Here is a 92,006-nt window from a genome sequence, read left to right as displayed (position 1 = left end):
AGGCAATGTTCACAAAATAAAGGTAACGCTAAGTAGCTAAAATTTGCATATAAAGAGGTAAAATTGACTGAATTCATATTGACTTTTTGACAAAAAAAACGGTCTACCAACATAGGTATAGACATACCTTGAGGGTTGCATAGATAGGTGCTTTCAGAGGTTTAAAATGTCTATAGATTTATTGTTATTCAGGGCATTATACTCATAATGATGTCTCTGGTTATCAAGCTTATCCTTAACAATGTTAATATGTGAAAAGGTTTATCGAGATTTTACAGTTGCGCATAGGTTAAATTATCAACTTATACCATCTACCTCTCTATATGGAAAATAACATATGGCTGTGCCACCCATTTACATCTCGTATTGCCATTCAATTACATACAGTTTAGTCACTAAATAAATATCAATAATTCCATAAAACGGTCATTCGTTAATTTATTCAATGGCTGTTCAGGGCATGAAGTGGTCTAAAATTGAGAGTTAGAATCAAGCCTTGGAGCTGCCGTTAATAAAGTAAAAGCTATCGTCAACACTACGCACAATTTTGAACATTTCAAATATCACATATTTATAGTTCCTTTAACTAAAAGATAACTATCATGTATGACATTATTACTTACCCCAAAAACCTAGCTGGAATAAAGGTAAATTAGTAGGTCAAAAGCTTTCCCTTAAGCTTGAAGAGGTTTGGTCTATTAGAACAAGGTTTAATTTGGCGCTAGATTGTAAATAAAGAGCATACGATGTCATTAAACTTAAAGTGTTGGATATTGCACATGGGAGAAATATTCAATCACGAGCAATGTTAATTCAACAAAAGACAGGAATTCCTGTTCAATTTTAAATAACCCAAAAAACGAGATTCGCTTTACAAAAATGGATCTCATTTCAATCTCTTCGTTCAAATGATTATTTATTCGGAGGTAGAGTAAAAGATGATTTTCATTTAACGACTAGGCGGTATGCCAGAATTGTTAAAAAGGGGATTGCTAGTATTGGTTTGGATGTGACACCTTATGTCACTCATTGAATGAGGCGAACTAAGGCAACCATAGATATTTAAATTACAAACAACTCAGGAAGTATGGACACGTCCTCATTCTAAGAATATATTAATTTTTTCAACTCGTAAGCGCACAAATCAGACGTTAACACAGTCATTTTATGATATGTCATCGAATGACTATTAAGGTTCACTTATGCCAGTTTAAGTCAGGTTCTAACTTTATTTGAAGTGTTTTGGTACTTTTTATTAAATAAAAGGTATTAGCACATTTTTTTCTATCTTAATTCACAAAGCTCATTTTTTGCTCAACGGAATAAGTAGGCTTGCTCGAGATTTTTGTTTTGATCTTTATTTAGCTTCTACAAGTTCAAACAGAAAGTGGCGCTTAGTTAATCGTATTATATGCAAAATTTTTACTGCCACTGTACTAAAATCAAATAGCAGTAATTTTCAATGACAGGTGCTTTAGCACTAATTAAATGTTTTTGGGATACCATGCAATAACTCATCATTATGCTTGTAAATATTAGGCATATCCGTCTTATTCAAAAAATCAGAGCAAGTTAAGTAAGCCAATAGGTAGCGAGCATCTTCAACTCATAGGGGTAAGTACTTACCAAGTTGGCAGAGTCGCATTTTTAAAATTTATACAATACGGGGATGTCTTCAATATGGAGTTTCCCACAAAATAATAATTTAAGGCAATCTGCTCTACCATTGGCAGCAACAGCTTTTAAGAAGTTATGTACTCGTATAAGCCCGTATAAATAGACACCGTCTTTAGTGAATGGCGCACCACCGGTTAATAGGCCACCTCTGAAAACGCTTTGGCTATTTTTATAAGCCTGTGATTCGTTTCCTATACGACCTAGGAAATAGTTATAAACCCCTAAGAAGTCAGCTCCTTTTTAATTTTTTAGGCCTTTGTTAAAGGCCTCTCTAACTTTTTCATCATGAAAAAGAATATTATTAGGACTTTGTCCAAACAGTGGATACTTATCAACGAGCATTGAGGTCTTTATATTAACTTCTTTTTTAATTTTAGAACGGTAATGTTTAAATAGTTGCAAATCTAACTGAATAACATCAAAACGCTCTATAATAACATTTTAACTTGCAATTATTGGTTATGATTTTCAACGTAAAGAGTGTTTTAGTTCGCCATTTCTGCATATTCCGCACTTAAATCAGTTTTTGCTCTTTGCCTGGACATCAAGGAATATGAAACCAACTCATTGAGGTGGGTAAATTTATAATAATTTTTTTATCAGGTGATGATTATACCATTGTTTGTTTCAGGATTATCCAAGGTGCAAGAGCGTCAACGAATGCGACGGTAATCTTTTTATAAGCAAAGTAGAGCAAATAAAATGAAAAAAGAGTATGAATAAAAGTGTTTTTAGCTCCATATTTTAATTAAAACTATAAAATAAAAAAATATAACAAGTATAGACGAGTGAATATGGACAAATAAAAAATATCTATAGATGTTTTAAAAAAAAAGCTAATGTACAAGTAACTTTAGAATGAAAATTAATAACCAATTTTAAATGTTAATGCACTGAGCCATTTTGTTTTTAAAACAGAAAAGTCTCTATGCTATACTTTTAGTAGCTAACTATCCCTTTACATTCAATAGAAAGGTTTTATATGAAATTAACGGCTTTGCAATCTAAAATATTATTAGCACTTTTTTCCCTACTCTTACTTTCTGTCGCTATTTACTTTTATTCAGCCAAAGAGGTTGCTCTGCCCAAAATGACGGTACAAGAGAAAAAAGCTCGCTTTAAAAATTTAATTATTCCAGCTGTAAATGAAGTCTATGATGAACTTACGGTTCAATACCTTGATGTTTCAGAGTCACTTATTTCGGGGAGTAACAACGATATGATAGAAAGGCTTAAAATAGAATACAAAGCAGAGAGTGACAACGAACTATTAATGGCGCTTAAACCGCATCCAAAGAGTATTGCCATTGCACAAGCCGCAATGGAAAGTTCTTGGGCAACCTCTCGCTTCTTTAACGAAGCTAATAATATATTTGGTGTTTGGTCATTTGATAAAGATGAACCTAGAATAGCGGCACTCAAAAAACGGGGTGATAAAACAATTTGGTTAAAAAAGTATCCTTCGGTTAAAGCCTCTGTAAAAGATTACTATAGAACACTTGGACGCAGTGCTGCATTTGAAAAGTTCAGACAATTAAGGTTGAAAACAGATAACCCGTTCTCTTTAGTCAAAAGGTTAGATCGTTATTCTGAAAAGGGTGCAGAATATGGTGAAGAATTAACATCAATTATTAAATTTAATGATTTTAATAGCTATGATGAATAGTGGGTTTCCCTTTTATTATCATTACTAAGCCATATAATATTTTTAAAATTTATAAAATAAGTTAATAATATATTGCTTGTCAGGGCGATAAATGTCGTTTGTGGTTCAAGTGAACCCAGTTTTTAGGCAAGTTAAACTTACAAGCTAACGCTTACTTCTTGATAAACATCTTTTCTTTTTCGCCCTTCATGAACAAGTGTTCGACATTTCAAATACGGAGAACTCCCTGTCTTTTTAACAGGAGTTTTTTTAGAACATTGGCATATCAATTCATTTTTTTCTAAACCAAGGTCCACGACCTTAAGATTATCATTGAATTTTATATTCATTGGGTTATAAATATAACGTTGATAAGCAACACTCATTAAGCTGTGAACCCTTGATGTCTAATCATCTGCCTAAAAGCGCCAGGGGTTATACCGAAGCGGCGCTTAAAATGTCGATAAAAATGGCTCAAATTACTAAAACCAGAGGCGAAAGCAATTTCGGTTATATCAGTGTTTGAGCTCGCAAGCAGTTTAGCCCCGGCGTCGCAACGCACTTTGAGTAAATATTCAATGACACTGAATCCGGTATGTTGTCGAAATTGGCGAGCGAAATGACTTCTTGATATGTTAACGTGATTTGCCACCTTATCTAGGGTGATATCCATTGTGTAGTTGTTATTTATCCAGTTTTTGGCATTCGTCATTCGCACAGATGAGTGGGTGTCTTCATTCTTCTCATAGCCGGCGCTACTGATATGAATGAGTAATAATCGTAAGTATAAATTTTCTTTCAAACACGCATGTAAAGGTGAACTGGAGTTAGGATAAGTGGCGATTTCAGTCGCTATTTTTTGCATTTCTTCAGTGCAGTGAATTGTGTTTAAGTTAACGTTATTTGTTAAAAACCTCCCTTGGGAAAGTGTCTTTAAATACAGGCTGTTGGCATGAGTTGACAAAGTATTAAATGACAGAGGGTCGATACATGCAAAAAGTAATTTTGTTTCAATTTCTTGATCCATACAAATTGAATGTGAATACTCAGCAGGGATAAAAACAGAATCACCCGCGGATAAATGATGCATTTCACCATTGAGGCTAATATTTACCGCCCCTTTTAAACAGACAATAAACTCATGTAGGTTATGTTGGTGTTGGTCGATATCTCTACGTAGCATAACACTTGATGTCCAAAGCATTAAAATAGTCCGATAGTACAATTATGTGATTCAATCGTATGCGACACCATTTAATAAAGCTACTAAAATAACATAAATATAGCACTACTGTGCTCTAGATAGTTAGGAGAGCGAATTTTTCGCAAGCAATAAATAACTGTAGTACCCACTTTACTATTCATCTTAATGGAGAAAAATATGATTGTTGTACACCACCTTAATAATTCTCGGTCTCAACGCGTGCTTTGGGCATTGGAAGAGCTAGGCGTTCCATATGAAGTGAAACGATATGAACGTGATCTCAAAACAAACCTTGCCCCTACTAGTCTAAAAAATATACATCCTCTGGGTAAATCTCCAGTGATCACCGATGGTAAAATTACAGTTGCAGAGTCAGGGGCGATTATCGAATATCTTGCTCAAACCTATGGGCAGAAAGATTTTATTCCAGAGGCTCAAAGTGAGGCTCATCGTCAGTACCTTTATTGGCTGCATTTTTCTGAGGGAACGTTGATGCCACAGCTATTATTAAAATTGATTTTTGAAAAAATAGTCAAGCACGCTATGCCATTTCTTATTAAACCTATCGCCAAAGGTATCATGAAAAAAATAATGACTGGCTATGTTGGTCCAAATATTAAAGGTAATTTAGACTTCATCGAAAGTCATTTAAAAAATAATGAGTGGTTTGCTGGTCACCAACTATCAGGCGCCGATATTCAAATGAGTTTCCCCTTAGAGGCTTGGGTTTCAAGAAATACCAGTGAAAATAATTATCCTGAAATTATTGCTTATGTAAAACGATTTCAGGCACGCGATTCTTATCAAAGGGCCTTAAAGTCTGGAGGCACTTACGATTATGCTTAATCACAGTGCTTAAATCGTTTCGAGTAAACCGAAAGTGTTTATTGATATTAACAATTTTCTGATAGTCGACTGCTTGAAAATCAAATGTTACTGATGGTAAACGTGAGTTATGATTTAATATTTTGATTTTTATAATGATAAATTTATTCACTCATTCGATATAACAAATAATAAGGTGTAATACGTTTTGAAAATTTTAAAGAATAGTGTGTATGTACTATTAATTGCTGTGTTTTTACTCGTTATTTATCTTTATTCAAATGTAGCATATGACAAATCTGTGGCAGCGCTTACGCCACGGTGGGCAGGGGAGCCTTCACAGTTTTTAAATATTGCCGGTATGAACATACATTTAAGAGACGAAGGTCCCAAATCTGATGAAGAGCCTATTATTTTGATTCATGGTACGAGTGCTTCTTTACATACTTGGGACGGCTGGGTTGAAGCCTTAAAAGAGCAACGAAGAGTTATTCGATTCGATTTACCCGCATTTGGTTTAACGGGACCAGAACCTAAAAACGATTACACAATTGAACATTATGCTGAAGTTGTTATCGCCGTATTAGATAAATTAGATGTTAAAAAAGGTGTGTTGGCGGGTAATTCTTTAGGTGGGTATATTTCTTGGGCAGCTGCTGTATTGTACCCTGAGAGGGTATCCCAGTTGATTTTAGTCGATGCAAGTGGGTATCCTTTTAAATCTGAGTCTGTGCCACTTGCCTTTAAACTCTCAAAAAGCCCGTTAATGAGTGGCTTATTAAAAGATGTACTCCCTATGTCATTGGTTAAACAAAGTGTTGAAAATGTTTATGGGAACCCTGATTTGGTAACTGATGAATTAGTTGAACGATACTATGAACTATCACTTCGAGAAGGTAATCGTGGCGCTTTGACCGAACGTTTTGAGCAAACACTACCAGGGCCTTTAGCTGAAAAAATCAGAACAATAAATATACCCACACTTTTAATTTGGGGAAGAAAAGATAAATTAATCCCCCTTGAGGTTGGATTGAAATTTAAACAAGAAATCACAACAAGTGAATTGGTTATTTTTGACGAACTAGGTCATGTACCCCACGAAGAAGATCCTCAGGCGACAGTATTGGTCGTTAAACAATTTTTACAAGAAAATAAGATTAAATAACCTTTGTGAATATATCTTATCAAATTTAGCTCATTTCATTGATGATCACTTGAATGGGTCTTTTGAAATAAATGGCAATTAATACGAGTCTTTGTGATTCTCTGTTCAATTCTTGGCCTTGACTACGATATAACTTAGCAACTGCTTGTATGATTGGTTGATCGTTAGTCGTATCTATTGTTTGTTGTTTACTTTCAATTTCTATTAATGCCAATAACGCCGTAAGTTCGTGGGGGGGTAAAGTGGTCAAATTTTGATGAGAAAATAAATAAACTTCGATGGGTGTTAAGTTTTGATAATCACGTTGACACAAGCCATCACGTAATGTTTCATTACTGCCAAATAACATCATCGAGCGCAAATAAATAAAGGGAGGTATGCTTTCAACTAATTTATTACCCGCTAATAAGTAATGTAAAGCATTGCGTTGCTGATGGTCTGTTTGCTTGAAATTGTCTTTTAACTGCAAGGCGGGTGTAAAAAAGCTTAAGGTATCATTTGTTTTAATTTGTGCGATAAGCGCGCTGGGTATGCACTTGCTTTCTATTAATGTTGTGGCTATTTTTTGATAAAAATCAAAGGAAGCCAACATGCTTATTCCTTCTTGAAATAGATGCGCTAACTGAACAATATTCTCAGACTCTGCTGATGTTAAGTAATGGTTGAGCAAGGCATCATTGTCACCTTTTGATAATAAATGGATGAATGTTTGCATATGTTGCTTCATTGTAACTCTTGTTTGGCGCAAATAATTGCCTCAGTGTATACGCTAATTGTTTTGCTGTATGGTATTTCTTAAAGAATAAAATTATCTGTTTACATTAACCGTCATGACACTCATTGTGACTAGCACGCTTACTATTGGGGACTTATCTTAAACAACTTAAAATTAACATTTATCTACAATAAGTCTGATATTATCTTTTCACTCATGGGTAATCTAATAATAAGGCTTGATGTCATCGTTGATTGCGTCTAAGTTACTGCGCAAGCGACTCACTCAGCACTCGTTATTAATTATCTTCTTCGATAAGCACTCGAACGTCCATTATAAGTAGGCACTATGAGCAATACTTTTACTAAACTTGTCAGTCAATTAACGCATTCATTAGAGCAAGAAAACGATCAAGAGTTGCTGGTTTCAATAGAAAAGTATCACCCAGCTAAATTGGGACGTTTACTTGAATCACTCCCCAATAAATATCGAGATGGCTTTTGGAGCTTGATCCCCGTTAATAGTAAAGGTGAAGTCTTACTCTCTGTACATCGAGAATTGCGTCAACTTCTAATCAAAAAAACCAGTGAAGCTGATTTACTTAAATGTTTGTCTACGCTACAAATGGATGAGTTGGCAGATATTGATGCGGATTTACCACTACCCGTAGTCAGCGCTATGGTAGAAGCCATGGACAGCCAACGAAAAGAGCGCTACCAGACAGTGGCTTCTTTTTCTGATAACACCGCGGGTGGGATGATGGATGTTGACGCCACTGCCGTAAGAAAGGACGTTAGCCTTAAGGCTGTTTATCGGTATTTGTGCAAGTTAAGAAAAAAAGAGGGCATGTTGCCTGAACAACTTGATCAGCTCGTCGTCGTTGACAGAAATAACAAAGTACAAGGCACTTTATACCTCAGTGATTTGGTTTCGATGGACAACAGTTTGTCAGTTGGCGATGTCATGAAAAACGATGTGCCGTTAATCGATTCATTACAATCGGCAACTCAGGTTGCGCAAATTTTTGAAGACCACGACTTAATATCAGCCCCGGTTGTTGATCAAAATAATTATTTGTTAGGTCGGATAACTGTTGATGATGTTATTGATGTATTAAAAAATAGTTCTGAGCAACGTTTATTGGCCTCTGCTGGTCTTAATGAAGAGTTAGATATGTTTGCCCCTGTTGCTCATATCTCTTTCAATAGAGCGATTTGGTTAGGTACTAATTTAATTACCGCATTCGTTGCGGCTTGGGTGATTGGCTTTTTTGAAGCTTCCATAGAGCAGCTTGTTGCACTTGCTGTACTGATGCCGGTAGTGGCAAGTATGGGAGGCGTCACAGGCAGCCAAACGCTAACGGTTGTTACCCGAGGTATTGCTCGCGACTTAGTGAGCAGTGCGAATATTGTTTCGCTGACCTTTCATGAATTAAAAGTCTCTTTTATTAATGGTTTACTCTGGGCTGCAGTGGTCTTTATAATCACCATTTTATGGTATAACGACTGGAGATTAGGTGGCGTTTTTGCGCTGGCACTTTTTGTTGTTAGCCTAACCGGGACGCTTTCCGGTGCACTCATTCCAATTGCCTTGAAAAAGCTGGGTGTAGACCCTGCAATTGCTGGTGGTGTTATTTTGACAACGATTACCGACGCAGTAGGTTTTTTAATATTCTTGGGTACCGCGACGTATATTCTGATTTAATTGCACTGTTTTATAAAGCGCAGTAGGTAAATGTGCAGTGTATGGTTGCCCATTAAAATTTTGTCTAAAAACAAGATTGACAGACCAAACTGGATTTACCCGTTATTATGGCTATTATAAATAAAAGTTAACCCTGTATTTAATCACCCCGTTTAACGACTTAATAACAAAACTATAAATAACGCTAAATAAACCGACCGACAATGACAATGTCTTCAGACATAGGAGAAAAGTTGATTCTAGATTAAATTTTTATGAGAAATAACACTTGAACAACGTCCAGATACCAACACTCATCATTAAAATCTTATGTACCATTCTTTTTTTATACCTGAGTTACTGATGGCAGAAGAAGCTCCTATCGTTGTTATAAAGGAAAAGTCTATTCTGGGAAATAGAGAAAAGGCGCTTTTGAAAACTGCGGCTAATCCATTTTATATTTCACAACATAGATTAAATTACCTGCTACCAGTTTCATATATTAGGCATCTGGGCACACGCGCGGTTGAAGAGTTGAATAATGATAATGTCGATAAGGTAAAAGCGAAATATCAAAGTAGCATCAAGTTTCCAATTTACTTGCCAAAAACGACTGATGCTTCAGGTCTTTATGTTGGTTTTACCGCGGTATCCTATTGGCAATTGTATAATAGTGAAACATCGAAGCCTTTAGATAAACGAATTATGAACCCAAATTATTTTACAGTCGGCAACAGAAAAACCGTATATTGGGCTTTGAATTTAATCAAATCCAGCCAGGGATTAATCATCAATCTAATGGTCAAAGTGGTCTTTCATCGCGTAGTTGGAACCGAGTTTTTGCTTCGTTAGTTTTTAGCGATGAAAGTGCTTTTTATTATTTAAAAGCCTAGCACCGCTTAGTAGAAGATGGAAAAGAAACGCCACTTTCTGTGGTCGGTGATGACAATCCAGATATTACAAATTATCTGGGACATATGGAATTGGGGGTTGGTACTCAGTTAGGCAAATTTAACTTTTTTACTGCGGTACGTAATAACCTTAAACGTAATGATAATAAAGGCAGTGTCGAACTCAATATTTCTTATGCACTTCCCGAAGGTTACGATATTCTAATACAGTATTTTAATGGTTATGGCGATTAACTTATCGACTATGACCGCCATCAACAGTGCATCAGTTTAGGTATGCAAATGAGATTTTTATAAATAGCTGAAATGTATGTTTATTATGTTTATCATTGCGTAATGATAACCAGCCATTACTCATTGGCCCAAACTTAATTTTGTTAAACGTTTGGGCTGCAATACGTTTAAAATTATAATGTCTCGATTAAGCATAATGCTTTAATATTGCAACATTTACCTCAAATTACCTGGAATATACACATTATGCGCGTCGCCGTTTCTCAGTTTGCCACCTCTTCAAATGCACAAGAAAATCTAGCAACCTGTATTCGTATGATAAATAAGGTGGCAGTATGTCAGCCAGCGCTTATCGTGCTTCCTGAATATTGTAATACGCTTTTTTGCCACACGTTGCCTTGTTACAGTGATCATAATCAGGCATGGCATGAAGCTTTAATTATTGATGGACCCTTTATGCATGCTATTGCAGAACAAGCAAAAAAGCATAACTGTTATATTGTCCTTAACGTTACCTTACGGCGAAGTGGTGCTGGTGATTTGTTAAAAGCACCTCAAAATGCTGTGATTAAAAGGAACATTAGTATCACTTCCTGTTTGTTTTCACCACTTGGAGAGCTTGTTCACCAAGAAGATAAACAAACATTAGTTGGTCGTGAAAATGATTTTTTTATGTATCGAAGTCATCAATTGGGCGAGGCCAAAACGTCTTTTGGAAAACTTGGTTTGTTGGCAGGCAACGATACAATGACCTTTGAGACACCACGTAAATTTGCTTTACAGGGCGCACAATTATTGTGTCATTCAATGAGTTCATTCGCTATTGACCAAAGCGAATTATATGATCGTGCTCGCGCGTGCGAAAATAAAGTGTTTTTGGCTGCAGCAAATAAAGTGGGAGCACTCACATCAACTGGCGCTATTTTTGGCGAAGGCGAAAGCCAAATAGTTTCTCCTCAGGGCAAGGTATTAGCAAAGATAGACCATAAGGAAGAAGGTTTTGTTTTTGCTGATATAGAGTTGGCTAAGGCAGAGATATCCGCGAGCAATAAACGTCGGCCTGATGGAACAGAACTTTTCAAACAGCGACGTCCTGAACTTTATCAAGGATTAACACAACCTATGCATCAACAGGTCAATAATTCTGCTCATAAACTACCTGATACCGCCAATATTGCCATTTTTGCAACCTATAAATCAAATGAAGAGGCCATTGAAGATGTGTGTTTTTACATTGAAAACAATCTCAGTGATATTATTCAATTACCTGAATTATTTTTTATTGCAGATAAAAAAATCACCCATCATGCTGAGCAATTAATTGAGGTTGAATGCTTAAGCGAACAGTTACTTAAACAAATTAGCTCGGTACTAAGACCTTTTCAATATGTTTGTACCAGTTTAGTGGTTGAGGGCATGCATCAGGCCGTTTTAATAAGTGAGCATGGACTTTTTGCTAAACAGCAACAATTACACTTTTGTCAACGATATCATTGGACCTCTCTGGGCGATGTGTTGGCGATTGTCGAATTACCTTTAGAGCAAGGGAATATTAATGTGGCTATGCTTACGGCTGACGACGCCAACATACCCGAAATAGTGAAGGTAGCCGCTTTAAATAATGCGCATTTATTACTGGTGCCTTTTGAAATCCAAGAGCCGGGTGAGGTTGAATATTGTTTATTGTCTCGTGCTGCTGAACATAGGATCTGTATTGTTGCCGCGAGTCGTGAGCAGAGTTTTCCTGATGAGCTATCGGTTGATAGTTTATCAACCGATAGTGGTCAATATAATATCCAGAATAACAATAAAGGTAAAAACAAAACGAAGTCTAAGAAGTCTACTGGCTTAATTGTTAATTTAACTAAAGATTTTGAATTATTAACCTCGAGTGAATTTGGACGACTAAATGGCTATATTAACCAACCACTGGTTAAATACCAATATGGAAAAATAACCAAAGCAATCATCCATCCTATTACCGCTTGTACCAAGCATTAGCATAAATGATGGATAATTAAAGCTGGCTAATAACAAGGCTAAGCTCTCATTGCATGAGTTAACGCTGTAAAAGCACGGCTTGTCGCAAAAACTCTTTTTTATTTTATATTTGTTATACCTTTATAAATGATCAATTTAACGTTAAGTGAAAAAATGGCAGTAAATAAAGACCACCATATTCTCGAGCTAGGAGATCAAGCTTTCTCAAAGCAAAGCCATCAATTTTGGACATTACAAATTGCGGGTTGGCTAGGTTATGCCGTTGTTGTTTTTTTAGCGATTATTCGTCCTCAAATAGGTCAAGAGACCTTCAACCTTTCAGGACAATTACTTAACCTAGTTTTAGAAACGTTAAGTGGTTTTATTTTATCTTATTTACAATGGCTGCTTATTCAACGAATTGTTCACTTACCTTTAAATAAAACACTCTTTTTTAGTTTTTTATCAGCAGCAACTTTTGGTGTTATTTTTAATATAATAAAGTTAAGCACTTATAAGGTTATTATTTATCAGCAACAATGGAATGAAGCATGGGACATGTTGGAATTTGGCGGTTGGTTGCTATTTTCATTAACAACAATGTTTGTTTGGACATCAATATTTTTTATTATGCTCTATAACAATAAGTTGCAAAAAGAACATGAAATGCTGCTTCGAGCTCAAACCGCAGCAAAGGATGCGCAGTTAGAAATGTTACGTTATCAGCTAAACCCTCATTTTATGTTTAATACCATGAACGCGATATCAACACTTATCTATAAAAATGAAAATGATAAAGCGAATGAGATGTTAGACAAGCTTTGTGAATTTTTTCGTTATTCGTTAGATAAAAATGACAAAAGCAAAACCACCTTAAAAAAGGAATTGGAGTTACTCGATCTTTATCTCTGTATCGAAAAGGTTCGTTTTGGTGCTCGTTTAACTGTCGATATTGATATTTGTAATAACGCTATGAATTGCCTGGTACCTAGTATGTTACTGCAGCCATTGGTAGAAAATTCAATTAAATATGCCATCGAGCTTCGAAAACAAGGGGGCGTTATTCAAATTAAAGCGACTAAGGTAAACGACAGACTCGTACTTAAAGTGATTGATAATGGGCAGGCGATTAGCAAAAAAGTAAGTGATGGCTTTGGTATCGGTATCAGCAATACAAAAGCGCGTTTAGATGCTATGTTTAATGCAGACTTTAAAGTAGATATTAATGAGAGCGTTAATGATGGTACAACTGTTTTTATTTCTATTCCTTTTGTGACGTTAACATAAAATGGAGACACTTTTGCCGCTAACTAAACCATTAACCGCAATTATTGTTGATGATGAGCCGCTTGCATTAGAAGGTCTCAGGTTGCGGTTAGAGAAAATTCCAGAAATAAATGTCATCGCTGAGGCAAGTGATGGTGACCAAGCGATACAGCTTTGTCAAATACATTGCCCCGACGTGCTTTTTCTTGACCTACGCTTACCAGGGTTAAATGGCATTGAAGTTGTTCAGGCTTTGCAGTCTGATGTATTACCTATGATAGTTTTTGTAAGTGCTTATGGTGAATACGCCCTCGATGCCTTTGAATTAAATGCTATTGACTATGTGTTAAAACCTGCAAATTTAGGGCGGTTAAAGCAAACAGTTGAACGTATTTTGGAGCGTTATTCTCCTAAAAACTCAGATAAAGAAAAGTTTAAATTACTTAAAGCATTAGGTGAAACGTCAGGCCTTGCCATTAGCGAGCTTGAAAATTGGTTAGAAACTGATTCACCCTTTCCTAGCCCTTTTCACCAAGAGTTAGTGATCAAAAATAGTGACCATGAAAAAGTATTTTTGCCTGTTAAAGACATTCGCTGGATTGATGCTGCAGGCGATTATATGTGTGTGCACACCAATGAAGATACTCATGTTGTCCGTATAACGATGAAGAGACTCGTTGAATTATTAGACCCTATTATATTTACCCGCATACATAAATCTACTTTAGTGAACATTCATTGTATTAAGAGCGTTCGAGCAATGCGAAACAGCGAAAGTATTTTAGAATTAGGCAATGAGGTACGCCTTAAAGTGAGTCGAAACTATAGCTCTGCTATTCAACAAATAGTGGAATCAAAAAAAAGCTAACCTGTTACCTCTTTTTTGTCTCGCTTCACCTCAATAATATCTATGATTTTGCTATTGCCTCATTCAATAACCGTCATACCGCATTTGAATTGTAACTATTTGTCGTTTATACGAGTATGATTTTGGGGGGAGTATAAACAGTTAATAAGCCTAACTGTTTTACTGCCAAGCTATGATGAAACCTAATCCTGTAATCAATATAAATAAGATAATTAAAACAACAGGGTTAAGTGGCATAGTAAAGTAGTTGGCGATTTGGAAAATAAATTATGATGAAAGCAACAAGAACACTGACACAGTTGTTTACTTTGGTAACAACATTATCGTTACTAGGGTGCGGTGGCGGTGCAGAAACCAAAACAGACGCAAGTAAAGTAGACCCAGCTCAACCAGTCAGTGACTGGACAATGGTCTGGAGCGATGAGTTTGATGGAACTAATATAAACACTCAAAACTGGACGCATGAAGTTAACTGTGACGGTGGTGGTAATCAAGAAAAACAGTGTTACACCGAAGATTCGAACAACTCATTTGTAAGCGATGGCACACTTAAACTCGTTGCATTACCGGCAGCAGAAGGTGCTGTCCTGCCATATACTTCAGCACGTATTGTGAGCGAAAATAAAGTAAATTTCAAATACGGTCGTTTTGAAGTTAAAGCTAAAATGCCCTTTGGACAAGGTAGCTTCCCTGCATTTTGGATGATGCCTTCAGATGACGTATATGGTGGCTGGCCTTATTCAGGTGAAATAGATATTCTTGAAACCGTTAATTTAAAAACGGTTAATGAAGAAGGTGTTGTTGAAAACAATGTCCATGGGACATTACATTATGGACCTAATGTGGCAGATCACGCATATTCAGGTGCTGCTTACAGTTTACCAGGTGGCGTTAACCCTGCAGACGATTTTCATGTTTATGCTATAGAATGGCAAGAAGGTCAGATCCGTTGGTACGTAGATGATTATTTATATGCAACTCAAAAAGCATCTGAGCTAAAGACTAAACCTGACGGTGAAATCTTAGGTTTGAATCATCGAGGTTGGTTCACTGAGTATTTTGACGCAACCACCGGGGAATTGACGACCCATTGGGATAGTGCACCCTTTGATCAAGAGTTCTTCATGATATTAAATAATGCTGTTGGTGGCGATTGGGCAGAGAACTCCAATAACACAGGTATTGATCCAGAAGCTTTTGTTAATGGGCAAACGTTTGAAATTGACTATATTCGTGTATATCAATGTAATCAAGACACTGACACGGGGAAAGGTTGTGAAACAATTCGCTCTGGTTACAACCAAATTGCAAGTGACGAATTTCCTAACGGTGCGTTGGTTGAAGGTAAAGCACCTAATCCACCTGTAGCCGCTATTCCTGTTGCCCCTGGTTCTGTCTTTGACATATTTAGTGATGCAGATACCGATTTTTTAGCGGGCCATTATGCTGCTAGTGGTGAAATTGTCATTGAAGAGCTCGATGTTGGTGGTGATCACGGCATCGTGAAACAGTTCACCTTCAACTCGGATGAAGCTCTTGGTTTTTTCCAACTTGTCCCAGGTAGTGTGCAAGACTTTAGAGGTTATGCAGCTCTTGAGTTTGATATTTTTGTGGTAAACGATAGCGGCGCTGAAGGCTTTGTTATCAAAATGGATTGTGTACACCCATGTAGCTCGGGCGATTACGCTATCGATAAACCTGCACAAGGCGTATGGACATCTTACAGCATATTGTTATCAGACTTGGTCGCTAACACAGGTTCAACGTTAGAAATATCCAATATAAATACACCCTTAGCATTCTTCCCTACTTGGGGAACTCAGAATGGCTTTGTTGCTCAACTCGATAACGTTCGTATCGTTGCCGCAGGTAATAGTAACGGTAATACCAAAGTGATTGCTAACTTGTATGACGACACTGTTATCGGCGATATTGCTTTCAATAGCTATAATCCCGACGGTTTTGTTACAGCAACTGAGATAGCTGAAGCTGACCGTGGCAATGTGATTGAAATAGTTAAAACAGGCGGAACAGGTAACTGGTACTTAGATAGTTCAGCGGCTCCGTTTGACATTAGCGCTTATGCTGTGGGTAGTGAATTAGTTTTTGATATGTATGTCGTCAGTGCTGATGCAGGCGTTGACCTATATATCAAACTAGATAGCGGTTGGCCTAATGTGAGTGATGTTATTGTTGATTCTTCAACGTTAGGTGAATGGCAAGAAGTCAGAATTAATTTGCAAGCCTTACTTGCTGACGATAATGCGTTTTCAGCCGGTAGTTTTGCTGACCCTACGAACATAGTTAATCCATTTGTTATGGAACCTACGGGGGTTATGACCGTTAAGTTCGATAATATTCGTTATGAATCACCCGATGATAGTGAAGACGAAATAGCTTTGTATGACGACGCTGTTACTGGCGATCTCATCTTTAATAGCTATAACCCTGACGGCTTTGTTACGGCAACTGAGATGGTTGAAGCTGACCGTGGCAATGTGATTGAAATAGTTAAAACAGGTGGAACAGGTAACTGGTACCTTGATAGTTCAGCTGCTCCGTTTGATATCAGTGGTTATGGCGTTTTCAGTGAATTAGTTTTCGATATGTATGTCGTCAGTGCTGATGCAGGCGTTGATCTATATATCAAACTAGACAGTGGTTGGCCTAATGTGAGTGATGTTATTGTTGATTCTTCAACGTTAGGTGAATGGCAAGAAGTCAGAATTAATTTACAAACCTTACTGGCTGACGATAATGCATTTTCAGCAGGTAGTTTTGCTGACCCTACTAACATAGTTAACCCATTTGTTATGGAGCCTACAGGGGTTATGACCGTTAAGTTCGATAATATTCGTTATGTGAACAAATAGCGCCGTTAAGTCCTAAATGTGTTGGGCGCATCAGCGCCCGTTTTCCAGCTGTATATGTACTGAATATCTCTATACAGCGATAACATAAAGTGAATGGTAGGAAAGTTATGAAAACAACTAATTTCAAAAAAACAAAAATCGCGGCAACTATAACAATGTTAATCGGTACCGCTTTTTCTTTACCGATATTTGCTGAAGAAGCAAAAGTAAAAAGCAGTGACAAAGACGCTGCAATAGAAGTGATCGAAGTTACCGGTATTATGAGCAGTCTATCGCGTTCAATGTCGGTAAAAAGAAATGCCTCAGGTGTTGTTGATGTTATCTCGGCCGAAGATATGGGTAAATTTCCAGATACCAACTTAGCTGAGTCATTACAACGTATTACCGGCGTTTCTGTTAGCCGTTCAAATGGCGAAGGTAGTCAAATTACTGTGCGCGGTTTTGGGCCAGAGTTTAACTTAATTACTTTGAACGGACGTCAAATGCCGGGTACTGGTAACTCTCGCTCGTACAGTTTAGAGAATTTATCTTCTGACGGCGTTAGCGCACTTGAAGTTCATAAAACAGCACGCGCAGAAAACCCAAGTGGTGGCCTCGGCGCGACCGTAAATATCATTACGATGAAACCTTTTGCTAGCCCTGGTGAGAAATTTGTGATCTCAGGTAAAGGCATTTATGACTCGTCAAATGTAGAGGGTGATGATGTTACACCTGAGTTTTCGGGCTTGTACAGCAATACCTTTGCTGATGATACCTTAGGTTTTGCTTTATCCTTCTCTCATCAAGAGCGTGATTTTCAACAACAATCAGCAAACATTCAAGGTTGGCAGTTTCAGCCAAACGGGCAACTTCCAGAACTAGATGCCAATAAAGTGATTGATAACCGTGATGCTAATGCAGCGGCAGGTGCATTTTTTCCTCGTGACATGAACTACGCTATTGCTAATATTGAACGTGAAAGAACTAACGCTAATGTTACTTTCCAATATGCGCCCATTGATAGCGTTATACTGACACTTGATTACACCATGGGAGAATCGACTACAGGTCGTAACTCTATTGGTTGGGGGCAATGGCATGATTTTGGCGGTAACATTGATGCTTACGAATTAGATGAAAATGGCACGGTTATGTTCGCTGATTTGTCGGGCAACGATGGTTCATACACCGCAAATCGTGACACTACAGAAACGAATGAAAGCTCATTGGGTTTTAATGTAGAGTGGCAAGCGAATGATCAATTCATTTTTTCAGTTGATTACCATAACTCAGAAAATAAGGCAGATAATGGTAAAGATACCGGGATGAATGGTACAGGATCATTAGTCTTTGGTTCAGATCAGCTGGTTAATAAACATTATGACTTTAGAGACGGTGATATTCCTCAAGGTACAATTTTTTGGAAAAATGGCTCTACAACGCTTGCACCTGGTGAAATGGACTCTCATTTTAGCCAATTTGAACATACACCTGGTAAATCTGAAATAGAGCAATTGCAAATTGATGGCTCATGGGAAAACCCGGATGATTCAGCATTAAAGCTTGTTAAATTTGGACTTGCTCGTACCGAACAAACCATGGGCGGTTCACGTTCATGGAGTGGGTTAATCGGTGGTTTCTTGTTTAGCCCTAATTATTCTGCTGTTTTTCCTGATGGAATGTTTGTTTACAACACAACTGACGGCTTTTTAGATGAGTTTTCTAATGGCGACAACCCAATTGGCGCTGGTTACTATTACAGCTTCGATTTTGATGAAGCTGTTGCCCGTTCACAAGCTTATTTAAACACTGACGTGTTAGGCGATGACTATTTTAGTACAGATGCTTACCGAGAAGGAAGTGTTCAATCGAAAGCTTCGGTCGATGAAGATACCACCAGTATTTATGCATCCTCTTTATTTGAGTTTGAACTTGCTGATTTCCCCGTACAGGTGAGTGTTGGTTTTAGATATGAGCAAACAGATGTAACCAGTAATGTCTTGCAACCTATCCCCACTGAAGTTTGGTGGAAAGGTGGCAGCGAGTGGCTTACCCAGTATCAACCCGGTGAAAATACGATCTTATCGCTTGAAGGTGAACATGATGTGCTCTTACCTATGGTTGACATGAAAGTTGAACTTACTGATGAAATTATTGCTCGTGCATCTTGGGGTAAAACTATTGCTCGTGCACCTTTAGGAAATTTAGCGGGTGGCCGTTCGTTAGGGGCAAGTACCAGACCTAATTCTCGTATTGGTGGCGAAGGTAATACTAATTTAGACCCTTATGAGTCTACTAACCTTGATATTTCTCTAGAATATTACTATGCAGAAGGCAGTTATGCTGCAGTGGGTTACTTCAGAAAAGATGTAAAGAACTTCATTAGTAGCCAAACAGTTACCACAGCGGTTGATGATATACGTGATATATATCAAGGCCCACGTTGGAACCAAGCTGTTACAGATTTAGGTGGCACTCCAACTAGTGATGAAATCTTCGCTCAAATGCAGCTCAATGGTGCTACGTTGAATGCTCAAGGCTTTATTGAACCAACAAGTGATGATCCACTGATGCAATGGGATATTACTCGTCCATTCAACACGCCAGATGACAAGATGGTTGATGGTATCGAGCTAGCGGTTCAACATTTCTTTGGTGAAAGTGGTTTTGGTTTTGGTGCAAATGCTACTTTTGTTGACGGGGATGTTGAGTTTGATGTTGATGATATAACCCGAGTTGACAGTGTCGCAGACTTAGCGCCACAAACACCGTTAACCGGATTAAGTGACTCAGCTAACTTTCAGCTGTTCTATGAAAAAGATGGCTTGTCGGTAAAAGTCACTTACGCATGGCGAGACGAGTACCTTATTGGTGTAGGCCAAGGACAAGGTTCTTCAGATAATCCGCCACAGTTTGCTAAAGAGTTTGGTCAAGTCGATATGAGTGTTAATTACGACATTGATGAAAACTTCACTGTATTCTTTGAAGGACTCAACCTGAATAACGAAACAGAACAGGGTTATGGCCGCTATGAAGAGCAATTTCTTTTTGCTCGTCAATACGGTTCAAGGTACACCTTAGGCGTTCGTTATAGCTTTAAATAACCGTTCTTCAATATTGGCGTTCATATGCTTTAAGTTAATAAGTTATGAGCGCCAATACTTTCATCAGCATGCAATACAAACTTAACGATACGCTTTAAGCATAGCTGTCGTTCACACGTATCTGTTATAAACAAGTATAGGATTTTACCTCATGGCTGTAACACCCTCATCTTTAGGGCAAGCTAAAGCTTCTGACACCCATTTATCTAATGGGAAAGTTGGAGAAAGCTCTACTCGCTTTGCTTTACTTTCATTAACCTCATTATTTTTTATGTGGGGCTTTATAACCTGTTTAAATGACATTTTAATTCCTCATTTAAAAGCTATTTTTTCTTTAAGTTACGCACAATCAATGCTCGTCCAGTTTTGTTTTTTTGGCGCTTACTTCCTTGTATCTTTACCCGCAGGAAAGCTTGTTAAAAGTATGGGCTATCAAAAAGGTATTGTTATTGGCTTAGTTATTGCCGCATTAGGCTGTTTAATGTTTTATCCGGCTGCGTCTTTACATAGTTATCCTGTTTTTTTATCTGCTTTATTTGTACTCGCGAGTGGCATCACTATTTTACAGGTTTCTGCAAACCCTTACGTAACCTTATTAGGTTCAACAGAAACTGCTTCCTCACGATTAACCATGACACAAGCGTTTAATGCATTAGGCACGACTATCGCTCCTTATTTTGGCGCGTTATTAATTTTAAATGAAGTGACTGATTCAATGTCAGCAACAAGTGCTGAATCGGTGCAATTACCTTATATAGGGCTTATGGCGGCATTGCTCGTACTTGCCGCTATTTTTGCTTTACTGAAACTGCCGCATATTGAAAGTGCTGAAGTTGTCGAAGGTGAAAAAATTGAAGGCTCTGCATGGCAGCATCGTCATTTGGTCCTAGGTGCCATTGGTATTTTTGTTTATGTTGGCGCAGAAGTATCGATTGGTAGCTTTTTGGTTAGCTTCTTAGGTGAAGCTCATATTGCCGGTTTAGAAGAAACAGATGCGGCTAAGTACCTGACCTATTACTGGGGCGGAGCAATGGTTGGTCGTTTTATTGGCGCAGCCGTTATGCAAAAAGTCGATGCGGGTAAGACATTAGCCTTTAATGCAGTATGTTCTGCCATTTTGATACTCGTAACCGTGCTTAGTTCAGGCAGTATTGCTATGTGGGCGATACTATTAGTGGGGTTATTTAACTCAATTATGTTCCCAACTATTTTTAGCTTAGCGTTAAGTGGTCTTGAAAAACATACCAGCCAAGGAGCCGGTATCCTTTGTTTAGCCATCGTTGGTGGGGCAATTCTTCCTGTATTACAAGGCATATTAGCTGACATATCTAATGTTCAGGTTGCCTTCATATTGCCTTTATTTTGTTATATATACATCATTTATTATGGTGTAAAGGGTAGCAAAATAGCCAGTACAGTTAATGGATGAGACAAAGATGAAATATTATAAATTAAAAACAAAAAGCCTGATTTTTATGGCGTTACCTCTCTTTATTTTGGGGTGTGGTCAGTCATCAGTTACGCGTTCAACGGATGCAAGTGCTCAATCTATTGAAGAAAATAAAACAGATAATATTTGGCCTAAGCTTGAAAGTGAAGTTAAAAAAGACGATAACATCGAAGCTAGGGTGGCAAGTTTACTCGCAGAAATGACCTTGCAACAAAAAGTTGCACAGATGATACAACCTGAAATTCGCGATATTACTGTTGAAGATATGCGTACCTATGGTTTTGGCTCTTATCTAAATGGTGGTGGTGCGTTTCCAAATAATAATAAACATTCTACACCTGCTGATTGGATTTCTTTAGCTGAGAAAATGTATCAAGCATCAATTGATGATTCAGTAGACGGTTCAACTATTCCTACTATGTGGGGAACTGACGCTGTACATGGTCATAACAATGTTGTTGGAGCAACGCTATTTCCACACAATATTGGTTTAGGGGCGGCAAACAATCCTGATCTAATTGAAAAAATAGCTGAAATAACGGCGACCGAAGTTATGGTGACAGGAATTGATTGGGTTTTTGCACCAACCGTTGCTGTTGTGAGAGATGATCGTTGGGGGCGTACTTATGAAGGGTATTCTGAAGATCCTGAAATCGTGCGTACTTATTCTGCTTCTATTGTAAAAGGCTTACAAGGCCATGCTAATAAAGACTTTTTAGGTAATAAACGGGTTATTAGCACCGTTAAGCATTTTATTGGTGACGGTGGTACCCAATATGGTGACGACCAAGGTGATAATTTAGTTTCAGAGCAAGAACTATTTACTATTCACGCACAAGGTTATGTTGGCGGCTTAACGGCGGGTGCTCAATCTGTAATGGCTTCTTTTAACAGTTGGAACGGAGATAAAGTACACGGACATAAGTATCTTTTGACCGACGTGTTAAAAAATAGAATGGGTTTTGACGGTTTTATAGTCGGTGATTGGAATGGTCACGGACAAGTAAAAGGCTGTGTAAATGAAAGTTGTTCACAAGCGGTTAATGCCGGTTTGGATGTTTTTATGGTGCCAACCGATGCATGGAAACCACTTTATGAAAATATTATCGCGCAAGTCAACAAAGGCGTGATTGCTCAATCGCGCATAGACGATGCGGTTACTCGTGTTTTACGCGTAAAAGTACGTGCCGGACTTTTTGAAAAACCAAGCCCTGCCAATCGTGTCCTTTCAGGTAAAACGGCTTTAATCGGTGCAAAGGCACATCGCGATGTTGCGCAACAAGCTGTTCGTGAGTCTTTAGTCTTGTTGAAAAATAAAAATCACCTATTACCACTATCACCAAACCAACATGTTTTAGTCGCTGGCGATGCTGCTGATAATATTGGTAAGCAATCAGGTGGTTGGACAATTACTTGGCAAGGTACAGGTAATAAAAATGCTGATTTTCCGGATGCATCTTCTATTTATTCAGGCATTGAAAAAAGGGTCAATGACGCGGGTGGTCAAACGACACTAAGCGTTGATGGTAGCTATACTGAAAAACCTGACGTGGCGATTGTCGTTTTTGGCGAAGAGCCATATGCAGAAGGTCATGGCGACATCGATAACTTAGAGTATCAGCGCGGTAATAAAAAAGATTTAGCGTTACTAAAATCGCTTAAAGCAAAAGGGATACCTGTTGTTGCCGTTTTTGTTAGTGGTCGACCTATGTGGGTAAATGCAGAGATTAATGCCAGCGATGCTTTTGTGGCAGCATGGTTACCTGGTTCAGAAGGTAAGGCTGTTGCTGATGTTTTATTAACAGATAAAAGTGCTAAGGTAAAACATGACTTTAAAGGAAAATTGTCATTTTCTTGGCCTAAATCGCCTACCCAAATTGTTAATCGATTTGACGATGTCTACCAACCCTTATTTCCTTATGGCTATGGTTTGACTTATAACGATGATGATACTTTATTGGGTGACTTATCTGAAAAGTCTGATGCGGTGATGAATACCAATCATGATACCGATATATTTAAGGGAAAAGCAGTAGAACCATGGAAAATGTTATTAGTTTCAGATCAACAAGCAACTGAAATAGATGCCAATAGTAAGTCACTCCCTGGTATATCTTATCGAACCGTTGATAAGCTTGTTCAAGAAGATTCTTTTCGCCTTGAATCGACAGGTAACAAAAACGTTGGAGTAAAATTCATTAGTGGTAACGGGTTTAGAGAAGACTTATCTTCTGAGCTTGAAAGAAATGCAACATTAACTTTCACTGTGCTGAGAGACAGTAATATTGACCAGCCTGTTTATGTGTCGATGAACTGCGAAACTATTGGTGATACTCAATCAAGTTGTCAGGCGCGTATTGATATTCAAAAAGAACTTGCCAGTTTACCGTTAGGTGAATGGCAAGATATATCAATAAGTTTACATTGCTTCGCTGATAAAGGTGTTCAGCTCAGTAAAGTGGCTATGCCTTTTGAACTTCGCACCCAAGGTATGGTTAATTTGTCTATTAACCATATTCGTTTAACGGCAAGTAAAGTCGAAAATACCGTCTCTAACTGCCTTTAAAAAAGAGTCCTTTATAAGGACCCTTATAAAAACAAGCTAAAAGGGTAAAACTAACATTGTTAGTTTTACCCTTTTTTTTACTTCAGCTATAGGCTGACTACTTAACAATAGCTGAAGTTATTTAATTATCTAACGCTTACCCTTACTTCTTTCTCCGTGTAAACTTGGTCTTAATCTAAAAACATCAAAAGAAAATAAAATGAATCAAGAAGAAAACTATCCAATCGGCACGCCGGGTCAAAAATGGACTGAAACTGAAAACACTCAATGGTTTGAAGCACAAACCCTTAAACGTTCATACCAAAGTGAAGTGGTTGAAAAAATAATCGTATTAAAAACAGATCTTGATGTGCAACAGTATGGCGCACTTTCACTTGATGAAAACCGCTACCCTTTATTTGTTATTAAAACAAAAAACTGGGATGACAATAAAAAAACAGTTTTAGTAACGGGTGGTGTTCACGGCTATGAAACCAGTGGTGTGCAAGGCGCATTATGTTTTGTTGAAACCAAAGCTAATCAATATGCTGAACATTTCAATATTATAGTGGCACCTTGTATTAGCCCTTGGGGTTATGAAACCGTTAACCGTTGGAACACTAAAGCGATAGATCCAAACCGTTCTTTTTATCAAAATAGCCCCGCAGAGGAGTCTGCAGCAATAATGAAATATGTTGCTGAGCTCAAGACTGATATTTTTGTTCATATTGATTTACACGAAACCACGGATACCGATAATTCAACCTTCCGACCGGCACTTGCTGCGCGCGATGCGATAGAGCAAAAAGCCTGGGATATACCAGATGGCTTTTATTTAGTTGCGAATAGCGTTGATCCAGAAATAGGTTTTCAAAAGGCTATTATTGATGCCGTTGAGAAAGTCACCCATATAGCGCCAGCAGACGAAAGTGGTAAATTAATTGGCGTACCACTTGAGCAGGTAGGTGTTATTAATTACGCGGCACGCGATTTAGGTTTATGCATGGGCTTAACAGATGCTAAATACATGACCACAACAGAGGTTTATCCAGACAGCCCTTCATCAGATGCTGAGAATTGTAATCTTGCACAAGTTGCCGCTATTACCGGCGGTTTAGATTATGTTTTAAAAAATACTTAACTCATGATTTAGTGTTTTACTAACATTAATATTAGCGAACTAAGCATTATTACCATGTTTAGTTCGTACCATTAGCTTAGCCACTTATTTTTACTGTTAAGCAAGTCTGCCAAAACCTGTTGTTCTTAAAACCATGTATAACTACATTACCCAACAATATATATCATTGGTAAATGCTCAAAACGTTAATCTATCCATAACAATCACATCAAGGTGTATAAGCTCACGTCATCTTGTGCGCTTAGGTGTTTAATAATAGCTTTTTCTGCGGCCAGTAATTCTGGGAATTCAGGGAAGCCTGCAGCCATACCTTGTCCCATATTATGAAAAAAGGCGACATAGCGAGTATCTATACTAATAAATCGTGATGCTTTTTCTAACTCAGTTTGGCTAATTGTAGCTGTTGAGGTTGTTTTTGTGAAAACGGTGATACCTTTTACCGCCATTGTTGTTAACGTTTTGTCTCTTGAAAAAATGTTCAATACTTTTTGTGGGGACATTATTTTTTGCGTTTGGCTATCATAAATAAATAACGCAGGGATAGGCGGCTTACCTGCAACTTCACCATGAAGTTTATAAACGTTAAATATATCATTTGCGATAGTTACAGGTTGTTGCGCAATGGCTGAGTGGCTGAACAATAAGATAATAATCAAACTGATGAAACATTTCATGAGGTAATTCCTTTTATAAAATAATTTAAAAATAAATATATTCATCTCTATATGCGATAACTCAGAACTTAACATTGATAACGCGCTCATAAATACAATAAAACCACTAAGTTTAAATTTTTGCACAACAATAAAGCCGATTCACTGAATTTTTGTAAAGCTTGTTTACCGATTAATTATAAAATACAGCCGAGCTTGATTGATGATAAATATCGTATTTGCATCATTTAATAAATCACAAGTTAACTATATATTTACGTTAAGTCAACATGTTGTGCTTAAACGAAAGTTAGTGTACTTTAACGGTAAGGCAACAATATCAGTGCGATTACTTTTAATAATAAAAGGATTTTATAAAGAATGCTTACTATCCCCACCGATCAAAATAACAAAAAACGAGGGTTATTTGGGTTAGCGTTTTTCATTGGCATCTGCTGTCTTTTGGTTTTATGGCAGATTTATGCTGATAACAATAAAAGTGACAAAGCAGAGCGTTTACAAACTCAAGCACAAATTAGTGTGATTAAATACGGTCAAATTAAGGTCAATGTCGACACCTATGGTCGACTTAAAGCCAAAGTTCGTCGCGGTATTATCGCGATGAGTCAAGGCCATATTAGCGATATTCAATTAAGGCCTGGCGCTAAGTTAGAAAAAGGCGCAACTATCCTTACGTTGACAAATCCCAAGCTCATTAAAGCTTATCAAAATAGTCAGTTAGATTTATTAGAAGAACAAGCAAAAATTGAGAAACTCTCTGCTGAATTATCGCTTGCCTATTTTCAGCAAGAAGCTGATATTGAATTGGCTAAAGCCGATCTTTCTATCAATGATGTTGATTTAAAAGCGAATCTCAAGTTACGAGAAACCAATGTGGTTTCTGAGCTAAAGTTGCAAAAAGTAATAATGCAGCGTAACAAAGCGCAAACAAAACTCAATATTGAAACTAAGAAATTATCCACTTTAACAAAAACGCATCAATCGACCAGAAAGGCTGCCTCATATAGAATTAAGCGTGCACAATCAGCCGTAGATATGCTAAAAAATGATATTGATAACCTGTCAATTACCACTTCTATGGCTGGTATTCTTATTCAGTTAGATGACAAGCTCGAAATAGGGCAGCAAATAATGGCGGGTAGCCACTTAGGTACCGTGGTTGATACTAAAAGCTTATATGCAGAGCTCGTTGTTAGCGCGAGTGAAGCTGATAAAATTCGATTTAATCAAACGGTTGAACTGTTTATTAAAGGTGAAAAAATTGTCGGTTATATTTCCCGAATTGCACCTACGGTTATTAATGGTAGTGTCAAAATAGATGTAGAATTTAAGCAAGCTTTACCGAACAGCGCCATGCCTAATATTGATGTTACCGGTGAAGTTAATATAGTTAATATTGAAAAGACGCTTATAGCTAAACGCAGTGTGTTAATTGTCAAACCCGGCAGTGAGCAAACCTTATTTGTTCGCCCTAAAGGCGACAGCTTCTTCTATCGTCAGCAGGTGAATATTGGCGAAATTACTCAAGACGTTATGCAAATTTTATCTAATATCAACATCGGAGATGAAATTTTATTGACGATGCCAGCACAGTTAAGTCTACAAGATAAAATAAGCGTGGAGCATGTTTATGAGTAAGCCCATTATTGCTACGGATAAGTTGTGTAAAGTCTTTGGCCGTGGTAATAGCAAACAGCAAGTGTTAAAAAATGTTGATTTTAGTATTTTCCCTGGAGAAATGGTCGCAATAGTGGGGCCGTCAGGTAGTGGTAAATCTACATTACTGTCGATTTTAGGTTTACTTGACGAGCAAACGAGTGGCGACTATCAATTATGTGGTCAAGCCATTGATACGTTATCTACTTTTCAGAAATCTGTATTACGAAATAAGCATATCGGTTGGATTTTTCAAAATTTCAACTTAGTTGGGGATATGACCGTTGCTGAAAATATTGTTTTACCGTTAACTTTTGATAAAACGCTTAAAAAATCTCAATACAGTGAAAAAGTTTCAAACGTACTAAAAAAAGTAGGCTTACTCGAAAAAGCAGGTAGTTTCCCAAGTGAACTTTCGGGGGGGCAACAACAGCGTGTCGCTATTGCTCGCGCGCTTATTACGGAACCAGAAATACTGCTTTGTGATGAACCGACAGGTAATCTTGACAGTGAAAACGCTGAGTTAGTGATGCAACTTTTTCATGAATTTCATCAAGAAAACTGTACTATTTTATTGATAACCCACAGCGCTGAAATTTCAGAGCAGTGCCAAAAAATATATCGCATTAATGACGGGAAATTAGTGTTAACGCCAGCAACAGGATTAAAAAATGTTGTTTGATATTGTTTACGGTTGGCGCAAGTGGCAAGGGCAACGGTTAAAATGGTTTACTTTAGTGCTTGGCTTAGCTTTGTTTTGTGCGCTTTTTAGCTTAACACTTAACTTATTCAGAGAGATAAATAATGAAAGCCCTAGCTGGGTGGGAAATACCAAGCCTTTAGTCACGATTGCCGCCATAGGTATTTCAGGGCAAATAAAAAAGCAAACACGCTATAATATTGACTTACTTAACAAGCACCCAGCGGTAAACAATATCGCGAGTCTTTCTTTTCAAACAAAAAACATTACTGTTAACGATATAGCGTTTCAAAAAACATCTTTGGCTTTTTATTCAACTAACTTACCTGTACTACTGGAACTGCCAGCGCCTTTTTCAGCCGACTCGTTTGTAAAAAACAACGTCTACATTAGCGATGCTTTTTGGCAGTATCAGCTTAATGGACAAGATAATATTGTTGGTAAAACTTTGCTAATAAAAGGGCAGAAATTATTGGTCGCAGGAGTTATGCCCGCCAATATGAATAACGTGAATCAGTATAAAGTGGATGTTTGGCTGCCTGACAGTTTTTTATCGCTTTATGTGCCAGAGTTTATTCCCGATGCAAAACCTTTTTTAAACAGTAAACCTGACTATTTTGGTTTTGCAGAGTTGTCTAAATCAGTAAATACAACTGATTTACAAGAATATTTTCGTGAGCAAATTGACACTTACCCTAATCATGAAGCGATATTTGTTAAAGAGCATGATGCCCCGTGGTTAATTGCGGGTATAGAATTAGACCCTGAAGCAAAAAAAGTATTGATCGTTCAATGTTGGACATTAATTTTTTTGATCGCCAGTTTTGGTTTTATTATTTTTAGTACAATATTTTCAATATATAGCCAACAATTGATTGACCGAAAAGCAGAGTTTTCTTTAAAAATAGCACTAGGCGCTAAAGTGTCTGATTTAGTAAAACGTTGTCTTGCTGAAAATTTTATGATGGCATTAACCTCTGTGGTCTTTAGTATTTTTTTTATTTTTTTACTTAAATCTATTTTACAAGATGGGCTTTTATATCAACGTTATTTCTCTAGCGATTTTGAACTTAATTGGTTTAACTGGTTTGTATCACTGGTTATTTCTCAGTTGTTTTTTTTCAGCTGTACATTATTGCCGCTATTGAAACTAAACCGTAATAATAGCTTTAGTCGCTCGTCACTAGGCAGTAAAACAAAGTTACAAACCCTGTTTTCTCAAGGTAATTTAGTGTTACAACTGTGTATTGCTACTTTAGCTTTTGTTTTTACGACCAATGTTTTTATCAGCGAATGGCAAAAACAACAAATAGATTTTGTGAACCCAGCTGTTATTTCGTTTAACTCTAATAAAATAAAAGATGCACAAGTTTACCTGAGTGAGCAACAAAAAAAAGGTGATTGGAGCAATCAAAAGCAGGTTGAATTAGCTATCGCTTATAACCCCTTTACTAACTTAGATGACAGTAGCCTCAGTTATAATTTAACAGCGGATCCTACAAATGATGGTTTTAATGTCAGCGGTACTTACGTTTCTAGCAATTACTTTTCGGTATTAGACATACCTATTGTGGTAAACGGTATATTTACTAAAAACACTTTTGCTATTAATATCGCTTTTGCTGAGCAACTAAAATTTCAAGGAATGATTGCAGCAGAGCAACCTTTATCTGCACTTATCGGTATGCCTATTCAGGTAAACTCATTTCCAAGTGCTTCATATTACCCGATTGCGACGATCACCGAAAATGCGCCACATCATGGTGTTGGAAAGGGTAATCCTGTTGTTTATCTGCATTACGCGAATATCCATCCAATGATCATTTATAAAGTGTTACCGGTTTTTTTTAGTAAAGAAAAGTCAACACAAGAAGCATCAAACGTTATTAATAATTGGGTAAAGCATGAAACGGTTAATGTAAATCCATATCAACTACAATCAACATTAAAAGCGCAAATATTTGCTTTGAATTTAGGGGGGCGGCTGTTATTTGTTACCAGTGGCTTTATGGCACTTATTATTTTAGTGTTACTCGCCCTAACTTTGTATTATCAGGTTAAAGCAAATTTAATGAGAGAAAAAAATAAATATGGGGTGATGCTGGCATTAGGTATTAACCAACCTGCATTATTTTTACGTATTTTTAAAAAATTATTATTGAGTTTAACTATGGCGTTACCCATGGCCTGGATGGTTTTGCAAAGCCTAGAAAGTGTAACTCAAAGCTACTTGTCGATTTCGCTACTGCTGATGAGCAGTTTTTTAGCGTGTTCATTTTTAGTGTTCTTATTCGTTTTACTTTTTGGTGGTGGTGCAATAATCACTTTAATTCGTTTGCCAATAAGCACTTTACTGACACAACAATAGTAATAAAACACTATATTTTGATATGAGATTAGCGAAGAATACCAGGGGCTGGTAAATATATAGTCATTGTGCGTGTGGGAAACTCTTGGAAATCTTTAAACCTCAGTTTATAATCAATAAAAGTCGATAAATTGGCGAGCTAAACATTTTTATTCTGTGAAGTTCTCGATATTTGTCTCCACATTTAATTTTAGGAATTATTATCAATGCCAAAGGCCAGTGATATAAAGAAAAATGCTGCTGTAGAGCACAACGGAAAAGTATTTATTGTAAGAGATATTGAGCGTTCAGTTCCTCAAGGTCGTGCTGGTGGTAGTCTATATCGCATGCGTATGTACGACGTAGTCACTGGCGGTAAGATTGATGAGACGTTTAAAGACTCTGATATGCTTAATTTTGCTGACTTAAGCCGTCGTCCTGCTATGTTTTCATACATAGACGGTGACGAATATGTATTTATGGACAATGAAGATTACACGCCATATAACCTAAATAAAGAGAGTATTGCTGAAGAAGCTTTATTTATTTGTGAAGACACCATGGGCTTGTCAGTGATTATTGTTGATGGTGTTGCGGTTGGTGTTGATTTACCACCAAGTGTTGAATTAGTCATTACAGAAACTGACCCGTCTATAAAAGGTGGGTCAGCAACAGCGCGTACTAAGCCCGCAATTTTATCTACGGGCTTAACGGTTCAAGTACCTGAGCATATTTCTACAGGTGATAAAATTAAAGTAAATACAGAAGAACGTAAATTTATGGGTCGCGCAGAAAAGTAAATAGCTAACCTGTTTTACTCATTATTTAACGTATAAAGCCAGCATTACGCTGGCTTTATTTTTGTTAAAAATCTATTTAACACACGCTAACTTTTTACTTATGCAGTAATTGAAATCTTTGGTTTAAAATAAGTTTTTTAGTATATTGATGTTTTGGCTTCTTCAGAATAACCGAGGTTTCGCCCATCTCCATCACTTGCCCTTTACTTAAGACCATTATTTTATCGCTGAAATGTCTAACAATGCCTAAGTTATGAGAAATTAAGATATAAGCGAGTCCCATCTGTTCTTGTAAGTCGAGTAATAAGTTAATCATTTGTGAGCGTAGAGAGGGGTCTAGTGAAGCTAACGCTTCATCTAATATAATGACCTGCGGTTGCAGTATTATAGCCCTAGCTAACGATATACGTTGTTTTTGACCACCAGAGAACATGTGTGGATAAAAATTCATGTGTTCAGCCAGTAAGCCTACTTTCTGTAATGTTTCTCGAATTAAACAGTGACGGTCTTCTTCCTTTAATTTTGTATTGAGCAATAAAGGTTCGTTGAGTAGTTGTCCGATGGTTAAACTTGGGTTTAACGTCGTACCGGAGTCTTGGAATATCATCCGAACATGCTGACATCGTTGTTTAAAGTCTCCCGGCTGTAATGTTTGCCCATTGAGTTTAATACTGCCGGTAGTGGGAAGTTCAGCGCCCACTAATAACTTTGCTAAGGTTGATTTTCCTGAGCCTGTTTCACCAACAATAGCTAAGGTTTGGTGGGCTTGTACTTCAAATGATATCGGTTCTAATGCGGTAAAAGCTTTTCTATCGAACCAATTACGGTTCAATTTAAAAGATTTACTTAAGTTGTTAACCTCTAAGAGTATTGGCATTTTAATAACTGTCCTTTAATGAAAAATGACAACTAAACTGATGTCCGTGATAATTAGTGACTTTGGGTGCTATTACACATTCTTGTTGAGCTCTGGGGCATCTAGGACCTAGTCTACAACCGATAGGCAAATGTTGTAAAATAGGGATACTACCGGGTAATGCCATGAGCCGCGATTTGGCAGGTAAGCCCCTGTTTGATTTTGGGCTACTGTCGACAAGCGCGCGGGTATAGGGATGGAAAGGTTGTTCAAATATATGTTTAGTGGTTCCCGCCTCCACAAATTGCCCGCTATACATTACTGTAATGGTATTTGTCCAATGAGTGACATTTTCAAGATCATGGCTGATTAATAATATCGACATATTTTTGAGTTGATTCAAACTGGCCAACAAACGAAAGATTTGTCCTTGATTTGTACTTTCCATTGCCGTAGTCGGTTCATCGGCAATCAACAAAATAGGGCGTTTAGCTAGCGCCATAGCGATCATCACTCGCTGACATAAAGCATCATTAAGCTGGTGAGGATATTTTTTTAAACAAATTTTGTGCTGTTTTATACCCACTTTATGCAACAGAGTCATGGCTGTTTCTTTACGTTGTCGGTTTTTCTGCCAAAAATAACCACTTAACTGCTCGCCATCAACAGCCTCAGTAAGCTGCTTTCCTATCGTCATTGTTGGATCTAGACAGGCCATCGGTTCTTGAAATATCATCGCCACATCTTTTGAAATAATGGCTTTGCGTTCATCTATCGATAAACGCATCAAGTCTTTGCCTCGCCAGTGAAATCTATCTGCATCTACTTGCCACTTGTCATCAAGTACGCCAATAATAGCTTGTGCAAGTAATGACTTCCCTGATCCAGATTCTCCAACTAATCCACGAACTTCGCCTTCTTTCATCGTTAAACTGACACGGTCAACAGCTAAAATAGGATTAGTCGCCGATTTAAGCACAATAGAAAGATTTCTAATATCTAAAAGATTCATTAAGCTTCCTTACTGACTTTAAGTGCGTGTCTCATACCTTCACCGACTAAATTGGTTGCAACCACGGCAAACAAAATCGCTAACCCAGGTAAATATACTGTCCACGGGGCAATGTAGAATAAATCAATACCATTTTTTAGCATCGCGCCCCATTCAGCCATAGGAATTTGTGCGCCAAGACCTAGAAATCCTAAAGCTGCAATATCAAGTATGGCAGCAGACTGTGCGAGTGTTGCTTGGCTAATTAATTTTTCTAGAATATTTGGAAACACGGAATGATATAAAATTCTAAATGAACTTGCGCCATCTAAACGAGAGGCGAGCACATAATCTTTTCTGAATTCTTGGGTAACCGCATTACGGGTTATATGCACAAACTGTGGGATCAACACTATTATTATCGCCCATAAGGTGTTGCTTAAGCCTGGCCCCAAAATCGCCACAATGACAATCGCGAGTAACAAAGAAGGAATAGACAGAATAACATCAAGAAAATGGTTAAGAAAACTCGATTTTATGCCTGATGTTAACGCGGATAAAGATCCAATAACTAAGCCAATACCTAAAGAGATAAGTACCACAACAAAACTTAAACCAAAGGTGAGTGAAGTGCCGTGCATTAAGCGTGAGAGCATATCTCTGCCTAAGTTGTCAGTCCCTAATAAAAAACTCACATTGCCATCGTCGTTCCAGGCCGGAGGCAACAGCAAGAAATCTAAGTGATTTTCAACCGATGTATAGGGCGTTAACAAAGGGGAAAATAGAGCTAATATGGTTAAGAAAATAAAACAACTAAAGCCAATCATCACCACGGGTGTTTCTTTGAAGTTATGCCAAAGCTGTAGCAAGGGAGATGGGAACTCTTCCTCTAAATATATTTTATCACGTGCCATGACGACTCTCTCTTGCTAACGGGTTAAGTGCTGCATAGATAAAATCGATGACGATATGCACAATGAAAATAAAACTAGAAAGCACTAAAAGCCCACCTTGAATTGAGGTGTGGTCTCGTTGAAAAATACTTTCTATTAACCAACGACCAATGCCTGGCCAACTAAAAATAACTTCAGTGACCATTGCAATAGTGACTAAGTTCGCGAATTGCAAACCAACATCTCGAATAACATGCACCATGGCATTTCGTATCGCGTGATGATAAATAATTTGCTTAAAGCTTAACCCTTTTGCCTTGGCGGCTCGAATGTATTGGCTGTCTAATACATCCATCATTGCCGTACGAGCTAAGCGAACAAATATGGTCGCAGGCGCTAAGGCAATAACGCAAGCGGGTAGGAAAATATGAGCGCTTGCATCTTGAAAGGCTTGCCATTTATACGGACTATCACTTAACAATATATCTATAAATTGTATGCCGGTAACATGTTCAATTTCAAAAAGTAAACTGAGTTGACCAGCAGAGGGTAACCAACCTAACTGGATAGAAAAAATGAGGATCGCGAGTAAGCCTAACCAAAAAACAGGGATTGAATAACCAATCATCGAGATACTTAAAATTATATTATCGGTTGCTTTACGATGGTTAATTGCAGCGATAAAGCCAATAGGAATACCAAACAGCATGGCAATAAAGAGGGCTACTAAGGTCAGTTCTATCGTTGCCGGTAAAAAACTCATGATTTCGGTACTAATAGATAATTGGCTCGCCATTGAAATACCTAAGTCACCATGGAAAAGATGACTTATATAGGCAAAGTACTGTTGAAAAATATTGTTGTTAGTTTGGTATTGCTCAGCTAAAACAATGAGTTGCTTAGGTGTTGCATTGACTTGACCAGAAATATTAATTAATTGGTCGCCAGGAAAGAGAAAACTTAAACTGAAAGACAGCAACGTCAGTAAAAATATAGTAAAAATAAATAAATTAAGGCGGCGTAGCGTAAATATCAGCATATCAGTTTTTACTTACCTTACTAAAATCGATACCGCCAAAGGGAGATAATAATTGGCCTTTCACAATGTTTTTTCTCGCTTGAAATCGTTTAGAGTGAGCAATAGGAATTAGTGGCACTTCAGTAGAAATAATCGCCAATGCTTGGCTATATAACTGTTTTCTTTGAGCTACATTTGTGGTTTCTAAGGCCTGTTGTATTAAGTTGTCAAAGTCCTCATTACACCAAAACGTTCTGTTGTTACCACTCTCAGCTGAAGAACAGCTTAATAAGGGGGTAAAAAAATTATCTGGATCAGGGTGATCTGCTGACCAGCCTAATAATACACTTTGATGTTCACCTTTTGACAACTGTTCAAGAAAAGATCCCATGTCGAGAGAGTTTTCAATCACTACTTTTATACCTATTTTCTTTAAATCGGCTTGAATCAATTTTGCCATGGTAACAGCGTCAGGATTGTATGCTCGTTGTACAGGTAAAGCCCATAAACTCATGGTAAAACCATCAGGGAAACCGGCTTCGGTTATTAATTTTTTTGCTTGGGATAAATCGTAAGTTTGAGAACGAGTATTTTTGTCATAAGCCCATGAAGTTTTTGGTAGTAAACTGTTTGCTATATCAGCTTTTGAGCGATAAACCGTGTCAATAATCGCTTGTTTGTTTACCGCGAGTGCAACAGCTTGTCGAACTTTTACATCATTAAAGGGCGGTTTTAGTGTGTTAAAACCAAGGTAGCCGACATTAAAAGAAGTGACGGCTTCAAGCTGTAACTTTGGCTTACTCTTTATTTTTTTATGGGCAATAGGAAAAGCAATAACATCACATTCTCCCGCCAATAATTTTGTTAATCGACTGGTGTTACTTGGAGTTATATCAAACACAAGTTGCTCAAGTGTGCTGGGTGTATCCCAATATTTTTTATGGGTTGCATAGCGAATATAGGCGCCAGGGCGATATTCTTTTAGCTTAAAGGGACCTGTACCAATAGGTAAGGTGTCTATTTCCCGCTTTATATTTTTTAACACTAATGTATCAGCATATTCTTTTGACAAAATAACGGCAAAGTCACTCGCTATATTCGCTAAAATCGAACTATCAGCATACTTGAACTTAAAACGAATGGTATGGTCATTGATTTTTTCAATACTCTCAACAACAGTAGAAAAGCTTACACTTTGAAAAAAAGGGTACTTGCCACCCGAAACTTGATGAAAAGGATGTTTAGGTAATAATATTCGGTTAAAGCTAAAAAGTACGTCGTCAGCATTAAAGAAGCGTGTTGGTGTAAAATAATCTGTTTGATGAAAAGCGACATCTTTACGTAGATAAAAAGTGATCATTTTACCGTCACGTGTCACATGCCAAGACTTAGCAAGCGATGGTGCAATGGTGTTATCTTCACCCCGAAATGAAATTAATCGGTTATACAATTGATTTGAGGTTGCATCAATCGTTGTACCTGAGGTAACCGTTTGCGGGTTAAAACTTTCTGGAGAGCCTTCTGAGCAATAGACAATACTATGGTCACTCAGCGATTGATCCTTGTCGACATTACATGCCGAAACTAGGCATAAAATTGGCAAGAACATGGCCTTTAATGAGCGTTTTTTAACAGCGAATATCGACATATAAACTTAACTACCCTTCGTCTACAGCACTTTCTAATAAGTTATACTTCTTCAAATAACCTCTTAGTTGATGATAGGTTAATTTGAGTGCATCGGCAGTTTTCTTTTGATTATATTGGCAATTTTCTAAAGCGGATTGGATCAGATCAATTTCATAGTCCTGTGAGAGGTCTTTTAATGATAAAGGAAACGCTAAAGATTTACTGACGGGTAACTGTTGCTGAATAATTTCTTGGCGTTTCTCTTCGTTATTACTTTCATCAATACTTTGAATAGGCATTGCTACTCTGTCTTGAGTTTTGATACGCTGAGAAGGTCGATAGGGCGATTCAAAGGGGTCAATAACAAGATCATGAACGGGTAAATGTGGATTATTACAACGGTAAACACTTCGCTCTACAACATTTTTCAATTCACGCACATTACCGGGCCAATGATATTCAAGCATCGAACGCTTTGCTTTTTCGGTAAAACCACTAAAGAGCTCAAATTCTAATTCACGGGCCATATTAATCGCAAAGCTTTCAGCCAACAAAAGTATGTCTTCAATACGTTCACGAAGTGGCGGTAGGGTGATAACGTCAAAGGCAAGGCGGTCTAGTAAATCTGCTCTAAACTCACCTGCATCCGCTAACGTCGGTAAGTCTTCATTAGTTGCGGCAATTAAACGAACATTTGTGCGGATAGTTCTTGATCCCCCAACACGTTCAAACTCTCCATATTCAACAACTCTTAATAGTTTTTCTTGAATAAGGCCCGACGTATTGGCAATTTCATCAAGAAACAATGTGCCATTGTCTGCTCGCTCGAAACGGCCTTCATGGCGTTTTCCTGCGCCGGTGAATGCACCACTATCATAACCAAAGAGCTCTGTTTCTAATAAATTTTCATTTAATGCTGCGCAATTAAGCTTTAAATAATTTTGATCCCAACGTTTAGATAAGTAATGAAGACGGGCAGCTATAAGCTCTTTACCCGTACCTCTTTCACCAATAATAAGTACCGGTTTACTCAGTTGAGCTATTTGTGATACTTGCTCTAAAACTTCAAGAAAATTATTTGCTTGTCCAAGAAGATTATCTTTTTGGTTAAAACGCGACATCGCTTGACCTAATAATTGGTTTATTTCACTAACAAATAGTGTATTTTATTAATCATCAGGTTTGAAGTGTTTTTTTTAATTATAATAACTTTATTTAAAACAGAGGGTTAAGTTAATAATAAAACTTGGCGCAGAACATGAATAAAGCATATTAGCAAAATTAAATAAAATAATTGAATGAGGAAGTTGTTATGGGTATTTTTTCTAGGTTTACAGATATTATTAATTCGAATATTAACAACCTGTTAGATAAGGCAGAAGATCCTGCAAAAATGGTTAGATTGATCATTCAAGAAATGGAAGACACTTTAGTTGAAGTGCGTTCGTCATCTGCAAAAATTTTAGCGGATAAGAAAGATTTAGCTCGCCAAGCCAGTCGTTTTGAGAAAGACGAACAACAATGGCAGGAAAAAGCAGAGTTAGCGTTAAGTAAAGGCCGAGAAGACTTAGCAAGAGCTGCGTTAATGGAAAAGAAAAAGTGTGGTGAAAACGCCGCATCACTATTAGATGAATTAACACACGTTGATGACCATATTGCGAAGTTACAAAGTGAGATTTCACAGTTACAAGAAAAGCTAGCTGATGCGAAAGCGAGACAAAAAGCGATAATCATGCGTGAGAAAACAGCTACTTCTCGCTTAAAGGTTAAAAAGAATATCGATAGTGACCGCGTTAATGACGCATTGAGTCGTTTCGATAGTTATGAACGTAAAATTGATGACATTGAATCACAAGTTGAATCTCTTGATTTAGGCAGTAAATCGTTAGCAGATGAAATTGCTGATTTAGAATCTGACGAAAATATTGACGATGAATTAGCACAATTAAAAGCTAGAATGAAATCAGAGAAGAAAACTAAGTAATTTAGTTTGTATTGAATAACGAATAAGGAGAAGTATCGTGGAACAACTTATTATGATTCCAGTCATCATTTTTATGCTACTGGTTGCCCCTATTTGGTTGATTTTACATTACCGAAGTAAACGTCAGATAACCCAAGGTTTTAGTGAGGAAGAGTACAAGCAATTATCAGAACTCTCCGAATTAGCTGATAAAATGACTGATAGAATTAAAACGCTTGAAGCTATTTTAGATGCTGAAACACCAGACTGGAGGAATAAGGTATGACAGACAAGCGTCGGGGTGAATTATACCGAAATTCAAGCCAAGGAAAAATTGCAGGCGTTTGTGCTGGCTTAGCTGATTACTTTGGTTGGGAAACATGGTTAGTGCGAATTTTGGTTGTGTCAGGTGTTTTATTAGGTATGGGATGGTTTATTGTTATTTATATTGCTGGCTGGTTTATTTTGGATAAAAAGCCAGGGACATTGAATAAAAAAAATCAACAAACTCACTCTCAATATGCATCACCAAGGGACTCTGCAGAAGCTGAACTTTCCTCTGAATCAATTAAAGTAAAGTCTCGTATTTGGCAGTCAGGAGAGCCACCAAAGCAAGCTTTTCAAGATATTAGGCAAAAATTTAAATCATTAGAAAGAGAAGTACGTGCGATGGAACATTATGTGACCTCGCCAGAGTTTACTGTTTCACGAGAAATTAATAAGCTGTAAATATACTCAAATAAAAAGCGGCGTCTGCCGCTTTTTTGCAAGTTGACACGGTATTAAATCATTTTTAGTTTCATTGAAAAGGGGCTAGATAACCTGACTCATCGTCGTTGTCACTTATGCTAAATAACTACCTTTTATGGCTGTGCCTTGAATTGAAATTGCTCAAGCACTTTGAAACCTGTATCTTGAGTTGTAACAGGTTTATAACTTTCTGTAAGATAATCCATGGCACTTATAAATAAAAAAAACTTAAATAAATTAAAACAAAAAGCAAATGACTTATTAAATCGAACGCTTGACCAACATGTTACCTTAGCCGTTACTGGGCTTAGTCGCAGTGGGAAAACAGCCTTTATTACCTCTTTAGTCAATCAACTTGTTAATGAAGGTAATAACTCACAATTAGGTTTTTTTAATGTTGTTCATCAAGGGCGATTTATTGCGGCAAAAAGAGTTCCTCAAAAACACTTACATATTGGCCGCTTTGAATATGATCGCGCTATGACAGCGTTTTCACAAATTGAGCCAACATGGCCTGAGCCTACCCACGGTATCAGTGAAATGCGTTTAGCTATTCGCTATAAGCCAAAAGATTCTCTATTGAAATATGCGAGTGATACTGCAACTTTATACCTTGATATTACCGATTATCCAGGAGAATGGTTACTTGATTTACCGATGTTAAATCAAACGTTTGAACAGTGGTCAAAACAAACAACCGCATTATTACTTACCGAGCCAAGATTTAAATCAGCTGAAAGTTTTATCGAGAAAATTAATCAAATAGATCCCTTTGCAACCGTTGATGAGCAAATGCTGGCTGATCTATCCAAAGAATATACTCAGCTTTTATTACACTTTCGCCACGAACTAGGTATGTCGGTTATTCAGCCAGGTCGCTTTATTTTACCGGGTGAATTAGAAGATGCACCTATTTTGCAGTTCTTTCCTTTTACACACTTTGAGAAAATAGATAAGAATGCTTATCAAAATGCCAGTGACGACTGCTTAATAGGCATGTTAAGAGCAAGGTTTATTGAATACAAAGAGCGCGTTGTTAAAGCTTTTTATAAAGAACATTTTGTTAATTTCGACCGACAAATTGTCTTGGCTGACTGTTTAACACCACTAAATAATGGCCCTGATAGTTTTGCTGATTTAAAAATGGCAATGACCATGATTATGGAAAGTTTCAGTTATGGTCAAAGTAGTTTGTTCTCTCGATTGTTCGCACCCAAAATAGATAAATTATTATTTGCTGCGACTAAAGCGGATCATGTGACACCTGAGCAACATAAGAATTTAGTGCGCTTACTCGACCAGTTGGTTTATCAAACTAAGCATCAGTTAAATTATGATGTTATAGAAATGAAAACGCTGGCACTCGCATCCGTTAAAACGACACAAGCAGGTACGAGTCGTTATCAGGGACAAGACATTCCGGTACTTCGCGGCAAACGTTCTGAAAATGGTGAACTTATTACCGTTTTTCCTGGCGCGGTACCGAGTAAATTACCCGAGCAAGATTTTTGGCAGAAAGAGGCTTTTAACTATATAAGATTTGCTCCTTTAGAACCTGTTGGCCAGCATGAGTGCCTACCTCATCTGCGTATGGATCAAGTAATGCAATTTTTACTCGGAGATAAAATGAGATGATAGACCCTCAAATAATTCATATGGATCAAGTGATGTGGTTTTCACTCGGAGATAAAATAAATGAATGAACTTGATGAAAAATATCAACAGCAAATTCTTTTTGAAAATGATGAGTTAATCACAAAGACTAATAATCTACCTGCAAACGGGCAACAAGTCATTGTAGGTAATGACGACTGGCAAGAAACAGAAGACTTATCGCTAGTAAAGCAAGGTTATTTAAATGATGACAACCCGAAAGAAAAATCAAAGCCTCGTTGGCTATGGCGGGTTATTGGCAGTGTTTTTGCAGGCGTTGTTATTGTAGAAACGTTTAATTTTTTTCAACAGGGTTTTGCCCAATCGCCGATATTAGCCGCGATGTATGGCGTGCTGTTATTTGGCTTATCAGTGGTCGTTGGTTCCACGGCAATACGAGAATATTCAGCGCTAAGGCAATTCAAAAGGCAGCAACGTACGAAAGCTAACGCCCAAAACATATTATCAGCTGAATTAGGTTCAAACAGTAAGATTAATGCAAAAGCATTATGTGAAAGTATTTCAGCCAATTTACCTTGTGACTTAATGTCTGAGCATGAAAAAAGCTGGCAGTCATTGGTTAAAGAAGAATACAGTGACGAAGAGCTACTGCAATTATACTCTCGTGAAGTCTTAACAAAGGTGGATGAAAAAGCGCTTGCTGAAGTGGCTAAGTTTTCAACTGAGGCGGTGGTATTAGTTGCGTTAAGTCCGATTGCACTTGTTGATATGATGCTGATGTTTTGGCGGAACTTACGCATGATAGACAAAATTGCCGCTCTTTATGGTTTAAAAATCGGCTATTGGAGTAGGATCAAATTAATTAAACAGATATTTGTTAATATGGCTTACGCTGGCGCAAGCGAGTTAGTGATTGATCTAGGCGCTGATTTGGTTGGGGCTGAACTGTTAGGAAAACTATCTGCGCGAATGGCGCAAGGGCTCGGTGCGGGTATGCTAACGTCACGTTTAGGGATCCAAACCATTAAGCTTTGTCGGCCTATTCCTTTTGAAGAAAACACACCCAAAGTAGCTCAAGTGAGAAAAAAAATACTCAGTCAAGTAAAAAAGTTACTAATCAGGTAGTTTTAATCTGTGCGAACCTTAAATGACTTGTTTTTATCTCTATGATTTAATTAGCCATTGTTTTTATATTTACATTTTTGTAATTTTTTCTATACGCTATTATTGTCTGGCTAAATAATAGCCAGTTGGCGTTTGGTATTTTTCCCAGCAAGCTTGTTTTATTATCAGTAAAGAACATTGCTCACTCATTGGTTAGTGAATGATGATAGAAATTAAAATAAGGTAATATCATGGGGATGGCGACGAAGTATATTTCGCGAGTTGCTGATGAAAATGGTCACATTCATTGGTCAGATGAAGAAAATAGCGTCTGGCAAGAATTGATCACTCGTCAATTAAAATGTGTTGAAGACAAAGCGTGTGACGAATATAAATTTGGTTCAAAATTATTAAATTTACCACATGACCGGATTCCACAACTTGCAGAAGTCAGTAAAGTGCTTAAAGAAACAACCGGTTGGCAGTGTGAGCCAGTACCTGCATTGATTGGTTTTGGTGCCTTCTTTAAGCTGCTATCAGAGAAGAAATTCCCCGTTGCTACTTTTATCCGTAGCAGAGAAGAGTTTGATTATTTACAAGAACCTGATATTTTTCATGAAATATTTGGCCATTGTCCTTTGTTAACCAATAAGTCTTTTGCCGATTTTACTGAGGCTTATGGAAAAATGGGCTTGAATGCAACGAAAGAGCAAAGAGTCTTTCTAGCTCGTTTATATTGGTTCACCGTTGAGTTTGGTTTATTGGATACCCCAGAAGGTATTAAAATTTATGGTGGGGGTATTTTATCTTCACCCAGTGAAACGATTCATGCCACAGAAAATGAGCATGTAGTGCGTGAAAAACTCGAAATACTTGATGTATTAAGAACACCTTATCGAATTGATGTTATTCAGCCTATTTATTATATGTTGAATAAAGTGAGTGATTTAGACAATCTTAGAAAATATGAAGTGTCTGATATTATGGAGTTGGTTGAGCAAGCAAAAGCGTTAGGCTTATATCCAGCCAAGTTTCCGGCAAAAGAAATTAATAATGAAAGTTAAGGAAAAGAGATGACTGAGCAATTATCTGTACAAAAATGTGAAGCATGCCAAGTAGGCGCGCCACAAGTTAGCGATGAAGAATTACCGGTATTATTGTCACAAATACCTGATTGGATCCCTGAAGTTCGTGATGGTGTCATGATGCTTGAGCGTGAATATAAGTTTAAAAATTACAAGTTATCATGGGCATTTGCAAATAAAGTTTCTGAATTAGCTGAGGAAGAGTTTCATCATCCTGCTATTTTATTAGAGTGGGGCAAAGTGAAAATAACTTGGTGGACGCATGCTATTAAAGGGCTACACCGTAATGATTTTATTTGTGCAGCAAAAACCGATAAACTTTTGTAATATTTGCTTACATTAGATAATAACAGCCTCCTACCTCAGGGGGCTTTTTTTTGTTGTACAAAATAGTTTACAATAGCAAATAGGTACACTTGGCTATAGTAGAGTAAGGTAAATGCGTTTAGAAATTGTTTGTTGTGATCGAGTTGGCATTGCACAAGAAGTATTAGAAATATTTGTTGAACATAAGATAAATTTACGTGGTATCGAACTAAAACAGCCAGGAGAAATTTTTATAAATATCCCTGATTTAGCATTTAGCGAGTTACAAACTTTTATGCCGCGCTTGCGCTTAATTGAAGGTGTTAATGATGTAAAAACCACACCTTTTATGCCATCTGAACGTGAGCGAAATGAGCTAGCAACCCTGATTAAAACGTTCCCCGACCCCTTTATTTCTATCGATGCAAAGGGTGATATTCGTATTGTTAACACGGTTGCTGCCGGTATTATGGGATGTAAGGAGCACGAGATCGTTGGTGATAATGTCAGTAATTGGCTGAAAGGTTTTAATTTTAACCGTTGGTTAGATGCCGATGAAGTCCTTGCACAAACTCGCCGATTAAAGTTTCAAGATGATGATTTTGTAGCTGATATAATGCCTATCCATGTCACAGATCAAAGCGGAATACCTGTATTGGCAGGAGCGGTATTAATTCTAAAATCAGAAGCGCGTTTAGGTCAGCAAATAAGTGCTTTTAAACAAGCTAATGAAAATAATTTTGCAGGCATTCAAGCGAGTAGTGGCACTATGCGCAAAGTTATTCGTGAAGCAAAACGTATGGCGTTACTCGACTCTTCAATGCTCATTGTTGGTGAAACAGGTACAGGTAAAGAACTTTTAGCTCATGCATGCCATGCAGCCAGCGATCGCAGCAATAAATCTTTTATGACCTTAAGTTGTGCCGCATTGCCTGATGACGCAGCAGAAACCGAGCTATTTGGTGCGGGTTCACAAGGTGATATTAAAGCAAAACGGGGATTATTCGAATCAGCAGATGGTGGCACTATCTTCCTTGATGAAGTGGGAGAAATGTCGCCAAAATTACAAACTAAAGTGCTACGCGTTATTCAAGATGGTATTTTTCGCCGCGTTAATGATGAAGCCGAAATAAGAGTAAATGTTAGGATCATCAGTTCAACAAACTGTGACTTACTTAATATGGTCTCTGCAGGTCAATTTAGAGAAGATCTATATTACCGACTCAATGTACTTGGCCTAAATATACCTTCTTTACGTGATAGACGTTCTGACATTATTCCACTGGCAGAGTTTTTTATTGTGAAATTTGGTCAACGCATTGGTAAAACCATTGTTACTATGTCTGATGATTGTCGAGATTTTATCGAACACTATCCTTGGCCTGGAAATGTTCGCCAACTTGAGAATGTTCTAATCCGCGCTGTATCGTTAATGGAAGGGAGTATCGTGATGACCTCTCATTTGCAATTACCAGCGTATACACGTGAACATGGCTACTTAGAACAAGAGTTTGTAGGCACATTAGATGCTGCGGTTAAAGGTTTTGAAGCTAATCTATTGAGAAAACTATACCCAGCCTACCCAAGCACACGACAACTTGCTAAAAAACTAGGTTTAAGTCATACCGCAATTGCGAATAAATTACGTGAATACGATATTAACAAAAAAACTGTAAAAATATAAATAATTCATAAATATAACGAAGAGAGAGATAAAATGAGACTTTTTGGCTATTGGCGGTCATCCGCAGCTTATCGAGTAAGAATCGCTCTGCATTTAAAAAATATCGATTGTGAATCTGTTCCTGTCCATTTAGTTAACAACGGAGGGGAGCAACACAGTGAAGCATATGTTGCATTGAACCCAACACATTTAGTACCGACATTAATTGACGACACGCTTGATGGTGAGCTGGTGTTAAATCAGAGTATAGCTATACTTGATTACCTAGAGAGTAAACAGCCACAACCTGCGCTTTATCCTGAAAGTATAGTTGATAAAGCTCAGGTACAAGCACTTGCTTTAGATATTGCTTGTGAGGTTCACCCAGTAACTAATCTTCGTGTTCAACAATATTTAGTGAAAACGCTGGGTGTTGATGATGTTAATAAATCAGCCTGGGGGCCACACTGGATGTGCCTTGGCTTTGCTGCATTTGAAGAAAAACTTCAAAAGGTCTCAGGAGAATATTGTTATGGCGACCATGTAACCGTTGCCGACTTATGTCTTGTTCCCCAGGTTTATAATGCTAATCGATTCAAGGTAGACATGTCAGCATTTCCCCTTATTAATGCTATTGTTGAACGTTGTAATCAGTTACCTGCTTTTATAAAAGCAATGCCTGAAAATCAAGAAGATGCTATTTTATAATTATTGTGTAATGGCAATATAAAGTATAAAACTTAATCTTGAATAAAAGTTATTTTAGATCACGTATTTCCCTTGCAACTGACATGAAAACGCGTTGCAATGAGTTATTATCATTTTTTCTTAAGATAAATTGAATTATAGGTACCTATGGAAGATCAAGCGCAAAAAGGTAAACAAACCTCTTGGGGCATTATTGCCGTAATTATTGTTATAGTGATAGCAGGTCTATCTTGGTTGTATATTTCATCCACTGAACAAGAAAAAATAGCCGATGTTACTATAACACCTGTTATTAAGACTGAAATTGCTGCCGAGCCAATACCTGAAAAAGAGTCAGTTGAACCAGAAATCGCAGCTGTGGTAGAACCTGAACCTTTTGTTGAAACTATCCCCGAGATTATATTACCCAGCTTAGATGAGAGTGACGTTTGGGTACAAGAAAAATTACCAAACTATACCTGGCGTAAAGAGCTTTTAAAACTCGTGATTAATAAAGATATGGTTCGTCGTTTTGTTGTTTTTACCGACAACTTTGCGCAAGGAAATCTTGCGTACGCACACAGCCCTCTTGTTAAACCTAGTACTAAATTTTCAGCTAATGAAATTAATAATGGCACAACTACCGATTGGAAATGGAATGAGTCTACAACACAGAGATTCACACTCTATGTCGATTTATTGAGATCATTTGACAGTGAAACACTGGTGCAGTGGTACTTTGAAATGAAACCCTTGATAGACCAAGCTTATGCTGAGCTAGGTTATCCAGAGGACAACTTTACTGATGTATTACATGATGCCATTACTAAAGTACTCGATATGGAAATTCCAAAGGAATCATTAGATTTAGTTCGTCCAAGTGTAATGTTTCGTTATAAAGACGAGCAAGTAGAAGCACTCGATGATGCAGACAAACTCCTGCTTCGTTTAGGAAAAGAAAACTTACTCGTTATTAAGTCAGTCTTATTAGAAATTAATGAGCGGTTAGCGCGTCAAGGTTCATAGATATAGGTGATAAATTAGTTGTTTACTTGCTTATATGTTTAAAAAACAAGCGAACAACTTTATTTATATAACTAGGGCTTGCATCAAGCTAAATCTTTAGCCATAATTCGCGGCGTTGTAGTGAGAAGCACAACTTTCTATGGTGACCCTTTCGGTCCCCTCGCAATGATACTCTGTGAACTCGGCCAGATCCGGAAGGAAGCAACCGCAGCAGGTGACTCATGTGCCGAGGTGTGGCTGCTAGGGTTGCCACCCAATCTTAAAACTCCCTAGAAGCCCTGTAGAATCGTTAGTTATAACAGGTTCACAATCATTAGATCATATAATAGTTACACATTCTAGTATCCATTTAGGTACACAGTCTTAAATCACACTTTCAGTACCGCATATATAAACGATAGAATCTGCAACATTAATCATTTCATAGTAATTTAATTATCTTTAGCCCTTCAGGGCTCCTGTAAGATCAATTAAGAACAACACTCTAATTCACCATGCCATTACTACCCTAAAGAATTCAAAGTCTGTTAGATGATCGCTGTGATCTTCTGTGTCTGTATTCGTTTGGAGTCCAAGGGCAAAGGGACACTGGGGGTGCCTAGGTAGGTTTAATCGAGTGATAAATTTATAATTATTTTGAAGCATGTCAACAGCCACTGATGTTCAATAACGGGTGAATTAGTAACAAGAAAAGATCGTCTGAATCATTGGCCTAGCCGAAAATTTTATATGTTTCAATTATAGCCAGGGAAGCCTGTTGATATAAAAATTAATCACCCGGTAAAACTTCGTTTTAAAGTCTTTTCAATTGGCTATGAAATGGGGAAAAATATTATTCTCAAATATCGAGTTACTCATCGTGTTAGTTCTTATCAAGATGTTTTAGTGGAAGGTAATGTTGTTATTGTTCGCTATATCTTAGGGGGAGAGCACGGCGAGTGTTTTGCTTTTCGTTCTGACATTAAACATATGACCTATTATCCAGAAAGCTGCTAAATTTTACACTACCCAAAAAAATAGAAAGTCGTCAACTTCGCTTACAACACGGAATTACCGGCTATTTACCTGCATCTATTATGTTGGATGTGGAAGGGGTAGAGAAAAAGAAGTGTGTTTAAATGGCATTATTGCCGACATATCTATAAAAGGGTGTGGTTTATATTTAAAGCCGATAACGTTAAGGTTACGGTTAATAAATGCGACGTATTTTTATGCATTCAGCACCCGAGTTCAGAAGAGATTAAAATACCTGCAAGAGCTTGTAATAGGAGGAATGAAGCAGGTAAGGTCAGTGTGGGTATAAGCTTTTTTGATAATGATAAACAAGTGAGCAATTTACTTGAACAATTGTTTATCAATGAAAGTTTCTTATAGGTATTAAGCCTGTTGTGTTTTCATAAACTCTAAGGCTTTGCTGATCGCCACTTTGACGTTGTTTTCCATTTCAAAACGTTCAGAGGCAGGCAAATAGAAAGACATATCAACTTCATGCCTAATATAACGAGTAGGTAATTGATTTAGCACCACACAAGTTAAATCAGCAATAAAATCATCTTCATATTTTTTTTCCAATTTCAGTGCAGCAAAATGTTGTACGACTAATTTTTCATAATAATTATGAATGTCATCAGATATTCTCATTCCAATCCTCTTTTACAATTAACAAGCAGTTAAATTTATTTTTTATTGTCATTTAAGATTAATGCCAGATGAGGTAAAAAGCGAGTTATTTAGTCATATCAACGAGGTTTTTCTGAAACTTCTATTTGACGCTCTATTTTTGAAATAGCTTGCCGACAGCGACCTAATCTTTGATGAAGAGCAAGCACTTCCTCTGATAATTTATTAGCTTTGCTTGGTGTTGCGCTTTTGCGCAAAAGTTCTCTCTCTTCAAGCATAACAAGTAATCGTCGCTCAAACTCGTGGTGCTCTGATAATCGCTGGTAAAGCGCCTGACTGGATTTAAAGAGCTCTTTTGCTGCTTTTTTATACCGACGGGCATTAATAGCTGTGAGTCTATATTGTGCTTCTTGGTGAATACCTTTGTTTGATCTTATGGCATTAATAATAGCTGAAATTTGTTGTTCAATGCCTTGTAATCTATTTTGCGAAAGTTCTTTTTTTCCACTGTGAAGTAATCTTGATAATTCGATGGTTTTACCACGCACCTCATCTACATATGCTTGTATTTTATCACTATTAGTAACAAACAAGGCTTCTGAAAATATATCTTTGTCTTTTAATAAATAATGAGATTTGGTTTGCTGATTTTCAGCATCTATAATTTTAGCTTGTTCTGCTAGGCTATCTAAAACAGCAGTAATTCTGTCGAGTGATAATTGCATTTTGACAACCTATAAATATTGTTATTGAGAGAACCATGCATGATAAGTTAAATTTACTGACATAGAAATAACGACGACGATAAAAACGGGGCGAATAAAACGATTACCAAATTTTATTGCCCAATGTGAGCCTACACCAGCACCTAACATAATGAATATTCCCATCGAAATACCAATAACAAAGTTAACATATCCGAAGTAAGCAAAGGTTAATAAACTACATATGTTACTAACAAAATTGGTTGAACGCGCTAAACCACAGCTAAGCAAAATGTTTATTTTGTATAGGGCACTTGAAGAAGCTGTCCAAAATGCTCCCGTGCCAGGACCGGCTAACCCATCGTAAAATCCTAGGATAAAGCCTTGAGTGCTTTGTATCCTTTTTATACGGATAGATAAGGGCGGCAGGCCTTTAATTTCGGTCACAACTGTTTTTGAAAGCAAAGTATAAATAGCCGTAATCACAATAAGTATGGGTATAGATTTTTCAAGAAAATCATTTGATAAGTATCCAACAGCTAAGGTCCCTAAAACAGCACCTATTGCGGTGTATAAAATAGAAAGTCGCCAGAAATAGGGATCAAATAGCTTTTTACGATAAAACGTTACTGAGGCTGTCAGTGAGCCAAAAGAAGCAGCTAGTTTATTTGTTCCTAACGCAATATGAGGAGGCAAACCAGCAGAAAGTAAAGTTGGGACAGTTAGCATACCTCCACCTCCCGCTATCGCATCGATGAGTCCGGCAATGAAACCGATGGCGCATAGTGTGAACCAAATTTCAAAATTAAAAGTTGAATCAATTAACATAATTAAATATAGGTAAATTAGTGCTATAGCTGAATAGTAGCACGGTTATTAACAGTAAATATGTCAATTTATTCATATTTTTTGTCTAAATATTTTGAATATTTTAATAAATAAATTTGACTTAGTACGAATGAATTAGTAAAACTAATAGGAGCAATTATATATACAGAGAATTGTGTTTGTTTGTTAACCGATTTAATCAAAAAGTTGCCTTGGTTTTTTAGGGGCTTTTTAACCGGATGTTTATTTCGTTTAACAAAACTGGCTTATTCACGTGATTTGCCAGTAATTAGCAGCCTTTTTTATGTACCTAGTTGACAGCAACGCTGTCGTCTGGGAATATTGCATGGTTTTATTCTAGAGAAATAAAAACTTAAAATGGCAGATTATTAGATTTGCGTTAACATCTCCATGTTATCCACATTCAATAGCAATTGGTTGGGAACTATGTCCAAATTTAGCAAGAAAAGCCTTATCGCTTCAACGATAATTGGCACATTAGCATTAACAGCAAGCAACTTTGCTTCTGCAGATGCATTAAAAGAACTACAAAAAGCAGAAGCTACTACATTTAAAGCTTCTAAAAGATCACAACTAAAAATCAATAGCATTTATGAACAAACTATTGAACTTTTAGGTGAATATCGTTTAACGGTTGATGAAGCTGAAACTTTATCTCAGTACAATGATCACATTCAGCTAATGGTTAATGACCAACTCGCGAATATTAAGTCATTAGAAGTTCAAATCGCGGGCATTGAAAAAACTAAGCAAGGTATTGTTCCTCTTATGTATAAGATGATTGATACATTAGATAAATTTGTTGAATTAGATATTCCTGTGAACATTGAATCTCGTAAAGAGCGTGTTGCAAATTTACGTGATTTATTAAGTTCATCAGACGTATCAGTTTCAGAACAGTTCCGCATGGTACTTGAAGCTTATGAAATTGAAGCAAACTACGGTACTGTTTTTGCAGCTTACCAAGGTGAACTTGATTTAGGCGACCGTGTAATCACTGCTGATTTTGTTCATATGGGACGTGTTTCTTTAGTTGCACAATCACTAGACATGAAAAATGTTTGGGTTTGGAACAATGAAACTCGCGGTTGGGAAGCATTAGGTGACGAATATTTAAAACCTATTAAAGATGCTATCGCCATGGCGCGTAATCAATTACCTAAGAACTTAACTAAATTACCAGTATTTGCAGCAGGAGCTAAATAATGAAAAAATTTATTAACTTTATAATGCTTGCTGCCTCAATGACGGTAGCAACATCAGCCCTAGCTAATGATTTGGATGATTTATTAAAGCAAGTTAAAAACGATAGAATCTCTGAAGGAAAGCTTGATAAAAAGCGTGAAGCAGAATTCACATCGGCTCGTGCTGATAAACAAGCACTTTTGAATAAAGCTAAAAAAGAATTAGCTAATCAAAATGCTCGTAACAATCGCTTAACTAATGAGTATGCAGCTAATGAGATCACTCTCGCACAGAAGTCTGTAGAACTCGCTAATGCTACAGGTACTTTAGGCGAAATGTTCGGCGTTACTCGTGCTGCTGCCGCTGATGCTTATGGTCAAGTAGTTACTTCAATTGTAAGTGCTGAATTTCCTGGTCGTGGCAAAGTTCTTGATGTTATCGCTAACTCAAAAGAAATTCCTGAACTTGAGCAACTTGAAGAATTGTGGATTGCATTGCAAACCGAAATGACTCAATCAGGTAAAGTGTCTCAGTTTAGCTCAGATGTAACGAGCCTAGATGGTTCAACGTCTACGGAAACTATTACACGTATCGGTACTTTTAACTTAGTTTCTGCGAACGGTTTCTTAAACTACAATGATGAAGTTGGTCAAGTTCAGCCTTTGGCTAAACAACCATCTGGGTATATTACTGACACTGCTTCTGATTTCTTTACAGAAACTTCAGGTCATCATCCTCTATACATAGATCCTTCACGTGGTGGTATATTAGCCCTTGAAACTCGTAAAAGAGTACTTATGGAGTTCTATCATCAAGGTGGCACTGTTGGTTACGCAATTACAGTATTGTTAGTTATTGGTTTCTTAATCGCTTTAGAACGTATGATTTTCTTAAGTACGGTTAGCTCACGTATTAAGACTCAAGAAAAAGACCTTGAAAATCCAACTGACAATAACCCGTTAGGCCGTTTAATTAAGGTTTATCACGAAAACAGAAATGTTGATGCTGAAACACTTGAGCTTAAACTTGATGAAGCTATTTTACGCGAAACACCAAAAATTGATCGTGGTATTAACTTGATTAAGATGTTCGCTGCTATTGCTCCTTTAATGGGTCTATTAGGTACGGTTATCGGTATGATCATGACCTTCCAAACGATTACGTTGTTTGGTACTGGTGACCCGAAAATTATGGCAGGTGACATCTCTCTTGCACTTGTAACAACTGCATTAGGTCTAATTTGTGCATTACCTCTTATTTTAATCCACAGTGTTGTTGCGGGTAAAAGTAAGTCTGTATTGCAAAAGCTTGATGAGCAAACTGCAGGACTAATCGCCTCAATTGCTGAGAAGGAGTCTAAATAATGTTATTCCTGATAGAGCTTTGGGAATCTGTCAGGAGTTTTATTGCGACAGGTGGTAACGTTTTATATGTTGTTGCCTTCGCTCTCTTACTGATGTGGGTAATGATGATTGAACGTTACTGGTTCTTGTCAAAAATTTATCCTGCAATGAAAGACGATATCGTCAATCGTTGGGATGCACGCCAAGATACTACATCTTGGTATGCCCATCGGATTAGAGATACTTGGATCTCCGAAGCGACAGAATTACTAGAGCAGCGTATGCTCACAATTAGAACCTTAGTGGCAATGTGTCCACTGATTGGCTTACTTGGTACGGTCACCGGTATGATTGGTGTCTTTGAGACAATGGCTCAACAAGGAACAGGTAATCCGCGTCTGATGGCTGCTGGTATATCAATGGCTACTATCCCGACAATGGCGGGAATGGTTGCTGCATTATCAGGAGTGTTTTTCAGTTCAAGGTTAGACGCTAAAGTTAAACTAGCAAAGGCTAAACTGGTTGACAGTTTACCTCATCACTAGAGAGATATTCGAATGGCACGTAAACGTATTCGTGAAGACGAAGAAGCAGTAATTGATATGACACCGATGCTTGACATCGTATTTATCATGCTGATCTTCTTCATTGTAACCACTTCATTTGTAAAAGAAGCTGGTATTGAAGTAAACAAACCTAAAGCGGCTAACCAAAGCAAGCAAAAGTCAGCTAACATCTTTATTGCTGTTAGAGAAAATGGTGAAATTTGGTTAGATAAACGTCGCGTTGATGTCGAGCGTGTTGCAGCAAACATTGAAAAATTGTTAGCAGAGCAACCAACTGATGTTGTTATCATTCAAGCAGACAAAAATGCAAAACATGGCATTGTTGTTAAAGTGATGGATGCGATTAAAGATGCAGGTATAGATAGAATCTCTATTGCTGCAGCTAAGGGGTAGTTTATGGTTCGCTTTTTAGTTTCATTACTACTAGGCGCAGCGGTAACTTTTGCATTATTTTCTTTTATGGCATTTCTTGTTTCAAGTGGAGACATGACGAAACAAGAGTCATTGAATAATATTGTTGTAGAAGTTAATACTACGCCGCCTAAGTCAGCAGCTGAACGTCGACAGCGTGTACCGCCGCCGCCGCCTCCGCCGCCAAAAACGCCACCTAAGCCTCAGGCTCCAGAACCTGAAGTGAATAACAATTCAGGTGGCTTAACCTTTAACATGCCGAGTGTGCAGTTATCTGGTGCAAATACGGGTATGTCTCCTCCGGGAGCTGGTTTTGGACGTGATGGTGATGCATCGCCAATTGTACGTATTGACCCTAAATATCCACAACAGGCTGCTCGTGACGGTAAAGAGGGCTGGGTTAAGCTTTCATTTACTATTAACGAACTCGGTGGTGTTGAAGATGTTGAGGTTATGGATGCAGATCCTAGACGTATATTTGACAAAGCGGCTAAACGTGCTTTGAAAAAATGGCGTTACAAACCGAAAGTTGTTGATGGTAAAGCTATGCGTCGTCCTGGTTTAACTGTGCAACTAGACTTCAGTATGAATAAGGGGTAATCAGAATGAATAAGATTTTTATATCTATATTGATCATAGGTTCAGTAACGATTGCTCATTTACCTTTGTCTTCTACAGCTTATGCTGTAGGAGCAGACCAAGTAGAAAAGCCACAGCGTAAAACTCAGCTTGTTGGTCAATCTGTTGGTAAAAAGGTAGCTAAAGCATTTGAAGCTTACGGTGTTGAAGTCGATGATGGTTCTAATGTTGATAATGCGTTAGTGCTGCTATTAGACATCAATGCAAAAAAAGATTACGACGTTGCTTTCTTAAATCGCTTTATTGGTATGATGTATGCTCAAAAAAGTGATGAAAAAAATGCAATTGATTATCTTAATAAAGCCGTTGCTCCTGATATTCTCAACGAAACAGAGCAAGCTGATGCATTAAAAGTCATTGGTGATTTGCAAATGCAAGTGCAAGGTTATAAAGAAGCTTTAATAGCATATGACGCTTGGATGGACTTTACTGGGAAATCTGATGCCAATGTTTGGATGAAAATAGCTCAGGCTAATCTAGAACTTAAACAGTACGCTAAAGTGGTTCCAGCCGCTGATAATGCTATCGCTGAATTAGGTGATAAAGTTAATCAGAATCCTTATGTTCTTAAGTTAAATGCGTTCTATGAACGTAAAATGTATAAGGAATGTGTTGGGGTTTTAGAAACTGCAGTACAAGTACTTCCTGATATTAAATTGTTTTGGACCCAGTTAGCTTCATTTTATGCGATGACTGAGAATTATCCAAAAAGTTTATCAACATTGGAATTAGCTTATAAGAAAGGTTTTCTTGATAAAGAAAGCGAGATAGTTATGCTTGCGAATTTATATGCGCAAAGTGAAATCCCTCATAAAGCAGCGGTTTTACTGGAAAAATATATAGATTCAGGTGTTGTTAAACGTGATGATAAGAACGTTTTCACGCTAGCAAATACATGGCATGCGTCTCAGCATATTAGTAAAGCTGCCGGTTATTATGGCGAATTAGCTAAAATGACTAATCTATCCAAGCATTATAGCAAGCAAGGTATGTTGCTAAATCAAGATGAACAGTTCTCTAAAGCGATAGCTGCTTTAAAGAAAGCAATTGAAATAGGTGTATCAAACGAAGGTAGACTTAATCAAAGTATTGCAGAATCTTACTTTTATCTTGGAGAATACAAACAAGCTTATGTTTATGTTCAAAGAGCATTAAAAGACCCTAAGGCTCGTAGAACAGCTAAAGGTTGGGTTAATTACATAAAAGATACAGCGGCACGTAAGAACGTTTCTATTTAGTTTTTGTGTTTTCTTAAAAACCAGCCTTTTGGCTGGTTTTTTTATATCTGAAGTTTTATTTTTTTGCTTATAAAAGAGGGGAGTGGATGAATGAAGCCGTTTTTGTTTGATCTAGATCAAGTTTATCTAGAAATAAATTACGTTCTCGGCTAAAATACTGCCTCATAATTTTGCAGTTACAGGAATAATAATGTCAGATAACGAAGACTTTAAAGACAGTACATCGAAACGCCATTTATTGGTAGCAGTTATTGCTTTATTCTCTGCACCTCTTTTACCCATGGTTATGGGTTGGTTTACACTTCTTTCAAATTAGTCTCTGTTTGTTTAACTAAAAATTACGAAGAATTAACATTATGCATATATTGCTTGTTGACGATAAAAAGAAGGTCTTAGATTTTATTAGACCACTGCTGGAACAACAGGGCAATACCATTGATACCGCTTTAAACGGTTTAGATGCCTTTGAAAAGGCGCAACAACAATCGTTTGACTTGTTTATTATTGACCATCTCATGCCTGTTATGAATGGTATTCAACTAAGTAGAAATCTTCTTAAAAAACCAAATACGGCTAATATTCCTATTATTTTTATGACGACGCAAAACACAACTGATGTCATCGCTTTAACCCGCTTCTTTTCTTTTCAAGCCATTATAGCGAAGCCAATTGACGAAAATATTTTGCTTAGTGCTGTAAATCTAATAAATAAAAACAATACAAGTCGTTATTCACTGTAAATCATCCTCCTTTTGCTTTATTCTTTAGACTTGATAAATTTATACTTTTGATATGCTGACGATGACTGACAAACAAATTTTACTTTTACAAAATTCAATTCATGCTGTTCCTGACTATCCTAAACCGGGTATTTTATTTCGTGATATTACTGGTTTGCTCGATAACCCTGCTGCTTACCAGTTAACGATAGACTTATTCGTGGCTAAATATAAAGATCACGGCTTTACTAAAATTATTGGTACTGAAGCACGTGGCTTCTTTTTTGGTGCTCCTTTGGCCCTAGCGCTAGGGATAAGCTTTATTCCTGTTCGTAAACCTGGCAAGCTTCCAAGAGCTAGGAATAGCCAAAGCTATCAATTAGAATATGGTACTGATACGTTAGAAATTCATCAAGATGCATTAACAAGCAACGATAAAGTTTTAATAGTAGATGATCTTCTTGCAACGGGTGGAACAATTGAAGCAACGATGAGCCTTGCTAAAGGGCTAGGGGCTGAAGTGAAATATGCTGCATTTGTGATTTCATTACCTGATTTGGGCGGAGAAAAACGTTTAACAGATCTAGGGTTATCTATTCACTCTTTATTGCAATATAACGACGATTAGGCAGTAATATGAGTTATCAAGTATTAGCACGTAAATGGCGCCCTAAAAAGTTTACAGAATTAGTGGGTCAAGAACATGTCGTTACTGTTTTAGTCAATGCGTTAACACAACAGCGTTTGCACCATGCCTATTTATTTACGGGTACGCGTGGAGTTGGCAAAACGACGATAGCTCGAATTTTTGCTAAAAGTTTGAACTGCGAACAAGGCATTACTTCAACACCCTGTGGCGTTTGTGATACTTGTCAAGATATCGACCAAGGCCGTTTTATCGATTTACTCGAAATTGATGCGGCTTCTAAAACAAAAGTTGATGATACCCGTGAAATTCTTGATAACGTACAATACGCGCCTACACGAGGCCGTTATAAAGTTTATTTAATTGATGAAGTTCATATGCTTTCTCGCAGTAGTTTTAATGCGTTATTGAAAACGCTTGAAGAACCACCTGAGCATGTGAAGTTTATTTTGGCGACAACCGATCCACAAAAACTTCCTGTTACTGTGTTATCTCGTTGTTTGCAATTTCATTTAAAAGCATTAACGGTGAGTCAAATAGAGCAAAAGACTCAGCAGATACTTGATGCAGAAAATTTTTCAGTTGAAAAGGGCGCTTTAACGTTATTAGCAAAAGCCGCTCGCGGCAGTATGCGTGACTGTTTAAGCTTAACTGACCAAAGTATCGCACAAGGCCAGGGGTGTATTACCTTAGCCAATGTGCAGCAAATGCTAGGTGGTGTCGACCAAAACTGGGTCTTTAAAATACTCATTACGTTGTTAAAGCAAAATCCAAAGGCTCTAATGCACCTTTCATTAGACATTGCGTCTTATGCACCTAATTACAGTCGTTTAACCGCTGAACTTATTCAGTTGTTACACCAAGTAGCCATGACACAAGTCATCGGGCAACATTTTGACTTATCACCAGAGCATAACCTCTTGGTTGAAAAGTTCAGTCAAGCCATGAGTGCTGAAGATATTCAGTTATACTATCAAATTGTGCTCAATGGGCGAAAAGATTTACCTTATGCATCAGACGAGCAAGCGGCGTTTGATATGCTATTACTTCGGTTGTTGGCGTTTAGACCATTAAAAAATAGCGAAAGCATTCCTGATAATTCTACCCGCGCTACAAATGATTTCGATGATGTGACATTTGATGAAACAAATATCCATAAATCACTGAGCAACGTTAATCTGGTAACAGATGAGCCTTCTTTTGAGGAAGCTAACACTTTACCAGAGGTTGAAGCGATAACATCGCCATTATCACCGGCTGAAATACCTCCTTTAGAAATAAAGGCGCTTGGGGATATAGAGCAAGAGAATAATTCTCCTCGTTATATTGATACAGAGACTTTAACACCCTTTGATAATTCATTAGAACAAGTTGATCATAACTCAACGGTTGCTCCTCAAAATGTAGATATCGAACCGTCAACTAGCGATACACCGCTTGTTCAATCACCTATAGAGCGTGCTTTAGCGACAAGAAATATGTTACGTAGTCGAAAAAAGGGCTTGGAGAATAGCGCAAAAAAGTCTGATGACGCTATAGAGCGTCAAGATACTTCCAGTAACGAGGTTATGGTATCAAAAATTGAGGATGCACCAAGACTTGATATTCCTCGATTTGAGTCTATTTCAGAGCAGGTTTTTGATGTAAATGTGATTGACCCAGCAAAGATTCGCTCAGCAAATCAAGTTGATAAATGGGCAAATATGATTGATGCAATGTCACTTACGGGGCGTCTGCGTCAATTAGCGATACATGCAACTGTTAATGAGCAATCAACTGACGATTTTTTGCTACTTAATTTAAATCAAGCGACAAAACATTTAAACAGTGATGTTGCTCACAAAAAGCTAGAGCAATCCATCTCTGAGTTTTTAAAGCGAAAAATTACTGTAGAATTAACGATTGTCGACGAGACATCGCATGATCCGTATCAAATTCAATCGCATATTAATGATAAACGTTATGATTATGCGAAAGAATTATTAGAAAATGATGAAATAATTATGGGCTTGAAAATGCATTTCCAAGCCCAATTAGATGAAAACACAATTGTAGCATTATAACTGTTACTTGATATTTGCCGTGTTAAACTCTATCTTTGCTGGCAATAGAACTTTGGAGAAAAAATTATGATGAAAGGTGGCATGGGCAACTTAATGAAACAAGCCCAACAAATGCAAGAAAAAATGGCTAAAGCCCAAGAAGAATTAGCTAAAATGGAAGTTATCGGTGAGTCAGGTGCTGGTATGGTTAAGGTAACGATGACAGGTAGTCACAGCGTTCGACGTGTTGAAATTGACGATAGTCTAATGGCTGATGATAAAGATATGCTTGAAGATTTGATTTCAGCAGCATTTAATGATGCTGTTCGTCGTGTCGAAGAACAAAATAAAGATAAAATGGGTGCTTTAACCGGTGGTATGCAATTACCACCTGGGATGAAAATGCCGTTTTAATCAACGTTACGTTGTGAATTAATGTGCCAGTTTCTTTAACAAGAAACTGGCATTTTACTTACTGAGTTATGATGATCTTTCTAACAGTCGATTCTAAGCTTGCTAAGCCCGAGCTTTTTCCTGTAGTGATTGCTTCTTCAATATTTTTACCGTGATTGAAGTGTGCATCTAGTGCGAACATAGCACCAACACGGTTACCACTTGCGCAATGAACAAATGTTTTCTCGTGATTTGATATTGCTGAAGTAAATAGCGCGAGGTTTTCTTTATTAATACCATTGGCACCGTTAATGGGCACTGCGATATAATTCATGCCTAACGCTTCAACTGTAGCTTGTTCGTCAAACCCGTTAAACTCACCCTCGCCACGTAGGTTAATTACTGTTTTAATGCCGCTTTTCGATAATATAACTAAATCATCTTCGTTAGGTTGACCGCCAATAATAAATTGCGGGCTAAACTGTTGAACATTTTTTGCTGCTATTTTTTCAATAACACTATCTGATGCTAGGGCATAGTTTGAAAAAGATAATGTTAGAATAAAAAAAACCGTAAATACCTTTATTGCGTTATTCATTGTTTATACTTCCGTTTCATTAATTAATTTTAGGCATTGTTGCTTTTAGCATACTCTTATATATCTAAAAAAGCCTATGCATCTGCTTTTTTTAATATATATTAACGAGATGAAATTTTATACTAAAGGTAGTAAATAACAGGATTTTTGGTGAAAAAAATAAAGAAAAAATTTCCCAGCTTACTATTGAGAACCGTCAATTAACGACACGTATCGAAATGTTAGAGGCTGAATTAGCTTTAGCTGACAAAGAGAGAGGTCAACTTGTCGAAGATATTTCAAGTAACTCTACACGCTATCGTACGCAAGAAGAAATAAATAAACTATGGTTGCAATCATCGTCGCTCGTTAACCTTATTTGTGAAGATCTAGCCCTATCATCAGCCCATTTAAATCAACATCGAGATACGTTTCAGTCGTCACAAGCGCTCTTTGAGCAAATTATGGAGATGCTGTCCAGTACGATTACTTCTACTTCACAAATTTCTACAGATACTCAAGCGGCTTCTTCATCAGCCGATCAATTAAAAACAGTATCATCAGGTATTAATGACTTTGTAAATATTATTAAAGGCATTTCAGACCAAACAAACTTATTGGCATTAAATGCCGCCATAGAAGCCGCTAGGGCAGGAGAGCAAGGTCGAGGTTTTGCTGTTGTTGCCGATGAAGTCCGAACATTGGCCCAACGCTCGGCAGAAGCTTCTAATGAAATATCCAATCTTATTGAGCAAGTAAATACGCAAATGGGAGAAGTGATCAGTGGTATAAGCCACGTGGGAGATAATAGTCAAGAAATAAGTGCTAGTACCTCTTCTATAGAAACCACGGCTAAGAAAATTGTCACCTTATCTAAAAATATGTACTCGGTTATTACTAATACTACCGCCGATTCATTTTTACAAACGGTAAAAATGGACCATGTCGTTTGGAAACTTGATGTCTATAAGGTGATGCTCGGTATGTCTGATAAAACTGCTGCTGACTTTACTGACCATACGATGTGTCGACTAGGAAAGTGGTTTTACCAAGGAGAAGGAGCAGAAAAGTACGCCAGTAAAAGTGCCTTCAAGCAAATAGAAGCCCCACATATAGATGTTCATAGTCATGGTATTGAAGCGTTGAAGGCGCATGCTAAAGGTGATAATGAACGTGCCCTAAAAGCACTGACAGTGATGGAGAGTGCAAGTTTCAAAGTGGTTGATACATTAACGTCACTCTCTAAGCAATTAGCTAAAGACATCGGTGCAGTTGATTAAGATAAATCTCTGTAAAAGGTTTTAATAATACCTAAGTCTAAAAATGCCATTCGATTATACCGAATGGCATATATGTTCAGGATGAACGTTATAATGAGATGGTATGGATACCAAAGAGCATATATGTTCAGGATGAACGTTATAATGAGATGGCATGCATCTAATGCATGTCTGTATTTTTTAACTTTTTTTGCCACTGTTAATTGTCGTTTGGCATTTAAATTTTGTACATCGGTACATGGATACTATCAAGTTTAAATCCCTTTAAAGTCGCTTGACCTTGATAACTTGATTCTCTATCCCCGCTAAACTCAAAGTCAAAGACACTTATCCAATGAGGCCCTAAAGCTTTGTTAAAGGTTAATCGACTTGAGCTTCGAGAAAGTGAAATAAACTGTAAGCCATCCTTATCACAATAGGCCTTTATATGGCGTAAAGCGTATTCAGATACTTTTCTGAGATAAATGAAGTACCACAAAAATAAACAAACAATCAGTAATAAATATATATTTTCCATTCGAGGTCTCTATAGTTAGCGTTGAAATAATAGACCAATAGCTTTACTTAATGCTTGGCTACGTTTTGGCGATCTCATACATTGAAATATTAATGGACGTAATGCTGGAATAGCAACAAGGTCTTTGAAAATTGCTTGAAATACTTCAAGTTCTTGCTGGTCAACTAATAACTCAAAAAAGATCATTATTTGTTGTTCATTATTGAAAACTTGCCAGCATCTTCCTGTAATGACTATGGCTATTTCTTCAGACATTGACGTTTCAGGTGATGGCTGCTCAATAAGAGTATTAATAAATCGTACAACATGGGGATGCTGAAAACTTGAGGCTAAACTGCGTAATAAAAAACTCAACACTGTTGTTTGGTTAGTCTCTTTATGGGTTACTAGGCTTTCAAATTTTGCAATGAGTACATCAATAACTTCTACCGGTAATTTTACATTTTCTAATGCAGAACATAAGGGTTGTAAAACGGGCTTAGGTAAATGTGGCAAAGCATTCACTAATATTTTTTGCATTTTCTTATCAGATAAACGCACAGCAAAATCATTTAACCCTTGCACACCAACAGACTGCCAGTTTTGCCAATCTTTATCACCTGATAAGTAGCTTAATGCGCCTGAAAAGTATTGGCTGCTCTTATTTTTTGTTTCCACAGAAATCAAACTATTTAAATAAGCTAATTTGTATTGTGGTGGTGTAAAATGATAGGGGTTACTTTTAAGTAATGCTTCTTGTTGCTCGTTTGGTGAGGTATTAAGCTCTGCGCCCAATGCTTCAATAATAATTGCAATAAAATGATCTCTTGCTACAAGGTTAAGTAAACCTCGCTCATCAAGCGGTAATTTTACAAACCATAAATATAGCGACGAATTTGGCTTTTGCCAAAAAGATATCGCTATAAATGCATGCCCTTGAGAAGGAAATGGGTAAGGAATTTGGTTAGCTTCAATTTTAGTAAACGTTTCTTTAGACAATTTATCTATTTTCCGGCCAATATCAAAAACCCTATATTGAGATCCAGAAAGTGTTAATAATTCAGAAATAGTAGAAATAGTACTCATAGATAAAATAATAAATAAAATAATAATCGAATAATGTTGGCATTATAGAGATAATAATAGATCAATACTATTTGCTTTTTGCATCATAGATAATAAACCCTGAGATAATCATGCCTTTTGATGAAAAACCCATATTAACGATATTATATCAAGATGAATATATCGTCGCGGTTGATAAACCAGCGGGCTTATTTGTCCATAGAAGTTATATGGACAAAGATGAAATATACTTTGCTTTGCAGTTAGTTCGCGACCAAGTGGGAAAATATGTTTATCCCCTTCACCGATTAGACAGACCAACATCAGGGGTTTTATTATTTGGTTTAAATGAAGAGGTTGCGCGTTTGATGGGGCAAGTATTTATCGATAAAAAAATTCAAAAAACATATATCGCTTTATCACGTGGACATTTGCTTGGCGAAGGAGAGATAGATCATCCGTTAAAAGAAAAATTAGATAAATTAGGTGATAAAAATGTCAGTCCAGATAAAGCGCCACAAGAGGCTGTTACTCACTTTGAATCTTTACTAACGGCAAGCTTACCGATACAAGTGGGTAAGTTTGATAGTGTCCGATACTCTTTAATAAAATTACGACCCGTTACGGGAAGAAGGCATCAAATTCGTCGACACCTAGCGCATTTACGACATCCGATTATTGGCGATATTAATTATGGTGATAATAAACAAAATCCATTTTTCATCAAAAATTTTGGTTTTAAACGCTTAATGCTCATAGCAAAAAAAGTAGAGTTTATTCATCCTATAACAAAGTGTCAGGTGATCATCGAGGCTAGTTTTGACCAACAGTGGTTACAGGTTTTTGATGAACTCGCTTGGGATCCAAAGACAATAAATAGCTTAACTTCTTAAATAATCAATTTATTCTGCTGCCATAATTCTGATTGAATTCACGTCTCTTTCAATTAATGCGGCATAAACATGTTGTGTTCTTTGAGTATTATCCTCGTCAGTTTTTGGGCCTTTTATACTAACGGTATTAATAAAAATATCGTTACTGTAACGTTCGCGTTGTTCGGCGAATGCTAGCATCATTTTTTGATCTTCCGTAACCGGGCGATGAAGTAATGACATCATGAGATGATGATCAGAAATCAAAGGTTTTTTTACTATTTTATCTTGTGGTATTGAACTACAAGCAGTAAGTAAAAAAGCGAATAGCACAGTAAGTGAAGTCAAAAGATTTTTCATGTTCAGTCAATAATAAAGCAAACGATACCTCTAGATGGCAAATGCTATGCCAAGTGTTTTATTAAAGGTTAGATTGGCTGGCTTATATAATAAAAAGTTAATTATATAACTGTTATTTATATGAAAATTTGATGTGTTTTATTTATTGAGATGAAGGTTTTTTGTAACGTTTGCTACGTTTTATTGTAAAGTTATTTTTTTTCCTTAATTAAGTGTCAAAAAAATAGCGGTGATAAAATCACCGCTATACATAGAAAAAATTTAAATTTTTATTCTTCTGATACCGAACGAAGTAAAGCATTAATGCCTACTTTTGCACGTGTTTTAGCATCTACTTTCTTAACGATGATTGCCGCGTATAAACTATAAGTACCACATTCAGAAGGTAAGTTACCCGGCACAACAACCGAACCTGCTGGGACACGACCGTAATGTATTTCACCTGTTTCACGATCAAAAATTCGTGTACTTTGACCAATATAAACGCCCATGGAAATTACAGCCCCTGCTTCAACAACAACACCTTCAACAATTTCAGAGCGAGCGCCTATAAAACAGTCATCTTCAATAATTGTTGGTCCCGCCTGTAAAGGCTCTAAAACACCGCCAATGCCAACGCCACCTGATAAATGTACATTCTTACCAATTTGAGCACACGAGCCTACAGTTGCCCATGCATCAACCATACAGCCTTCATCAACAAACGCGCCGATATTAACAAAACTTGGCATCACTACAACGTTCTTACCAATAAAGCTACCTGTACGCACGGAAGCGCCGGGTACAACACGTACGCCATCAGCTTCAAAATCCGCTTGTGTGTAGCCAGTGTATTTCATTGGAACTTTATCGAAAAAAGTACTTTCAGCGCCGTCAATAACGCTGTTGTCCCAAATTCTAAAAGAAAGTAAAACGGCTTTTTTAAGCCATTGATGAACAACCCATTCACCCGCTACTTTTTCTGCAACACGAGCTGACCCATTGTTAAGTGCGGCTAAAGCATCTAAAACAGCTTGTTTAACATCACTCGATACTGTTTTTGGGGTAATATTCATTCTATCTTCGAAAGCTTGTTCTATTGTACTCTGTAAGTTTGACATGCTAATTCCTATTCTTTTTAAATTTAATTTCTAAAGTTTAATCTGTTCAGTTATTTTTCGCATAACATCGCGGAGAGTTGTTGTTGCTGCTCTTGTGTTAAAGCCACATTATCAGCATTTGAAACAGTAAAAACATCATCGACTTTTTCACCAAAAGTGGTGATTTTTGCAGAATGAATGTGTAATTTGTTTTGTTGAAATATTCGAGCAAACTTGGCTAATAGGCCAGGGCGGTCTAGCGCGATTATTTCTAATAAAGTGGTTTTCTCTGTAGCTGTTTCAATAAAACTCACTTTAGTGGGAATTTTAAAATTATCAATATACGTTGGAGCAGGTTTGGTTTTTATTTTGGGTGAAGCCTTCATTAACGACTTAGTCAGTTTTTTCGCTATATCTAACGCACGGTTACTGTCAGTAATCGCTTTGTTTTTTTGGTCCAATACAACAAAAGTATTTAATGTATAACCTTTTTTACTGCTAATAATTTTAGCGTCATGAATAGACAAACGTTGTGCGTCGAGCAATGTCACCATTTTAGCAAAAATATTAATAGAGGCTTTGGTATAAATAAATATCTCAGTACCACCTCGATGAGGTTTTGGGCTGATCAATACCAAAGGTTTAACAATACTGTGTTTAATGATATGTCTGCTATGCCAAGCAATTTGCACGGGTGAGTAACGTAAAAAGTAATCCGCTTTAAGTTTGTTCCAAAAAGTTTTAATGTGAGTTACATCGCACGCATATTCTTTAAGTAACTCAAGCGCTGCTTGTTGGTTTTCGCGTGTTTTTGCACGTAAATCAACTTGCTTTTCAAGTCCTCGTCGAAAAGCTCTTTTAGTATTAAAATAAAGCTCTTCAAGTAAATTTGCTTTCCAGCTATTCCATAAACTTTCATTGGTCGCACGCATATCAGCAACGGTTAAGCAATAAAGGTAATCTAGATGCGCTTCATCTCTAACAATACCAGCAAATGCTCTGATCACTTCTTCATCTGATATATCACGGCGTTGTGCGGTTACAGACATTACTAGGTGATTTTTGACTAACCAAGCAATCATACGGCCGTCGTGATCGTTTATAGGATGCACTTTGCTGAATTCTAATGCATCAACCGCGCCTAACTTAGCATGATCGCCACCACGACCTTTGGCAATGTCATGAAAAATTCCGGCTATATACAATACCTCTGGTTTGCGAATGCGCTGCATTATCTTGCTACAAAGTGGGTAGTCGTTGTTGTATTCTGGCTGGCTAAAACGATAAATATTTTTAATTAATCGATAACTATGTTCGTCTACAGAGTAAGCATGAAATAAATCAAATTGCATTTGCCCTACGATATTACGCCATTGTGGTAAATAAGCGGCGATAATTGAATGGCGGTGCATTAAGCTAAAAGTTAGCCCTAAGCCATTAGGATGCCTCATTATTTCAATGAAAATTCTTCGACATTCGGCATAATCCATTAAACCAGAAATTAACCGTCTGCGGGCATTTCTCAATAACCGCAGCGTATGTGGATGTAAATCGGTAATATTTTCGTTTTTAGCGACCAGTAAAAACATTTCCATAATTTTTACAGAGCTCATGAATACTCTGTCGTTAACCGCATTTATCTGCCCATCGATGATAGTAAAATCTTTATTGAGTGGCACGACAGGGTGATCTTTTTTGATAATAGCGTAGTCAAAATGCTGTAGTAGCATTTTATTCAGTTCAGCAACACGACCTATGATACGGAAAAATCGTTTCATCATACGTTCAATGGCACGTTTACCTTCATCACCAAAGCCCATTAAGCTGGCAACTTCACCTTGATAGTCAAAGAGTAAACGGTTTTCATTACGACCAGCAATAATGTGTAAAGCAGCACGCATACGCCATAAATAGTCTTGACATTCTAACAACTCAAAAAACTCATTTTGTGTTAAATAATGATGTGCAACAAGTTCTTCAAGAGAGTCTGCAACAAAGTGGCGCTTTGCCACCCAAGCAATGGTTTGTATGTCTCTCAGGCCACCGGGGTTTGCTTTTAAATTTGGCTCTAATGTGTAAGATGCACCATGGTATTGTTGATGACGCTCAAACTGTTCCTCACGTTTGGCCAAGAAAAATTTCTTAGACGTCCAAAAAACATCTTTAGCTAATAATGGATATAAATTTTGAGTTAATGCTTCATTTCCACAAATTTGACGAATCTCTAACAGATTTGTGGCAATAGTGACGTCATTTTTTGCTTGCTTTATACACTCTTTAACACTTCTAACACTATGGCCAATGTCGAGCTTTACATCCCATAGTTGGGTGATAAATGTTGATATTTTTTCTGATAATTCATCACTGATTTTTTCTTGAGTTAATAATAATATATCGACGTCAGAATAAGGGTGTAATTCACCTCGTCCATAACCTCCTACAGCAAGTAAACTAATTTGATGTTCATCTAAGTTATGTTGACACCAAAGTTTAGATAACACATTGTCAACAAATTGTGAGCGTGTTGAAACTAAAACAGATACTTCTACATAAGGAAATGTGTCTTTTTGCCATTGCTGGAAGTCACGACTGAGTTGACAGATGTCTTGAGTAGAAATATAAGGAGAGCTAACGGCTAAGGATTTGCTATATTCTATAGGTAGAAGAGTTTGCATAGCTGATTATTTTACTTAGTAGGTTAAGGCGATAGACATCATGCTTTATTTATCGATGTAAAAGCAAATAACGACTATCGCTAACGTAGACTTTATTATAATAACAAGAGAAAATTAGTTTTGTAAGTGTCTCGAAAGAGTATCATCGCTATGAAGTGTTAATATCTCACAGCCTGTTCGAGTAACCACAATGGTATGTTCCCATTGTGCTGATTTTTTGCCATCTAAGGTGTAAACGGTCCAATTATCTTCTTTATCTAAAAGCGTATTAGCGCGACCTAAATTAACCATAGGCTCAATGGTAAAGCACATACCTTCAACCATTTTTTCTTTATCGTTATTTTTGTAGTGAACAATTTGTGGTTCTTCGTGAAATACGTTGCCAATACCATGACCACAATATTCTTTAACAATAGAGTAGCGGCCTGATTTTTTAAGAAACTTTTGAATAGCTGTGCCAATTTCACCAAAAGTATTGCCAGGTTTTACTTTCTTTAAGCCAACATACAAAGCTTCTCTAGTAATACGGCATAAACGATTGTCTTCTAGGCTTACGTCGCCAATAAGAAACATTTTACTGGTATCGCCGTGGTAGCCATCTTTAATCACGGTAATGTCTAGATTAACAATATCGCCATCTTTTAAAAGAACATCATCAGGAATACCATGACAAACGACATGATTAACTGATGTACAAATTGATTTGGGAAAACCGTGATAATTTAGCGGCGCTGAAATCGCACTTTGCACTTTATCGGTATATTCCGCGCACAGGGTATTCAACTCATTGGTCGTCACACCGGCCTTAACATAAGGGGTGATCATCTCTAATACGTCTGCCGCAAGTTTTCCTGCAATCCGCATTTTTTCTATTTCTTGCTGAGTTTTGATTGTAATACCCATTTATTCCTCAATTGTCTTTTTAGTGTGAATGCTACAGTAGCTATTTTGCCTAAAAATAATGTTATTGTCTATTGGTCTAATCTTTAGCTATTTCAAGTTCAACCGCTTCTATTATCGCGCTAGGGCTTTGTAAATATAAGTTATGGTTGAGTAATGTTAAGTTCTCATTGTGAGCGATTAATAAAGCCGGAAGGGCTTTTGTGCCAATGATTTCTTGAAAGTCATAAATTTCTTGTAGCGTAAACTCAGCCTCTTTGGCTATTTTACCTTCTTTAAATACTTTTGCGGGCGGGGAAAGTTTAAGTTCTTCTACTATCTGATTAAAATCACTTTCATGGGTAAAAGGAGTACCTTGTTGAAAGTGTTGCTTTTGAATCGCTTCTATTAGTTCGAAGGTCAAGTGTGGTACTTTCTGACCAACCCATCCAATTAAGTTGGCGCTTAGTGTCGAATCCTTTTCAATGTTGAGTGTTTTTACATACTCATGACTAAACTCAATGCCAACGTGGTCTTCAATATCATCAATCGTTTTTTTACTGACTTTTTCATCCCCTTCGTAATGTGCACAATGCCATAAATTTAAAGTGATATTTGGATAAGCATTAGCAATTTCTTTAACTAAAGAAGTTGTTACAAAGCTCCAAGGGCAGTGTGTATCATAAATAAAAAAGAGTTCTGTAGACATAGTAATATATCGCCCTAGTGTTAAGTCAAAAATTGAATCAAAATATAATGACGCTAATTTTAGCGCGTACAGGAAAATTATCCCAGTAAAATAATGACTATATTAATTAAAAAGCATTGATCTTTAATCGTTATTTTCTCGCTTTTAGTAAACTAATATGTTATAAAGTGCGCCGTTAAATTTATCAATTAAATAGTATAGTCGCCGAGATTTTATCTTAGCGTTATTATGTTTATTGGGTAAGCCAGTGGCTAAATTGCTGTTATTGATAATGTTTAACTTTAAAAACTTGTACTGCTAAAAATAGTTGTACTTATTATAAATTCACATACATTTATTAAGAATATACTGGGGTGCTCAGTTTGACTTTGTCTTATTTAAGCAAAGCATCAAACAATAAAAGAGTTAGGTATATTTGAATGTATGAACGCTTAACCCCCTAAACCAAATAAAGGAAAAATCATGCCAAACGTTTCTATGCGCGATATGCTTAAAGCAGGTGTTCATTTCGGTCACAAAACCCGTTACTGGAACCCAAAAATGAAAACTTACATTTTTGGTTCACGCGATAAAGTTCATATCATCAACCTTGAACAAACTGTTCCTATGTTCAATGAAGCCCTTGCTTTCTTATCAGGTGTTTCTGCGAAAAAAGGTAAAGTTTTATTTGTTGGTACTAAGCGCGCTGCAAGCGATGCAATTAAAGATGCTGCTATCAAATGTGATCAATTCTACGTTAATCACCGTTGGTTAGGTGGTATGTTGACTAACTGGAAAACAGTTCGTCAATCAATTAAACGTTTAAAAGATCTTGAAGCACAAAGCTCTGACGGTACTTTTGAAGCGCTTACTAAAAAAGAAGCTTTGATGCGTACACGCGAAATGGAAAAACTTGACAAAAGTCTTGGTGGAATCAAAAACATGGGTGGTTTACCTGACGTTTTATTCATCATTGATGCTGATCACGAACACATTTCTATCAAAGAAGCTAAAAACTTAGGTATTCCAGTAATATCTGTAGTTGATACAAACTCAAACCCAGATAATATTGATTTCATTATCCCGGGTAACGACGATGCAATTCGCGCCGTGACTTTATACACTGATTCTGCTGCTAACGCAGTTTTAGCTGGTCGTGAAAAGAACATTGTTGTTCAAGCTGAAAAAGACGGTTTTGTAGAAGCTGAATAATTTCAGTTTTTCATAATTTTTTTTGCTATTGCCACAAGTGTTAACGCTTGTGGCAACATATTCATTTTTATGCCCGGCTTTAAATAGTTTAGGGGATAACAAAAATTGAGGAATTCTCTCATGGTAATTACTGCTGCAATGGTAAAAGAACTTCGTGAACGCACAGCTGCGGGCATGATGGATTGTAAAAAAGCTTTACAAGAAGCTGAAGGCGACATGGAACTTGCGATTGAAAATATGCGTAAGAACGGTCAAGCAAAAGCAGCTAAAAAAGCTGGTAACATCGCTGCTGAAGGTGCTATTTTAATTAAAAGTGCTGATGGCGTTGCTGCACTTCTTGAAGTTAACTGTCAAACTGATTTTGTTGCAAAAGATGCAAACTTCTTAGGTTTTGCTAACGAAGTTGCAGAAGCAGCTTTAGCTTCAAAAGCGACAATCGAAGAGCTACAAGCTCAATTCGAAGAAAAGCGTATTACCCTTGTGACTAAAATTGGTGAAAACATCAATATCCGTCGCGTATCATACGTTGAAGGTACTGCATTAGCTTCATATAGCCATGGTGCTAGCATTGGTGTTGTCGTTGCTGGTGAAGGCGATGCTGAATCATTAAAGCATATTGCTATGCACGTTGCTGCAAGTAAGCCTGAATTTTTAACGCCTGAAGATGTTGCTGAGAGTGTTGTAGAAAATGAACAGCGTATTCAACTAGATATCTTAAAAGCTGAAAACGATGCTCTTGATGATAAAAAGAAAAAACCTGTTGAATTGCTTGAAAAAATTATCATCGGTCGCATGAAGAAATTTACGGGTGAAATTTCTTTGACTGGTCAAGCGTTCATCATGGAACCTAAGAAAACTGTTGGTGTTGTTCTTAAAGAGAAAGGCATTACGGTTTCTAACTTTGTTCGTTTAGAAGTTGGTGAAGGCATTGCTAAGAAAGAAGAAGATTTTGCTGCTGAAGTAGAAGCACAAATTGCTGCATCAAAAGCTTAATTTTTAAGCATTCAATTCAGTAAAATAGTTCTTTTTTCAGTTTAGACTTTCGATAGTTAGCTAAACGTACTAAAATAGCCGCGGTCAAATTGATCACGGCTATTTTTTTCGCCTATTTATAGACAAAATACAGGAATGTTTTTTATGAGCATCAGTCCAAAACCAATATATCGTCGAATTTTATTAAAACTTAGTGGTGAAGCCCTAATGGGTGAAGAGGGTTTCGGTATCGACCCTAAAGTTTTGGATCGTATGGCTCAAGAAATTAAAGAACTGATTGAAATGGGCATTCAAGTGGGGTTAGTTATTGGCGGAGGTAACTTATTTCGTGGTGCAGGTCTGGCCGAAGCCGGAATGAACCGTGTTGTTGGCGACCAAATGGGTATGTTAGCAACCGTAATGAATGGTCTTGCAATGCGTGATGCCTTACATCGTGCTTTTGTTAATGCTAAATTAATGTCTGCAATTGACTTGGCGGGTGTTTGTGACCGTTATAACTGGGCTGAAGGTATCAGCTTATTAAAATCTGGCCGCGTTGTTATTTTTAGTGCCGGCACAGGTAATCCTTTTTTTACAACTGATTCTGCAGCGTGTTTACGCGGTATTGAAATAGAGGCTGATGTCGTTTTAAAAGCCACTAAAGTTGATGGCATCTATTCAGAAGACCCAGTTAAGAATCCAGATGCTACGTTATATAGCCAATTAAGCTATAACGAAGTATTAGAGAAAGAACTTAAAGTGATGGATCTAGCTGCATTCACGTTAGCACGGGATCATAGCATGACTATTCGTGTTTTTAACATGAACAAGCCAGGCGCATTAAAAAACGTGGTAATGGGTGGCGATGAAGGTACAACTATCGATCACACAGAAAACTTAGTTTAATTTTTTGATTTAAAGGAAATTCAACGTGATAAATGAAATAAAACAAGATGCTCAAGACCGTATGAGCAAAAGCATCGACTCATTAAAAAGTAATCTAAATAAAGTAAGAACAGGCCGTGCACATCGTTCTTTACTTGATAATATTGTTGTTGATTATTACGGTATGGAAACACCATTGAGCCAAGTGGGTAATATCGCAACACCAGATGCGCGTACTTTAGCGATTACCGTTTTTGATAAAGGTATGATCGGCGCTGTTGAAAAAGCAATTTTGAAATCTGATTTAGGCTTAAATCCGTCATCTCAAGGTACGCTTATTCGTATTCCATTACCGCCGTTAACAGAAGAACGTCGTAAAGACCTTGTTAAAGTGGTTAAAAATGAAGCTGAAAATGGCAAGGTTGCTATTCGTAATATCCGCCGCGATGCTAACTCTGATGTTAAATCTTTGAATAAAGAAAAAGAAATCAGTGATGATGAAATGCATCAATCAGAAGACGATATTCAAAAGTTGACTGATACTTATGTCAAACAAGTTGATGATATTTTATCAATCAAAGAAAAAGAGTTAATGGAGATATAACGCCTTTAACCGATAAAATAAGCCGTAGTCTTTAAATGGTCACTACGGTTTTTTTTACATAAAATTTGAATGAAGCTTGAAGAGCATTACGGAACGTTTATGACTGAAGCAATTACAGAGAATTTAACCAAAGTGCCACAGCATGTTGCCATTATTATGGATGGCAACGGTCGTTGGGCACAGCAGCGTGGAAAAACACGCGTCGCCGGTCATAAATCAGGTGTCGAATCTGTTCGATCATCAGTAAGCACAGCGATAAAACAGGGTGTAAAAGCATTAACACTCTTTGCTTTTAGTAGTGAAAATTGGCAACGCCCAGAACAAGAAGTTAGCGTGTTAATGGATCTCTTTATGTTTGTGCTAACACGAGAAGTTAAAAAGCTTCACAAAAACGGTGTGCGTTTTCAAGTGATTGGTGATACTTCTCGTTTTTCAGACAACTTACAGAAAAAAATAAAAGTTTCAGAAGATTTAACCGCAAACAATGAAGGTATGGTATTGTCTATTGCAGCTAACTATGGGGGACGTTGGGACATCGCTAATGCCGCTAAAGTTTTAGCCGAAAAAGTTTCCAATAACACTATGTCTGTTGATGAAATATCAGAAGAAACATTACATCAGTATACTTGCTTAGCAAATTTACCTGAACTTGATCTACTTATCCGCACCGGTGGTGATTTTCGAATAAGTAACTTTCTATTATGGCAAGCGGCTTACGCTGAATTTTATTTTACCGAAACGCTATGGCCTGATTTTGATGAGCAAGCTTTCATTACAGCAATAGGCTGTTTTGACCAGAGGGAAAGACGTTTTGGTCAGACGGGCGAACAAATAAAAACATAAGACTATAAAATTAAAATAATAACAACAAAATATATAGCATTTAAAAGGGTTTCCATTTGTTAAAACAACGAATTATTACGGCTGTTATCTTAGCGCCTTTAACTATTTCTGCCATTTTTTATTTACCTTTAGATAAATTTGCGGCTTTGTTTATGGCCGTTATGGCTATTGGTGCCTGGGAATGGGGACCTTTAATGGGCTTTGCCAATAAACGACGTAGACTTGCTTTTGTTTCTGCAACCATCATTCTTATTTCTGCGCTTTGGTACACGCTCCCTTTATTAGAGCTGTGGTCTCCTAACGGAGAACTGCATTCAGGTGTTTCTCTCGTCTTGTGGATTGCTGTAGGTTGGTGGCTTTTGTCTGCAACACTCACTTTTCTTTATCCTCGATACAGTAAGTTTTGGTCAAGTCATCGTTCAATTCGTGGCGTATTTGGTTGGTTAACGCTTATTCCTACTTGGCTTGCTTTTATGGTGATCCGCAGTAATGAATATAGCCAAGACCCATACCATGGCGCCCAACTCATCATGTTTCTTTTTTTAATGGTCTGGAGTGCTGACATCGGCGCTTACTTCGTTGGTAAATCAATAGGAAAGCGTAAACTTCTTCCTAACGTTAGTCCGGGTAAAACCTTAGAAGGTTTTGTTGGCGGTGTTGTTTGTGCATGTATATTTATTGCCATCGCGGGTTACTTCCTTGACTGGCAGTTGCACCAGTTTACTTTAGCGCTAAAGGTTACCGCTATCATTACGACGGTTTCAGTATTAGGTGATTTAAATGAAAGTATGTTTAAACGCCAAGCGGGCATAAAAGATAGTGGCTCAATTTTACCGGGTCATGGCGGCATATTAGACCGAATTGACAGTTTAACGGCAACGGCGCCTATTTATGCATTATGTTATGCTTTCTTAGGTTGGCAGTAGGTGATATAAACAATGCGTAAACTTTGTGTTTTAGGCTCTACTGGCTCTATTGGTTTAAGTACATTAGATGTGGTACGACGTCATCCAACCCTATTTTCTATTGAGTGCTTGTCGGCCAATATGCGTGTTGATGAAATGCTGGCGCAGTGTCAGGAATTTAATCCAAGCATGGTTGTTATGGTTGACGATAATGCCGCTCAGGCATTAAAAGAAAAATTATGTGAAAGTGGCTTGCATACCATTGAAGTGCGAAGTGGCGAGCAAGGGTTAATCGACATTGCCCAAGCTGATACTAGCGATACTGTAATGGCTGCGATTGTTGGTGCATCAGGTTTACTACCTACTATGGCTGCTGTAAAGTCAGGTAAAAGGGTACTACTTGCAAATAAAGAAGCATTGGTTACCTCTGGTGCTTTGTTTATAGATGCTGTTGAAAAATATGGCGCTGAACTATTGCCCATAGACAGTGAGCATAACGCTATTTTTCAGTGTTTACCTGCTAATGTTCAAGCAACCCCAGGTCGATGTGACCTCGAAAAAAATGGTGTCAGTAAAATATTGCTAACCGGCTCGGGCGGCCCTTTTAGAACTTTTTCAGTTGAACAGTTAGAGCATGTAACACCCGCACAAGCTTGCGCCCATCCTAATTGGGATATGGGACGAAAAATCTCTGTAGACTCTGCAACGATGATGAACAAGGGCTTAGAATTTATTGAAGCTAAATGGTTATTCAATATAGACCCTGACGATATTCAAGTTGTTTTACATCCACAAAGTACCATCCATTCTATGGTGCAATATAGAGACGGTTCTGTAATCGCGCAAATGGGTAATCCTGATATGCGTACCCCTATTGCTCATGCCTTAGCTTTCCCTGAAAGAATTGACTCGGGTGTTGCACCTTTAGACTTTTTCAATACCCAATCATTTGAATTTGAAGACGTCGATTATCATAAATACCCTAATTTAAAATTAGCGATGGTTGCTTGTCGAAGTGGTCAAGGTGCATGTACAGCACTAAACGCTGCAAATGAAGTGGCTGTTGATGCTTTTTTGAACGATAAAATTAAATTTACCGATATTGCAAAAATAAATGAAACTTCTATGGATAAATTTGTCTCAGAAAGGGTAGCATCAATTGATGATGTCATGGCACTTGACGCAAGTGTGCGAGAATTTTCACGTAATTTAATTGCGAGTGGCTGTTTTGAAGCTGGTCGTGTTGTGACTAAAGAAGTTAACAAAAAGGGTAATAATTAGTTGTTTGATTTTTTCTGGAATTTAGCGTCTTTTGTTGTTGCTCTAGGCATTTTGATTACTGTTCATGAGTATGGACATTATTGGGTTGCCCGAAGAAACGGCGTGCAAGTAGAACGCTTTTCAATCGGCTTTGGTAAAGTGTTGTGGCGCAAAGTCAATAAAGAAGGTACTGAGTTTGTTATCGCCTTAATTCCATTGGGTGGTTACGTAAAAATGCTTGATGGGCGTGTTGACGAAGTACAACCTGAAGATATAGATAAAACCTTTAACAATAAAACAGTTTATCAACGTATAGCCATTATTGCTGCTGGGCCGTTTGCTAATTTCGCTTTTGCTATTTTTGCATTTTACTTGATGTTTCTCATCGGTGTTCCTAGTGTAAAGCCTATTGTTGGTGAAATAGCTGCAGGATCTATTGCACATAAAGCGAAAATAAACAGTGATAGCCAAATTGTTGAAGTAGCAGGCCAAAAAGCATTAGATTGGCAAGATGTCAATTTAGCATTAGTCTCTCAAATTGGTGAGACGAGCTTTACGATAATAACGAAAGATAAGGGAAGTGCGTCATCGACAACGCATAACTTAGATACATCAGTATGGCCTTTTTCTCCAGACAAAGAATCTGCTATTGCTAGTTTAGGTATCGCCCCGTTTCGTGCACCAATTTATGCCGAATTAGCTTATATTGAAGAAGGAAGTGCTGCAGATAAAGCAGGACTAAAGGTTGAAGATAAATTAATAAGCATCAATAGCGAAGCAATAAACGGGAGTTGGGCAATGTTTTCAAGTAATATTAGCCAACTGCCGGAACAAAACGTCGTTCTGATCGTCCAAAGACAAGGGGTAAATAAGGAAATTTCTGTAACACCTACTTTAATTGAACGTTCGGGTAGAAAAGTAGGTTATTTGGGTGTGATACCTAAGTCTGAACCCTACCCAAAAGAATATTTATTTGAACTACGTTACGGTGTTGTTGATGCTTTAGGACAAAGTTTACAGCGCACTTGGAATTTAGTGGTGCTAAGTTTTGACATGATAGGCAAACTTATAACAGGTGACGTTTCTGTTAAAAACTTAAGTGGGCCTATATCTATCGCACAAGGAGCTGGAAGTAGTGCAGAATATGGTTTGGTATATTTTTTAGGTTTTCTTGCTTTAATTAGCATTAACTTAGGCATAATAAATTTATTACCTTTACCTGTTCTTGATGGAGGACATTTATTTTATTATCTTGTGGAAATAGTCACAGGAAAACCGGTACCAGAAAAAATACAAGAAATAGGTTTTAAGTTTGGTACACTAGCCCTCCTAGGCTTAATGAGTATCGCATTATTTAACGATTTTTCGCGGTTATAACAAAAGAAGTAACAAAAGTAAGCATTTATGATAATTAAAAAAATTGCCCTTGCGGTATTATTAGGTGCCTTAGGTACAACAGTTCAAGCCTCTGAAGAATTTCAAGTAGAAGATATTGAAGTAAAAGGGTTACAGCGTGTCGCTCTCGGTGCCGCTTTGACCCATATTCCTTTTAATACTGGTGATACTCTCAATGAATTTCGTATTTCTCAGTCGATAAAGTCTCTCTATAAATCAGGTCATTTCAATGATGTTGTAGTTTATCGTGAAGCGAATAGAATTATTTATCGTGTTCATGAGCGTTCAACCATCAGTGAAATTACCTTTGATGGAAACAAAGACTTAAAAGAAGAGCAACTCACTGAAAGTCTTGATGGCAGTGATATTAGAGTGGGTGAAACACTCGATATGACCATTATATCAGGCATTGAAGTTGGCTTAGAAGATTTCTATCATAGTATCGGCAAATATAATGCTAATGTAAAAGCGGAAATAACGCATTTACCGCGTAACCGTGTAAACATTAATTTTGTTTTTACAGAAGGCGAAGCCGCAGCCATTGAGCAAATTAATATTGTGGGTAATGAGATATTTTCAGACAAAGACCTTCTTGAGCGTATAGAGCTAACGTATGACTCTCCTTGGTGGGATTTTATGGCGCAAGACCGCTATCAAAAACAAACCCTTCAAGGTGATATCGAAACCATCAAAAGTTACTATTTAGACCGGGGTTATCTGCAATATAAAGTTGATTCAACTCAAGTTTCAATGACGCCTGATAAGAAAGCCGTTTACATTGCTCTAAATATCACCGAAGGTGAACAGTTCAAAGTAAGCGAAATAGATTTTATGGGTGATATGGCTGGCTTTGAACGTACTATTCGAGCCATTAATCCCCTGAGAGCTGGTAAGCTTTATAATGGTGCAGAAGTTACTTATACCGAAGAAACGATCAGTCGTTTTCTGGGGAGATACGGTTATGCATATCCTAAAGTCAATGTTATCCCTCAAATTAATGAAGAAGAGAAAACGGTTAAGCTTTCTATTTCAATTGACCCTGGTAAGCGTGTTTATGTTAATCGTATTAACTTTCAAGGTAATAATGTTACTTCAGACAAAGTGCTACGCCGTGAAATGCGTCAGATGGAAGGTGCTTGGTTATCGAATAATGCTGCAGAAAGTTCAAAAGCATGGTTACAACGTTTGCCTTATTTGGAAAATGTTGAATATGAAACTAAGCAGTTACCGGGTGAAGATGACCTTGTTGATATCGATTTTTCAGTAAAAGAACAGCCATCAGGTTCCTTTACTGCGGGTATAGGATATGGTTCAACGACTAATTTAAGTTTAAGTGCGGGTATACAACAGAACAACTTTTTAGGTACCGGGAATCGACTTGCTTTTAATGTCAATACCATGAGCTATCAGCAAAGTGCGAGTATTTCTTACACGGACCCATACTTTACGGTTGATGCTGTTTCTTTGGGTGGGCAGATATACTACAGCGAATTTGATGCAGGTAATGCCAACTTAGTAGAATACAACAACAAAACGTATGGTATAGGACTTAATTTAGGCTTTCCTATTAATGAATATCTACGCTTGAATTTTGGTGTCGGCTATAAAAATAACGGTATTACCCGTTTAGATACTTATGAACAAATTCAAAAGTTTTATGAAATTTATTCTGATCCTAGTAATCCAGATGGCGGTTTAGAATTTGAAAGCTTTGATTTATCTGTTGGTATTTCACGTACTACGTTAAACAGAGGTACATTCCCAACAGACGGTTCTAGTCAAAGTTTGTCATATAAAATGACAACGCCTAATTCAGACGTAAACTATTTTAAAATTAATGTAGACACAAAATGGTACTTTCCATTAACACAAGACCAACGTTGGACGGTACTAGCACGTTTCAATGCCGGTTATGGTAACGGTTATGGCACCGTTGATGGCAATGATCAAGTATTACCATTTTGGGAAAATTTTAGAGCTGGTGGTTCTGACACCTTACGTGGCTTTGAGAACAATATTGTTGGACCACGTGCGGTATTTCGTTACCCAACGGCTATAACGGGTGCTCCTGATCCAGTAGAAGCCGGCAGTAGCTGTTGTTTAGGACCTGATCATGACTTTATTAATGTTTCATCGCGCTCTGTCGGTGGTAACGCCATTGTTGTTGCGGGTGTTGAACTTATTGTACCAACACCATTGATAGATGAAGGTTTTTCTAATAGTGTTCGTACCAGCTTTTTCGTTGATGTGGGCAACGTATGGGATACAGAGTTTAATTTGAATGACTACAACGATTTAGCGAATCCTGAGTTTGGCAAAATCGATGATTATTCAGATGTTGGTCGTTATAGAAGTTCTGCAGGTTTATCTGTCCAGTGGTTATCGCCAATGGGCCCAATGATTTTTAGTTTTGCTAAGGCATTAAAATCAGAAAAAGATGATGATAAAGAGTTCTTTAGTTTTAATATAGGCAAAACTTTCTAACTAAAAGAACATTTACCATTTAAAGAAAAGTGGTCTTAAGGGGTTTAATTATATAAGTTAGCCCCCATAGCAATTAAATGATAATTATAATAATTAATGTAGCTTAAACCAAAGTTACTTAGAAATAATATTTTGGAGATAAAATTGAAAAAATTCATTAAAACAGTTACCTATTCAGCAGTGGCGTCAAGTTTATTATTAGCAAGCTCTGTTATGGCTGCAGATCAAAAAATTGCAGTGGTTAATTTTCAAGAAGTGATGAGCAAAATTCCACAAACAGCTACGGTAATGCAGGGTTTAGAAGTTGAATTTAAAGATGATAAAGCCGTTTTAGCCCAATTAGAAAAAGACATTAAGTACTATCAAGAGAAGAAACAACGTGATGCTTCTTTAATGAGCGCTAAAGATATAGAAGAACTTGATGCTCAAATTGGTACTTTATACCAAGATTACCAAGCTAAAGGTAAAGCGTTCCAACAAGCAACTGGTTTACGTAAGAACGAAGAAACAAATAAAATTGTTGCCTTAGTTCGTCAGGCAATTGACAACATCGCAGCAAAAGAAAAATATGACCTTGTTTTAGAACAACAAGCGGTTGTTTTTTCTAAGCCAGATGCAACGATCACTAACAAAGTAGTCGAGCAGGTTAGTAAACTTAACTAAGTCTACATTTAGGTATTAGATAATGTGCTAAATCAGACATTATCGTTATAAAACTTGCAACTATTATTTATAATATTAGTTGCAAGTTTTTTTTCTATCCTAAAAGAAATCATATTGGTTTTAGCGTCTTTTCCAGTTATGCTCACATAGCATCCATACAAATATTAAGTGTTTATGTCTTATACTCTCAAACAACTAGCTGAAAAAATTGGTGCAGAAGTACACGGTGATGCATCTTATATTATTCATTCACTTGCAACATTATCAAGTGCTGGTGCCCAGCAAATTGCATTTTTAGCAAACAAAAAATATAGCCAGCAGCTTTCTGAAACAAAAGCCGGAGCGGTTATTATTTCTGCTCAAAATATTAATGACTGTAACACTCATGCCTTAGTTATGGACAACCCTTACTTAGGTTATGCACTTACCGCACAATTACTCGATACGACCCCTAAACCCGCTCATAACATTCACCCCTCTGCTCAAATCTCACCTGATGTTGTTTTAGGTGTAAATGTCGAGGTTGGTGCTAATGCGGTAATAGAGAAAGGTGTTGTTATTAGCGATAATGTTATTATAGGTGCGGGTTGTTTTATTGGAGAAGAAACATTAATAGGGACTCATACTAAGCTATGGGCAAATGTTAGTGTTTATCATCGAGTCAAAATTGGCCAAAACTGTTTAATTCAAGCCAATACTGTTATTGGCTCTGATGGCTTCGGTTACGCAAATGACAAAGGTAAATGGTTGAAAATCCCTCAGTTGGGCGGTGTTATTATTGGTGACAACGTCGAAATTGGTGCTAGCACAACAATAGACCGTGGCGCGTTAGAAGACACGGTTATTAAAAATGGTGTTATTTTAGATAACCAAATTCAAATTGCTCATAATGTCGTTATCGGTGAAAACACCGCGATGGCAGCTTGTAGTGTTATTGCAGGCAGTACAACGATTGGAAAAAATTGTGTAATAGCCGGCCTAGTTGGTATCAATGGTCATATAGAAATTGGTGACGGTTGTGTTTTTACTGGCATGAGTATGGTGACAAAAAATATTAATGAACCCGGTGTTTATTCTTCTGGCATGCCGTGTCAAACGAATAAAGAGTGGAATAAAAATAATGCAAGAATTCGTAAGTTAGAAAGTATACTTAAGCGTATCAAAAGTGCAGAGCATGAAATTGAGCACTTAAACAACATTATTGAAAAGGAATAGTCCGTTGGAATTAGCAAAAAACACCATTGAAATTGCAGAAATCAAAGCATTACTGCCACACCGTTATCCAATGTTATTGGTTGATCGCGTTTTAGATTATCAACCAATGAAAACATTGCACGCTATTAAAAATGTCAGCATTAACGAACCTGTGTTTAATGGTCACTTTCCTGATCTTCCTATTTTCCCAGGAGTGATGATCCTTGAAGCTTTAGCACAAGCAACGGGTCTCTTGGGCTTTAAAAGCACGGATGGCCGTGATGAAAATGAAATGTACTTATTTGCCTCTATTGATAAAGCAAAGTTTAAGAAATCAGTTGTGCCTGGCGACACTATGCACTTGCATGTTGAATTCTTAAAAGAACGCCGAGGTATGTGGAAGTTTTATGGCGAAGCTAGGGTTGAAGGAAAAGTTGTGTGTTCTGCTGAACTTATGTGTGCAAGAAGAGTGGTATAAATTGTGATTTCCAACAACGAGAGTTTAATTCATCCACAGGCAATTATAGAAGAAGGTGCCTGTATCGGAAATAATGTGAGCATTGGTCCTTGGACTTATATTGCCAAGGATGTTGTTATTGGCGACAACTGTGTGATTAATTCTCATGTGGTTATCAAAGGACCCACGAAAATTGGTGAAGGTAATCATTTTTTCCAATTTGCCAGTATTGGTGAAGACTGCCAAGATTTAAAATATGCGGGTGAAAAAACCGAATTAATCATCGGCAATAACAATATCTTCCGCGAATCATGTACGGTTCATCGTGGCACAATCCAAGATAACAGCTTAACGCAAATAGGCAGTAAAAACTTATTTATGGCTTACACCCATGTGGCACATGATTGTGTCGTGGGTAATCATTGTATTTTAGCGAATAATGCTTCTATTGCTGGGCATGTACACGTTGGTGATTACGCTATTTTAGGTGGTATGACAGGTGTTCATCAGTTTTGTCATATTGGCGCGCATAGTTTCGTTGCGGCAAACGCACTTGTATTAAAAGATATTCCGCCATACTTGATGGTTTCTGGTCAACCGGCTTCCCCCTTTGGTTTGAATTCAGAAGGGCTAAAACGTCGCGGTTTTGATAAAAATGTTATCTTAACCATCAAGCGTGCTTATAAAGAAATCTACCGCAAAGGTTTAAATGTTAACGAAGCTTTAGTTAACGTTGCAGCATTAGCAGATGATATGCCCGAGTTAACTTTTTTTGCCGAGTTTATTAAAAACTCTAGTCGTGGTATTGCCCGTTAGAAGTAATTTTTTAAAAAGTAGTAGAGTAAACGTTAATGACCCAAACAGTAGAAAACCAAGCTAACCTCCCAACAGCATCAACAATGAATGACTCGACTGCTGAGCAATCCCCCGTCTTTGGCATTGTTGTCGGTGAACATTCTGGCGATACACTGGGTGCCGGCTTAATGACTTCATTAATGTGTGTTTATCCCAATGCTAAATTTATTGGTATTGGAGGCCCTAAAATGCAATCGTTGGGCTTTGAAAGTTTATTTGAAATGGATGAACTTTCAGTGATGGGTATTTTTGAAGTGTTAGGTCGTCTGAAACGCTTATTTCATGTCAAAGACCGTTTAGCTGAACAGTTTATTGATCATAAGCCTGATGTTTTTATTGGTATCGACGCACCAGACTTTAACTTGCGTTTAGAAAGACAATTAAAAAAAGCCGGTATTAAAACAGTCCATTATGTTAGCCCATCGGTTTGGGCGTGGCGTGAAAAACGTATTTTTAAAATTGAAGCTGCCACCGATATGGTGTTGTCGTTATTACCGTTTGAAAAAGATTTTTACGATAAATATGAAGTACCTTGTACTTTTGTTGGTCACCCGCTTGCTGATGATATTCCGTTTACCTCAGATAAAGTTGAAGCAAGACAAGCGCTTAATTTACCTGTTAACAAAAAAATACTTGCGCTTATGCCTGGCAGTCGTGCGGGTGAATTATCTCGTTTAACTGAGCCTTTTTTACTTTCTGCTGAGCAACTTTTTGAACAAGACCCTGATTTACAGTTCGTTGTACCCATGATCAGTGAAAAGAGAGCCGAACAATTTAAACAACTGAAGAAAAATATAGCACCCCATTTGCCAGTTACTATTATTACCCATAAAACTCAGCAAGTTATGGCGGCAAGTGATTGCTTATTAATGGCTTCAGGTACTGTAACGCTTGAAGCAGCGCTGGTTAAGCGGCCAATGGTCATTTGCTATAAATTCAATGCATTTACGTATCACATGTTTAAAGGTTTGGTAAAATTAGAGTGGTTTTCATTGCCTAATTTATTGACAAAAAAGTCACTTGTACCTGAATTACTTCAAAGTAAAGTTAGCGTTGATAATATAGTACCGTTAGTCAAAGAACGTCTATATCAAGACCAAACTTCGCTTGAAGATGAATATATAAACATCCATCTTGCGTTAAAGCAAAATGCGAGTAAACAAGCGGCGAAAGCGGTTATGGACCTAATGTTAAAATGAGTAATGAGACCGCCGTTGAAACAAATATAACAAAAAATAAAATAGTGGCAAAACCAAAAAAAGTTTTCGCTCCTTTTGAATACCCCATTGCCTATTGTATTGCCGGTGTTGATGAAGTTGGTCGTGGGCCTCTAGTCGGTGATGTAGTTACTGCTGCGGTGATACTTGATCCAGAAAACCCTATTGAAGGGTTGATGGATTCAAAGAAACTATCCGAAAAAAAGCGCCAACTCCTTTTTGTTGAAATAAAAGAAAAAGCGATTGCTTGGGCTGTTGGGCGAGCCACCCCCGAAGAAATAGACACACTCAACATTTTGCACGCAACTATGTTAGCGATGCAACGAGCAGTACAAGACTTATCAGTAACACCCGATTACGTTTTAGTTGATGGTAATCGTTGCCCTATTTTTATGCAGGCGGATGGTAATATTGCTAGCCAATCAGTCGTTAAAGGTGATGATCGGGTTAGTGAAATAAGTGCGGCATCAATAATTGCAAAAGTAGTGCGAGACGATGAGATGTTTGCTTTAGATGAATTACATCCTGAGTATGGCTTTGCTAAGCATAAAGGCTACCCAACGAAAGCGCACTTAGAAAAAATTGTAGAGCATGGTGTACTTGATTGTTACCGTGCCAGCTTTAAACCAGTAGCACAGGTTATTGCTATGCAAGGTGTTTTACCTACTAAAACCAAAGCAGATACAACTCAGGTGACGTGCTAATGTCTGAACAAGCATTAGTTGAGATTAATGATTTAGCGCAAGAAATCGTTCAGCCTGGGCCTCAACCCAAGTTTATTCATTTACGCGTGCACAGTGACTATTCAATGTGTGACGGTTTGAATAAAGTAAAACCTATTATCGCTACAGCGGCCGATTTAGGAATGCCAGCCATTGCACTTACTGACCAAACCAACCTTTGTGGTTTGGTTAAGTATTATCATGCTGCTCATGGTGCGGGTATTAAGCCTATTATTGGCTGTGATTTCTGGGTGAAAAGTGAAGAGTTAGAAAATGAACTTTTTCGCATTGTTGTCTTAGCGACAGATAATGTCGGTTATAAAAATTTAACCGAACTTATTTCTCAAGCCTATCTTCGCGGTCACATTCAAGGCAAAGCGGTTATCGATAAGCTTTGGTTGATTAAATATGCGCCAGGGTTAATTCTATTATCGGCTGGTCGCGAAGGTGATATTGGTAAAGCGTTAATTAAAGGAAATACTGATCTTGTTGAGCAAATGGTTGACTTTTATCAACAGTATTTTCCTAACTGCTTTTACCTTGAATTGATCAGAACCAATAGAGAAAATGAAGAAAACTATATTCATTTAGCGGTAGAGCTTGCCGAAAGGGTATCACTCCCAGTGGTTGCTACCAATGAAGTGATGTTTATTTCTCCGAAGCGATTTGATGCCCATGAAATACGTGTTGCCATACATGATGGTTTTACGCTTAATGATAAACGACGCCCTAAAAAATATTCTCAAGAACAATACCTTCGTAGTGAAGAGGAAATGTGTGAATTATTTTCCGATATTCCTGAGGCTCTTGAAAATACCGTAGAAATCGCTAAACGCTGTAATGTTACTGTAAGGCTTGGTGAATATGTTTTACCAGACTTTCCCACTGAAGGTTTATCGATAGAAGATTACCTCGTTAAAGTATCAGAAGAAGGCCTACAAGACCGTTTAGAAACCTTATTCGATAAAGATTCGCCAGACTTTGCTGAAAACCGTAAACCTTACGATGAACGTTTAGCCATTGAGCTTAAAGTTGTAAATAATATGGGTTTTCCCGGTTATTTCTTGATCGTCATGGAGTTCATTCAGTGGAGTAAAGATAACAACATTCCTGTTGGCCCCGGTCGTGGTTCTGGTGCTGGATCACTCGTAGCCTATGCACAAAAAATCACTGACTTAGATCCCCTTGAATACGACTTACTTTTTGAACGTTTCTTGAATCCTGAACGTGTATCAATGCCCGATTTTGATATCGATTTCTGTATGGACAGACGAGATGAAGTGATCGACCACGTTGCTGAACTTTATGGCCGTGATGCGGTGTCGCAAATTATCACCTTTGGTACGATGGCAGCAAAAGCGGTTATTCGAGATGTTGGCCGTGTACTTGGCCATCCTTATGGTTTTGTTGACCGTATTTCAAAACTTATTCCGCCAACACCGGGAATGACTTTAGCGAAAGCTTTCGAGGAAGAGCCAAAATTACCTGAAGCTTATGCGCAAGACTCTGAGGTAAAAGATCTAATTGATATGTGTCGTATTTTAGAAGGTACAACACGTAATGCGGGTAAACATGCTGGTGGAGTTGTTATTTCACCAACAACCATCACAGATTTTGCGCCACTTTATTGTGACGACGAAGGTAAGAATCCGGTCACACAGTTTGATAAAAATGATGTTGAAGATGCGGGGTTAGTCAAGTTTGACTTTCTAGGGCTTAGAACGTTAACCATTTTACAGTGGGCTATTGAAATGGCCGATGTAAAGTTGTTAAAGGAAGGCAAAGCACCTATCGATATTTCGCGCATCCCATTAGAAGACCCCGCTAGCTTTAAGGTGTTATTGAGGTCAGAAACAACGGCTGTTTTCCAGCTTGAGTCTAGTGGTATGAAATCGCTTATTGCTAAACTAAAACCTGATTGCTTTGAAGATATTATCGCGCTTGTGGCACTCTTTAGACCTGGCCCACTGCAGTCAGGCATGGTTGATAACTTTATCGAACGTAAACACGGTCGTGAAGTCGTTAGCTACCCCGATGCTACATGGCAGCATATTGATTTAAAACCTATTCTTGAACCCACTTACGGTATTATTTTATACCAAGAGCAGGTAATGCAAATTGCACAAGTATTGGCTGGTTACTCGTTAGGTGGCGCCGATATGCTGCGCCGTGCTATGGGTAAGAAAAAGCCAGAAGAAATGGCGAAGCAACGTGCAGGTTTTGAGCAAGGTGCCATTGACCGTGGTGTTGATGGCGAACTCGCCATGAAAATCTTCGATCTGGTTGAAAAATTCGCTGGTTATGGTTTTAATAAATCGCATTCAGCGGCTTATGCACTGGTTTCTTATCAAACCTTATGGATGAAGACCCATTTTCCTGCCCCCTTTATGGCTGCGGTAATGTCAGCAGATATCGACAACACTGACAAAATTGTTACCCTCGTTGATGAATGTGGCAATATGGGCATCGATTTACTCCCTCCGGATGTCAACGCTGGCCAATATAAATTTACGGTTAACGAACAAGATCAAATTGTTTATGGTATCGGCGCAGTAAAAGGTGTGGGAGAGGGGCCTATTGAAGCCATTATTGCTGCACGTGAGCTTGGGGGAGAATTTAGCGACCTTTTTGATTTTTGTGCTCGCCTTGATCTGAAAAAAATTAATAAGCGTGTCTTAGAAAAATTGGTCAAAGCGGGGGCAATGGATAGCTTAGGTCCGAAAAAAATAATTAATGGCAAAGAAGTGCCTAATCGAGCCGTTTTATTTGAAACGTTACCTGAAGCGATTAAAGCGGCAGATCAATACGCAAAAGCACAAGCGGTTGGGCAAAATGATTTATTTGGCTTAATTAATGAAGAGCCAGAAGATACCCGACAAGCGTTTAAAGATGTGCCAATGTGGGCAGAGGAAGTTTGGCTTAATGGCGAAAAAGAGACACTGGGCCTATATCTAACAGGCCACCCCATTAATCGATTCTTAAGTGAGATTAAGTACTACGCCTCAGGGCGCTTAGTAAGCTTGCAGCCAACTAGCAAAGATAAAACTACCGTTGCCGTAGGTTTGGTCTTAGGCGTAAGAGTGATGGTCAATAAACGGGGTAGACGATGGGCATTGGTTACGCTTGACGATAAAAGTGCTCGAATGGATATTAGACTCTTTCCTGATGACTATGATAAATTTGCTGAATTGCTCATTAGCGATGCTATTTTAGTGTGTAGCGGACAGGTCAGCTTTGATGAATACTCCGGAGGCATTACAATGACCGCTCGAGATATCATGACTGTTGCCGATGCTCGAGAGAATTATGTTACTTCAGTTGATATAAATGTTAATAAAACTAAGGCAGGTGAAGGTTTTATTGACAAATTTACTGATGTATTAACACCGTACAAAGATGGTACATGCCCAGTTCGCCTGTTTTATCAAAGAGATGAAGCAAAAGCTATGCTAGAATTAGGCGTACAATGGCGTGTAACGCCTGCAGACCCTTTATTACATGCATTGAAAACTTTATTAGGTGATGGAGATGTCACTTTAAGGTTTAAATGATTCAGGTCGCATTAAATGGTAACTTATTGTTAACCCATACAAACAATTTATAACAATGTCGATGACGACTTTGTTAACAACTGAGTCGTCATTGATGATTACTCAGTACTTTATTCGAATAATAATGCTGTTGTTGATAAAACGGCATAGAACATAGGTAAGAATAATCATATGTCATTAAATTTTTTAGATTTCGAGCAACCTATTGCAGAGCTTGATGCAAAAATTGAAGAATTAGAATTAGTGAATAATGGTCAAGAATTAGATCTTGATCTCGAAGAGCAAATTACCCAATTACGTGGTAAAAATGCAGAGTTAACCAAAAAGATTTTCGCTAATCTTGACCCTTGGCAAACAGCTCGCGTTGCACGTCATCCACAGCGTCCATATACGCTTGATTATATTCCGCGCATCTTTACTGAATTCGACGAGCTCGCAGGTGACAGACATTACGCAGACGATCGCGCTATTGTTGGCGGTACTGCACGCTTAGACGGAAAGCCCGTCATGATTATTGGTCATCAAAAAGGCCGTTCAACTGCAGAAAAAGTTAAACGCAACTTCGGTATGCCTCGCCCTGAAGGTTACCGCAAGGCTTTACGCTTAATGCAAATGGCTGAACGTTTCAATATGCCAATCATCACCTTTATTGACACCCCAGGCGCATACCCAGGTATTGGTGCAGAAGAACGTGGTCAAAGTGAAGCGATAGCGATGAACTTAAAAGTGATGTCACGATTAACGGTACCCATTGTTTGTACGGTTATTGGTGAAGGTGGTTCTGGTGGGGCATTAGCGATTGGCGTGGGTGACCGCGTTAATATGCTCAAATACTCTACGTATTCAGTAATTTCTCCTGAAGGTTGTGCTTCAATTTTGTGGAAAACGGCAGAAAAAGCACCGACTGCTGCTGCCGCAATGGGTATTACGGCTACACGTATTAAAGAGTTAGAGCTTATTGATAATATTGTTGAAGAGCCATTAGGTGGCGCGCATCGTGATATGGATATTATGGCCGCTAACTTAAAGCAAGAATTAAAATCAAATCTTGCTGAGTTAGAAGGGTTATCAAAAGATGAATTAATAGAAAAGCGTTATGACAGATTAATGTCTTTCGGTTACTGTTAAGTCGTTTTAAGCCGACATCGGTAAAGTGTTATTTAACATTTTACTGATAAAGTTGCCGCTTTATCTTATGTATCTTTATATGTAAGTTAAAGCTGCAGCTTTGTTCATGCCAGTGTCAATTTACAAAGTAAATTATGATTGAAAATACGTTAAGAGATTTTTTTTCTCAACATCCTACATCATCACTCCTTATTGCCTACAGTGGCGGTATTGACTCACAAGTTCTTTTACACAATCTTGCTTCTTTAAAAAAACAAAATGCAATTAATAGCAATATTCGTGTCTGTCATGTTGATCATGGCTTAAGTCCTAATGCTTTTAAATGGCAAGCATTTGCTAAAGAACAATGCCAAGAATTTGATCTTCCGTTAGAAATTATTCCTGTAAATGTGCAAGCCACTGCACAACAGAGTTTAGAAGCACAAGCGCGTGATGCACGTTATAAAGCACTCAAGTCAGTTGCGACATCAAATGACTTAATTGTTACGGGTCATCATAGTGACGACCAAGCGGAAACCTTCCTACTCGCGCTAAAAAGAGGCTCGGGTTTAAAAGGTTTGTCAGCGATGCAAAGTGAAATAACGTTCGCAGCTCAGTTACTTGTTAGACCCTTATTAACGATTTCTCGAACACAGATTGAAGCTTATGCAAAAGAGCATGCGTTAGACTGGATAGAAGATGAATCTAATATTGATGAGCGCTTTGATCGAAATTTTCTTCGCCACCAAATCTTACCTAAATTAACTGAGCGCTGGCCAAGTATCAACAAAACCATTGCACGAAGTGCCGAGCATTGTCTTGAAGCGCAGCAGTTACTTGATGAATTAGCGGAGCAAGACTTAACTAATTGCCAGCACTCAGCGAATAGGCTTTCTGTGCTTTATTTGAATAGCTTGAGTGAACCGCGGCTTAAGAATCTGTTACGCTATTTTCTATCACTTGGTGATTTTTTAATGCCAAGTCGTCAGCAACTAAAGCAAATATGTCAGCAGTTAAATGCAGACGTTGATAAGTCGCCGATTGTTCAATTAGCTGAGTGTTGCATAAGGCGATTTAAAGGCGAACTGTATTTAACACCTATTTTCCAAGACCTTTCTTTATGGCAGCATGATGTCAATTTAGCGGCTTTAGCAGATAAAAAACTCGTCAATATCGTGCTTCCAGATAAACTCGGTTTATTGAGCTTTTTTATGCCCACTCGTGAAAAGCCCTTAACTAAACATTGGCAAGCGTTTATTAAAAAGCCAATAAATAACGAAATAGTCACCATTCGATTTTCTCATGAAAACCCAAAATGTTTGCCGCAATACCGGCAGCATTCACGGCCTGTAAAAAAGGTCTTACAAGAGCTTGTTATTCCACCTTGGCAGAGAAAAAGATTGCCTTTTCTATTTTATGACAATGAATTAGTTGCTGTAATAGGGCAGTTTGTCTGTAAGGCTTATTCAGCAGATAACGAAAGTTCAGCTTTTTCGCTTTCATGGGAGGGTGAACTGTCTTTATAAAGTGACCGTGTAACGAATAAACTAGACAGTGTTGGTACATAAGTGGTAAAAATCTTTCATCAACACCTTATCTTAATAATAAGAACAATAACTAATATAAGAAAAACTATGACAACAGATAATACTTCTTTAGAAAACCAGTCGCTATTTGGCAAGCTAAAATCTATGAACATCGTAAACCAAATCATTATTGCAATTATTTTTGGGGTTCTTATTGCCCTTGTTTCACCTGAAATAGCTCAGTCATTTTCTATACTAGGGAGTTTATTTGTTAGTGCATTAAAAGCGGTTGCTCCTATTTTGGTGCTCGCTTTAGTCGCCTCATCAATTGCAAATCAAAAACCCAATAGTGACGCTAACTTAAAACCTATAGTTGGTCTTTACTTACTTGGAACAATCAGTGCTGCCTTAGTCGCTGTCGCATTAAGTTTTGCTTTTCCTGTGCAATTAACGTTAGATATAGTTGGCGCAAATGCTAATCCACCACAAGGTTTAGGTGAAATATTATCAACGTTAGCATTTAAAATTGTTGACAACCCTTTCAATGCTGTTGTTACAGGGAATTTTATTGGAATTTTAGCTTGGGGGTTAGGCTTAGGTTTCGCCTTAAAAAAAGGCAGTGAATCAACAAAAGTGATGGTGCATGATTTTGCTGAAGCTATTTCAAGTGTTGTCAAATTGGTTATTCGTTTCGCACCTTTAGGTATTATGGGCTTAGTTGCTAATACGATAGCAACAACAGGTTTTAATACCTTGGGTGAATTTAGTCATTTAGTACTGGTGCTTTTAGGTTCAATGCTT

General features: G+C 37.5%; 79 protein-coding genes, 1 other RNA gene and 3 pseudogenes (1 of these 83 cut by a window edge). 62 read left to right on the top strand and 21 right to left on the bottom strand.

What is annotated here, in order from left to right; translation table 11 throughout:
* Window positions 1-1,647: 1,647 nt before the first annotated feature.
* On the bottom strand, window positions 1,648-1,872 hold the full coding sequence (locus tag H4J73_RS20475; protein ID WP_310649618.1) for a tyrosine/phenylalanine carboxypeptidase domain-containing protein: 225 nt from the start codon (window positions 1,870-1,872) through the stop codon (window positions 1,648-1,650).
* Window positions 1,873-2,659: 787 nt separating this feature from the next.
* Between H4J73_RS20475 and H4J73_RS09045 the strand changes: the two genes are divergently transcribed.
* Complete coding sequence (locus H4J73_RS09045) at window positions 2,660-3,343, top strand: glucosaminidase domain-containing protein (protein ID WP_182180120.1); 684 nt, start codon at window positions 2,660-2,662, stop codon at window positions 3,341-3,343.
* 364 nt (window positions 3,344-3,707) lie between these two features.
* Here the strand turns inward: H4J73_RS09045 and H4J73_RS09040 are convergent, their stop codons facing one another.
* Window positions 3,708-4,526, bottom strand: a complete 819-nt coding sequence (locus tag H4J73_RS09040; protein ID WP_182180123.1) for an AraC family transcriptional regulator — start codon at window positions 4,524-4,526, stop codon at window positions 3,708-3,710.
* 177 nt (window positions 4,527-4,703) lie between these two features.
* On the opposite strand from H4J73_RS09040, the gene H4J73_RS09035 reads away from it, so the two are divergent.
* Both H4J73_RS09035 and H4J73_RS09030 read left to right on the top strand, forming a co-directional pair.
* Window positions 4,704-5,372, top strand: coding sequence for a glutathione S-transferase family protein (locus tag H4J73_RS09035; RefSeq protein ID WP_182180125.1), 669 nt, complete (start codon window positions 4,704-4,706; stop codon window positions 5,370-5,372).
* Between the two features lie 187 nt (window positions 5,373-5,559).
* Entirely contained in the window at window positions 5,560-6,516 is a 957-nt protein-coding gene (locus tag H4J73_RS09030; protein ID WP_182180127.1) for an alpha/beta fold hydrolase, read from the top strand.
* Window positions 6,517-6,541: 25 nt separating this feature from the next.
* Here the strand turns inward: H4J73_RS09030 and H4J73_RS09025 are convergent, their stop codons facing one another.
* Window positions 6,542-7,243, bottom strand: a complete 702-nt coding sequence (locus H4J73_RS09025; RefSeq protein WP_182188788.1) for a hypothetical protein — start codon at window positions 7,241-7,243, stop codon at window positions 6,542-6,544.
* Window positions 7,244-7,579: 336 nt separating this feature from the next.
* On the opposite strand from H4J73_RS09025, the gene mgtE reads away from it, so the two are divergent.
* The 10 genes and pseudogenes from mgtE to H4J73_RS08970 all read left to right on the top strand — a co-directional run bounded on the left by mgtE (window position 7,580) and on the right by H4J73_RS08970 (window position 25,265).
* Entirely contained in the window at window positions 7,580-8,935 is a 1,356-nt protein-coding gene (gene mgtE / locus H4J73_RS09020) for a magnesium transporter (protein WP_182180131.1), read from the top strand.
* 309 nt (window positions 8,936-9,244) lie between these two features.
* Window positions 9,245-10,059, top strand: a pseudogene (locus tag H4J73_RS20990) (phospholipase A).
* A gap of 246 nt (window positions 10,060-10,305) precedes the next feature.
* Window positions 10,306-12,060, top strand: coding sequence for a nitrilase-related carbon-nitrogen hydrolase (locus H4J73_RS09005; protein ID WP_182180137.1), 1,755 nt, complete (start codon window positions 10,306-10,308; stop codon window positions 12,058-12,060).
* Window positions 12,061-12,213: 153 nt separating this feature from the next.
* A complete protein-coding gene (locus H4J73_RS09000) occupies window positions 12,214-13,326 on the top strand; it encodes a sensor histidine kinase (protein WP_182180139.1) in 1,113 nt (370 codons plus the stop codon).
* Between the two features lie 13 nt (window positions 13,327-13,339).
* The gene (locus tag H4J73_RS08995) at window positions 13,340-14,173 is read left to right on the top strand and encodes a LytTR family DNA-binding domain-containing protein (protein WP_259366553.1); all 834 of its coding nucleotides are present in this window, start codon (window positions 13,340-13,342) and stop codon (window positions 14,171-14,173) included.
* A 269-nt stretch (window positions 14,174-14,442) separates the two neighbouring features.
* Window positions 14,443-17,046, top strand: coding sequence for a glycoside hydrolase family 16 protein (locus tag H4J73_RS08990; RefSeq protein ID WP_182180142.1), 2,604 nt, complete (start codon window positions 14,443-14,445; stop codon window positions 17,044-17,046).
* A 107-nt stretch (window positions 17,047-17,153) separates the two neighbouring features.
* Entirely contained in the window at window positions 17,154-20,129 is a 2,976-nt protein-coding gene (locus H4J73_RS08985; protein WP_182180144.1) for a TonB-dependent receptor, read from the top strand.
* A gap of 151 nt (window positions 20,130-20,280) precedes the next feature.
* Window positions 20,281-21,558, top strand: coding sequence for a sugar MFS transporter (locus H4J73_RS08980; RefSeq protein WP_182180146.1), 1,278 nt, complete (start codon window positions 20,281-20,283; stop codon window positions 21,556-21,558).
* 46 nt (window positions 21,559-21,604) lie between these two features.
* Window positions 21,605-24,145, top strand: coding sequence for an exo 1,3/1,4-beta-D-glucan glucohydrolase (locus tag H4J73_RS08975; protein ID WP_182180280.1), 2,541 nt, complete (start codon window positions 21,605-21,607; stop codon window positions 24,143-24,145).
* Window positions 24,146-24,344: 199 nt separating this feature from the next.
* Complete coding sequence (locus H4J73_RS08970) at window positions 24,345-25,265, top strand: M14 family metallocarboxypeptidase (RefSeq protein WP_182180148.1); 921 nt, start codon at window positions 24,345-24,347, stop codon at window positions 25,263-25,265.
* A gap of 203 nt (window positions 25,266-25,468) precedes the next feature.
* Here H4J73_RS08970 and H4J73_RS08965 read toward each other — a convergent pair whose 3' ends face one another.
* Window positions 25,469-25,939 (bottom strand): hypothetical protein, encoded by a 471-nt coding sequence (locus H4J73_RS08965; RefSeq protein ID WP_182180150.1) that lies wholly within the window; start codon window positions 25,937-25,939, stop codon window positions 25,469-25,471.
* 360 nt (window positions 25,940-26,299) lie between these two features.
* On the opposite strand from H4J73_RS08965, the gene H4J73_RS08960 reads away from it, so the two are divergent.
* From H4J73_RS08960 to yeiP, 4 genes are all read left to right on the top strand, one after another.
* Window positions 26,300-27,577, top strand: coding sequence for an HlyD family secretion protein (locus H4J73_RS08960; protein ID WP_182223145.1), 1,278 nt, complete (start codon window positions 26,300-26,302; stop codon window positions 27,575-27,577).
* Window positions 27,570-28,277 carry an ABC transporter ATP-binding protein gene (locus tag H4J73_RS08955; protein WP_182223146.1) on the top strand — a complete coding sequence of 236 codons (708 nt, stop codon included), beginning with the start codon at window positions 27,570-27,572 and terminating at the stop codon, window positions 28,275-28,277. The genes H4J73_RS08960 and H4J73_RS08955 overlap by 8 nt, the downstream gene beginning before the upstream one ends.
* Window positions 28,267-30,663 (top strand): ABC transporter permease, encoded by a 2,397-nt coding sequence (locus H4J73_RS08950; protein WP_182223147.1) that lies wholly within the window; start codon window positions 28,267-28,269, stop codon window positions 30,661-30,663. Before H4J73_RS08955 ends, H4J73_RS08950 begins: the two co-directional genes overlap by 11 nt.
* A 206-nt stretch (window positions 30,664-30,869) precedes the next feature.
* The gene (gene yeiP / locus H4J73_RS08945; RefSeq protein ID WP_182180158.1) at window positions 30,870-31,442 is read left to right on the top strand and encodes an elongation factor P-like protein YeiP; all 573 of its coding nucleotides are present in this window, start codon (window positions 30,870-30,872) and stop codon (window positions 31,440-31,442) included.
* A 94-nt stretch (window positions 31,443-31,536) separates the two neighbouring features.
* On the opposite strand, the gene H4J73_RS08940 is transcribed toward yeiP, so the two are convergent.
* The 6 genes from H4J73_RS08940 to pspF are packed head-to-tail and all read right to left on the bottom strand — an operon-like array spanning window position 31,537 to window position 37,950.
* The gene (locus H4J73_RS08940) at window positions 31,537-32,319 is read right to left on the bottom strand and encodes an ATP-binding cassette domain-containing protein (protein WP_182180160.1); all 783 of its coding nucleotides are present in this window, start codon (window positions 32,317-32,319) and stop codon (window positions 31,537-31,539) included.
* A 1-nt stretch (window position 32,320) separates the two neighbouring features.
* The gene (locus H4J73_RS08935; protein WP_182180162.1) at window positions 32,321-33,310 is read right to left on the bottom strand and encodes an oligopeptide/dipeptide ABC transporter ATP-binding protein; all 990 of its coding nucleotides are present in this window, start codon (window positions 33,308-33,310) and stop codon (window positions 32,321-32,323) included.
* Window positions 33,310-34,203, bottom strand: a complete 894-nt coding sequence (locus tag H4J73_RS08930) for an ABC transporter permease subunit (protein ID WP_182180164.1) — start codon at window positions 34,201-34,203, stop codon at window positions 33,310-33,312. The genes H4J73_RS08935 and H4J73_RS08930 overlap by 1 nt, the downstream gene beginning before the upstream one ends.
* Complete coding sequence (locus H4J73_RS08925; protein ID WP_182223148.1) at window positions 34,193-35,221, bottom strand: ABC transporter permease; 1,029 nt, start codon at window positions 35,219-35,221, stop codon at window positions 34,193-34,195. The genes H4J73_RS08930 and H4J73_RS08925 overlap by 11 nt, the downstream gene beginning before the upstream one ends.
* Before the next feature lies 1 nt (window position 35,222).
* A complete protein-coding gene (locus tag H4J73_RS08920; protein ID WP_259367933.1) occupies window positions 35,223-36,848 on the bottom strand; it encodes an ABC transporter substrate-binding protein in 1,626 nt (541 codons plus the stop codon).
* Window positions 36,849-36,858: 10 nt separating this feature from the next.
* The gene (gene pspF, locus H4J73_RS08915; protein WP_182223149.1) at window positions 36,859-37,950 is read right to left on the bottom strand and encodes a phage shock protein operon transcriptional activator; all 1,092 of its coding nucleotides are present in this window, start codon (window positions 37,948-37,950) and stop codon (window positions 36,859-36,861) included.
* 191 nt (window positions 37,951-38,141) lie between these two features.
* On the opposite strand from pspF, the gene pspA reads away from it, so the two are divergent.
* The 12 genes and pseudogenes from pspA to H4J73_RS08855 form a co-directional block, all read left to right on the top strand.
* A complete protein-coding gene (pspA, locus tag H4J73_RS08910; RefSeq protein ID WP_182223150.1) occupies window positions 38,142-38,813 on the top strand; it encodes a phage shock protein PspA in 672 nt (223 codons plus the stop codon).
* Window positions 38,814-38,865: 52 nt separating this feature from the next.
* The gene (gene pspB / locus H4J73_RS08905) at window positions 38,866-39,078 is read left to right on the top strand and encodes an envelope stress response membrane protein PspB (RefSeq protein ID WP_182180172.1); all 213 of its coding nucleotides are present in this window, start codon (window positions 38,866-38,868) and stop codon (window positions 39,076-39,078) included.
* The gene (gene pspC, locus H4J73_RS08900) at window positions 39,075-39,521 is read left to right on the top strand and encodes an envelope stress response membrane protein PspC (RefSeq protein WP_182223151.1); all 447 of its coding nucleotides are present in this window, start codon (window positions 39,075-39,077) and stop codon (window positions 39,519-39,521) included. The genes pspB and pspC overlap by 4 nt, the downstream gene beginning before the upstream one ends.
* Window positions 39,522-39,746: 225 nt before the next feature.
* A complete protein-coding gene (locus tag H4J73_RS08895) occupies window positions 39,747-41,177 on the top strand; it encodes a YcjX family protein (RefSeq protein ID WP_182223152.1) in 1,431 nt (476 codons plus the stop codon).
* Window positions 41,178-41,237: 60 nt separating this feature from the next.
* Entirely contained in the window at window positions 41,238-42,281 is a 1,044-nt protein-coding gene (locus H4J73_RS08890; protein WP_182223153.1) for a YcjF family protein, read from the top strand.
* Between the two features lie 230 nt (window positions 42,282-42,511).
* The gene (phhA, locus tag H4J73_RS08885) at window positions 42,512-43,324 is read left to right on the top strand and encodes a phenylalanine 4-monooxygenase (protein ID WP_182180180.1); all 813 of its coding nucleotides are present in this window, start codon (window positions 42,512-42,514) and stop codon (window positions 43,322-43,324) included.
* A gap of 9 nt (window positions 43,325-43,333) precedes the next feature.
* Window positions 43,334-43,672, top strand: coding sequence for a 4a-hydroxytetrahydrobiopterin dehydratase (locus H4J73_RS08880; RefSeq protein WP_182180182.1), 339 nt, complete (start codon window positions 43,334-43,336; stop codon window positions 43,670-43,672).
* A 112-nt stretch (window positions 43,673-43,784) separates the two neighbouring features.
* The gene (tyrR, locus tag H4J73_RS08875; RefSeq protein ID WP_182180184.1) at window positions 43,785-45,335 is read left to right on the top strand and encodes a transcriptional regulator TyrR; all 1,551 of its coding nucleotides are present in this window, start codon (window positions 43,785-43,787) and stop codon (window positions 45,333-45,335) included.
* A 33-nt stretch (window positions 45,336-45,368) separates the two neighbouring features.
* Window positions 45,369-46,022, top strand: a complete 654-nt coding sequence (gene maiA, locus H4J73_RS08870; RefSeq protein ID WP_182180186.1) for a maleylacetoacetate isomerase — start codon at window positions 45,369-45,371, stop codon at window positions 46,020-46,022.
* Between the two features lie 147 nt (window positions 46,023-46,169).
* A complete protein-coding gene (locus tag H4J73_RS08865) occupies window positions 46,170-47,027 on the top strand; it encodes a DUF3014 domain-containing protein (protein ID WP_182180188.1) in 858 nt (285 codons plus the stop codon).
* A gap of 149 nt (window positions 47,028-47,176) precedes the next feature.
* An RNA gene (ffs, locus tag H4J73_RS08860) (signal recognition particle sRNA small type) lies at window positions 47,177-47,273 on the top strand.
* A 510-nt stretch (window positions 47,274-47,783) separates the two neighbouring features.
* Window positions 47,784-48,023: pseudogene (locus H4J73_RS08855) on the top strand (flagellar brake protein); the annotation flags it as partial.
* 381 nt (window positions 48,024-48,404) lie between these two features.
* On the opposite strand, the gene H4J73_RS08850 reads toward H4J73_RS08855, so the two are convergent.
* The 3 genes from H4J73_RS08850 to H4J73_RS08840 form a co-directional block, all read right to left on the bottom strand.
* Window positions 48,405-48,668 (bottom strand): late competence development ComFB family protein, encoded by a 264-nt coding sequence (locus H4J73_RS08850; RefSeq protein ID WP_182180190.1) that lies wholly within the window; start codon window positions 48,666-48,668, stop codon window positions 48,405-48,407.
* Between the two features lie 98 nt (window positions 48,669-48,766).
* On the bottom strand, window positions 48,767-49,372 hold the full coding sequence (gene priC, locus H4J73_RS08845; protein ID WP_182180192.1) for a primosomal replication protein PriC: 606 nt from the start codon (window positions 49,370-49,372) through the stop codon (window positions 48,767-48,769).
* 21 nt (window positions 49,373-49,393) lie between these two features.
* Window positions 49,394-50,179 (bottom strand): TSUP family transporter, encoded by a 786-nt coding sequence (locus H4J73_RS08840; RefSeq protein ID WP_182180194.1) that lies wholly within the window; start codon window positions 50,177-50,179, stop codon window positions 49,394-49,396.
* A gap of 447 nt (window positions 50,180-50,626) precedes the next feature.
* Here H4J73_RS08840 and H4J73_RS08835 point away from each other — a divergent pair, with 447 nt between their 5' ends.
* From H4J73_RS08835 to H4J73_RS08790, 11 genes are all read left to right on the top strand, one after another.
* Complete coding sequence (locus H4J73_RS08835; RefSeq protein ID WP_182180196.1) at window positions 50,627-51,406, top strand: DUF3450 domain-containing protein; 780 nt, start codon at window positions 50,627-50,629, stop codon at window positions 51,404-51,406.
* Window positions 51,406-52,749, top strand: coding sequence for a MotA/TolQ/ExbB proton channel family protein (locus H4J73_RS08830; RefSeq protein ID WP_182180198.1), 1,344 nt, complete (start codon window positions 51,406-51,408; stop codon window positions 52,747-52,749). The genes H4J73_RS08835 and H4J73_RS08830 overlap by 1 nt, the downstream gene beginning before the upstream one ends.
* Entirely contained in the window at window positions 52,749-53,273 is a 525-nt protein-coding gene (locus H4J73_RS08825; protein WP_182180200.1) for a MotA/TolQ/ExbB proton channel family protein, read from the top strand. Before H4J73_RS08830 ends, H4J73_RS08825 begins: the two co-directional genes overlap by 1 nt.
* 12 nt (window positions 53,274-53,285) lie before the next feature.
* A complete protein-coding gene (locus tag H4J73_RS08820) occupies window positions 53,286-53,687 on the top strand; it encodes a biopolymer transporter ExbD (RefSeq protein WP_182180202.1) in 402 nt (133 codons plus the stop codon).
* A gap of 3 nt (window positions 53,688-53,690) precedes the next feature.
* Window positions 53,691-54,305, top strand: coding sequence for an energy transducer TonB (locus tag H4J73_RS08815; RefSeq protein ID WP_182180204.1), 615 nt, complete (start codon window positions 53,691-53,693; stop codon window positions 54,303-54,305).
* A 5-nt stretch (window positions 54,306-54,310) separates the two neighbouring features.
* Window positions 54,311-55,582, top strand: a complete 1,272-nt coding sequence (locus H4J73_RS08810; protein ID WP_182180206.1) for a lipopolysaccharide assembly protein LapB — start codon at window positions 54,311-54,313, stop codon at window positions 55,580-55,582.
* 190 nt (window positions 55,583-55,772) lie between these two features.
* Window positions 55,773-55,898: a hypothetical protein gene (locus H4J73_RS20470; protein ID WP_259366550.1), complete on the top strand. Its 126-nt coding sequence runs from the start codon at window positions 55,773-55,775 to the stop codon at window positions 55,896-55,898.
* A gap of 40 nt (window positions 55,899-55,938) precedes the next feature.
* Entirely contained in the window at window positions 55,939-56,322 is a 384-nt protein-coding gene (locus H4J73_RS08805; RefSeq protein WP_182180208.1) for a response regulator, read from the top strand.
* 55 nt (window positions 56,323-56,377) lie between these two features.
* Window positions 56,378-56,929, top strand: a complete 552-nt coding sequence (gene apt / locus H4J73_RS08800) for an adenine phosphoribosyltransferase (protein WP_404851850.1) — start codon at window positions 56,378-56,380, stop codon at window positions 56,927-56,929.
* 8 nt (window positions 56,930-56,937) lie between these two features.
* Window positions 56,938-59,010 (top strand): DNA polymerase III subunit gamma/tau, encoded by a 2,073-nt coding sequence (dnaX, locus tag H4J73_RS08795; protein WP_182180212.1) that lies wholly within the window; start codon window positions 56,938-56,940, stop codon window positions 59,008-59,010.
* Between the two features lie 63 nt (window positions 59,011-59,073).
* Window positions 59,074-59,403 (top strand): YbaB/EbfC family nucleoid-associated protein, encoded by a 330-nt coding sequence (locus H4J73_RS08790; RefSeq protein ID WP_182180286.1) that lies wholly within the window; start codon window positions 59,074-59,076, stop codon window positions 59,401-59,403.
* 58 nt (window positions 59,404-59,461) lie between these two features.
* Here the strand turns inward: H4J73_RS08790 and H4J73_RS08785 are convergent, their stop codons facing one another.
* Window positions 59,462-59,980: a fused DSP-PTPase phosphatase/NAD kinase-like protein gene (locus H4J73_RS08785; protein ID WP_182180214.1), complete on the bottom strand. Its 519-nt coding sequence runs from the start codon at window positions 59,978-59,980 to the stop codon at window positions 59,462-59,464.
* 218 nt (window positions 59,981-60,198) lie between these two features.
* Between H4J73_RS08785 and H4J73_RS20985 the strand changes: the two are divergent.
* Together H4J73_RS20985 and H4J73_RS20980 are read left to right on the top strand one after the other, a co-directional pair.
* Window positions 60,199-60,810: pseudogene (locus tag H4J73_RS20985) on the top strand (methyl-accepting chemotaxis protein); the annotation flags it as partial.
* Between the two features lie 30 nt (window positions 60,811-60,840).
* Window positions 60,841-61,239 (top strand): CZB domain-containing protein, encoded by a 399-nt coding sequence (locus H4J73_RS20980; RefSeq protein WP_404851959.1) that lies wholly within the window; start codon window positions 60,841-60,843, stop codon window positions 61,237-61,239.
* Between the two features lie 217 nt (window positions 61,240-61,456).
* Here H4J73_RS20980 and H4J73_RS08775 read toward each other — a convergent pair whose 3' ends face one another.
* A complete protein-coding gene (locus tag H4J73_RS08775) occupies window positions 61,457-61,756 on the bottom strand; it encodes a DUF3301 domain-containing protein (protein WP_182180218.1) in 300 nt (99 codons plus the stop codon).
* 15 nt (window positions 61,757-61,771) lie between these two features.
* A complete protein-coding gene (locus tag H4J73_RS08770) occupies window positions 61,772-62,821 on the bottom strand; it encodes a DUF3549 family protein (protein WP_182180220.1) in 1,050 nt (349 codons plus the stop codon).
* Between the two features lie 110 nt (window positions 62,822-62,931).
* Between H4J73_RS08770 and truC the strand changes: the two genes are divergently transcribed.
* Complete coding sequence (truC, locus tag H4J73_RS08765) at window positions 62,932-63,693, top strand: tRNA pseudouridine(65) synthase TruC (RefSeq protein ID WP_220460052.1); 762 nt, start codon at window positions 62,932-62,934, stop codon at window positions 63,691-63,693.
* 9 nt (window positions 63,694-63,702) lie between these two features.
* Here truC and H4J73_RS08760 read toward each other — a convergent pair whose 3' ends face one another.
* The 5 genes from H4J73_RS08760 to H4J73_RS08740 form a co-directional block, all read right to left on the bottom strand.
* Window positions 63,703-64,032: a hypothetical protein gene (locus H4J73_RS08760; RefSeq protein ID WP_182180222.1), complete on the bottom strand. Its 330-nt coding sequence runs from the start codon at window positions 64,030-64,032 to the stop codon at window positions 63,703-63,705.
* 269 nt (window positions 64,033-64,301) lie between these two features.
* On the bottom strand, window positions 64,302-65,132 hold the full coding sequence (dapD, locus tag H4J73_RS08755) for a 2,3,4,5-tetrahydropyridine-2,6-dicarboxylate N-succinyltransferase (protein ID WP_182180224.1): 831 nt from the start codon (window positions 65,130-65,132) through the stop codon (window positions 64,302-64,304).
* A 50-nt stretch (window positions 65,133-65,182) separates the two neighbouring features.
* Entirely contained in the window at window positions 65,183-67,786 is a 2,604-nt protein-coding gene (gene glnD / locus H4J73_RS08750; protein WP_182180225.1) for a [protein-PII] uridylyltransferase, read from the bottom strand.
* A 114-nt stretch (window positions 67,787-67,900) separates the two neighbouring features.
* Window positions 67,901-68,689, bottom strand: a complete 789-nt coding sequence (map, locus tag H4J73_RS08745) for a type I methionyl aminopeptidase (RefSeq protein ID WP_182180227.1) — start codon at window positions 68,687-68,689, stop codon at window positions 67,901-67,903.
* A 76-nt stretch (window positions 68,690-68,765) separates the two neighbouring features.
* Window positions 68,766-69,374 carry a hypothetical protein gene (locus H4J73_RS08740; protein WP_182180229.1) on the bottom strand — a complete coding sequence of 203 codons (609 nt, stop codon included), beginning with the start codon at window positions 69,372-69,374 and terminating at the stop codon, window positions 68,766-68,768.
* A gap of 462 nt (window positions 69,375-69,836) precedes the next feature.
* Between H4J73_RS08740 and rpsB the strand changes: the two genes are divergently transcribed.
* The 19 genes from rpsB to sstT form a co-directional block, all read left to right on the top strand.
* The gene (rpsB, locus tag H4J73_RS08735) at window positions 69,837-70,565 is read left to right on the top strand and encodes a 30S ribosomal protein S2 (RefSeq protein WP_070374057.1); all 729 of its coding nucleotides are present in this window, start codon (window positions 69,837-69,839) and stop codon (window positions 70,563-70,565) included.
* 120 nt (window positions 70,566-70,685) lie between these two features.
* A complete protein-coding gene (gene tsf / locus H4J73_RS08730) occupies window positions 70,686-71,558 on the top strand; it encodes a translation elongation factor Ts (RefSeq protein ID WP_182180231.1) in 873 nt (290 codons plus the stop codon).
* A gap of 144 nt (window positions 71,559-71,702) precedes the next feature.
* Entirely contained in the window at window positions 71,703-72,443 is a 741-nt protein-coding gene (gene pyrH, locus H4J73_RS08725; RefSeq protein ID WP_182180233.1) for a UMP kinase, read from the top strand.
* A 25-nt stretch (window positions 72,444-72,468) separates the two neighbouring features.
* Window positions 72,469-73,026, top strand: coding sequence for a ribosome recycling factor (gene frr, locus H4J73_RS08720; protein ID WP_182180236.1), 558 nt, complete (start codon window positions 72,469-72,471; stop codon window positions 73,024-73,026).
* A gap of 99 nt (window positions 73,027-73,125) precedes the next feature.
* Complete coding sequence (gene uppS, locus H4J73_RS08715; RefSeq protein WP_259366549.1) at window positions 73,126-73,869, top strand: polyprenyl diphosphate synthase; 744 nt, start codon at window positions 73,126-73,128, stop codon at window positions 73,867-73,869.
* A gap of 56 nt (window positions 73,870-73,925) precedes the next feature.
* On the top strand, window positions 73,926-74,795 hold the full coding sequence (locus H4J73_RS08710) for a phosphatidate cytidylyltransferase (protein WP_182180240.1): 870 nt from the start codon (window positions 73,926-73,928) through the stop codon (window positions 74,793-74,795).
* A gap of 12 nt (window positions 74,796-74,807) precedes the next feature.
* Window positions 74,808-76,055 (top strand): 1-deoxy-D-xylulose-5-phosphate reductoisomerase, encoded by a 1,248-nt coding sequence (gene ispC / locus H4J73_RS08705; RefSeq protein WP_182180242.1) that lies wholly within the window; start codon window positions 74,808-74,810, stop codon window positions 76,053-76,055.
* The gene (gene rseP / locus H4J73_RS08700) at window positions 76,056-77,411 is read left to right on the top strand and encodes a sigma E protease regulator RseP (protein ID WP_182180244.1); all 1,356 of its coding nucleotides are present in this window, start codon (window positions 76,056-76,058) and stop codon (window positions 77,409-77,411) included. It abuts the gene before it with no gap.
* Window positions 77,412-77,438: 27 nt separating this feature from the next.
* Entirely contained in the window at window positions 77,439-79,913 is a 2,475-nt protein-coding gene (bamA, locus tag H4J73_RS08695) for an outer membrane protein assembly factor BamA (RefSeq protein ID WP_182223155.1), read from the top strand.
* Between the two features lie 144 nt (window positions 79,914-80,057).
* Window positions 80,058-80,576, top strand: coding sequence for an OmpH family outer membrane protein (locus tag H4J73_RS08690; protein ID WP_259366548.1), 519 nt, complete (start codon window positions 80,058-80,060; stop codon window positions 80,574-80,576).
* 174 nt (window positions 80,577-80,750) lie between these two features.
* A complete protein-coding gene (gene lpxD / locus H4J73_RS08685) occupies window positions 80,751-81,791 on the top strand; it encodes a UDP-3-O-(3-hydroxymyristoyl)glucosamine N-acyltransferase (protein ID WP_220460661.1) in 1,041 nt (346 codons plus the stop codon).
* 4 nt (window positions 81,792-81,795) lie between these two features.
* The gene (gene fabZ / locus H4J73_RS08680) at window positions 81,796-82,248 is read left to right on the top strand and encodes a 3-hydroxyacyl-ACP dehydratase FabZ (protein ID WP_182180250.1); all 453 of its coding nucleotides are present in this window, start codon (window positions 81,796-81,798) and stop codon (window positions 82,246-82,248) included.
* 3 nt (window positions 82,249-82,251) lie between these two features.
* A complete protein-coding gene (gene lpxA / locus H4J73_RS08675; RefSeq protein WP_182180252.1) occupies window positions 82,252-83,043 on the top strand; it encodes an acyl-ACP--UDP-N-acetylglucosamine O-acyltransferase in 792 nt (263 codons plus the stop codon).
* A gap of 83 nt (window positions 83,044-83,126) precedes the next feature.
* On the top strand, window positions 83,127-84,281 hold the full coding sequence (gene lpxB, locus H4J73_RS08670; protein ID WP_182180292.1) for a lipid-A-disaccharide synthase: 1,155 nt from the start codon (window positions 83,127-83,129) through the stop codon (window positions 84,279-84,281).
* Complete coding sequence (gene rnhB, locus H4J73_RS08665; RefSeq protein WP_182180254.1) at window positions 84,278-85,003, top strand: ribonuclease HII; 726 nt, start codon at window positions 84,278-84,280, stop codon at window positions 85,001-85,003. The genes lpxB and rnhB overlap by 4 nt, the downstream gene beginning before the upstream one ends.
* Complete coding sequence (dnaE, locus tag H4J73_RS08660) at window positions 85,003-88,572, top strand: DNA polymerase III subunit alpha (RefSeq protein ID WP_182223157.1); 3,570 nt, start codon at window positions 85,003-85,005, stop codon at window positions 88,570-88,572. Before rnhB ends, dnaE begins: the two co-directional genes overlap by 1 nt.
* Before the next feature lie 171 nt (window positions 88,573-88,743).
* Window positions 88,744-89,700 carry an acetyl-CoA carboxylase carboxyl transferase subunit alpha gene (accA, locus tag H4J73_RS08655; protein ID WP_182180258.1) on the top strand — a complete coding sequence of 319 codons (957 nt, stop codon included), beginning with the start codon at window positions 88,744-88,746 and terminating at the stop codon, window positions 89,698-89,700.
* Window positions 89,701-89,834: 134 nt separating this feature from the next.
* Window positions 89,835-91,205, top strand: coding sequence for a tRNA lysidine(34) synthetase TilS (gene tilS / locus H4J73_RS08650; RefSeq protein ID WP_182180260.1), 1,371 nt, complete (start codon window positions 89,835-89,837; stop codon window positions 91,203-91,205).
* A gap of 108 nt (window positions 91,206-91,313) precedes the next feature.
* Window positions 91,314-92,006: the 5' portion of a serine/threonine transporter SstT gene (gene sstT / locus H4J73_RS08645; RefSeq protein WP_182180262.1), read on the top strand. It continues 549 nt past the right edge of the window; only the first 693 of its 1,242 coding nucleotides appear in the window; its start codon is at window positions 91,314-91,316; its stop codon lies beyond the right edge, outside the window.

This window comes from Colwellia sp. MB3u-41 (assembly GCF_014076845.1).
In the GTDB taxonomy this organism is placed as follows: Bacteria; Pseudomonadota; Gammaproteobacteria; order Enterobacterales; family Alteromonadaceae; genus Colwellia_A.
The sequence above is the reverse complement of the archived record's forward strand: the minus strand, read 5'-3'. Positions and strand labels throughout refer to the sequence as shown.

Excerpts from the sequence above, each read along its gene's own strand:
- H4J73_RS08895 (WP_182223152.1), top strand. The coding sequence starts at position 39,747 with ATGGCACTTATAAATAAAAAAAACTTAAATAAATTAAAACAAAAAGCA.
- H4J73_RS08865 (WP_182180188.1), top strand. The coding sequence starts at position 46,170 with ATGGAAGATCAAGCGCAAAAAGGTAAACAAACCTCTTGGGGCATTATT.
- priC (WP_182180192.1), bottom strand. The coding sequence starts at position 49,372 with ATGCAATTATCACTCGACAGAATTACTGCTGTTTTAGATAGCCTAGCA.
- H4J73_RS20470 (WP_259366550.1), top strand. The coding sequence starts at position 55,773 with ATGTCAGATAACGAAGACTTTAAAGACAGTACATCGAAACGCCATTTA.
- H4J73_RS08825 (WP_182180200.1), top strand. The coding sequence starts at position 52,749 with ATGTTATTCCTGATAGAGCTTTGGGAATCTGTCAGGAGTTTTATTGCG.
- H4J73_RS09005 (WP_182180137.1), top strand. The coding sequence starts at position 10,306 with ATGCGCGTCGCCGTTTCTCAGTTTGCCACCTCTTCAAATGCACAAGAA.
- H4J73_RS08920 (WP_259367933.1), bottom strand. The coding sequence starts at position 36,848 with ATGTCGATATTCGCTGTTAAAAAACGCTCATTAAAGGCCATGTTCTTG.
- H4J73_RS08950 (WP_182223147.1), top strand. The coding sequence starts at position 28,267 with ATGTTGTTTGATATTGTTTACGGTTGGCGCAAGTGGCAAGGGCAACGG.
- H4J73_RS08835 (WP_182180196.1), top strand. The coding sequence starts at position 50,627 with ATGTCCAAATTTAGCAAGAAAAGCCTTATCGCTTCAACGATAATTGGC.
- H4J73_RS08850 (WP_182180190.1), bottom strand. The coding sequence starts at position 48,668 with ATGAGAATATCTGATGACATTCATAATTATTATGAAAAATTAGTCGTA.
- dapD (WP_182180224.1), bottom strand. The coding sequence starts at position 65,132 with ATGTCAAACTTACAGAGTACAATAGAACAAGCTTTCGAAGATAGAATG.
- pspC (WP_182223151.1), top strand. The coding sequence starts at position 39,075 with ATGACAGACAAGCGTCGGGGTGAATTATACCGAAATTCAAGCCAAGGA.
- H4J73_RS08930 (WP_182180164.1), bottom strand. The coding sequence starts at position 34,203 with ATGGCACGTGATAAAATATATTTAGAGGAAGAGTTCCCATCTCCCTTG.
- pspB (WP_182180172.1), top strand. The coding sequence starts at position 38,866 with ATGATTCCAGTCATCATTTTTATGCTACTGGTTGCCCCTATTTGGTTG.
- H4J73_RS08935 (WP_182180162.1), bottom strand. The coding sequence starts at position 33,310 with ATGAATCTTTTAGATATTAGAAATCTTTCTATTGTGCTTAAATCGGCG.
- tsf (WP_182180231.1), top strand. The coding sequence starts at position 70,686 with ATGGTAATTACTGCTGCAATGGTAAAAGAACTTCGTGAACGCACAGCT.
- H4J73_RS08770 (WP_182180220.1), bottom strand. The coding sequence starts at position 62,821 with ATGAGTACTATTTCTACTATTTCTGAATTATTAACACTTTCTGGATCT.
- dnaX (WP_182180212.1), top strand. The coding sequence starts at position 56,938 with ATGAGTTATCAAGTATTAGCACGTAAATGGCGCCCTAAAAAGTTTACA.
- maiA (WP_182180186.1), top strand. The coding sequence starts at position 45,369 with ATGAGACTTTTTGGCTATTGGCGGTCATCCGCAGCTTATCGAGTAAGA.
- H4J73_RS08985 (WP_182180144.1), top strand. The coding sequence starts at position 17,154 with ATGAAAACAACTAATTTCAAAAAAACAAAAATCGCGGCAACTATAACA.
- H4J73_RS09035 (WP_182180125.1), top strand. The coding sequence starts at position 4,704 with ATGATTGTTGTACACCACCTTAATAATTCTCGGTCTCAACGCGTGCTT.
- rpsB (WP_070374057.1), top strand. The coding sequence starts at position 69,837 with ATGCCAAACGTTTCTATGCGCGATATGCTTAAAGCAGGTGTTCATTTC.
- ispC (WP_182180242.1), top strand. The coding sequence starts at position 74,808 with ATGCGTAAACTTTGTGTTTTAGGCTCTACTGGCTCTATTGGTTTAAGT.
- H4J73_RS08785 (WP_182180214.1), bottom strand. The coding sequence starts at position 59,980 with ATGAATAACGCAATAAAGGTATTTACGGTTTTTTTTATTCTAACATTA.
- rnhB (WP_182180254.1), top strand. The coding sequence starts at position 84,278 with ATGAGTAATGAGACCGCCGTTGAAACAAATATAACAAAAAATAAAATA.
- pspA (WP_182223150.1), top strand. The coding sequence starts at position 38,142 with ATGGGTATTTTTTCTAGGTTTACAGATATTATTAATTCGAATATTAAC.
- H4J73_RS08880 (WP_182180182.1), top strand. The coding sequence starts at position 43,334 with ATGACTGAGCAATTATCTGTACAAAAATGTGAAGCATGCCAAGTAGGC.
- H4J73_RS08740 (WP_182180229.1), bottom strand. The coding sequence starts at position 69,374 with ATGTCTACAGAACTCTTTTTTATTTATGATACACACTGCCCTTGGAGC.
- bamA (WP_182223155.1), top strand. The coding sequence starts at position 77,439 with ATGATAATTAAAAAAATTGCCCTTGCGGTATTATTAGGTGCCTTAGGT.
- H4J73_RS08760 (WP_182180222.1), bottom strand. The coding sequence starts at position 64,032 with ATGAAAAATCTTTTGACTTCACTTACTGTGCTATTCGCTTTTTTACTT.
- H4J73_RS08980 (WP_182180146.1), top strand. The coding sequence starts at position 20,281 with ATGGCTGTAACACCCTCATCTTTAGGGCAAGCTAAAGCTTCTGACACC.
- H4J73_RS08805 (WP_182180208.1), top strand. The coding sequence starts at position 55,939 with ATGCATATATTGCTTGTTGACGATAAAAAGAAGGTCTTAGATTTTATT.
- truC (WP_220460052.1), top strand. The coding sequence starts at position 62,932 with ATGCCTTTTGATGAAAAACCCATATTAACGATATTATATCAAGATGAA.
- H4J73_RS08890 (WP_182223153.1), top strand. The coding sequence starts at position 41,238 with ATGAATGAACTTGATGAAAAATATCAACAGCAAATTCTTTTTGAAAAT.
- H4J73_RS08960 (WP_182223145.1), top strand. The coding sequence starts at position 26,300 with ATGCTTACTATCCCCACCGATCAAAATAACAAAAAACGAGGGTTATTT.
- H4J73_RS08965 (WP_182180150.1), bottom strand. The coding sequence starts at position 25,939 with ATGAAATGTTTCATCAGTTTGATTATTATCTTATTGTTCAGCCACTCA.
- H4J73_RS08775 (WP_182180218.1), bottom strand. The coding sequence starts at position 61,756 with ATGGAAAATATATATTTATTACTGATTGTTTGTTTATTTTTGTGGTAC.
- H4J73_RS20980 (WP_404851959.1), top strand. The coding sequence starts at position 60,841 with ATGTACTCGGTTATTACTAATACTACCGCCGATTCATTTTTACAAACG.
- H4J73_RS08940 (WP_182180160.1), bottom strand. The coding sequence starts at position 32,319 with ATGCCAATACTCTTAGAGGTTAACAACTTAAGTAAATCTTTTAAATTG.
- H4J73_RS09040 (WP_182180123.1), bottom strand. The coding sequence starts at position 4,526 with ATGCTTTGGACATCAAGTGTTATGCTACGTAGAGATATCGACCAACAC.
- lpxD (WP_220460661.1), top strand. The coding sequence starts at position 80,751 with ATGTCTTATACTCTCAAACAACTAGCTGAAAAAATTGGTGCAGAAGTA.
- H4J73_RS08955 (WP_182223146.1), top strand. The coding sequence starts at position 27,570 with ATGAGTAAGCCCATTATTGCTACGGATAAGTTGTGTAAAGTCTTTGGC.
- H4J73_RS08840 (WP_182180194.1), bottom strand. The coding sequence starts at position 50,179 with ATGTTAATTGATTCAACTTTTAATTTTGAAATTTGGTTCACACTATGC.
- mgtE (WP_182180131.1), top strand. The coding sequence starts at position 7,580 with ATGAGCAATACTTTTACTAAACTTGTCAGTCAATTAACGCATTCATTA.
- tyrR (WP_182180184.1), top strand. The coding sequence starts at position 43,785 with ATGCGTTTAGAAATTGTTTGTTGTGATCGAGTTGGCATTGCACAAGAA.
- tilS (WP_182180260.1), top strand. The coding sequence starts at position 89,835 with ATGATTGAAAATACGTTAAGAGATTTTTTTTCTCAACATCCTACATCA.
- phhA (WP_182180180.1), top strand. The coding sequence starts at position 42,512 with ATGGGGATGGCGACGAAGTATATTTCGCGAGTTGCTGATGAAAATGGT.
- glnD (WP_182180225.1), bottom strand. The coding sequence starts at position 67,786 with ATGCAAACTCTTCTACCTATAGAATATAGCAAATCCTTAGCCGTTAGC.
- H4J73_RS08815 (WP_182180204.1), top strand. The coding sequence starts at position 53,691 with ATGGTTCGCTTTTTAGTTTCATTACTACTAGGCGCAGCGGTAACTTTT.
- H4J73_RS08830 (WP_182180198.1), top strand. The coding sequence starts at position 51,406 with ATGAAAAAATTTATTAACTTTATAATGCTTGCTGCCTCAATGACGGTA.
- H4J73_RS08975 (WP_182180280.1), top strand. The coding sequence starts at position 21,605 with ATGGCGTTACCTCTCTTTATTTTGGGGTGTGGTCAGTCATCAGTTACG.
- uppS (WP_259366549.1), top strand. The coding sequence starts at position 73,126 with ATGACTGAAGCAATTACAGAGAATTTAACCAAAGTGCCACAGCATGTT.
- H4J73_RS09000 (WP_182180139.1), top strand. The coding sequence starts at position 12,214 with ATGGCAGTAAATAAAGACCACCATATTCTCGAGCTAGGAGATCAAGCT.
- pspF (WP_182223149.1), bottom strand. The coding sequence starts at position 37,950 with ATGTCGCGTTTTAACCAAAAAGATAATCTTCTTGGACAAGCAAATAAT.
- accA (WP_182180258.1), top strand. The coding sequence starts at position 88,744 with ATGTCATTAAATTTTTTAGATTTCGAGCAACCTATTGCAGAGCTTGAT.
- pyrH (WP_182180233.1), top strand. The coding sequence starts at position 71,703 with ATGAGCATCAGTCCAAAACCAATATATCGTCGAATTTTATTAAAACTT.
- yeiP (WP_182180158.1), top strand. The coding sequence starts at position 30,870 with ATGCCAAAGGCCAGTGATATAAAGAAAAATGCTGCTGTAGAGCACAAC.
- H4J73_RS08970 (WP_182180148.1), top strand. The coding sequence starts at position 24,345 with ATGAATCAAGAAGAAAACTATCCAATCGGCACGCCGGGTCAAAAATGG.
- H4J73_RS08820 (WP_182180202.1), top strand. The coding sequence starts at position 53,286 with ATGGCACGTAAACGTATTCGTGAAGACGAAGAAGCAGTAATTGATATG.
- map (WP_182180227.1), bottom strand. The coding sequence starts at position 68,689 with ATGGGTATTACAATCAAAACTCAGCAAGAAATAGAAAAAATGCGGATT.
- dnaE (WP_182223157.1), top strand. The coding sequence starts at position 85,003 with ATGTCTGAACAAGCATTAGTTGAGATTAATGATTTAGCGCAAGAAATC.
- H4J73_RS08925 (WP_182223148.1), bottom strand. The coding sequence starts at position 35,221 with ATGCTGATATTTACGCTACGCCGCCTTAATTTATTTATTTTTACTATA.
- H4J73_RS08990 (WP_182180142.1), top strand. The coding sequence starts at position 14,443 with ATGATGAAAGCAACAAGAACACTGACACAGTTGTTTACTTTGGTAACA.
- H4J73_RS09045 (WP_182180120.1), top strand. The coding sequence starts at position 2,660 with ATGAAATTAACGGCTTTGCAATCTAAAATATTATTAGCACTTTTTTCC.
- H4J73_RS08810 (WP_182180206.1), top strand. The coding sequence starts at position 54,311 with ATGAATAAGATTTTTATATCTATATTGATCATAGGTTCAGTAACGATT.
- H4J73_RS09025 (WP_182188788.1), bottom strand. The coding sequence starts at position 7,243 with ATGAAGCAACATATGCAAACATTCATCCATTTATTATCAAAAGGTGAC.
- lpxB (WP_182180292.1), top strand. The coding sequence starts at position 83,127 with ATGAATGACTCGACTGCTGAGCAATCCCCCGTCTTTGGCATTGTTGTC.